This is a genomic window from Akkermansia muciniphila, assembly GCF_002884975.1.
Classification (GTDB): domain Bacteria; phylum Verrucomicrobiota; class Verrucomicrobiia; order Verrucomicrobiales; family Akkermansiaceae; genus Akkermansia; species Akkermansia muciniphila_C.
The window spans coordinates 399,564-513,463 of sequence record NZ_PJKB01000002.1; the positions used below are offsets into that span (position 1 = coordinate 399,564).

A 113,900-nucleotide genomic window follows, 5' to 3' on the forward strand; every position below is an offset into this window, starting at 1 on the left:
CTACGATGACGGCTCTCCAGGTGAGCTGCTTCATTCTGTCGCCGGAGCCCAGGTAGACCCGGTCATACCATTGTTGTTCGATTTCATCCGGGGTGCCCTGGAAGCCGTCCAGTGGGAGCGGCTTTTCCAGGCAGGAGAGAGGAGCGTGGGAAGACTGGGATTCCGTAGGTGCCATACGGGTCGGAACATAGCATGTGCGGGCGCGGTGGAAAAGCCGTATCTGCCTTTCCTTTCCTCCGGAACCCCTTCCGCTTGGGGCTTGCCTGCCCGTGGCGCCCGTGGTTTAATGAATGGCATGAGCCAATCTTTTACGGATAAACTTGCCGCCCGCATCAGAAAGACCGGTTCCGCCCTGTGCGTGGGGCTGGACCCGCGCCCCGTCATGGATGATTTGCAGTCGGTTCCCTCCCTGTTGCGGAAGGTCGTGGAAGAAACTGCTCCGTATGCGGCGGCGTTCAAGCCGAATATCGCGTATTTTGAGGCCATGGGCCTGCGCGGCCTGGAGATGCTTGAGGAGTTGCTTCCGGATATGCCGGAGGATGTGCCCGTGGTGCTGGACGCCAAGCGCGGGGATATTGGAGAGACTCAGAAGTATTATGCGCAGGCATATTTTGAGCGTCTGGGCGTGGATGCCGTCACATTGAGCCCCTTCATGGGTTATGATACTCTGGAACCTTTTCTGGATTATGAAGGCAAGGGCATTTATCTGCTGACGGTCACTTCCAATCCCGGTTCCGCGGACGTGGAACGGCAGGAACTGGCCGACGGCCGCAAGGTTTATGAACTGGTGGGGGATATGGTGCGCCGTTCCGTGCAGGAGGGGCGCAAGACGTCCGTGGGAATGGTAGTGGGGCTGACCAATGCGGATTCCAGCATTCTGGAACGCATTCCGGATGCGCCCCTGCTGATTCCCGGCCTGGGGGCGCAGGGCGGCGATCTTTCCAGCCTGAGCGGTTCCGGCCATGCGGCTCCCCCGCTGGTTAACGTGTCCCGCGGCATCATGTATCAGAATCCGGAACTAAGCTTTGCGGAGAAGGCGGCCAGGTTTGCCCAGCGCATCCGTGAAGCTTTGGATTATTGATATTCATGCGTTTTTCCGGCAGATAACAAAATGATAACGGCCTGCTCATGGCGGTGCGGGCGCTTGTCAACGGGAAAGGCGTTGGTATATTGGACGGGCACTGCCTTTTTCCCTGCCCGTTTTTATGGATGAAAAGCCCGGAATTGTAAGATTCACGCCTCGTTCCACGTCCAAATCCGCCATGCTGATTGCGGTGGGGGTGGCCGTGGGCGTCCAGGTGGCTTTGTGTGCCGTGCTTGTAGCCATCCATTTTCAGGAGCTGTGGCTTCCTTCCGTTCAGGGCGGAGAGGTGGAAATGGAGTTTGTGGCCCCTGCCGAGGAGATTCTCCAGGAGCTGGAGGAGGTTCAGCCCGTGCCGGTGGATCCCGCGGTAGCTCCGTCCACAGTCAGCTCCATTCCGGAAATTACCGCGGATGAAGACCTGCTTGCGATGAAGCTGCCGGAGAGTGAGGATTGTTCCGAGATGAAGGATTTTCTTCAGGAGGAGACTCAAACGGAGTTTTTGCCGGAAGAGCTTTCCAGCATGCGCATTTCCATGAAGGAGGTGAAGCCCAGGCGCCCCGTAAAGACTCCTGCGGCATCTATGCCGGGTCCCCCTGCGCCGGATGAAAATGTGACTCCGGATAAAAAGGTGCGTTATAAACGTGCTCCATCCTTGCCCAATTCCGTCAATTCTTCTAAAGTCGGGAAGGTGAATGCCGTGGTGAAAGTTGTGGTGGGGGTAAATCCCCGTGGCGAACCTTCATCCGTCAATCTTATTCAGTCAACGGGAAATGCGGAACTGGACCGTCTTTTCATGCGCTGGGTGAAAGAGAATTGGACTTTCTACCCGGCGGAAAAAGACGGCTTGCCCATTGCTTCCAAGGTAGTGGTGCCCGTCAGGTTGAATATAGATTAACCTGTGCAGGAAATAAGAAAGATGCTTCCGGAGAAGACAGAAAAAAGGCCCATTTACGTGATCGGCCACCAGAATCCGGATACGGATGCCATTTGTTCCGCCATAGGTAATGCGGAGTTTTTAAGAGCCCATGGCGAACCTGACGCCATTGCCGCCAGATGCGGGGAGATGACGCTGAGAACGTCCTGGGTGCTGGAAAAGGCCGGATTGCCGGAACCGCTCCTGGTTTATGACGTAACGCCCACTGCCGGGACGATCTGCCGCCGTGACGTGATCAGCGTAAGTCCGGATGATACGTTCCTGACGGCGTACCGCAGGATGACGGAGAACTCCCTTCAGACCATTCCGGTGGTTGATACTGACCACAATCTTCATGGACTGCTGCGTTATTTTGATTTGCTGAGCCTGCTGATGCCTCTGAACATGACGGAGATGAATGTGCGCTCCGTTTTTTCCAGCCTGAGCAACATTGCCACTACCATTGACGGCAAGTGCCTGACGGGGGAGACCCTGAGTGAGGAAGAGACGCAGAATATCATTCTGGTGGGGGCTTCCAGCGAACCGAGCGTCCGGACGAGGCTTGCCAATTACAAAAGAAAGGGCATGGTCCGGGACCTGATCGTTATTTGCGGGGACCGCCCGAACGTGCAGCTTTATGCCGTGGAGCACGGGGTGCGCGCCCTGGTGACCACCTCCGGGGCGTTCCCGTCCCTGGATATTATTGAGACGGCCCAGACGACAGGCACGTGCATTTTAAGCACCCCGTGGGATACGGCCAGTGTGGGCCAGTTGATCCGTTGCTCCCGTAAGGTAATGGAGCAGGTGCACAAGGATTATACGGTTTTTCCGGAGAATATGCCGTTGCCTGAATTGAGGCAGGCCGCAGTGAAGAGCAAGCAGGCGCTGTTCCCCGTAATGAGCATCAGGATCGGCAAGATGATCGGCGTGTTGAGCAAGACGGACCTGGTGGACCCGCCCCGCATGCGTGTAGCACTGGTGGACCATAATGAATTTTCACAGGCCGTCAAGGGGGTGGAGGAAGCGGAAATCGTGGAAGTCATGGACCATCACCGCCTGGGCACCCAGATTTCCACCCGGGATCCGATCCGCTTTTTGAATGAGCCTGTGGGCTCCACTTCCACCCTGGTGGCGCGCAGGTTTTACCACCGTGATGCGGAGCCTTCACAGGCCGTGGCGATTTGCCTGTGCGCCGGGATTCTTTCCGATACACTGAACCTGACGTCCCCCACCACGGCGCGGGCGGACAGGGAGATGCTGGAATGGCTGACCGGCATTGCCAAAATAGACGCCAAAAAGTTCACGGAGGAGTTTTTCGCCACCGGTTCCCTGCTGCGCTCCAAAACGGCGCCTTCCGCGATTATCCAGGCGGACAGGAAAACCTTTACGGAGTACGGGCACAAGATCAGCATCTCACAGATTGAGGAGATAGGCATCTTCGGCCTTCAGGAAGTTCAGGATGACCTGGTGAAGGAGCTTCAGAAATTGGTGGAGGAAGAAGGGTTGAAACTCGCATGCCTCCTGGTCACGGACATAGTCACGCATGATTCCATGCTGCTGGCTGTGGGGGATGAAGAAGTGCTGGAGCACATTGAGTACGAACGGCTGGGGCCCAACCTGTTTTCCGCCGCTGATGTAGTCAGCCGCAAGAAGCAGCTTTTCCCGGCTATTTCCCGTGCATTGAAAACCCTGTAGATGTGACGGGGGAATTCATTTCCGCGTTTTAACGGGGCAGCCCCGTTCCGGAGAAATTTTTATGCGGAAACGGCTTAATCAGCCGCGCAGGAAGCAAATCAGGGCATCGAAATGTCCGCCAGGATGGAACGGCGGACGGTATCCGGTATCAGCACGGTGCTGGCGCGTTCAGGTTTGAGCGGCGGTGTGCAGAAGACACGGTCCAGGCGCAGCAGCGGGAAGTTGACGGGATGGGTAGCCCCGTATCCGGCGCCTTTAAGCTTGAAGCAATCCTGAAAGTCGCTGCTGAGTTTGGAGAAGATGGGGGATTGGGGAGCGGCGCTGAAGTTCCCGGCCAGGATGATGGGCAGTTCTCCGTGCTGGCTTCCTACCTCCTTCAGGGTATCAAACAGGTACTGGAGCTGTTTGCGGTGAATGAACCGGAGTGTGTGGAAGTATTTCCAGCAGGCGGGGGAATAAAGGTCAAAGCGGTGTTCAAAGGGCTCCAGGCTGATGTTGATAAGCCGTATTGCCAAGGAAGAGTTTTCCGGTATCCAGTCTACGATCAGGCCTGAGGTATCCGTGATGCTTTGCGCCGGACCTATCTGGCCGTGGCGTACAATGATGGCGCAGCTTCCAATTTGCTTGATGTAGGAGGTGCGCCCGAAGATGCTGTAGGCAAATTTGAGCGTCCGGTTGTGGTTGCTGCAGCCCTGGATGAAGATGACGTCCGCCCGGAGTTTGGATATCTGTTCAATGGGCGGGTTTTCCACGCAGCCGCCGTACAGGGTAAGGATTCTGATTTGGCGGGAATCCGGCGCCGGGGGCATTTTGTAATACTCCATTCCCGTTCTGGCAATGGGAGGAATGAAATCCGTGATGACGATGCCGTATGCAAACCAGACAATGACGCCGAGCAGCCCGATCCGGGAACCGAAAATCAGCCACGCCAGAAGCGCCGGGAAGGAGAAGATAAGACAACACGCCCAGATGGGCAGTGAAGTCATGAAGGCCATCGTGTCCGAGCCGGTCCAGAAAATGGTGACGACGATGACCCACAGGCACAGAGAGACGCAACCCAGCGCTATCCCCAGGTGGTTGACACCGGATAACGCAGGCAGTGGTTCTGCCAGATGTTTGCGCCTTCTGAGCCTGTGCACGGTTATGGTAGGTTAAAAGCCCATGCCGGGGGGCAGGTCCAGGCCGCCCGTCAGTTTTTTCATTTCCGCAGCGGCGGTTTCCTTGCCCTTGGCGATGGCGGCATTAATGGTTTGCAGGAGCAGGTCCTGGAGAAATTCGGAATCGGACGGATCAATGATGGAAGGATCAATGACCAGTTCCGTGAGGTTGCCGTCACAGGTGGCGGTGACTTTCAGCTTGCCGCCCGCGCCTTCGAGAGTAACGGTTTGGGAGGCCAGTTTTTCCTGGGCGGCGGCAAGTCCGGCCTGCATCTGCTGGACCTGCTTCATCATTTTCATCATGTTCATGGCTGTTGTATTTGGAGATGTGGGTTGATGTATTATTGGGAAATGATACGGGCGCGGAATATTTCCATGGCGGCGTCAATCAGGGGGTCCGTATAGTAGGTGCTATCTTCATTCTCCTCTTTGACGGGTTCCCTGACGGCCGCAACGGGTTTTTCCCGGGAAGCCTGGGGTTTGGGGGCCGGAGCGGAGGCCGCCGGGGGCGGGGGCGCCGGGAGCGGGGCCAGTTCTTCCTGGACAGGTTCCGGAATGGAGGCATCCTGGCGGATGGAGATGGTAACGGGAGTGCCGCTGCGTTTGGAGAGGTCCGCTTCCAGGGCGGCGCGGAGAGGGCCGGAACCCAGACTGTCCATTCCCTGATGGTCGGAGGGGTGAAAGGAGACGGCCACAAATGCGCCGTCATGGCCGGAAAAGACGCTGTTTGCCAGAAAGTCCGCCTGCAGGGGGAAGTTGGCGGCGGCCTGTTCCAGCGCCGCTTTCCAGTCTTCCTCTGTGATGGTTCTTCCAGATTGAAGAACAGGGGACTGCGGCTCCTCTTTTACTGCGGGAGCAGAGGTGCGGGAAGGTGCGCTTGCTGCATCAAACAGGTTATCAAAGAAACTGCTCGTTCGCCTTTCCGGAGGCAGGCTTTCCTCAGGGTCCATGAAGGTGGGTTCCGGAGAATCCGGAGGGGATACCGGAGCATCCGAGATGGCGGAGGCGGGGCGCTGGGGTTCCGCCGGGATTTCAGGAACGGGTTCCTGCTGAGGTTCAGGTGCGGAATAAAGGGGTTCTTCCTCCGGAAGAGAAGGGGGAGGTTCTTCCTCCATGGCTGCTGCCGGGACCTGCGGTTGCGGTTCGGGTGCCTCTGCGGGAGCGGGCGCCGCCGGAGCACTGGCGGGTTCACTCTGCTGCACGGCGCTCGCCGGGGACGGTTTGGCCGGGGAAAAATCCGGAACCGGGTCCATCAGGTGCTCTTCCGGAGCGGGTTCCGGTTTTTCCACAGGAATGGGCGCCTGGACAGGTGCCGGAGGTTCCGGGGCAGGCGCTGTAACAGAAGCCGCAGGCGCCTTTTGTTCCTGGCGGTCAGAGGGCGCTTGTGCGGGGGCGGGTATGGAGGCGGTCAGCGGCGCGCCTTCCAGAGCCATGATAATATCACTGATGCTGGCTTCCGCCAGGGCGTGGACGGCCTTGATCAGGCCCATTTCCAGATGCAGCCTTTTATTGGTTGACCAGCGCATCTTGTCTTCCGTTTCCGCCAGGACTTCCACCAGGCGCAGAATCTTGTCCGTCTGGGTGCGTTTGACGAGTTCGGCGAGTTCCTCCTTGGAGGCTTCCGGGAGGGAGTCAAAGCTGGCTTCCGGATCCACCTTGGAGACCAGAATTTCACGTACGGCGGAAATGATTTCAGACAGGAACTGGCCCATGTCTCTTCCCGCCTCCGCCTGCTCATGCAGAAGGTGGAGCAGGGACGGGAGCTCCTTGTTCAGAATGAGCGCCAGAGCATGCGCCACGGTTTCCCGGGAAGTGATGCCGAAGATGTGGAGCACCTGTTCCTCTTCAATCTGGTTTCCGCAGAAGGAAACCAGCTGGTCCAGCATGGACTGGGCATCCCGCATGCCGCCGTCCGCCACCTTGGCTACGGCAAAGGCCGCTTCACGGCTCAGGCTCACTCCTTCCGCAGAAGCGATGTGGAGCAGGTGTTCCGCAATGATTTCGGAGGGAATGGGGCGCAGGTCAAAACGCTGGCAGCGCGACAGGATGGTCGGCAGAATCTTGTGGGGTTCCGTCGTCGCAAAAATGAATTTGACGTGGGGAGGCGGTTCCTCCAGCGTTTTCAGCAGGGCGTTGAAGGATTCCTTGGTGAGCATGTGCACCTCATCTATATAGACAATGCGGAAATTCCCCCGGCTGGGGGCAAAGCGCACATTGTCCCGAAGGTCGCGGATGTGGTCGATGCCGCGGTTGGATGCGCCGTCTATTTCAAGAACGTCCAGGCTCCGGCCCTCCGCGATCTCTTCACAGATGTCTTCATGCGGGTCAAAATCCACTTTCGGGCCGCCGCTGCAATTCAGGGCTTTTGCGAAAATTCTGGCAGTGGATGTTTTTCCCGTCCCGCGCGGTCCTACAAAAAGGTAGGCATGCGCGAGGCGATTGTGCTCAATGGCGTTTTTCAACGTCTGGACGACATGATCCTGTCCGAGGACGTCATTGAATGTCAGAGGACGATATTTTCTGGCAAAGACCTGGTAACTCACGGTTCAGAAAGACTAGAAGATGAGTCCCTGTTTGAAAAGAAAATAGAGCGTAATTGTTTTAAAATGTTGATAAGAGAAACTTTGCAGCCTCCCGTTACGAAGCTTTCCTGAAAAAAATATCAAGAAAACAATGAGGATGTCATTTTGATGTTGAAATGTGAAAATGTTCATGCCAATCTCACAAAAGTAACAGGAACCTTCTCATCTCTATTATTTCCTATGTGGGTCAAAGTATCAATTGCAGCCTTGGTCATAGCTCTTCTCGGCGGAGCCATGTATTATCTTGATAACGAGGAAGCTCTAACCAAGGAGCGTAAGGAATGCGTCTCTCGCTATAAGAACCTGAACGGTCTTCGCGGTGAGTTCACGGAAGAAAAGACAAAATATGTCGACTTCCTGGTGAAAAATGAAGGGTTGACAAACGATATCAATGCCTTAACCAAGCAGAAGGACGAGCTGGAAGCCAAGAATCAGGAGCTTGCCGCCGCCAACGAGGCCAAGAAAACGGACCTCCAGGCACAGCAAACCGCCTTGGCGGAGCTTCAGTCCAAGAGCAAGGACATGGAAAGCATCCAGGCCATTGCGGACAAGATCAAGGGATTGGAAGAAGAATCCAAGCAACTGGAAGTGGTCAAGCAGGCTGAACAGGGCAAGCATGACGCCATCGTGGCGGAAACGGAGCAGCTTGTCGTGAACAATGCGGCCCTTCGCCAGCTCAAGGCTGACCAGGATGCGCATCTTTCCCCGCCCAACCTGAAAACGCGCGTTTCCCAGGTGATTGATGATTTCAATGTAGTGGTAATTGACGGCGGCGCTGCCGATCTGGGCGTGGTGCCCGGTTCCAAGCTGGCCGTGATGAGGGACGGCAACAAAATTGCCGAGCTTGACGTGAACGCTGTTGAATCCCGTGTTTCCACGGCTACCATCCTCCCCACCACGGTAACCGCCGGCGAACGTGTTGAAGCCGGAGACATCGTTGTATCCGTCCGCCCGTAGTCCTTTCCTGGTTCAATACACTCCATACACTCTCACATACACACACAATGAAAACTGTCTTAGTAGTTTTATTGATTCTTGCAGCAGGTGCGGGCGCCTGGTTCTCCGGTCTCAGCGGCCTCTTCGGCGTCAACGGCCAGTACCAGGACTTCAAGGAAATGATCACGTACCGCAAGGTTCTGGACAAGGAAATCCGGAATTGGACGGGATTGCGCAATGACATGATCAAGAACCGCGGTCTGGCTGCGGAGGAAAACCTGAGCCTGACCTCCACCAAGGCTTCCGTGACGCAGCAGCGTGACGAACAGCTCTCCAAGGAAACGGAGCTGAAGGAAGAGGAAGTTCAGCTGAATGCGGACCTGTCCAAGATCAACAAGCAGATGGATGAACTCAAGGCCAAGCTGAACGACTTCGGCGTTTCCAGCGTGCAGGAAATCCAGGCGAAGATGGAATCCATGGAAGCTTCCAACAAAAAGCTTCAGGAAGACATTGACCAGATCAAGAGCGCGACGGAAGTGGCTGCCAAGAAGCGCGCCGAACAAGCTACCGAGTTGGCCGGACGCCAGAAGGAACAGGCTGAATACCGCGCCGCCCTCGCCAAGAATGGGGATGAATATCCCGTTCTGTCCGTGGACCCGCAGTGGGGCTTTGTAGTGATTGGCGCCGGACAGGGCAGCAACATTGACCCGAACACGATCCTGCTTGTCACCCGTGACGGCCGCAGCATCGGCAAATTAAAGGTCACTTCCCTGGAAAAAAATCAGACGGTGGCTGATATCGTCAAGGATACCGTGCCTGCCGGTATGAGCATCCAGCCCGGCGACATGGTGCAGCTTCTGCGCCCGGTGCAGTCCGCCAAATAAGGTTCTGCCGCGTATTTTCCTTGAACCCCGCTGTGCCCTCCGGCATAGTGGGGTTCAACTTTTTAAAAGGAAACGATGAAACGATTCACAGGTTCTCTTTTGCTCACGTCTTTCTCCCTTCTTCTTGTCTCTTCCTGCTCCTGGCTGATGGAGCCGAAGGAACATGAACGCATTCCGCAGCCCCCCCCCGGGGAGACAAAGAGTGCTCTCCCCCACAACAAGACTCAGAAATTCGAGGCGGAAGCCACCCTCGGACCGCTGGCTTCTCCACGACGTTAAAAGCGTTCAAATGACGGCGGGCGGTAATTCTGTTCTTTACAGCACCCGGCAAACCGGATACAACGCACCCCGATTTTCAAGCGGAGAGATGGCTGAGCTGGTCTAAGGCACTCGACTCGAAATCGAACGTAGGGCAACCTACCGTGGGTTCGAATCCCACTCTCTCCGCCACTTTTTAATGGAAGCCCGTCCTTGAGACGGGCTTTTTTGTCCCTTGGTGCGGGGAATATCCATCCGGGAAATACGGAGGAAGGTTATTCAATGATAGAGGGGGCGTCCTTTGATGGCTTCCTTGAGCCGCTCCCCGTTGGGATGGTTGTAGCTGTAGTAGTTCCTGGATGCCGTTTCGGTGGGTTTTCCGATGATGATATGGTCCAGGAAACGGACGCCGAGGAGTTTGGCGCATTCCCGGACGCGTTCTGTCAGGAGGTCGTCCGTGCGGCTGGGCGCCGGATTTCCGCTGGGGTGATTGTGCGCCAGAATGAAGCCGTAGGCGTTATGGATGACGGAAGGGCGCAGGATGTCGCGCGGGTGGGCAATGGATTCGTTCAGGGTGCCGCTGGAGATTTCCACAGGCTTGATGAGGCTGCATTTGGTATCCAGCAGCAGAACAAGCACGGTTTCCCTGTCCCTCCAGCGCATCGCGGTGGTCAAATAGTCGTAGACGTCTTCAGGCGTCTGGATGGGGCGCCGCATCATCGTTTCCCGTAGGGCCCGCGCGCCCAGTTCGAAAGCGGCGCTCAGCGTGGCCGCTTTCGCCATGCCTATTCCCTTGCAGATGTCCGCTATTTCCGCGGCATCCATGTGGGCCAGGGCATCCAGGGAGCCTGCGGACTGGATCAGGTCCGAGGACATGTCCAGTACGTTTTTTCCCTTGATACCCATCCGCAGGAAGATCGCCAGCAGTTCCGCATTGCTGAGGCTGTGCCTTCCCTGGCGCAGCAGTTTCTCCCTCGGCAGGGATTGGGAGGGGAGGTCCTGGAGTTTGCGGTAGGCCATGTCAGTAGCAGAGGCGTGCGGTGGAAAGGATGGCGGCGGGCAGATGGCGCAGCGTGTCCCCCGCCGTCAGGGTCTGCTGGGTGGAATCTCCGGAGGAGATGGCTATCTCGGAAGCACGGCCGCACAGGTAGGTTCCCAGAACGGCGGAGACCAGCAGTGATTCCCCTTGCGCCAGGAAGCCGCCGCAGACGCCCGCCAGCACGTCCCCCTGGCCGGCGGTAGCCATGCCGGGGCCTCCGGTGATGTTGTAAAAGAGGGGTTTTCCCCGCTGGGTGACGATGGTGCGGGCCCCCTTGTAGACCAAGGCCGCTTCGTGCTCCTCCATGAAGCAGTCCGCAATGTCTGCCCGGATGGCGCAGTTGTCCGCATCCGGCAGAAGGCGGCGGATTTCCCCATGGTGCGGAGTAGCAAGGATGTGCTCTCCCAGGCTCCACTGCATGGCGGCAGCCAGGTTCAGACCGTCCGCATCCAGAACAGCGGGAGTGCCGGTTTCCAAAATGAGGCGGATGGCCTCCGCGTCTTCCTCCGATACGGACCCGATGCCGGGGCCAATGAGGAAGGCGCTGAATGTCCGGAGGGATACGTCCGCATAGCTGTCCACGGGCCTGACCATGATTTCCGGCGGCATGGACGGCGCAATGAAGGGGTAGGCATCCCGGTGGACGTGCAGCGTCACCAGTCCTGCTCCGGCCCGGAGGGCGGCTTCACAGCACAGCCTGGCCGCCCCCAGCATCCCTTCCGACCCGGCAATGACGCCAATGTGCCCGCGTTTGTTCTTATAATCCGTATAGGGCCTTGCAGAGAGGAATTTGGTAAGCCGGGAGGAGGTGATGAGTTCTGTGGCGGGCAGGGCCTGCACATGGAGTCCGGGAAGGTCAATGCAGGCCAGGCGCCCCGTGTGCAGGGTGGCATCATCATCCAGCAGCCCCTGCTTGACGGCTCCTATGCACATGGTGAAATCCGCCTCTATGGCGTTTTCCTGAGGCATTCCCGTATCCGGGTCAATTCCCGTGGGGATGTCTATTGCCACGGTTCGCACGGCTCCGCAGCGGTTCCGCAGGTAATTCATTTCCGCGCAGAGGTCGGAGATTTCCTGGCGGAGCAGCCCCCTGGCGCCAATGCCCAGCAGCCCGTCCAGCAGGATCATGGGCTTTCCCGTCCGGGGCAGGGGGGCTTCCTGGTATTCCTGGGGCGGAGGGGAGATTTCCGCCAGTTGGCGGACGGGCAGTTCCCCCCATTCGGAACGTGGATAGGCAGCCCGGAATCCGATTTCCCAGCCGTGCTGTTTCAGGATGTTGAGGACGGTGAGGGCGTCCCCGCCATTGTTGCCCTTTCCCACATAGGCTACGCATAGCCCGGGAGCCGGAAAGAACTGCATGACGGCTTCCGCAATGCCGGCAGAGGCCTGTTTCATGAGGGCCCTGGCAGGCGTTCCGCTGACGATGAGCTCGCGTTCCGCGATCTGCATATTTTCCGTGGAGCAAACTTTCATGGCGCGTTGGTGGAGTCAGTCCGCACTCTACGCTAAAAAACCTTCTCCGGCAAGCCGGAGAAGGTTTTTCGTAAAAGGAGTGAATCCGGAACGGTTAACCGATACGGAAGGTGATGCGCGCCTTGGTCATGTCATAGGGGGACATTTCCATGCGGACCTTGTCGCCTACCACGATTTTGATGAACCGCTTGCGCATCTTGCCGGAGATATGGGCCAGCACTTCGTGCCCGTTGGGCAGGCGCACCTTGAACATGGTGCCTGCCAGCACGGCGCAGATGGTGCCTTCCACTTCAATCTCACTTTCGGAGTTTTCTTCCTTGGGCGCTGACTTGCTGAAATGCCTCCTGCCCTTGTGACGTCCTCCGCCTCCCTGCGGGCGCGGGCGGTTCGGTCCGCCTCCGGGGCGCGGGCCCCCGCCTGTTCTGGCTCCTCCCGGGCCAGCGGACTGTCCGGCCGGGCGCGCAGGGCCGGTGCCGCTTCCTGCGGGCCGGGGCTGTCCTGGACGGCTGCCGTTGCCGGCCGGTCTTGTGCTGCTGCCCGCCGGCCTGGGGCCGGGGCGGGAATTCTGTCCGCCGGTAGGGCGGTTGCTGGGTCTTGGATTCGGGCTGATAGGATTCTCCTTGTAAGGTTAAAATGAACGCGCGTGTACGAATTTTCGCGCAGGCGAATAATAGGCCATATTTCCACGAGGGCAAGCCCCGAATGTGAAAACGCCGCAATTAAGCCGCGATTCTCCGGGCAGAGGGGAAAAAAGCCTTCAAAAGGGGAGTAATAGAGAAAAAGTATTTGACATTTACGTGAATAATCATTAGGAATGCGCCCCCGAATTGGAAGATTACGGCAGGATGCCGAAAACCGAGAACGAAGAATTGAACCATGAAGACCTTCTCAGCCAAACCGCAAGAAGTAGAGCGCAAATGGTATGTTATAGACGCTGCCGACAAGGTGCTCGGCCGTGTTGCCGTTGAAGCGGCTAACATTTTGCGTGGCAAGAACAAGACAATTTTCACCCCCCACGTTGATTGTGGCGACTTTGTCATTATCGTAAACGCGGACAAGGTGGTGCTGACCGGCAACAAGGAAAACGCCAAGATTTACACCCGTTTCTCCGGCTACGTCGGCGGCAAGCAGGTGGACACTCCCCGGAAAATCCGCGCCCGCCGTCCCGAACTTCTTCTGGAACTGGCCGTCAAGGGCATGGTGCCTCACACCCGCCTGGGCCGTCAGCAAATGTCCAAGCTGAAGGTTTACGCCGGTGCCGGTCATCCGCATGAAGCCCAGCAGCCCACCGCCATCACTCTCTAACCGATTTTTCCAGACATGAGTCAGACAACCCCATTCAACGCCACCGGCCGTCGCAAGACCGCCATTGCACACGCTTGGCTTACTGAAGGTTCCGGCCGCATCACGATCAACCGCCGCGGTTTTGAAGAATACCTTCCCACCGTCCAGTTGCAGAACGCCGTTCTTCAACCCTTCCAGGTGACCAACACCATGAACAAATTCGACGTGAACGTCGTCACCAAGGGCGGCGGCATTCACGGCCAGGTGGGCGCTATCCGCATGGCGATCGCCCGCGCCCTGGTCCAGGTTGATGAAGCTTCCCGCGCCCAGCTGCGTGAATTCGGTCTCCTGACCCGTGATTCCCGCATGAAGGAACGTAAAAAGCCCGGTCGTCCCGGCGCCCGCAAGCGTTACCAGTTCTCCAAGCGCTAAGCTTGGCTGGTTGCGAAGGAACTGGTCCTACCATTTCTTTCTCGGAAAAGGAGTGCTCCCTGTGGAGTACTCCTTTTTCGTTGCCGGGGAGGCCGGTTATTGTTATGAAGGAGTGCCATGACGACAGAGCCTCAGGAAGACACAGCTACGGAACCTTCCCTGGAAGAAGAGAAAACTACAAGGTTTCTCTTCCCGCTTGCCCCTTTGCTTGGCGCGCCGCTTCTGCTCCTGGTGGACTCTTTTTTGAGACATTCCCATTACGCCAGTTTTAATGCGCCCAAGGTGGTCAAATACGGCCCGGGTTTTCCTTTTTTCCAGTTTGCGAGTGTTGCCTTGTATTTCTACCTGGCTTACGCAGCTTTTAAGAAAGGCCTTTCCGGCTGGGGCTGGGTGTTTGGATCCCTGGCGGTGGCGTTCAATCCCTTCCCGGCGTTTTCCACGGGGATCGTAGGTGATTCTACGGCATGGGGGCTGGCTGTAGTCATGGCCATCATCGTCATGGTGAAGGCCTTGATTGACCGGGAGTGACTGAGTATTGAAATTTACCGATGGTACGGCGTTCCCGCCAGGATGGTGTGGCAGCGGTATAGCTGTTCCAGCAATACGACGAGCGCCAGCTCATGCTGGAGGGTGAATTTGCTCAACGCCAGGATATGGTCACACCGGGAACGCAGTTCCTCCGTATGGCCGTCCGAGGCTCCGATGAGGAACGCGATGCGGCGCACGGAACGCATCTGCCAGTCCCGCGCCAGCTTGACCAGCTTCTCCGTAGTCCAGAGTTCTCCGCGTTCGTCCATGGCAATGCGCAGACAGCCCTCGCTGGCGGCCAGCAGGCGCTCTGAAACGTCTTTGGAGCTTCCGTCCCTGACGAGTTTGAGTTCCGCCTTGCCGAACGGCTTGAGGCGGTTGAGATAAAGTTCCACGCCTTCCCGGGCGTAGTTGAGGGCCGGCTTGCCCGCGGCCAGAATGAGGAATTGCATGTGAGGTCAGGCGTTGGGGGATGAGTTGAGATAATCCAGCAGGTTGCGCGCCCAGGTTTCCGAGATGCCGCGGATGGCGGCTATGGAGGCGGGGTCCGCCTTTCTGATGGCGGCCACGGATTTGAATTTTTCCAGCAGCAGGCTTTTTTTGGAGGCGCTCATGCCCGGAGCGTCGTCCAGGGCGCTTTCCCGCATGCGCTTCCGGTAAAGCAGCTCGTTGTACCCGTTGGCAAACCGGTGCGCTTCGTCGCGGATGCGCTGCATGAGTTTGAGGGCTCCCGTACTGTGCGGCAGGCACAGGGGCTGTGACTGGTGGGGGAAGAATATCTCCTCCCTCTGCTTGGCCAGGCCCACGATGGGCATGTCCCCCAGTCCGATGGCCTCCAGGTCCGCCAGGGCGGAGGAAAGCTGGCCCTTGCCGCCGTCCACCACCACCAGGTCCGGAACCTTGATGGGGGCTTTCCCTTCCGCGCTGAGTTTTTTGAGCCATTGGTACAGGCTCATGCCTGCGGGACGGGAAGCCACGGCGTCACTTTCCGCCAGAATGCGGGAATAGCGCCGCCGGATGACTTCCGACATGGAGGCAAAGTCATTCTGGCCGTCCACGGTGCGGATGCGGTAGCGGCGGTACGCCTTGTTGTCCGGCCTGCCGTTGGTGAACCGCACCATGGAGGCTACGATGTGGTTGGAGGAGACGTTGGAAATGTCAAAGCATTCCATGATAGCGGGGGGCTCTTCCAGCCCAAGGGCCAGCCCCAGTTCCTTCATGTCCTCCGCCGGACGCACGGTGCCGGGCAGGTTGGGCGTTCCCTTCTGGAACCTCCGCGCGGGCTCCAGCACCTTGACCAGGTTGTCCCGGATGTCCCGCAGGTAGGCGGCGCGTTCAAAGTCCAGCTCGTCGGAGGCCTGCATCATCTCCCCGGTCAATTCGTCCAGGGCGCTTTTTTTCCCCGTTCCTTCCAGCAGGCGCACCGCCTGGTCAAAGTTCCGGTTGTAGTCACTGGCGGAAATGCGGCCTATGCACGGGGCGGAGCAATTGCGTATCACGTCCGCATGGCAGTGACGGAAGTCGTTGAGGCCGGGATTCCTGGCCTTGCAGGTCCGCAGGCGGAAGTGCCTGTTAATCCATTCCTGCGTGGCGTACAGCGCCTGGGCATGGACAAAGGGGCCGAAGTAGCGCGCCCCGTCATCCTTCCGCACCCGCGCCAGCTGGAAGCGCGGCAGTTGCTCCCCCTTGGGGATTTTCAGCAGGGGGTAGCGCTTGTCATCCTTCATCTGGATGTTGTAATGCGGGCGGTACTGCTTGATGAGCTTGCTTTCCAGCAGAAAAGCCTCCTGGTCGTTCCTGGTTTCAAAGTAGTCGAATGACGCGATGGCGTTGATGAGCGCCCGTGTCTTGTGGTTGGAGAGGGTGGCCCCGGTGGGGGAAAAGTAGTTGCCCAGGCGGCGGTGGAGGTCCTTCGCCTTGCCTACGTAAATGGTATTCCCCAGGGCGTCTTTCATGATGTAAACGCCGGGTTTATGCGGGGTTTGCCTCCAGAGTTCCTTCAGGGATGGTTTTTCACGATCTGCCACGGGGGTTATTATGCCATATGCGGCAAGAAATGAAACTGCGGAAACGTACTGCATTACGGCTACTTGGCTTGCCTAGGAAGACATCTTCTGTATAATCCCCTACGTCTTTTGTATGAATCCTGTACCGTTTACCACGCTGGCTGCCGCCATGGACTTTGTGGTGGGAGATAGAAACTATCCCCTCTCCGAGCTGTTTATGAAAGGCGGCTTCATCATGTGGCCGCTGCTCCTGTTGTCCATCGCCGGAGTGGTGGTGCTGGTCATGTGCTGTTTTTCCACCCGCGCCTCCGCCGTTCTGCCCACCAAGCTGGTGGAACAGGCGGAATCCTTCATCCGCAAGAGGGATTACACGGGCTTGTCCATCCTCTGCAAGGATGGGGATTCCTGTTACGCGCGCGTGATGCTGACGGTAGCCAGTTTCATGCTCCGCAATCCTTCCGCCCAGTTTGAGGAGGTAAGGGAAATAGCGGCCGCGGAAGGCGGACGGCAGGCGGGTTTCCTGAGCCGCCAGATTTCCTGGCTCTCGGACATCGGCGCGCTGGCTCCCATGCTCGGGCTGCTGGGTACCGTGGTCGGGATGATGAAAACCTTCTTTGAGATCGCCAACGGTGATTTCTCCGGCGGCAAGCAGCGCATTGACATGGCCGGCGGCGTGGCGGAAGCCCTGATCACCACGGCGGGCGGCCTGATGCTGGGTATTCCCGCCATTCTGGCGTATGTGTACTTCCGCAGCCGGGTGCACAAGCGCGTGGGGGACCTGGAGGCCGCGGTAACGCACAGTGTTTCCGTAGTCGCCACCCAGCTCCAGAAGCCGCGCGCGGGGGCGTTCCATGAGGAGGAACTCCCCAGAGTGCCCGTGGACCCCACCTCCCTGCGCGACGTGCGCGGGCTTTAACAGGAAGCGGCTCCGCTCCCAACACCGGAAAAACGTATGAAATTCCATTATAAAATGCCCAATCCCATCGGGTTCCAGCTGGCCCCCATGCTGGACATTGTTTTTCTGCTGCTGGTGTTTTTCATCGTGACCCAGACGTTTGAGGATGACGAGCCGGACCTTTCCATCAACCTTCCCTCCGCGGAGACTCCCAAGCCTGGTGAAAGCGTTTCCAATGAAATCACCGTGAATATCCGGAAAGACGGCACGGTGGTCATCAACCGCCAGCCGTACACCATGCCGCAGCTGGAAGACAAGCTTCTTTCCGTCGCCCGGCTGGATAAAACCATGCTCGTCCGCATCCGCGTGGATGAGAAGGCGGAATCCGGCGTGGTGGTGCATGTGATGGACGCCTGCCTGAAGGCCGGCCTGAACAACGTTTCCTTTTCCACGCGGCCTCCGGCTCCGTCTTCCGTCAATGTTTCCAACCCCCAAGCTTCATGAAAGCGTTCCTTTTCGTCAATGCAGGTTTAATGGCCCTGGCCGCGTTTGCCGCCGCGCAGGAGAACATCCCGGACGCCGCTCCCGTACCGGACGGCCCGCTGGTCGCCAATCCGGAGCAGGATACCCTGGACATGGCGGACATGCTGTACAAGCAGGCCCAGGAGCCTGCCATGAAGGGAAATCCGCAGGAACACGGCCGCCTGCTTGATCTGAGCCTGCGCAAGTACCTGGAATTTTCCCAGCGCTTCCCCCAGTCCGCCCAGGCCCCCCTGGCGGAGTACCGCGCCGCCATGTGCCTCACGGAACTCGGAAGGAAGGCGGACGCGCATGCCCTGTTCCGCAGGCTCACCCAGACGGGCACTCCGGCCCTGATCGCCGCTTCCGCCTACCGTCTGGCCACGGCCGCTTCCGCCGCCGGGGAGGCGGAAAAGGCCATCCAGTATTACCAGCTCGTGGTCCGCAATGCGGAACAGAATGACTTGAAGGTGGACGCCCAGTACCGTCTGGGGCGCCTTTTTCTTTCCAGCGGGAATCCGGAAGGCGCCGCCACCATGTTCTGCGCGGTGATGGGCAATCCGCAGGCTGACGGAAAATTCGTGCTGGTGTCCCGGATGGGGTATGCCGCCCTGTGCGCGGATACGGGCCGGCTGGGCGAAGCCTATTCCGAATACCGCAAGGTGCTGGAAACGCCCGGCGTGGATGACCGGAACCGGGGTATTGCCACCCTCCAGGCCGCCATGCTGGCTACCAAGCTGAAGAAGACCGCGGAAGCCCAGGTTCTTTATGAACGGCTCTTGAAGGATGAGTCCCTGAAGGAAATGGCCCCGGAGGCCCGCATGGGGCTGCTCCTGGGATTGTACAACATGGGCAAGTACAAGGAAATCCTTTCCCAGTACGCGCAGCAGAAGGACATGAAGATGCCGACCAAGGAAGGAGAAGTACGCCTCCTGATGCTGCTGGGCCAGTCAGCCTACAAGCTGAAGGAATACCAGAAGGCGGCGGATTTCTTCCTGGAAGCGGAAAAGACCGTTCCTTATACGCAGGAAGCCATGCAGGCCTCCTTTTACCGTCTGCTGTGCTATAATGAACTCAAGCAGAAAGACCTTCCGCAGCGTGCGCAGAGTTTTCTGAATCATTATGCCAAGGCCTTTCCGACCAGTGAGCTGCATGACCTCGTGCGCCTGATGGCCGCGGAGAATCTGTTTAACAGCAGTCCGGCGGATGCCGCCCGGTTTTATGCCAGCATTGATTTTGACAAGCTGCCTCCCAAGATGCGTGCGGACATTTTGTACAAGAGCGCATGGGCCATCGCCCAGGCCGGGAACCGGGAAGTGGCCGCCACGCTGTTGACGGATTTCATCAACAAGTACCCGCAGGACCCCCGCATTTGCGAGGCTCTGACCCTGCGCGGCGACATGTACGCCAAAACCAAGAAGGAGGCGGAAGCCCTGATGGATTTTGACAGGGTGATCGCACGCTGGCCCAAGGAGGAATCCGCCGCCGCCGCATGGCAGCGGGCGGCCCAGATTTATGCTGGCCGCCAGGATATGGTGAACATGGCGAAGTACTATGAAGGCCTGATCCAGAACTTCCCGAAGGCCTCCCCCGCCGCCCTGGCGGAAGCCCACTTCCTGCTGGGCCGTGCGGCGTTTGACCAGGGGGATTTCAAATCCTCCATCAGCCACATGGCGGAGGCCAAGACGCTGGACCCCCAGAAATACGGAGAGCAGGTGAACGTGCTTTCCGTGCTTTCCTATCACAAGCTCCAGGACGTGAAAAAATTGAAGGAAGCCCTGGAAACCCTCCAGAAGGAAAACCCCTCAGCCGTAGCCCGCGTGCCCGACGTCATTCCCGCGTGGCTGGGCCTTCAGGCCTACGGCATGAAGGATTTGGAAACGGCGGACAAGTACATGACCTGGGCCACGCAGAATGACCAGCTTCAGAACGTGAAGAAGGTGATCTGGCGCAATCTGGCGAAGGTACGGCTGGCTCTGAAAAAGTATGACCGCGCCCTGGTGGCCTCCAATAATTTCCTGAAAGATGAGGACCAGCCCTACCGCCGGGCGGACGGCTTGCTGGACAAGGCCTCCATCCTGCTGGGACTGGGCAGGTATGCGGACGCCCGGAAGACGGCGGAGGAAGCGCTGGCGCTGGGCGTGGAAGGCCCTCTGATGGCCTCCCTGAAAATCATTCTGGGAGACATTTCCTATGCGGAGAAAAAGTTTGATGAAGCGGCCAAGTATTATGGCGTTACGGCTGAATTGTTCGTCAATGACGCCGAACTGAAGCCCAAGGCCCTGTTCAAGGCGGCGGAAGCGCTGGACAAGGCCGGCCGCAAGTCGGAGGCTTCCCAGTACCGGGCGCGCCTGCAGAAGGAGTTCCCGGATTGGAAGCAGGATGAAGAATCACTGCCCCCGGACGCCCGCTAGGCGTCCTGATCATTGGAACCGGAATGGAGAACAGGCGCAAAAGATGGTATGATCTGTTCGGATTGCTTCCCCGCAATCTGGGCCGCATGCTGCTGTGGCTGGGGCTCATTCCCATTGCCTTCATCATTGTCCTGCTCGTGTACGCCTGGAGGGCGGACCAGTATGAACTGGACGAAGTGCTGGCCCCGCTGGAAAACTGCGCCGCGTATGACCGCAACGGCCAGTGGATAGGCACCCTGACGGACCATGACCGGGTGTACGTGGCCCGCAATGAACTGCCGGACAATCTGGTGAACGCCTTCATTGCGCGTGAGGACGAAGCCTTTTTTGATCACGGCGGCATCGTGTATTCCTCCATTATCCGCTCCATCTGCCGGAACCTCACCACGCTGTCTTATGCCCAGGGGGCGTCCACCATCACGATGCAGTTGGCGAGGAACTGCTATGAACTGGGGGGAAAGACCCTGGACCGCAAAGTTCTGGAAATGGCCGTGGCGCGCCGCATTGAGGGAAAGTACTCCAAGGATGAAATTCTAACGGCTTACCTGAACCGCATCTACTTCGGCCAGCAATGCTACGGCATTGCCCAGGCGGCGGACCTGTACTTCGGCAAAAAAGTGGCGGATCTCACGCTGGAGGAATGCGCCACGCTGGCCGGCCTGGTGCGCGGGCCGTCCATCTACAACCCCGTTTACAGTCCGGAGGCGGCCGTCAAGGTGCGCAACGCCACGCTGGAAAGGATGCTGGAATGCAATTTCATCACCCAGGAGCAATTATGGCAGGCATCCCGTGAGCCGATGACGGTAGCGGGAGAGAAGGAGGCCCGGCCCGGCTCGTACCCCATCCTGGTCATTTCCCGTGAACTGGGGGACATGGACTGCTGCGACGAGCAGGAGGGGACCTCCAGCATTTTTGTGATGACCACGCTGGATCTGGAATTTCAGCGCATGGTGGAGGAAATAAGCGAGCCCCAGCTGACCGCGCTGGAACATTCCCCCGTGTGGTCAGGACTGCCCAGGAGGGTGGATAACCAGCTGAAGAATTGCGTGCAGGCGGCCGTGCTGTGCGTGGACTCCCGCAAGGGGGACCTGCTGGCCGTGACGGGCGGACGCTCCGCCCTGGACGGCGTGGACCGGTGGCAGACCATGGTGATGCCCGGAGACCTCTTTACCCCCATTGTCAACGTATGCGCCGTGGACCAGCGCAGAACCGTCATCCGCAGCAGTCCGGAAGTCACCGGGCGCGGGGTAGGGTTCAATACGGTGATAGAAACGGCGCAGAAAGCCGGCTACAAGGGAGACCTCCCCCGTTCCCCTGAGCTGTATGCCGGGAGGTTCCGGGCTCCTCTGGCGCAAGCCGTCAATGCGCTGTATTTGATCGGCAACGACGGGCGCAACGTGCAGATATCCTCCGTCCGGCAGGTAGGCACCACCAAGAAGAACCTGGTCATGGTGAATGCGCCCTCTCCGGAGGAAAGCCGCCGTGAAATCCTGCCGCGTGAATCCGCCCATCTGGTGGCCGCGCTGCCCCCCTTCCGTTATGACGAGCGCTCCAGGAAGACGTTCGTCAATGTCAGGCTGCCGGAGAACACGGGGAATTTCTCCGCCGTCATGGGGCGTTATTTCACGGTGTTCGTCTGGGTGGGCTTTGACTCCCCGGAGGAGGCCGTTTATAAAAAGAAGGGGGTGGCGGCTGCTCTGGCAAAAACCTCCGCCGCGCTGGCCGGGGAAGTGTATGACCGGGCGGAGGAAAGCCGGAGGAAAGCAGCCCGGGAACGGAAGGAAAAGGAAGCCCCCGCAGAACAGGATTCCTGACGAAAGCAAATTTTCTACAATAGACCATATCATGAACCACTCACCTGAAATGACCACGGCCATTCTGGCCGCCAAATCCGCCGGAGCCTTCCTGAAAAAGCATTTTTATGACAGCAAGAAAGTGGATGAAGCCAGCCAGAACGATATTAAGCTGGAGCTGGACAAGCTTTCCCAGAAATTGATTACGGAGGAAATTCTCTCCGTGTTCCCCACCCATGCCGTTCTGGGCGAGGAAGGGTATACCGGAGACCGCAACAGTGAATATGAATGGATTGTGGACCCCATTGACGGGACGGTGAATTACTTTTACACCATTCCCTGGTTTTGCGTCTCCATCGCCCTGCGCCGCCGCGGGGAAGTGGTGCTTGGCGTGATTTACGATCCCATGATGGACGAATGCTGGCATGTGGAAAAGGGAGGAATTCCGTACATGAATGACCAGCCCATGCATTGCAGCCGCCGGGAGCGCATGGCGGAGGCCGTGGTGTTCGTGGGCCACGGCAAGACGGACGGCTCCAAGGAAAAGGGGATTGAACGCTTCGCCAAAATCGCCTGGCAGGTGCGCAAGGTGCGCAACAACGGCTCCGCTGCGCTGGCCCTGGCCTACATCGCCTGCGGCAGGTTTGACGCCTATGTGGAGAGCGTCATTTCCATCTGGGACATCGCCGCCGGCGTTCTGCTGGTGGAGGCCGCCGGAGGGAAGGTGATTCTGGAACCCAAGGAGGATAACCCGGAACAGTTTGCCATTATCGCCTGGAATGGCCGCATCCCGATTGAGAAGGCGCTGGACGAATAACCTGAACACCCTGCCGCAGTATGAAAGACATGATTGCCCTTACCGGGCTGGGATATGATATCCACCGTTTTGCGGAAGCCCCGCGGCCCCTCATGCTGGGGGGCGTGCACATTCCTTCCGCCCGCGGGCTGGACGGCCATTCCGATGCGGACGTCCTGTGCCATGCCATTGCGGATGCACTGCTCGGTGCGGCCGGATTACCGGACATCGGCTACTGGTTTCCGCCGGGAGACCCCTCCTGCAAGGATATTTCTTCCCTGGAGATCGTGGCGAAGGCCGTTTCCCTGATCCGGGAACGCGGCGGCCGCGTGGTGAATGTGGACTCTTCCCTGATTGCGGAAGCCCCGCGCATCTCCCCCTATCTGGAACAGATGAAGGGAGCCCTGGGAAGCGCGCTGGGCATCTCCCCGGCGCGCGTGGGAGTGAAAGCCACCACCAATGAACAGCTCGGCGCCCTGGGGCGCCGGGAAGGCATCGCCGCCTTTGCCGTGGCGGCTATTTTGATGCCGGAAGATTTACCCACGCCATAAGGCATCACTGCCGTATTTTTTTGGAACCCTTTAAGCAGAAGGGAAGCATGGCTTTTTGTACCATGGGCTGGGGATCAATCTGTAGAGCTGCATACGGATTATGAATCCGGGGTCAACCCACAAATTTGATTGAAAATCCTTTAATGCAAATTCACCACGGCATTTCCGGATGCCATGCACATTGAAATGATGCTTCCCGGCTTTCGCATATGCCGGTATGGGAGCGTAATAACGGTTTCTTTCCATAAGGGCCGGGAGGCACTTGTTCCCAGCGGGGCAACTATCAAAAGATACGGTGGAAGGTCAATATGGCGCGGTTTGAAGGGAAATATTCAGCAGGGCACGGAGGCGTCCCGGTTTTCGTTCCTGAAATCTTTTCTGAAGCGGCGCGGAAGAGTATTTCTCCCTTTCTCCTCCTGCAACGGATTCATAATCCGCTAAGGTGGTTTCAGTGGGTGTTTTGGCATTTTTTGCCGGGCCGCTCCAATTAGCTACACAAAAGATATATGACGAGAAAAACCGGGCTTCTCCGAGTGGGGAAGTCCGGTTTTTTCATCAGGCGCGGCGACGGGCGCAGGCGTTTCTTTTTTCCGGCGGCAGCTTTGGCGCAGTGCGGTTCCCATCATCTCCCCCCTATAAAAAATGCGGCCGCGTGAACGGCCGCATTTGCGGGAAAAAGAGAGCTGAATGCGCGCCTTTATTTCTTTTTAGGAGTAATGTTGCGCATGTTGTGGCCCTTGCCCTTGCGCTGCTGTTCCTCCAGGGCCACGCGCTGCTGGTCCATCATCCGCTGGAAGAAGCCGGGCTTCTTCTTTTTGGCGGCGGTGAGCACGGGCATGGGAAGGCGGCGGATCAGGGCCGTCTGGCCGATGGATATAAGGTTCTGCGTGGTCCAGTACAGGGCCAGGGCGGAAGCGAAGTTATAACAGAACAGGAAGAACATGACGGGCATCAGGTTCATGATGATGCGCTGGGAGCGTTCTCCCGCCTGCGGAGTCATCCGCATCTGGATGATCATGGTCACCGCCATGATGAGGGGCAGGATGTTGATCGGAATGCCGAACAGGTGGCCTACGGTGTCAGGCAGGGACAGGTCCGTCATCCACAGGCAGAAGGGCTGGCCCCTCAGTTCCGCGGAGTACTGGAGGACGCGGTAGAAGGCGAAGAAGATGGGTATCTGGATGAGCATGGGCACGCAGCCGCTGGCCGGGTTGATGCCGTACTTCTGGTACAGCTTCATCATTTCCATGTTCACCTTCTGGGGTTCGTCCGGATATTTTTCCTTGAGCTTGGCCATTTCCGGCTGAACCAGGGACATGCGCTTCATGGCCATGTAGGACTTCTTGTGCAGCGGCCAGATGAGGGCGCGGACGACGATGGTCATGCAGATGATGGCCACGCCCCAGTTGCCGAACCATCCGTGGAAGAGGTTGAGCAGCCAGTTCATGGGCACGCTCAGGAAGACGAGCCAGCCGTATGCCATGATGTCGCTGATGGCGGGGTAGGTGAGGTTCAGGTCGCGCAGGTAGGCGTTGAACTTGGGGCCCGTGTAAATGTCGTACGTGAGCGTCTTGATCTCGTTGGGCGCCATCGTCAGGTTGGGAATGCCCATGGCTACGGTGACGCCGGGCACCAGCGTGTTGTTTTCATGAGCCAGCGGGAATTCCTGGCGGGTGGCGTACACGGTGGAGCCGTTGGACTTGTCCTGGGGAAGAAGGATGGTGGCGTAATACTGGCTCATCACGCCGGCATAGGTCAGGTCCTGAAGGGGGCCTTCCAGAACGCGGGCCTTCGCGGTGCTGAAAATGCCGCCCGTGAAGTAGGAGGGCACTTCCTGCTCCAGGGAGCCGTCCGCATGGTAAAAGAAGTGGGTGTAGGTGTCCTTGGGTTCGCTTTTGGCGATGGGGTAGGCGCTGCCGCCGAAGATGCCCATGTAGCGCAGGTCCTGGACATTGGAGGATTTGTTGAGCAGGGAGACGGTCAGGCGGATAAGGTACTTGCTGCCGGGCAGTACGTTTCCTTCCAGATTTTTGACGGGGTGCAGGGTATAGGTCTTGGAGATGAAAAGCTGCCGTGCGGCGTCATAGCCTTCCAGAGTAACGGAGTCTGCCGTGCGCTTGACTTCCCGGTATACCGTGTTGTCATAGGAGGGGTCCTGCGTGGCGTCCATGTTGAAGACGAGTTCGCCTATTCCCCTCTGCTGGGCTTCGTTGATCGTGATGTTGTGGTCCGCGACCTTCTGGGAGTCCACAATGTCGTTGTGGAGGGTGACGGCGCCGATGGAGCCGCCTATGCGGTTGAAGGTGTATGTGATGAATGGCTCCTGCTTGCCGTCCGTTTCCTGCGTTGCCGTCAGCGTGATCGGATTGCTTTTGTCTTCTTCCAGAGCCTTGGTAACGGAAGTCTGTTCCGGCGTGGCGGGTGCTGCGGGCGTTTCAGCGCCGGGCGCCGGAACTACGGCGGGAGCGGCAGCTGTTTGCTGGGCGGGGACGGGGGCTGCCGGGACGGGCTCTTCCTTTTTATTGTTGCCCATGTAAATGTTCAGGCCCAGAAGGGCGGCGCAAACGCCTATGATGATCCATGCTGTGCGATCCATAATGTGATATAGCTTGATTGAAGTTGGTAGGGGGAGAGAAAGGTAATTTAACGCGGCGTGCGGGCCGGAGGGACGGGATCATACCCTGAACCGCCCCACGGGTTGCATCTTAAAATGCGCCATGTTCCAAGAAGAAGGCCGCGCCATGCCCCGTGGAGCCGGACGGCCTGAATAAAGTATTGGGAGCAGGTGGGAGTATAGCGGCAGCCGCTGCCGGGGCCCCCCAGTGCATGCAGGGGAGCGCTGATGAAGGTTTGATAGCCCTGTACCAGGGCAATGAGCAGCCATTTCATCATGCGTTGTCTTTTTCCCGGGAAAGAAGTTGCAGCTTGAGTTTGCGGGCGGCTTTTTGCCAGTCCCGCTCCAGGTCGGCATAGCTGGCTTCCACGGCCCGCCAGCGGAGGACGCACACCAGGTGCACGCCGTTTTCAAAGGGGGCGCCGTGCTCCCTCAGGATTTCCCGCACGCGCCGCCGCAGTTTGTTGCGGACGACGGCGCAGCCGATTTTCTTGGTGCAGATGATGCCGAATTTGGAGGGGGCCTCCGGATGTTCCAGCGGGGCTGCACTTAAAACAATAAGCCGACCTGCTACGGATGGTCCCTCGTTGCGTACCCGGGCAAATTGAAATGCCCTGGTCATGCTTTGTTGACGAGTAAGACGCATCTCCCGCGGGTCGGCCCGTGAAAAGAAGTTCCAAGGAGGCGTTAACCGAGTCCTGGCGGCTGAATTAACGGCCGTGCTGGATGGTGTGGCGCTTGTACTGGATTTCGGCTCCCTTGGGAAGCAGGCGCTTGCGGCCTTTGGCGCGGCGGCGGCGGATAATGTCTGCTCCGTTCTTGGTAGCCATGCGTGCACGGAATCCGAACTGACGCTTGCGGCAACGCTTGGATGGTTGATAAGTCCTCTTGCTCATGATGTTGAAAGATGCTTCTTGTGAATTACTAGATTCAGTGCCGTCCGTCTAAGCGGCCTATGCACAACCGGACGGAAAGGATAACTATTTTGGCTGTTTTGTCAATCCGTCAGGCGATTAAATTGCCGTTTTTCTTGCGGAAGGAACTGTTTTTTATGATATTTATAATTGATAATCAATAACTTTTTCTTTTAAAGAAAGGCGCTTGTTTTACAGAAAGAGCAGTTCCGCATACGTGGGGACGGGCCACAGGTCTGCGTCTGTCAGGCCCTCCAGCATGTCAATGGTGCTTCTCAGATTGTCCATGCCGGACTGGATTTCCTTCGTGCTGGCGCGGTCTACGGCCTGGCGGAGTTCCTTCACCTGGGTGGGGAGGAGGTCCAGCAGCGTGCCGATCTGGTTGGCGCGGTCCACAGTGGATTTCATGCCTGCCTTGATTCCGGCGGCTTTCATCTGGGCGATGGCGGTGGTGAGCTGCGTGAGCTGCTCCGTCACGGCGGGAATGTACAGGGTTTCCACCATCAGCAGGGCGGTTTCCGCTTCAATGCTAATTTCCTTGTAGAATATTTCCGTCTGGATTTCATGGCGGGCGTGGAGCTCCACGGGGCTGACCACCTTGTATTTTTCAAAGAGGGCCTTGGCCTTGGGCGTTTCCAGGGCGTCCAGGGCTTCGATGGTGCCGGGAACGTTGGGGAGCTTGCGGCGTTCCGCTTCTTCAATCCAGGCTTCGCCGTAGCCGTCCCCGCTGAAGAGGATGCGCTTGTGCTTCTTGATAATGCCCTGGAGGTGCTTGTTCAGCGTGGCGTGGAATTCCTCCGGTTTGTCCTTCACGGGTTCCAGAAGGGTGCAGATTTCATCCAGGCTTTCCGCCACGATGGTGTTGAGCACCGTCATGGGCCAGGCGCAGGTCTGGGAGGAGCCTACGGCGCGGAACTCGAATTTATTGCCCGTGAAGGCGAAGGGGCTCGTACGGTTGCGGTCGGAGGCGTCCAGCGGGAACATAGGCAGGGTGTCCACGCCAATGTTGATGGTCTTCAGGGTGCGTGCCTTTTTGGTGCCGCCCTTTTCAATCTGCTCAATGATTTCATCCAGCAGGTCTCCCAGGAAAATGGAGATGATGGCGGGAGGCGCTTCATGGGCGCCCAGGCGGTGCTCGTTGCCGGATTTGGCGACGGAGGCGCGCAGCAGGTCCGCATGTTCGTCCACGGCCTTGATCGTGGCGCAGAGCAGGGTGAGGAAGATGGCATTTTCCTGCGGGCTGGAGCCGGGGTTCAGCAGGCTGCCGTAACCGGGCGCGGAAAGGGACCAGTTGTTATGCTTGCCGGAGCCGTTCATGCCGGAGAAGGGCTTTTCATGCAGCAGGCAGACCATGTCATGCTTGTTGGCGGTTTTCCGGAGCACTTCCATGACCAACATGTTGTGGTCCACGGCCAGGTTCTGGCTTTCAAAGATGGGCGCGATTTCAAACTGGCCCGGCGCCACTTCATTGTGGCGCGTTTTGGCCGGAATGCCGAGCTTCCAGAGGGCTTCGTCCACGTCCACCATGAATTCCAGCACGCGGTCCTTGATGGAGCCGAAGTAGTGGTCTTCCATCTGCTGGTGCTTGGGGGGGACGTTGCCGAAGAGGGTGCGGCCGCACATCATCAGGTCCGGCCGCAGGGCATAAAGCTGCTTGTCCACCAGGAAGTATTCCTGTTCCGCGCCCAGATCCGCGCTGACGTGGATGTTTTCCGGCCCGCCAAAGCAGGCGAGCAGCCGCCTGGCCTGGCGGGTGACGGCGGTCATGGACCGCAGAAGGGGGGTTTTTTTGTCCAGCGCCTGCCCCTTGTAGGAGCAGAAGGCGGTGGGGATGCAGAGGGTGGCTCCGTTTTCCGTGCGCTTGATGAAGGCGGGGCTGGTGGGGTCCCAGGCAGTGTAGCCGCGCGCTTCAAAGGTGGCGCGGAGACCGCCTGAGGGGAAGCTGGAGGCGTCCGGCTCTCCCTGCACCAGGCTCTTTCCGGAGAACTTGAGTTCCAGGTTTCCTTCCGGGTCCACGTCCACGAAGGAGTCATGCTTTTCCGCCGTGCTTCCGTTCAGAGGCTGGAACCAGTGGGTGTAATGGCTGGCGCCCTTTTCCAGGGCCCACGTCATCATGGCCTGGGCCACTTCATTGGCAATGTCCGGGTCCAGCTTCTCGTCCTTGCGGATGGTCGCCAGCAGTTTTTTGTAAACGGGACGCGGCAGGTAATCGCGCATGGTCTCCATATTGAAGACATCCTGACCGTAAATTTCCGCAATAAAAGTTGCGGCGTCGCCAACATCGGAAGGTGGGTTTGTATGCATCTTGGTAGGGAACGCGCCAAAAGGCTCGGAATCTACCAAACCTTAAAAGGGGGTTTTTTGCAAGCCGAATCCTGCCTCAGAGGTTGGTGGAGGGATGTTTCAGGGAACAAAAGTTCCTGAGGCGCCCAATTTTCATCTTGTTGAGGGTGGGCGCGGGAAGCCTGCCTGTTTCACGCTTCCCTGTGCGGAAGCGGCGAGGAATTGCCCCGGAGGCCTTTTCTTCCGGAAGGGGGCTCCCGTCCGGGACAGTCTTTTATCCGCAGATGAAGGGGAGGGAAATGCCTGTTATTTCAAAGGACCCACCGTGATTTTCTGGCACATGGTATGGGTCTGCCCGGAGGCGAGGGGGATGCTGCGCGTGCCGGCATTCCCCACTTCAACGCACAGGAATTTGTTCCAGGATGCCGCGCCCAGGTCCGCCATGTTGTTAGCGCCCTGCTGCCCCGGGTTCCAGACGATGACGGAGGAGGCGTGGTTCCGTTCCACGGTGATAGTGCGGTTCAGCACGAGGTCCTCCAGCACTGTTTTTCCCGAACAGGAGGGGCAGTCGTAGACGCGGTCCAGGCACCCCAGGGGAGCCAGAGGGCGTTCTCCATGCTTCATGGGCTGGGCCGCTTCTTCCCGGAACGGGATGCCGTCCAGCCCGTGAACGCGGCATTTGGTCAGGTTGCCCACGGCAAAGTAGTTGTGGAAGGCTTCCGTGAGCTTGCAGGGCTGCATGCGGGCGGTGGTTTCCAGCTTCATGACCAGCGTGCGGCCCAGCGTCAGGCGCAGGATGGCGGCGGGGTAGGCCTCGTCTTCCGGATAGAAGGCCAGGGAAAGCAGAACGTTCCCCTGCTTGTCCGTCTCCTGGTGGTGGAGGCGCCATTCAGAGATGCGCGCCACGCCGTGGGACGGTGCGTTTTTCCGCGGCCCGAACCACGGCCAGCAGACGGGAATCCCGCCGCGGATGGCCTTGCCGGGAGCAAAGACCGCATTGGGGGAAAGGAAGAGGCATTCCTCCTGTCCCTCCGGCTTCCAGGACGTGAGGTGCGCCCCCTGCAGGCACAGGGAGGCTGTACAGAGCGGTGTTTCCACGTCCAGAAAAGTGATTCCCTGGTCTGTTGCACGCGGAGTGATCATGGCTGGAGGCGTTCGATCGTCCAGGAACCGTTTTCCTGAAGCTTGTACATGAAGCGGTCGTGAACGCGGCCGGGGCCGCCCTGCCAGAATTCAAAGGTGTCCGGAATAATCCGGTAGCCGCCCCAGAAGGAAGGCAGGGGAATTTCCCCCTTGGAGAACTTGTTTTTCAACTCCATCAGCTTCATTTCCAGCAGTTTTCTTCCGGAAATGACGGAGCTTTGCTGGGAGACCCACGCGCCGAGCTGGGATTCCTTGGGACGGGTGAGGAAGTATTTCAGGGATTCCGCACGGGAGACCTTGACGGCTTTTCCGTAAATGATGACCTGGCGTTCCAGCATCACCCAGGGCAGCATCATGCAGACCTGCGGATTTTCCTCAATGTCATGGGCCTTGTGGCTGCCGTAGTTGGTGAAAAAGACAAAGCCCGTCTGGTCAAAGTACTTGAGCAGCACCGTGCGCAGGGACGGCCTCCCCTGCGCGTTCACCGTAGCCAGGGAGAAGGCGTTCGGTTCCGGAATACCCGCTTTCAGGGCCTGCTCAAACCAGGTTTGAAATTGTTCAAAGGGGTTCTCCGCCAGGTCTTTTCTGTGCAGCTGGCCCTTGAGGTATTCTTCTCTGAAATTGGACAGGTCCATGATGGGTTGAAGGATGAATGTTATTCCACGCTGAAATCCAGCCCCAGGTCCAAGGAGGGGGCGGAGTGGGTGACGTAGCCCACGGAGACGAAGTCCACGCCGGATTCCGCAATGGCGGCCACCGTTTCCAGATTGACGCCGCCGCTGGCTTCCAGCAGGGGAGTGGCGCGGTCGCCGCGCAGGGCGACGGCCTGCTTCAGCATTTCCGGCGCCATGTTGTCCAGCAGGATGTGGTCCACCCCTTCCAGCTTGAGGAAGGATTCCACCTGTTCCAGGGTATCCGCTTCCAGCTGGATTTCCACGCCGGGCTTTTCCGCGCGGAGCGTGTTAATGCACTGCTGGAGGTGTTCCGTGTTGCCGTCCGTCATCAGGTGGTTATCCTTCACCATGGCGCGGTCATACAGGCCCATGCGGTGGTTGGTGCCTCCGCCGTGGGCCACGGCGGCTTTCTCCAGCAGGCGGTAGCCGGGAGTGGTCTTGCGGGTGTCCAGGATGCGGGCGCTGGTGTGGGAGACGGCCTTCACGTATTTACGGGTGAGCGTGGCCACGCCGGAAAGGCGCTGGATGAAATTGAGCGCGGTGCGTTCCGCTCCCAGGATGGAGCGGGCGGAGCCTTCAATGAGCATCACCACGGCGCCGGGCGCCACGGCTTCCCCGTCGTGCAGGTACACTTCCACCTTCAGGGAGGGGTCCACCTTGCGGAAGACTTCCGCCGCCACGTTGACGCCGGAAAGAACGCCTTTTTTACGGGGTGTCAAAATGGCTCTGGCGGTCAGGTGTTCCGGGACGAAGTACGTGGAGGTCACATCCCCGGAGCCGAAGTCTTCGGCCAGCGCCAGGTTGATCAGGGTTTCCAGATTGTCGGATACGGGTTCTGCGGGCATGAATGGAAATTGCGGCTTAATATTCGCGGTTGAGAAGGTAATTGGCCAGTTCCACCAGGCGGGTGCGGCGCTCTTCCGGGAAAATCATCAGGGCGTCCAGGGCTGCCTGGGTGCGGCATTTCGCCTCGGAACGGGCTCCGTCCATGCCGATCAGGGCCGGGCAGGTGGATTTCTGCGCGTTCACGTCCTTGCCGGCGGTCTTGCCGAGCTTTTCCGTGGAGGCGGTCAGGTCCAGGATGTCGTCAATGACCTGGAAGGCCAGGCCGAGGTTGTAACCGAAGTCCGTGATGGCTTCCAGCTGGGCTTCCGTGGCGTTTGCGGACATGGCGCCGAAGCGAAGGGCCGTGGTCAGCAGGGCTGCCGTCTTCCCCTCGTACACGGCGCGCACTTCCGGCTCGGAAAGCTGCTTGTGCTCCCCTTCCAGGTCCAGCACCTGGCCGCCGATCAGCATGGTGCTGCCTCCGGTGGCCGCCAGTTCCTTGACGTAATCCCGGACCGTGTAGCGTTCCGTATCGTCCGCCTGGGCGATCACGGCAAAGGCTTCCGTCAGCAGGGCGTCCCCGGCCAGAATGGCGACTCCTTCTCCGAAGGCCTTGTGGCTGGTAGGCTTCCCGCGGCGCAGGTCGTCATTGTCCATGGCCGGCAGGTCGTCATGAATCAGGGAATACGTGTGCATCATCTCCACGGCGCAGGCGGGCACCAGGGCGTCCACCGCCAGGCCGCCGCAGGCTTCCGCGGCCGCCAGGCAAAGAACGGGGCGCATTCTCTTGCCGCCCGCGAACATGCTGTAGCGCATGGCCTTGTGGATGGTTTCAGGCCTTTCGTCCTCAGCGGGCAGGAGCCTGTCCAGCGCGGCGTCAATCAAGGCGCACTGTTCTGTAATATAATCGTTCAGGGATTGTTCTTCACACATGACGTTAAGGAATGGGTGCGGGGATAGTAGATATAGTTCAGCGGCTGACCAGAAGTTCCGCAATCTGTACGGCGTTCAGGGCCGCGCCCTTGCGGACCTGGTCTCCCACGACCCAGAGGGCCAGGGCATTGTCAATGGCCATGTCCGGGCGGATGCGTCCCACATAGCAGGTGTCCCCGTTGGTGCTGTCCAGCGGAGTGGGCCAGACGCCTTCCGCTGGATTGTCCATCAGGGCTACGCCGGGTTTTCCTTCGTAGGCGCTGCGTGCCTCTTCCACGTCTACGGGCTGCTCAAACTGGGCGGTCACGGAGATGGAGTGGGAACGGTACACAGGCACGCGCACACAGGTGCACGTTACCTTGAGCTCCGGCAGGGAAAGGATTTTGCGGCCTTCGTTAAGCATTTTAAGCTCTTCCTTCGTATAGCCGCTTTCCGTGAAGGAGTCGATCTGGGGAAGAAGATTAAAGGCGATCTGGTGCGGATAAACGTTTTTCACCACGGGATGGCCGTCCACCACGGCACGCACCTGGGATTCCAGTTCCGTGATGCCGTGCTGTCCGCTGCCGGAAACCGCCTGGTAACTGGAGGCGATAACGGTTTTCAGGCCGAAGCGCTGGTGCAGGGGGAAGAGCGCCATCAGCGTAATAATGGTGGTGCAGTTCGGGTTGGCGATGATGTTGCGGGGATGGTTGAAAGCCGCTTCCGGATTGATTTCCGGCACCACCAGGGGCACGTCCGGGTCCTGGCGGAAGGCGGAGGAATTGTCAATGACCACGCATCCGGCCGCTGCCGCAATGGGGGCGAACTTCAGGGAAATGCCGCCGCCTGCGCTGAACAGGGCAATGTCCACGCCTTCAAAGGATTTCTCCGTCAATTCTTCCACAGTCAGCATTTCTCCCCGGAAGGCGACCTGTTTTCCGGCGGACCGTGCGGAGGCCAGAAGTTTCAGGGAGCCTACGGGAAAATTGCGGGTTTCCAGGCAGGACAGGATCTCAACGCCCACCGCTCCGGTGGCGCCGACGATGGCAACATGGGGTGCTTGGTTCATGATTGTGTCAGAAAATGGCGGAATTCAGTCCGCATGCGCATGATGATAAAGGTTTTTTCCCAGAAAAGCAATACGGGATCGGCAACAGATGAACAGCGCAGGTTAATATGAAAGGTATAAACAATATTAACTATTTACTGTTAACTGTTGCATGTTTATTTAACCCATTTCCCGACGCCCTCCGGCAGCCTGCCGTCGGAGACGGGGCCGTAGCGCGTTGATTCCATGTTGCCCCAGAGGGGCACGCCCACGATGCGCCTCCACCAGCCGGACATGCTGGCTCCGGTGTAGCAGCCGAAGCTCCAGCAGTCGGACCGCGGGGTGAAAATATCCCGGCGTATCCGGTTCAGGTCCGTCTCATGAATCCATTCCGTGGAGATGGCCATGATGTTATTGCCGTAGTCCAGCATCCACGCAAAGCAATTGGAATGGCCAAAGTAGTAAAAGGACTCCACCGTGTCCCCCCGGAAGCGTGGAGAAGAGTTCAGCGCACGGATGGCCTGATCCGCGCTGTCCACCCAGACAAGCTTGATCCTGTACTTGGAAGCCAGGTCCGCAATCCAGCGGGTATAGGGCTTGCCGTCCTCCCGGCCGCGTGCCGCGTAGCCCGGACGGTAAACGATCCAGGTGATTCTGGCGGAGGGGTCTTTCTGCTGGATCTGGGCAATGCGGATGGTGGAGGCCCGTACAAAGTTGGCCCACCAGTTGTCATGCCTGTCAGGCTGGATTCTGAGCCCTTCCCATTGTCTGAGGGCGGGACCGCCGCACATGACGACGTGGACGGCCTGGGACAGTCCCGTGCCGCCCAGCAACAGGGCCAGAGCAAGAAAAAGGCGTGAAAACATGCCCGCACCCTACCTTTGCTCCCCGTGTCTGTCAACCCGCCGCAGTGTTTTTTAAGGGAACAGACACATATGGAATCCCATGGGATGATTTCCGTTTCCCTTTAGCAATTCACCACATTCACGGCCAGTCCGCCCTGGGCGGTCTCCTTGTACTTGGACTGCATGTCCCTGCCGGTATCCAGCATGGTGCGGATGACCTTGTCCAGCGGAACGAAGTGGGCGCCCGTTCCACCCATGGCGATGCGGGCGGCATTGATCGCCTTAATGGCGGCGATGGCATTGCGTTCAATGCAGGGAATCTGGACAAGCCCCGCGATTGGGTCACAGGTGAGGCCCAGGTTGTGCTCCATGCCTATTTCCGCGGCGTTTTCCACCTGGTGGGGCGTTCCCCCCAGGTACTCCGCAAGAGCCGCCGCGGCCATGGAGCAGGCTACGCCCACCTCCCCCTGGCAGCCTACGTCCGCGCCGGAAATGGAGGCGTTCTTCTTGTACAGGATGGCGATTCCTCCCGCGGTGAGCAGGAAACGGTGAACGGCATCCGGATGCGGGGAAAAACAGAACTTGGTGGCGTAATTGAGCACGGCTGGAACAATCCCCGCCGCTCCGTTGGTGGGCGCAGTGACGATTCGCCCGCCTGCCGCATTTTCCTCGCTCACGGCAATGGCGTACAGGTTGATCCAGTCCATGATGGAAAGAGGGTCTTTCAGGGCCGATTCCCCGTGCACCAGAAGGGATTTGCGCAAGGTCTTGGCCCGGCGCGGCACTTGCAGGACGCCCGGCAGGTTGCCGCGCGCGCTCATGCCGTTGGAAATGGACTGCTTCATGGTGGCCCAGATCAGGTCCAGCTTTTCACGGACCTCCCGTTCCGGGAGCAGGGCGCATTCATTGGCCATGACGATGGAGGAAAGGGGGCATTCCCGTTCATCCGCCATGCGCAGCAGTTCTTCCGCGGATTCATAGGGGAGGGGGAACGGTTCCCGGTCCGGTTCCTCCGGATGCAGCAGTTCCTGCTCGGAAGCGACAAAGCCGCCCCCGGTGGAATAAAACACGGCGTCCTCCACCGGTTCCCCGGCCTGGTTGACGGCGGTGAACAGCATCCCGTTCGGATGCAGGCGCAGGGGCTGGTAGTGGGAAAGGTCCAGGTCCCGGGTGGGGGAGAAACGGACGGTTTTTTCTTCCGTGACGGGGAGCGTTTCCTGCTGGTGCAGGCGCCCGATTTTTCCGGGAATGCTGCGCGGCTCCACCGTATGGGGTTCTTCCCCCAGCAAGCCCAGCATGATGGCCGTGTCTGTGCCGTGCCCGTGCCCGGTAGCCGCCAGGGAGCCGTAGCATTCACAGCGGATGCCCGTGATCTCCGGCAGCCGGGGGGAATGGCGTATCTGTTCCAGAAAGCGGTGCGCCGCCCGCATGGGGCCTACGGTATGGGATGAGGAAGGGCCTATCCCGATGCTGAAAAGCTCAAAAATGCTGTAATGGTGCATGTCCGTTTTCCTGTGGCGGGGTGGGGCCGGAATTTCCTCAGGAATTCCGGCCCGTTCCGAAAGACGGGCTACAGGCCCAGCAGGTAGCGTTCCGCCTCAATGGCGGCGCCGCAGCCCATCCCGGCGGAGGAAATGGCCTGGCGGTAGTGAGGGTCCGCCACGTCTCCGGCGGCGAACAGGCCCGGCGTCCTGGTCGCCATCAGCCCGGCTTCCCGGATGATGTAGCCGGCGTCGTCCCGGTCCACCAGATCCCCCAGGAAAGAGGTATTCGGCGTGTGGCCGATCGCCATGAAGACGCACTTGACGGGAAGTTCCGTTTCATCCCCTTCCACCACATCCTTCAGCATGACGGCTTCCAGTTCTCCCTTGTCGTCCGTCTTGTAGCTTACGATGGTGGAATTCCACATGGGGAAAATCTTTTCATTGGACAGCGTGCGCTCCGCCATGATCCTGGAGGCGCGGAGCGTGTCACGGCGGTGGATCAGGTAAACCCGGGAGGCAAAGCGGGTCAGGAACATGGCCTCTTCACAGGCGCTGTCTCCGCCGCCTACCACGCACACGGGCACGTCACGGTAAAAGGCTCCGTCACAGGTGGCGCAGGCGGTGAGGCCGTGGCCGATGAGGCCTTCTTCTCCGGGAATGCCCAGATAGCGGGCGGAAGCGCCTGTAGCCACGATGACGCTGCGGGCTTCATAATCCTGTCCGCTGGTTTTCACGGTAAACAGCCCGGTGGCTTCATCCTTGACCACGCTCTTGACGTCCTCATACGCAAACCGGGTGCCGAATTTTTCCGCCTGCTGCTGCATCAGGAACATCAGGTCCGGACCCATCACGCCGTCCGGAAAGCCGGGAAAGTTTTCCACTTCCGTGGTGGTGGTCAACTGGCCGCCGATCTGGGAGCCCGTAATAAGGAGGGGGGAGAGATTGGCCCGGGCTGTGTAAATGGCCGCTGTGTAGCCCGCGCATCCTGCGCCGATGATAATGACTTGTTCGCTCATAATACGTGTAAGTGATCGCCGCAATGGTAAAGGGGGAACATCCGTTTTGCCAGTAGATTCTGCGCTATGCGGCGGGTCACGGTCCGGCGGCTCCGGAACGGTTCTTCGCGGGCGGGGAGAAGAGCTGCCTGCACGTATCGATGGCGACGTTTTGCAGCTTCCTGGCCCTGTCTGCGGGAATGCTGCACAGGATCACCCCTTTCAGGGACAGTTTTCCCGGCAGGCCTATGGGAGACTTGCCGAACAGGGTGCAGTACATCACGCAGGCCGCCAGGTAACTGCCTTCCGCCGTGGGGTGCCGGCCATCTGCCTGGTACAGGGGGATGCCGGGATGGCGCTTGAGGCAATTCTCCCAGGCGATGCCCACCGGGGCTACGGCGGCTTTTTCCCGGCGCGCCAGCTCCAGATACGTGTCCAGAAGGGCTTTTTGCTCCTGTGGTTCAGGGCCGCCGGAAGCGCCCTTTCTCCCCCACGTCAGAAACAGGACGGGCATGCCATGGGCGGACCGGACCCGGGCACACCATTTGCCGCCGAATTCCATGGTCCGCTCCGGAGCCACGACGGGAGTGGCGCTCTGGTCCTGGAGAATGATGAAGTCCCACGCCGTCCCTTCCAGCTTTTTACGGGCGGACCCGTCATTCCAGTGGGACTGGAGGGAAGCTGCCGGAGCGGCGTGCATGTGCACGTCCGGCCGCAGCCCCCTGGAATCCGCCATCGCCTTGACCATGGCAGGCATGCGGTTGAAGAACGTATAGCTGTTTCCCAGGAAAAGAATGTGGCTTCCGGGGCGTGCGGGGACACAACGAGGCCAGGGGCTTTCCGCATGCGGCTCTTCCTGCGCCCGGAGGGAACAGGGAAAAGCTGTCCAGGTGAAAAACAGCAGCAGGAAAAATTTTATGCCCGGCATCATGAGTTGAATTTAATCTTAATGTTTCCGGAATGGAACTTCAAACGGATGAAACATGGAGGAAGGGGGAACTATTTCTACACGTTCATAGGCATATCTTCTTATTTTATTTATTGCCAACGGCTTGCATAGCATAATGAAAAAATGATGCATCATTCTGGAAGTGAACGAATTAAGCCGGAACTCCTGCCGCATGACTGGAGAAGTCTTTCCGGGAGTCTTGCCGAAGGAGTGCGGGTGTGGTTGGATAGTGGACATGAAGCCTGAATCGCTGACCAAGCACCGTGTGACGGGGGTGGATGATCCTCTATTCCTGGATTCCCTGGATATTTACCGGACAAGTTTTCCGGTGCACGAACAGAGGCGCATTCAGGATTTCCCGCTGGCGTTCCAAGACCCGGGCTTTTGCTATGAGGTTTTTTTAAACGGGAAAGGCCGGGTTGTCGCCATGCTGGTGAGCTGGCGGCGCGAGGCATTCGTGTATCTGGAATATTTTGCCGTGGATGCCTCCCTGCGCGGCCAGGGCGCCGGACAGAGGATTCTGGAAGAGCTGAGGGATGCTTTCCCCCACAAGGTCATTCTGGAGATTGACCCGCCGGAGGACGAAATTTCACGCCGCCGCCTGGGGTTTTACCAGCGGCACGGCTTTGTGCCCAATCCCCAGTTTGATTACATTCACCCTCCCTATACGGATGAAGGGACTCCTTTCCCACTCCTGCTGATGACGCATGAAACCCTGCTGAATGAGGAAACGTACCGGAGCTTTGTTGATTTCCACCACAATCATGTGGTGGCAAGATAGGCGTTCTTCCGGGAAAAGGTCTTTGGGCTCGTCCGCTTACCCTCGTGGGGTTTTTTGCGGGTAGGGGCTTTTTATTTCATTATTGCCGTATGATATCGTTTCCTATAATTCAACCTGCCGGGAACGTTGAGTATCATGAATGAAGACTCTGACAACGGATAACAAATCCGGTGTCAAGCGTGGATTTTGATGAATAAAGATTTATCTTCCTTTCAAAAAGAGGATTTATCTTCCCTGAATCCATTCCTTAAAAAGGAGAATGCCTATTGTTTATTGAAAATCAAAGTTTTTTAATGGATTTTATCTGTTTTTATTAAAACACCGGATTTGTTATCCGCTTCAGTAGTCACATGTTGAACCCTCATGGTCATTTAATATTCAAGGGAGCAGCGGTTGCGGCGGCTTTGTGCCTGGTTTCCGGCGCGGAGGCTGCTTCCCTGCTGTACGGACTGGATTTCAACCAGCTTGGGAGTAACCAGAGCCTGGTCAATTTGGGAAGCGGGTCCACAGCCATTTCAAAAACTACCGGTTATATGAACTGGAGCAATGCGATTATGCCCATGCCGGACGGCGGTTATTCCCATTGCCCCAACGGAGGGACATTCAATATTACGAGTTCCGACGGCATTGACGGTCTGAATTTTTCCACCGGCTTCAGCGTGGGCATCCACATGTATTACAGTTCTTCCAATGCGGACTGGAAGGACGCTTTTTCCATGACCATTGCAGGCACGACCATCCGGGTGGAAATGACGGCTGCCAACAGATGGGTGATTTATAATGGCGCAGGCATTGGAATCGCGGATGGAACCGAACTGTTTGCCGCCAATGACAATGAATGGAATTACCTTGGGCTGACGTTTAAGGGAAATGAGATGCAGGTTTACCACGATGGCGAGCTCGTTAAAACGGTGACGACCGGTCTTTCCGATGATTCCAAAGTGACCAGCATTAAGGGCAGCGGAGAGCACAATACCGCGGCCAACGGCCTTTTCGTCGACAACCTGGCCGTGTATGACGGCGTGTTGAACGGAGATGATTTTGCTTACCTGAATACGCATGATATGCCCTTGTCCATTCCGGAACCGGCTACCGCAACGCTGGGGCTTATGGGGCTGGCGGCTCTCCTGGTGCGCCGCAAACGCGCGTGAGCCTGAATTTTTTGAATAAAAGAGCCGTTCCGCAGAAATGCAGAACGGCTCTTTTTGTCTGTAAATGAAGTGTGGCAGGGAGCTGCAGGATTTCCGGAACGGCGGAGTAATCAGTTCCACGCCCGGTCCACGGCTTCCTGCGCTTCCGGGTCAAGGTGTTTGGATAGCCGTTCCCTCATGCGCAGCCTGTATTCCGGAATGCTCCAGGAGTGGAGCGGCTGGACGGCGGAGTTTGTGAATTGCCAGGAGGGGACGGGCACTACCACATCCATGACTTCCGTTGCCCTGGCCGGCATTCCGGCCAGTACCACGGCAATGGCGGAGGAAAGTTCCGGATGCCTATCCAGAACGTCCAGCAGCCATCCGCAACCCACGTCCGTGGGAATGGCTTCCGTTCCAGCCAGCAGGTCCGCAAGGCGCCCGGAAGGAAGTTTGTTGGATATGGAAGCCAGATAAGGCGCAAACCGCATGTCCCCCAGGCTCATCAGGGCATCCAGGGCCGGAGCCATTCCGGCCTGCCCGGGGAGCGGAGCCGCACAGATGATATTCACCAGTCCGGCAATTCCGGGGAAGCGTTCCTCCGGCTTCGGGGCGGCCAGCGTGTAGATCAGGAAGGCGGCCTGACGGCGGATGTCCGGGGCTGCGTCCGTCATGGCAAAGGGCAGGAGCGCCCGCCAGCCGTCCCCCTTGCGCTGGCGGATGAAGGAGGCCAGTTGAAGCGCGCATTTGCGCCGCGCGTCCGGCGCGCAGCAGGATTGGAAGATGTTGTAAATGGTAACGCCTTCTTCTTCCCTGCCTGTTTCATTGCAGGTAACCAGCCCGTAGGCGATCATGGCCAGCGGCCATTGGTCCGGACCGATTTCATCCCTGCGGGAGGGATCCATAACGAGGGCGGCAAGCCGCTTGATTTCCGACAAAGAACTGGTTTGATCCTGAAAAAGGCCCATGTCCGCATGATAGCCCGCAGCAGGAGCCTGCCAAGGAAAAAAGCCGTGGTTTCATGCCACCCGCGTTCACGGCCTCCGTTCCGTTCCCGGTGCGCTAGCGGGCGGAGACTTTTTCCATATTGTCCGCAACCAGGGCAGCCAGTTCTTCCTCCTTCATGGAGAGGGCTTGTGCAGCGCGCCGGTAAAGCTCCGGAAGGGCCTCCGGGTGTTCGTCGGATTCCAGGGCCAGGCGCTGGCGCGGGATGGAGGACAGGATGCCGGGGCGTTCCATCTCCCGCAGGCCCACGGACAGGAGCCAGTTGCCGGAAGGAAGCTGTGCCGCGGGATTCAGGGCCCCTGTCCACCCGTGGAGTACGGCTTTCAGCGCAGGGAATTCTGCCAGGATACCGGCCAGTGTTCCCCACGCGCGGCAGCAGTGCAGGGTGGCGGGGCGGTCCAGGCGCACGGCCAGCTCCAGGTGTTGTTTCAGCGCTTCCTTCTGCACGGGCAGTCCCGGAATGCCCCGGCGGCATTTGTCCAGCCCCGTTTCTCCAATTCCTGCACGGGGGAAACGGCGCAGGAAGGATTCCAGCAGACGCATTTCCTCCTGCCAGGTATCCGGATTCAGGCGCCACGGATGAATGCCGAAGAAGGGGGTGACGTTTTCATCCCCTTCCGCCAGCAGGGCCGCCTGTTCCCAGTCCGCCGGGCAGGTTCCGCAGATGAAGCGGGGGCCCGCGCCGGGTATGGCCGGGGCCGGGTGGGTGTGGGCGTCCGGCAGGTTCATCATGTATTAGTGGGACAGCGTGGGAGCCTCCACGGGTTCAATAATATCAAAACTCTGTTTTGCCAGGCGCACCGCGGCGGCGCCCGTTTCCATTTCGTCATGGATGACGTTGGTGATGCCCGCGTGATGCAGTAAGGCCACTTCCGACCGGAATTTGGCGCGTGCAATCACCGTAATATCCGCGTTGACGCCCTTGATCTGCATGTAGGTGGACAGGGCCGGGGCGGGGTCCGGGAACGTGAAGGCAATGAGCCGCGCGGTGCGGATGCCCGCCAGGTCCATGGTGATCTGGTGCTGGATGTCACCCAGGAAGGCCAGATGGCCTTCGTTGAGCAGGGTTTTCACGGTGTCCGCGTTCAGGTCAATGATGATGCTGGGAATGCCGTACTGGGACAGGCTTTCATGCAGCCGCCTCCCTACCGGGCCGTAGCCGCAGATGATGGCGTGGTCCTTGATTCCCTCCACGCGCGTGATCATGGTTTCCACGCTGAGGCGTTCCCGTTTTGTTTTCAGGCCGGGAATGCGCACCAGCAGGGGGGTGAGCTTCCGCGCCGCCTTCATCAGCAGGGGCGTCATGCCCATGGAGACGGCGGCGATGGCGTACACATTGGTGGTCACCAGCGCCGGAATGGGGGTGATCTCCTGCATGAAGGGGATGAGCACCAGGGAGAATTCCCCCACGTTGGTCAGCGCGGTGGAGGCCATGATGCCCATGCGGCCGGGGATTTTCAGGAAGCTTGCGGCCACGATGCAGGCCACGAATTTGATGGCCAGGACAAAGGCGGCGAAGGTAGCCACATGGCCGAGATGTTCCCACAGGTCGTCAATGTCAATCAGCAGCCCGGCGGAGACGAAGAAGATGGTCAGGAAAAGGTCCTTGAAGGGGAGCACTTCACTGAGGACGCGGTGGCTGTAGTAGGAACTGCTGACGAAGAGCCCGGCGGTGAAGGCCCCCAGGGCGATGCTCAGGCCCAGCAGGCTGGCCAGCATGGCGATGCCGGAACAGATGGCGAACACCATCAGGGTGAAGAGTTCCCGGCTCTTGGTCCGGGCCACGGCCAGCATGATGCGCGGGAGCAGGTAATGGCCGATCAGCCATGCGGCGCCCAGGAAGACCAGCCCCCGCAGCACGGCCATGCCAATGTTGAGCGCGGTTGCCCATGAGTTGGGGGAGGCGGCGAATATCTGGGGCATGATGGCCACCAGCATGATGGCGGCAATATCCTGGAACAGGGCGATGCCCACCGCCATTTTGGCTCCAGACGTTCCGCTGAGGCCGAATTCCTGGAAGGATTTCAGCGCCACCGCCGTGGAGGAAAGGCCCATGATGGCCCCTACCGTCAGGGAATGGCTCATGTCCATGCCCGTAGCATAATGAAGGCCCAGGCCGAATGCGGCGGTACAGATGAACATCTGGATGCCCCCGCCGACCAGGGCCGTTTTCCGCAGGTGCCTGAGTTCGTCTATGGAAAATTCCAGCCCCAGCGTGAACATGAGCAGGATAATGCCCACCTCGGAAAGCGCCTGGATGCTGACATCGGAATTGGGGATGTGGTCCAGAATGCCGCAGTTGGCCAGGATCACCCCGCAGATAAAGTAGCCCGCCAGCAGGGATTGCCGGAAATGGGCCAGAACCAGGGCAATCGCAATAATGCCCATGAAGACGACGGTCAGCAGGGTGAAGAAGGGAGGCGCGGCATTGGGGCCTCCGGAAGCCAGCAGAGAGAGAACCATGGCGGTCGGAAAGGGAGGCTAGGGAATGGTGATGAGATTGATTTCAGGCGGGCAGTTGAATCGGCCCGGTCCCATGTAGCCTATGCCGCGGGTGACAAAGACCTGCCTGCCTTCATAGGGATAAAAGCCGGAGTACATCGTTTCCCCTTCCGAGGTCAGCAGGGGGGAGGAAGAGAAGGGCAGCCTGATCTGGCCGCCGTGGGTGTGCCCGGAAAGCATCAAGTCCCAGCGGTAGGCGCCCAGCAGTTCCCTCCCCTTGGGGTTATGGGAAAGGACGATGGTCGGCATGGCGGATTCTTCCGCAAAGGCACGCGGGCTCATGCACCGCTCCGGAAAGAAGTCTCCTTCCCGCACGTCCCCCAGCCCCACCAGCTTGAATTCCGCGTTCCCCAGCCTGGGAATGGTGACGAAGGCGGCGGAATTCCTGAGCAGGGTGAAGCCGCCTTCCTTCAGAATACGCTCCACGTTGTCCGCCAGGGCCATGTCGTGATTGCCCAGGCACGCGTAGGCAGGGGCGATGGAGGAGAGTTTCTTCATCTGCGTGATGTAGTCCCCCGCATGGGTAGCCCGCAGAAAATCCGTGTAAAGATCCCCCAGGAACACAATCATGTCAGGCTTGGCCTGTTCTGCCATGCGCGCCGCTTTTTCCAGCATGGGAAGGTTGGTGTGGACGTCTGACAGCACCAGGATGCGCAGCCCGGAAAGGCCTGGAACGCAGTCCGCGGGAGCGGTGTTTTCATTCAATTCCAAATGGTTGGCCTCCCAGTGCATGTAGGAGGCCAGCAGGGAACCCAGCAGAATGACTGCCGCGGCTGCGTACAGGAGCTTGCGGAGCAGGGAGTGTTTTTTGGCGGGGGTAGAGTCCGTGGTCATGATTGGGCGGGATTGAGAATAGCCAGTTCCGGAAGGGTAAACAAGCCGTTGCGGCGCACCAGCGCGCCGTCCAGGTAGATATCCCCTCCTCCGGCCTCTTCCGTCTGGATGCACACCATGTCCCAGTGAATGCGGGACTGGTTGCCATTGTCCGCCACGTGGTAGGCCTGTCCCGGCGTCAGGTGGAAGGAACCGGAGATTTTTTCATCAAACAGGATGTTGCGCATGGGGCGGGTGATGGCCGGATTGACGCCGAAGGCGAATTCCCCCAGCCGCCGCGCGCCGGGGTCCGTGTCCAGGATGGCGTTGAGCTCCGCGGTCTTGTCTCCCGCTTCCGCTTGCACGACCAGGCCGTTTTCCAGCGTCAGGCGGATGTTGTCAAAGGGAATTCCCTGGAACAGGCTGGGGGTGTTGAAAGAAATGCTGCCGTTGGCGCTGTCGATGACGGGTGCGGTAAACACCTCCCCGTCCGGCAGGTTGCATTCCCCCGCGCAGGGGATGGCGGGCAGCCCCTTGATGGAAAAGGAAATGTCCGTTCCGGGACCGGTGATGCGCACATGTTCCGCCGCCTCCATCATGGCGGCCAGCTTCTGCATGGCGGGACGCAGGGCGGCGTAATCCATCAGGCAGGTGCGGAAATAAAAATCCTCAAACTCCTCCGTGCTCATGGAGGCCTGCTGGGCCATTCCTTCAGACGGCCAGCGCAGCCCGCACCACCGCGTGTGGCGGATGCGCCTCTGGGAAACCGGATTCATGGCCTTCATGGCAACGGCCATATTCCGCTGGGGAACGGAAGACAATTCAAAAGCATTCCCCCCGCCGCGGATTTCAATATAGGCGTCCATCTCTTCCATTTCCGCCAGGCGGTGGCGGCTGATGATGCCGTATTGTTCTTCCGTGGCTCCGGAAAGCATTTCCCGGTTCAGCCGGGACTGGTTCAGGCGCAGGAAGGGCAGGGCGCCCGCGGCGTGCACCTCCCGGATGAGGGCTATTCCCATTTCCTCCGGAATATCCGTTAATTCCAGCAGAACCCGGTCTCCCGGACGCAGGGAAGTGGAATACCCTGCAAGCTGGGCCGCCAGGGCCTGAAAACGGGTGTCTGTCATGCCCTTATTAGGCGAATACCGGCGCCTTTTTGTCAAGCCGGAGACTTGCCACAGGCAAAAAACTGTGGTTTCATCCCCCGGATGTCCAGATTGCCCAAATTAGGAATACTCGGTTCCGGTTCCGGTTCCAACTGCCAGTCCATTTATGACGCCATCCGGTCCGGCGCCCTGCGGGCGGAAATAGCCGTGGTGATGTCTGACAATCCGGACGCGTACATTCTGGAACGCGCCCGTTCCTGGGGCATTCCGGCGGAGGTGATCGACTGCGCGGGATTCAAAACCCGGTTTCCTGATGAATCCCAGGCCGCCGTCGCCGCGCGGCTGAAGGAATACGGCGTGGACTGCGTATGCCTGGCCGGATTCATGCGCCTGGTGAAGCATCCGCTGTTGAAAGAGTTTCCTTCCCGCATTCTGAACATCCATCCCTCCCTTCTCCCCTCCTTCCCCGGGCTTCACGCCTGGGAGCAGGCCGTGAATGCCGGTGCGGCGGAAAGCGGCTGCACGGTTCATTACGTGGATGACGGCATGGATACCGGCCCCATCCTGGGGCAGGCGCGCGTGCCGGTGCTGCCGGGAGACACTCCGGAAAGCCTGCACTCCCGCATTCAGGAGCAGGAGCATACCCTTTATCCCGCCATGATCGCCCGCGTTCTGGAAACGCTGGCATAACCCGCTGCGCTTTTTGGCGGGAGGACTCCGGAACGCGGATGACAGGATGACTGATTCTCTTGTCTTGTTCTGTGAACGGAATCCGTTAAAAAGGTGTCCTCTTTTCAAACAAAGGATAAAAACAACCATGAAGATGAACCCTTCCATCGCCCTGTTTGCCGTTTCCGCCCTTCTGGCGGGTGTGGCGGGCGCGCAAGAAAAGGCTGCTGAAACTCCGGCGGCTGACCAACCCAAACAAGAGAAAGAAATTACTGTGTCTCCCGAACAGATGAAAAAGGACCTGGGCTATTTTCTGGGTTTCCAGAGCGGCCAGCAGCTCGGCTCCATTCCCACCCTTACTTTTGATGACCTGGACCAGGAATCCTTCCTGCAGGGCATTAAAGACGGCATGGTCCGCAAGCCCGCCAAGGACCAGGAACAGCTGAAGCCCGCCCTGGACGCGTTCCAGAAGCAGATTGACGAACGTATCTCCGCCAAGGCCAAGGCCAACCTGGAAGCCAGCAAGAAGTTCATGGAGGAAAACGGCAAGAAGGAAGGTGTTACCACCACGAAGTCCGGCCTTCAGTACAAGGTGGTGAACAAGGGCGGCGAAGAAAAATTTGATGAAAAGAAGTTCAAGAACCCCATGTTCAAGGTGAAGTACAAGGGCACGCTGCTGGACGGCACCGTGTTTGACGACACCAAGGGCAAGGATGTGGAACTTCCCCTCCAGGTTATCCCCGGCTTTGCGGAAGCGCTGACCACCATGCCCGTCGGCTCCAAGTGGATCGTGTACATCCCTTCCGAGCTGGCCTACGGTGAAAACACCCCCGGCGCTCCGATCGAACCCAATTCCCCCCTCATCTTTGATCTGGAACTGGACGGCATTTCCGAAGCCCCGGCTCCCCAGGGCGGTCCCATGAGCATTTCTCCGGAACAGCTTCAGGAGATGCTCAAGCAGCAGAGCGGCGGACAGCAGCAATAAGGTAAGATTTCCAAGCCAGGGCCGTTCCCGTGAGGGGACGGCCTTTTTGTTTTTGCAGGTACCGCCTTCATCAGGAGGGTGAACGGCCAATCTGGGAATTTATAATCCTTCTTCTTCTTTAAATTTCCATATCTTGCTTGTATTAAGATTATTGCATTAATAATTATTGAAATGGATGGAAAGATAGTTTAAAGAAGCCTGTTTTATTCCCCTTCATGATTTGCTTAAGGAGAGTCATTAACGAAAATAGGCTTGCCAACGGATTATAAATCCGGGTATTACTGGTCATAATATCATTGATACAATATGAGACTTCATCTCCCTCCTTCTTTGCGTTCCGCCCTTCTTGCATCCCTGGTTTCCTTCTCCGGTTTTTACTCTTACTCCCATGCCGCCACATCGGCGGATTTCTGGCAGGCTCCTACGTTTGGCGGTCCTGATTTTACGTGGACGGGGGCAGGGGAAGGCGATGCCGTAGATACGGCGGGCAACTGGGAAGGGGACGCCGCCCCCTCCCGCCAGGAGGATAAGGGCCCACATTTGATTTTTAATGATGTAGACGTTACGGTTACGGGCACTCCTCCCAACACTTCGGATGGCGGCGGCATCTCCGTGACGGGGAACAGCAATGTGTCCGTTGGCCTGGGACAATGGGGCGGCAGTGTTTACGTAGGCGCCGGATCCACTCTTTCCACCACCTTCAGCAACCAGATCAAGAGCATGGAGGCAGAGGGGCACGCTAATATTTATGTGGACGGCACGCTGAACCTGACCACGCCGGGAGGCAATCTCAACTTTGACAACGGTACCGGTTCCGGCAGCCACTACTGGCACATCGGGCTTGACGGGATGATCAACCTGTCAAATACCACTACAGTGACCAAGAATGACCGGACGTGGAATGTAGAGGTAGTGGTTGCGGGCGCCATGGAAGCGCTGACGGTTACCAACCGCGAGCTGGTGGACGATGCCCTGCTGACCCGCTATTTCATGTCCACCGGGGCTGATCTGGGGGCTTCCCTGGATTCCCTTCTTATTTGGAAGCAAACCGGGGAGGACACCTATGAGGCATTGACGAGAGTCGATTCCGCCGACCAGCTGGGAGCCGGCAATTTCGTGCTTGTCTCCAACGGTTCCGGCATGTCCGTGCAGTATCAGGGAACAGGCTACAATACGGAAACGCTTGTCTGGAATTCCACTACCGGTACCTGGAGCAACACTGGAACGGGCTGGTACAAGAGTGGAGATGGAGGCAAGACGGATACTTCCTTCCTGAATAATGACTCCGTTGTTTTCACGGCTGCGGAAGGGGTTAAAACCATTGCATTGACCGGCAACATTATCGCCGGTACCGTAACGTTCCAGGACGGGACGAACTACACCTTGAACATGGGAGCCGGGGATTCCCTTCAGGCGGAAGCCCTTTCCCTCGGCAGCCAGGCGACGCTTACGCTTGGGGACGCCGCCATTACGGGGGGAACCTTCACGCTCGGCAATAATGCGGGCCTCCTCGTTTCCGAAGGGAAGACCGCAGCGATCGCTTCTTCCATCACCTTCGGCACGGGCAATACCTTCACGCTGGGGAACAACGCTTCCCTGACGCTGGGAGACGCCACGCATCTCATGGAGTCCTTCTCCTCCACCGTCATGGGCGGGACGAACTCCTCCCTTTCCGTCTGGCTCGGCAATACGGACGGGAGCGTCACCCTTTCTCCTGGATCCACGCTGAAGGACATCACCGTATATGGCAATTACGCCGCCAATACGGCCAGCCAGCCTGCGGCGGACACGCTCAACGGAGCAACCCTGCATATCGGCAACGGCGCCAATTTCATCATTCGCCCCGGAGCGGGAACGATTCGTCCTTCGGACCGCATCGTCGTTGAAGGCGGCATGTACGTCCTGATGAACCACAATGCCGCGGATACGGTCACGATCGCCTCCGACATCGTAGGAGGAGCGGGCGTCACCCAGAATAGTTCAATCACCTTCCGCCGCAGTGAAAACCTCAACCTGAATATCTCCGGCAACGTTGACTATGCAGGTACCATGCAGCTGGACCAGGCTTCCGGCGGTTACGGTCCCCGTGTAACCTTCCTGAACAATACGGTTAACCTGGGCGGCCTGGCCGTCAATTACTGCATCGGGGGCTTCACCCTCACCAATTCGCAGGCCACCATCGGAACCCTCAGCATGTCGAGCAACTGGGCGAGCAGTTCCATTGAGGTTAACTCCGGTTCCGTCGTCAACGCTACGAACGTGCGGCTCCTCAAGAACGGAACCCTTTCCATCAACACCGGCGCCGAGTTGAATGTCACGGGCACCAACAGCGACCACGGAACCGGCCGCAGCTTCATCGTAGACAACGGCAGCACCCTTACTCTTAACGGGGGGCTTCTTACCGGCTCCGCTGTGCTGAACCTCGGGTACAGCGGAGCGGGGACCTTCCTTGCTTCCAGCGGCACGGCCAATCTGGGCGGCCTGGACTTCTGGGCCAATGGCAACGGCGTATTCCGCGGGAAATTCCAGCTGGGCAATGCAACGGCCGGAACGGCCCGCGTCAACTTTGGCGGCAACATCGTTAACTTTGCCAGCGGCAGTGAAATTACGCTTGGCATGGGAACGCTGGGCGCCACGGCCAACTGGTCCGTGACGTACAATAACGCGTTCACTCCTTCCTATATCACGCTGGCGGCTTCCAACGGAAGTTATGTGGATACCCTGGACGCCGGGGACAAGACAACCGGAAGAACCATTACCTTTAATACCGGCCTGACCGGCAGCGGCAAGCTCACGAAGATCGGCGCCGGCACCCTGGTGCTCAATGGAGCTGCCAAGGTTCCGGTTCCCGCGGAAGGGGAAACCGCCGCCGTTCCCGGTTTCACCGGCACGGTGGAATTGAGGGAAGGCGCGCTGACCGTGAAGGACTCCAGCGTCATCGGGCAGGGGACCCTGCTTATCAACGGCGGCCTGACCGTGGCCGTGACTTCCGCAGACGGTTATTCCCTGGATGCCGGCTCTACGCTGGGAACCATCAATCTTGACGGGGGCACCGCTACCCTGGCGGCTGCTCTGACCCTGAACGGAGGCTCCCTGAGCTTTGGAGCCCTGAGCACGGATACCGCGGCATTAACCGTCAATTCAGTGGCGGGCACCGGCGCTACGGCTCTCCAGATAGGCCTTTCCTCCGTCACCGCCAATACGGAATATGCCCTTCTGCACGGAACGGGCATGACGGATACGTCCATGTTCACGCTCGGCGGCTCCGCGGCTGAACTGTACAAGGCTACATTCACCGTCAGCAATGATACGCTGTACGTCTCCCTGTCCGACAAGGACGGCCTGCTGAGATGGAAGAGCGGCAACTGGAACACGGACAGCGCCAATACCGCCTGGGATCTTGACGGCACTCCCACGGCTTACGCTGATGGACAGACCGTGTACTTCTCCGATGGTGCGGACGTGAACAAGACTGTAACGATCGTCGGGAATGTTGCTCCGGGTAAAATTAATGTTTCCGGCACGGATTTCATTTTTGCTGGTGACGGTTCCATTACCGGGGATACGACGCTGAATCTGCTGGACGGAGCTTCCCTGACCATCAACAATGCCAACTCTTACACCGGAAACACCGTGCTGTATGACGGCAGCAAGCTTGTCGTCGGCAATGCTGGCGCTCTGGGCACCAGCACCGTTCTTCTCCAGGGCAATTCCATTCTGGAACTGACCACGGGTACGTGGAACGGCCTGGGCACGCGCCTTGACGCCAGTTCCACGGGTACGCTGAAGCTGAGCGGCAATGCCTCCGGCACCACGACGGCTGCCCTGGCCGGAATCAAGTATGATGTGGGCGCGGGAACTACCCTGACGCTTTCCGCCGGAACCTACGGAAATACGATTACCGGGGCCGGTACGCTGGTGTCTGCTGTAGGGACGAATGTCCTGAATGGAAACGTCGATATTACAGGAGAATACAGGGTGCTGGCTACAAATGGCACGGCGTGCAGCTGGACGCTGGGTTCCGGTGCTTCCGTAACCGCCGGAAGTTTTATCGGCCGTTATGAGTTCAATGGAACGACGACTCTTAATATTAAGAAGGATGCCGTGATGAATATCACCGGCACCCTGCGGATTTCCCGCGACGGGAAGGGAGTCATGAACATTGAACAAGGCGGCATGGTCCTGGCCCAGACGCTTGATCTGGGGCAGAATTGGGCTGGAGCCGCTGCCAAGGGCGCCACCATTAATCTGAATGGCGGTTCCCTGCTCCTCGGCGCGGGAGGCATGACTGCTTCCGGCAATGCCAATACCATTGTCCTGAACATGAATTCCGGCACGCTGGGGACGACGGCGGCGGAAGGCTGGTCTTCCGCCTATAACATGACTCTCACGGGCAATGTAACGGTTGATACCCGCCAGTATGATGCGGGGACCAGGTCCTACAATGACCAGGCTTCCACCAATATCACTCTTGGCGGCGTTCTTTCCGGCACCGGCGGCCTGACGAAAGTGGGTTCCGGCACGCTGACCCTCTCCGGGCAGAATACCTATACGGGCTTGACGAACGTCCAGGCCGGAACGCTGGCATTCACGAATGCGAACGCCATGACCCTGGGCAGCATCTCCATGGGCGCGGGCGCCAAAATGACCACCGCCTCCGCCCTGACGCTGAACAGCGGCGCCACACTGACCTTTGACATGACGGGCGTGGTGGCAAACGGCCCGATCATCAATATCCAGGCAGGGGCCCTGGCTCTGACGGATGCCACCTGCACGCTGACCATCAACAACTATGGTGAACTGGAAGCATCCGACTACGTCCTGGCCCAGTGGGCTGCGGCGGGAAGCCTGACCACGGATTCCTTCACCTGGACGCCGGACATCACCCGGGAAGGCTTTGAATACTCCATCGTGGTGGAAAACAACCAGCTCGTGCTGAAAGTCGTGGACGTCAGCGGAGACAACGGTTTTGTCTGGAACGGCGGAACGGACCGCAAGTGGATCAACACCAACATCGACGGCTGGACCACCAAGCTGACGGGCGTGGACACGCTGAACGACCAGGAAATCTACTTCTCCGCAGCGGAAGAGGGTGAAGTGAAAGTCTCCGGAACCGTGACGCCCAAGAGCGTCGTCTTCAACAGCGGCACTTATACGCTGGTCAGTGATCCTGACAGCGCGGGCTTTATTGCGGACTCCGTGTCTCCCACCACGCTCACCGTGAACGGAACGGCCGACGTCACCCTGAACCTGGCGAATACCTACACCGGAGGCACGACGCTCAACGGAGGCACTCTCACCATCGGCGCGGACGGCGCGCTGGGTACGGCGGGTGACATCACCTTTAACGGCGGCACGCTGGCTTATGCAGACTCCGCCGCCGGTACGGACGTGACGGGATATGACGTTTCCAGCCGCGTCAAGGTTGGGGACGGAGGAGCCCTTAACGTTTCCGTAATCGGGGCAGGGGACACTGTCTCCTGGGCCGGACTGACGGCTGACGTCATGGGAGCGGGAACCACGCTGACCAAGACGGGGGACGGCACGCTGGCGCTGGGATACTCCGGGAATACCCTGGCCCACCTTACCGTGGAAGAAGGAACGCTTGCCTTCACGGGCGGCGCGACCATCGGTGTGAATCCGAATAATTCCACTATCGTCAGCGTAAGTGAAGGCGCGTCCCTGGCCCTTTCCGGCGGAACCGTCAACCTGCATGCCCAGCTCAACGGCGCGGGTACCATCACCATCGGAACGGCGGATACCGCGGGACAGGTCAACATCTCCAATACCGGGAACACCAACTTCACGGGACGCTTGGAACTGATCGGCAACGGAGAAAATATGAGCTCCAATGCCAACTGGGTGGCCTTCGGCGCAGGAAATACGCTGGGAGGGGGCACTGTCTTCATAGACGGCAAGGGCTTCTTCTTCACCGCGGGCACGACGGCCGCCAACTTTGAGATTGGTGACGCCCACGGCACAATGCAGAACGGTTCCTCCGGCGCCACGTACACCTTCACCGGGAATCTTTCCGGTTCGGGCGCATGGGGCATGGCCACGAACGTGCGGATGACCAATATCCTCACGGGCTCCCTCAAGGACTTCTCGGGAACCCTGTCCACCAATGAAACCTCCGCCAACAACAGCCGCCAGGTCTGGAACTTCGGCAACGGCGGTGCGAGCGTCACAGGCACGGGGAATACCGTCTTTGGAGACGGCGCCATCCTGGCGGGCAACACGGGCTCTACGGACGCCTCCCTGGCCGCGCAGTACAACGTCAATTACAATAACGCGGAACTGGTGCTGAATGCGCTGGTGCAGGGCAACTCCAACCTGACGCATGCGGGGACGGGCACCCTGATCCTGGATCAGGCCAATACCGCTACGGGTGCCCTCGGCATCACGAATGCCGGCGCCGTGGTCCAGCTTGGCACGGCGGACAAGGCCGGCCAGTGGGCCGGTACTGTACTGAACGGAGCGGGAACGCTGAAAATCGTTAACGGATCACTGACCTCCGCCATGACGCGTGGTGAAGGCGCCACCGCGGGCATCGTGGTGGATTCCGCCGTCAGCATCAACCTGGGCGGCACCAATGGCGACATGCTGAAGGGCATCACCCTGGCTGCCGGAGGCAAGCTTACCAACGTCTCCGGAGACATTACGGTGGGCGCGGGAGCTACGGAAACGCTGAACCTCACCCTGGGTGCGGACAACGTCAATCAGGGCGCGGCCGGTACGGCCATCATTGACCAGGGAGACGGCAAGCTCGTCATCAATGATTCCGCCACGGTCAATCTGGATATTGACGCCATTGTAAACACCCTCGTCGCCCACAAGGACGCCGGGGTGGAAAGCTGGCTGACGCTGACGACCGGAACGCTGGAATGCGCCAATCTGGGCGACATCCAGTTCAGCAAGATACTTTCCAACTACGGCATCCGCGTGACGGGCACCGACGGCGGCAGCCTGGTCCTCAGCGGCCAGGTCAGCGGCCTTTACATGGTGGACGGCACCGCCTCCTCTGATCCCGATACGGTCACGAACTACGGCACGCTGGGCATGTACGCCGGCGTGGTGATCGCCCAGGACAAGACGCTTACCGTCCAGTTGGCGGGGGCCCCCGGCGACACCGACGGTGACGGCGCGGTCATCAACAACCTGCTGGGCGCAACGGGAAGCACGCTGAAAGTGGAAAACACCAATGCGGACGGAGGAAACGCCGTGGTCATCCTCAACAACGAACGCCTGGAAACGGGACTGCCCGCGCCGGATGATTATGCCGGGGCGGATTCCATCATGGGCGGCAGCATCGTCGGGGAAAACGGAGTCACCTTCATCAAGCAGAACACGGGCAAGCTCACGGTCAACGGCTCCTTTGTGACGGACACCCTCCGCATGGAAGGCGGCACGCTCACTCTGAATGGTGATGGCAGCAGCTTCAACCATGTGGTGCTGGCAGGCACGGCGGAAGGCGTGGTTCTGGACGTCAACCGTAATACCGTCATGGGAGACCTGACGGACAGCGGCGAAGGCGCAGACCTGAACATCGGCAGCGGAGCCACCCTCACCATTAACGATGCCAGCAGCCTTTCCGCCAGCACCATCCAGGGCAGCGGCACGCTTGCCCTTCATGATACGCTGGCCCTTTCCGGCACGGCAGCCCTCCAGGGAGGCATTCTGCTGGACCTGGTAAAGGATGATGACTCTACAGGCACGCTTGACCTTGGCTCAACCACCGGCAACACCGTTGCCGGAATCAGCGGCCAGGGAACCTTGAAGAGCAATGGCGGCGCTCTGGCCGTCAATACCGGCAATTCGGGCAGCGGCTCCGTCTTCAGCGGCACGCTGGAAGGTCGCGGGCAGCTCAACATCTCCGGCAATGCGGGACAAACCCTTGACAACGTCATCACCGCCGCGGGCAGCAACTGGGCGATCAACAACACGGGCCGCCTCAATATCAAGATGGGCGGCACGGTAGAAGACCCGAGAGCCAATACGGCTCTTACCCTCAGCAGCCTGACGCTGGGCGACGGTTCCAGCACGAACCTCACCTTCAATACGGACTACGCCGGACCCATCATCAGCGTGACCGGGAATATCAGCATCAGCCAGGGAGCGGAAATCACCCTCAGCTCCACCGGCAAGAATGAACTGACGCTGGGCGCGGACGGCAGCTACACGCTCATGCATGCTGATGGAACCATCGACCTGGGTGGAAGCGACAGGCTGGCTATCCTGCTGGATCCCTCCTCCTCCGCCTTCAAGAAATTTGAAAACGATGCGTACCTGGTGATGGAAAACGGCAACCTCGTTCTGGTGGCTACGGCATCCAAGGACAATAAATACGCCCGTCTTGCGGATACGGTCAACTCCAGGGCCGGTGCGGAACTTCTCTGGAACCTGCCCGGCGACCTGGCTGCGGATTCCATCCTCAAGAAGGTGGATGACGCCGTGGGAGCCCTGACGTCTTCCAACCCCTCGGAAGCGAAGCGGGTGATGGCCGCTGTAGCGGGCAGCACGGTCAACGCGCTGGGCACGGCCCAGAAGGACGCCCTGCGCGACCAGATGGGCTGGATCAGGAACCGCACCACCCTCATGGGCGTCAACCCCGCCTACATCAACGAAGACCTCCCCTACTTCCACATGTGGATGGAAGGCACGGGCTCCTACGCCAAGCTGGACACCAAGGGAGATGAAAGCGGCTACCAGCTCACCACCTGGGGCGGCACCGTGGGCATGGACGTGGATCTCAGCGACCACTTCACCATGGGAGCGGCCTTCACGGCCAACTACGGCGACCTGACGGCCAGCGCGGCGGACACGGCGGACGGCCACCTGGACAGCTACTACGCCAACCTCTTCGGCCGCTACCAGAGCAAGCGGTGGGCNGATTTTTTTCATCAGGCCCCAACAGTCCCATCACTGTTGGGGCCTGTTCGTTTTCTTGTCTCCTTGAATCTAGCCTCAGGCTAAGTGGAACATTTAGTACATGTCTTCTGTCGGAGCCGTCGTATGCTGTCCATCGGGAGCATGGAAGCAGAACTGGTCTTTTCCTTTTCCTCCTCCTTCCTGCTTCCATATCCGGCAGTTGACGATTGAAAAGGAAAATTCCGGCAGTTATAGTGGTGTTCCCGCAATTGTTAACTCAAATGACCTATCTGCTGTCCTTCCTGTTCCTGTGCCTTGTTTCGGTATGCTCCGCAAAAGAATTGAAGATTTTTTTGCTGACGGGCCAATCCAATTCCCTGGGAGCCGTGAAGGGCAGTCCCGCTTCTCCGGAGTTGTTGAAGAAGTATGAGCCGGAGAATACGCTCTACTGGCATGAGAACTTCGGCCAGAGGGAAGGGGTATTCCCCGGAGCTTCCACGTCCTGGGAGCAGGTACGGCCCGCCATGCCGCGGTATAACGGCAGTTTGTGCATGGGGCCGGAGTACGGGTTTGCCTTTACGCTGGAAAAGAACGGATGGTTCAGGGATGCGGACGTGGCGGTCGTGAAGGCTTCCAGGGACGGCGGCGACAATTCCCACTGGCAAAAGAACGGCCAGGCTTACAAGGCGCTGGTGCAGGCCGTCAAAAACGCCTGTGCCGCGGTAGACAAGTCCAAGCACTCCAAAGTGGAGTTTGCCGGGCTGCTGTATTTGCAGGGGGAAAGCAATATCGGCGCTTCCGTTCCGGAAAGCGCTTCCCGTTTTCTGGAGCTTCTGGGCAATCTGGCGGCGGACTTGAAACCGTACGGGGATACGTCCGCCCTGGCCGCACAGAGAGCTGTCATTGGCGAGAATGCCAACTGGGCCGGAAAGAATGAAAGCGATCCGGAGACGGGCAATGTTACCGGCGGCCTGGAAGGGCGCGATACCGAAGTTCAGGGAAAAACGACCCACCAGGTGATGAAGGAGCTGGCCGCCTCCCGTCCGTCCCTGGGCTATGCCCCTACCAGGGACCTTCCCAAGCTGACTGCCGGCGACCAGATGGGGGTACATTACAACGGCCAGTCCCAGATCAGCATTGGCGCGCGCTTTGCCTATGAAGCCGCCCGTCTGGCCGGGAAGGATACCGGCTCCGTCCGCAGCGGCCGCTATGAGGCTCCTCTCGGTTCTCCGGATGCCTGGATGAACCGGAAAATGCCGGGGAAAAACGTGGGCGTGTGGAACTTGGCTTCTTCCGTAAAACCCAGCATTGTATCGGGCGTGGTGAAGCTGTTCGGCATCCGTGTGGAGGACCCCGCCGTTAATACCGTGATTATTCAGAGCCAAGGAGGAGGCTCCGGGGACCGTTTGGTGCTTGGGCCGGGAGGCATCCGCCTGGCGGAGGGGAAGAATTTGCAGTTGGAGACAAATGTACAGCTTGCGGGCCGTCAGGCCTGGAATATTCCGGGAGGCTCTACCGTGGAGCTCAAGCCCTCGCCGGTTCAGGACAAAGCCCTCCCCGTCCGCTTGTCCGGACAGGCGGAAGTGCAGGTGGCCCGTGTGGAAGGCGGACCGGAAGCGGCGGGAGTGGCCCGCGTCGTGTTAAAGAGGGTGCAGGCCGCCTCCCTGAAATGTTCCTGGACGTTGTCCGGAAAGGTGGAAATGTCCCTGGAGGAGATGAAGGGACAGGCTTTGAATCCGGGCAGAATACTTGTCAAGGACGGCGCTGTTCTAAATCTGAATGGCGTTAAACTGCCTGCGGGCAGTGTCGTCAACCAGGGCGGTACGGTGAATCCGTAACGGGCGGGCATAAGAGGCCCTGTGCGGCTCTTTCTCCCTGGCAGCTCTTTTCCGTTCGGGAGGCAGGAAAAATGTGTCTTCACACCCGGAGGCTGTGGAAGCCTGCCTACCCCTTATTCACAATTCCGGCATCTCCGTCAACCCGTGCGGAAACGCGGACGGGAGTGTTTTTATCCCCGGTTTATTCACAGGAAGCCTTGGTTGGGAAATGCTGACCATTAAGGCCTCTGTACTATATTTGGCGTACTTTTTCCTTTATGGATGCGTTATGTGGTAGTATGGTCGTGTCATGAGATGCGTTCAGTGCGGTCATTTGGAGGATAAGGTCATTGACTCCCGTATGTCCAAGGACGGGACGACCATCCGTCGCCGCCGCGTGTGCCTGAGATGCGATTACCGCTACACGACCTATGAGCAGATCGAACGCACGGAGCTGCGCGTGGTGAAGAGGGATAACCTGCGGGAAGCCCTGAACCGCGAAAAGATTTTGCGCGGCCTGGTGAAAGCCTGTGAAAAGAGGCCCGTGAGCATGGACCGCCTGGACCGCGCCGTGGAAGAAATCATTTCCGAATTGCACCGCGACCATTTGCGCGAAGTCCCCTCCAGCGAGATCGGCAAAAAAGTGATTGAAAAACTTTACGCCATCGATCCCGTCGCTTACATCCGCTACGTGTCCGTGTACCGCCAGTTTTCCAATGTGGAGGAGTTCATCCAGGAGATCACGCAGATGCGCCACCAGACGCTGATTGATCCCCTCCAGCGCAAGCTTCCCATCCTTTAAGTTCCTTATCTTTTCATGATCGGCTTCAGAAACAACAGACCGCTGCTCAAGCTTGGTGATTGCCTGATCACCGAGTACGGGGAACAGTGGCTGGCGGATGCCCTGGAACATGCCGCCCGGCGCGCCGGAACCACCCTGCCGTTCAAGGATGACCTGCTGGCCTCCGTGCGCTATTATCTGGAGCATGAGTGCGACCTGTCCGTCATGCGGGTGTCTGAGCTGTATGAACGCCTGCGCCGCATGCTCACGGAGGTGGGGCTGGCGCACCTGGCAAAGGAGCTGAAGGAGGAGACGCCGCCCATGACGGTCAGCGTGGCGGAGATTGCCCGCAGCGTGCCGTTCTGGCTGTTTTTCGCCTGTGAGCTGAAAAAGCAGGTGGAGGAATTGCAGGGGCACGGCATTACCAAATACTGCTTTACCGGAAGGAAGGAATGCGTGATGGCGCTCCAGGGCAGGAAGCGGTGGGACCGTTCCTGCCAGACCCTGCTGGAAGACCTTGATTTCCTCCTTTCCCGCTATGAGGAGCAGGAAAGGAACCATTGACGGGAAGGTTTACAGGAACCTGATTTCATGCTGCTTCCGTTCCGGCATGCGCTTGAGCTGTACGGTTGGCGTGCCCAGTACAAGGGCCTGATGGACCGCCTGGCCTTTCGGCAAATCCAGGGCGCGGAGAAGCGGCTTGTACTTGAAAACCCTGCATCCCAGGACCAGGCCGCCCATGTAGCAGCTCCCCAGCCCCCGCGCGGTCAGGGCCAGCATGACATTCTGGGAGAGGACCGTAGCGTCTTCCCTCGCGGTTTGTGACGCCGGGCCGGTCAGCAGGAGCAGGGCCGGAGCTCCGTACAGAACGGGGTCTTCCCCCCGCTCCGCCGCCCGTCTGCGCAGAGGCTGCGTGGCGCTTTCAGAGAGTACGGCCTCGTAATCCTGCGTGGCCATGAAGAGGCGCCCCAGAAAGCGGGTGACCGGGGAACCGGCCATCCTTTCCAGTTTGTCGTACATGCGCAGGAGGGCTTTTCTGACGCTGGAAAGGGTATCCGGGCCTTCCACCGCCGTCAGGCCGATGCTCTGGGCGTTCAGGCCGGACTGGGAGTATTCCGCCGCGCGGCGCAGGACGTTCCACGTTTCTCGGCTGACGGGGTCCGGTTTGAAATGCCGCACGCTCCTGGTTTTCATCAGCAGGTTCAGCACTTCCGCTTCGCCCGGAACGGGGCCTATGAGTTCCGTGCTTTTTACTCCGGAGTGGGTAATGGCCTGCCGCGGGCAGACGGCTACGCAATGGCCGCAGCCGATGCAGTATTGTTCCGCCGCCCCTTCCAGGGAATCAAAGCCGCAAAAGCGGGTGAGGAAGCAGGCTTTTTCACATAAATGGCAGTGGATGCACTTGTCCGGGTCAATGGTCAGTTTCATGTTTGTATGTACTGGAGTTCCCGCCAGCATAGGAAGGCAGGGAGTTTTTGACAAGTAGGCACTATTTTGTAATATAGTGTCAAAAAAGATACTGCAACGATGAAAAAGCCTTCATCCTCCTACCGTTGCCCCTGCGGCGTCACGCTTTCCCTGATCGGCGGGAAGTACAAGATTGTCATCCTCTGGCACCTTTACCAGAAGGCTCCCGTGAGGTTTAACGAGCTGCACCGCCTGATCCCGGAGGCCACCACCAAGATGTTCACCCAGCAGCTCCGGGAACTGGAGGCGGACGGATTAGTGGAACGCAAGGTATATCCCGTCATTCCGCCCAAGGTGGAATATTCCCTGACGGCCTTCGGCAGGAGCGTGCTGCCCGTACTGGAAGCCATGAATGAATGGGGCGCGGCCTACCTGGCCGCACGGGGGGAGTAGCCGCCGTTACAGGTGTTTTGGCGCGGGACCGTTGATGATCTTGCGGGCGCGGGTCAGGGCGGCGTCAATATTCTCGCAAATGTTGTAGCGTTTCAGTTCCCGGTAAAAGGGCGCGTGGCGGATGACATCCAGCGGCTGCGGCTGCACGCCGCAGACCAGCAGGGTGGAGCCGTGCTCCCGGCACTGGTGGCAGAAGTCGGAAAGAACGTTCAGTCCGGTGGCGTCCAGCGCGGGAACCAGGCGCATGCGCAGAATGACTACCTTGGTATCGTGCTCCAGCGTTTCCAGCACCTGGTCCTTGAACTGTTCCACGGCGCCGAAGAAGAAGGGGCCTTTCACGTCAAAAACTTCCACGCCTTCCGGGATGTTGAGTTTGGCGGCGGAACGGTTGCCGTCGTCTTCCTCGTCATTGTCCAGCAGCTCGTTTTTAATGGCGGAAACGTCGCTGATCTGGGCCATGCGGCCCATGAAGAGCAGGGCGGCAAGCACCACGCCCACCTCCACGGCTACGACAAGGTCCACAAAGACGGTCAGCAGGAAGGTGATCACCAGCACCGCCGCATCCTGCCGCGGCCCTTTCAGCAGGCGGCTGAACGTGTGCATTTCACTCATGTTGTAGCACACCACTGTCAGGATGCCCGCCAGCACGGCCAGGGGAATCTGCTGCGCGTACTGGGCAAAGGCCATCAGGATGGCAAGGAGGGTCACCGCGTGAATCATGCCGGAAACCGGGCTTTTGGCCCCCGCCTTGATGTTGGTGGCGGTGCGGGCGATGGCCCCGGTGGCCGGAATGCCGCCGAACAGGGCGGACCCGATGTTGCCGATGCCCTGGGCGATCAGCTCCATGTTGGGCTTGTGGCGGCCTCCGGTCATGCCGTCCGCTACGGAGGCGCTCAGCAGGGATTCAATCGCCGCCAGCAGGGCGATGGTGAAGGCCGGAGCCGTCAGCGCCCCCAGGTTGTGCCATTCAATGTGGGGCAGTGAAGGGAGGGGAAGCGTGTTCGGAAGGCTGCCGAAGGCCTGCCCGATGGTGGTCACGGGCAGGGAGAAGGCTACGGAAACGGCGGTCATGCCCAGCATGCCCACCAGCATGGCCGGCACCCTGGGCCAGAAGCGGCGGCTTAGCAGGGTGATGGCGACGGTGCCGACGGTCAGCGCCAGCGCCGCCCAGTTGATGGTGTGGAAGTAGTTGAAGTAGCAAGCCCATTTTTCAATGAAGTCGCCGGGAATTTTTTCCGTGATGGTGAGGCCGAAGATGTCCTTGATCTGCGTGGAGAAAATCACCACGGCAATGCCGGAGGTGAAGCCCGTGGTGACGGGGAACGGGATGAAGCGGATGAGCGCCCCCATGCGGCAGAAGCCCAGGATAATGAGAAAGAGGCCCGCCATCAGCGTGCAGACCAGCAGTCCGGACGCGTGGTACTGTTCCAGCACGCCCATGATGATGATGACGAAGGCGCCGGTGGGGCCGCCTATCTGGTACTTGCTTCCGCTGAACAGGGAAATGAGGAAGCCGGCCACGATGGCGGTGACGAGGCCCTGGGTGGGAGAGAGTCCGCATGCAATCGCAAAGGCCATCGCCAGCGGGATGGCTACCACGCCTACGGTGAGCCCTGCGAAGAGGTCCGCCAGAAAAGTTTGCTTGGTATAGGTCTTGAGAGAGGAAAGGAGAGCAGGTCTGAACATGGCTGCCGGGATGTTGGCCGGCTGTGGTGGAATGCCGCCGCCGGTGGGGGGTAAAACGTCCCCTTCCTGCACCCGGAGGCGCGCCGCGGAGACGGACGGCAGGTTCCCCGTTCCGTCCGCTCCCCGCAGGCAGTGTTATTTGGAAAGAATGTCTTCCCAGTAGGCGATGCGGCGGCGGGTATTCTCGGAATTGGGAGCCCCCGGGTTGGTACGCTGGGCGAAGGCTTTTGTCAATTCAAATACGTCGCGCGCGTCGGTTCCGTACGCGTCTGAAATGGAGGCGAACTGTTCATCGCTCAACTGGTTGAGGGGCGTACCCGTGGAAATGCTCATGGCGACGGCTTTTCCGACCAGTTCGTGAGCCTTCCGGAAGGGAACGCCGCGGCGCACCAGGTAATCCGCCAGGTCCGTAGCCAGCAGCATGGGATCGGAAGCCGCTTCCAGGGCCCGGGCCGTGTTGACCGTCATGGCGGCCATCATCTCCGCGTTGACGTCCAGGGCCAGCTTGATCGTGTCAATGGAATCGAACAGGGGTTCCTTGTCTTCCTGGAGATCGCGGTTGTAGGTCAGGGGCAGCCCCTTGACGGCCACCATCACGGCAGTAAGGTTGCCGTACAGGCGTCCCGTCTTGCCGCGGGTAAGTTCGGCGACGTCCGGATTTTTCTTCTGGGGCATCAGGGAGGAGCCCGTGGTATGGGCGTCCGACAGGGTGGCGAAGCCGAATTCCGCCGTGCACCACAGGATGACGTCCTCGCTCATGCGGGAGAGGTGGGCGCCGATCACGGCCAGGTCAAAGAGGGTTTCCATGATGTAATCCCGGTCGGCAATGGCATCCATGGAATTCTCCGTCACGGCGTCAAAGCCCAGTTCTGAGGCAATTCCGCGGCGGTCCAGGCAGATGGTGGAGCCGGCGATGGCTCCGGAACCCAGCGGGGAAACGTTCAGGCGCCTGCGGCAGTCCGTGAGGCGGTCCGCGTCCCGGTTCAGCATTTCCACGTAAGCCAGCAAATGGTGGCCCATCGTGACGGGCTGGGCGCGCTGCAGGTGGGTATAGCCCGGCATCATGGCGTCCGCATACTCCTTCGCCTTCATGACCAGCGCGCGCTGCAAATGGCGCACTTTTTCCAGGATTTCATCAATCTCCGCCCGGCAGTAAAGCCGTGTGTCCGTAGCCACCTGGTCGTTGCGGGAGCGTGCGGTATGCAGCTTGGCACCCGGCGCGCCGATGCGGCGGGTCAGCTCGCTTTCAATGTTCATGTGCACGTCTTCCAGCTCACGGCTCCAGGTGAAGTTCCCGGCTTCAATGTCCTTCAGGATGTCCTGAAGCCCGGCTTCAATGGCGTTGAACTCCTCCTGCGTGAGCAGGCCTGCCTTGAGCTGTGCCCGCGCATGGGCGATGGATCCGGCAATGTCCTGGCGGAAGAGCCTCCAGTCGTAGGAGACGGATTCGCCGTAGCGTTGAACCAGATCAGCGGTGGGTTTAGAAAATCTGCCTTTCCACATGACCCACATGTTGTGCCCCAGGAGCTTCCGTTTTAAAAGCCTGAAATGGGTAATGGAGGCAGATTCCGCGGAACGGGAGAAAATCCGTGTGCCTGGAAAACCGGAATGAGGCCGGAAGAAAAAGGGAAACGGCGCATGGCTGCCTTTTGCCTGTGGCAAGAGGGCCGCATATGTTACCATAGCTCCGTGTGCATGGATGATGAAAAGCCCCTGAAACGGGCGGATTTGCGGAAACGCGCTGAGGAGAAGGCGGCGGAACTGGCTGCGGAGGGGATGGAGCTGCATCCCGTGACGGCTTCCGGGCGAAATCTGGCGAAAAAGTTCTGGGGAAAGGAATGGATGAAAAGCTTGGCCGCGTGCGAGGTGTACGGCATGCGGCTGGCCCCCGGGCGCGCCTACTTGCGCTATGGCTGCGTTCTGGATGTGAAAGCGGCCCCTGGCCGCATTGACGCGCTGGTGATGGGGGAGCATTTGTATGAGGTCTGCGTGCATGCCGCCCCTCCTGATGAAGAGGCGCTTGCCCGGCTGCGTGCGCGGTGCGCCGGGCATATCGGTTCCTGGATTGACTTGCTGAAGGGGAACCTTTCCCCGGAGCTGTTGGAAATCCTGTGCGATCCGGAGGGCGGCCTGTTCCCCGCGCCGGAAGAGTGGCGTTTTTCCTGTTCCTGCCCGGATTGGGCGGATTTGTGCAAGCATGCGTCCGCGGTCCTGTATGCCTTCGGCGTGATGCTGGACGAACAGCCGGAACTGCTGTTCACCCTGCGCGGAATGGACGCCTCCGCCCTGATTCCGAAGGCTCCGGAAGCCGTTCCCGGCGGAGAAGACGCGCTGGACAAGGATGCCGGGTCCCTGTCGGACATGTTCGGCATCAGGCTGGATTGATTCCCGCCGCCGTGACGTTATGGCCTTGTTCCGGTCTTGAACAGCCAGGCGGGGAGGGGATGGCCGTCCTTTTTGACGAATTGGCGGCAGACGGGGTCTTTCCGGCGGTCAAGCATGCCGCCGTGCGCCGTCAGCTGATGCTCCTGCATAGTGCTTGCCCGGGTGGAGAACGTACCCGCTTTTTCCATCATGCATTGCAGGGACGGAAGGGCCGTGCAGGCCAGGTAAAGAATCAGGAGTGTCCGGTATTTCGTGCCCCCCTGGCGGAAGGCATGGAGAAAGAGCAGGGAGAGGAAGGGATAGAGGACCGCCGGGGCTTTAAAGAGAAGTTCATTATTCATGATGCCCGTGCGGAAAAAGAGGCTGCCTGCCATCATCCCCAGCGTGATGTAATACAGCGGATTCCTCCGGCATGCTTGAAAGAGCAGCGCACCCGGCAGCAGAACGCCCAGGGCCAGAGCCAGCAGGAAGCTGGCGTATTTGACGGAGCCGGGATAGAGCAGCAGCCGCTGCTGGCCGTAGTGGTAGATTTCCGCATACTTCCCGGCAAAAAGGCAGGAAAACTGCCCCCCACCGTCCAGATGGGCATAAAAGACGGCCATGACCGCCGCGCACAGGAAGGCAACCCAGAAAGCCGGCTGGAGCAGGAGGGACCGGAGCCGGGAAAACGGTTCCTGCTCCGTTGGGCGGCGGAACAGGGTTTCATACACTATGTACGGAAGGAGCAGAAGAGCGCCCAGCGGGGAGGACGGCAGCAGCAATGCCCCCATGAAATAATATCCCGCGGCAGGCAGGGAGCGGGTCAGAATAAGCACGGCGCACAACAGCGCCGGAACGGCATGGTTGAACGTGTTGAAGAGTTGAGCGGGCATGCCGATGAACAGCACCATCTGGGCATTGTATTCCGCGAACAGGGAGGGGAGGGGCATTCCCAGGCAGTCCAGCGCCGCTGCCGGAGATCCCAGGCAGAAGAGAACCAGCGCCCACCAGGCCGTTTGACGGACGCCCCAGCGGGAGGCAGCCACCAGCAACGCCAGTTCCAGCCCCAGGAAGGTCCACAGGGCCAGCAGCCAGGGAGCCCATGCATCCGGACAGCAGGAGGCGGCCAGCGCGGGAGGCAGCCAATGGCCCAGATAGTAGATGAAGTGGCGCCCGTCCGCCATGACGAGGGGCCAGGAGCCTGCCGCGAGCTGTTCGTAAACGGCGTTGCGGACCGCAAAGTCCGCGTGCTGCTGGCAATGGCCCGTGAAGCCGCACAGCAGCACCAGCAGCAGGCAGAAGGCGGACAGAAAGCCCAGCACGGCCAGTCCGCGGACTTTCAGAGGAAGCCGCTGTTCCGGAAGATTCCGGGTGCAGGCGTACAATCCATACGCCAGTGCGGCGCAAAGCGGAACGGAGAAGGCGGGATGCAGCCATCCCCACAGGAAGAGGCCCAGAGGAAGCGCCAGGTACGCCAGTGCCGCGCACAGCAGGGGGCGTGTGGGCAGGGAAAGGCTGGGAGACATGGCGCGGAACGGAGATGGGGCTTTTTGGCAATGCGGAATCCGAAAGCCCAGCATTGCATATTTTGTCCCAAAGAAAAGGATGCAATTACCCCGGAGAATGAAAAATCCCCGCGCCGCCTCACGACGACCGGGGATTTGGTTGCTTTATACCAGTTCCGGCAAAAGGGGTCAGAACAGGCCGAATCCGTTGCCGTAGCGGGCGGATTCCCCCAGTTCCTCCTCAATCCGGAGAAGGCGGTTGTATTTGGCCATGCGGTCGGAACGGCTCAGGGAGCCGGTCTTGATCTGGCCGGCGTTGGTCCCCACGGCGATGTCCGCGATGGTGGCGTCTTCCGTTTCCCCGGAGCGGTGGGAAATAACGGCGGTGTAGCGGTTGCCCATGGCCAGCTCCACGGCATCCAGCGTCTCCGTCAGGGAGCCGATCTGGTTTACCTTCACCAGAATGGAGTTGCCCACGCCCAGATGAATGCCTTTTCTGAGGAATTCAACGTTGGTGACGAAGAGGTCGTCCCCGACGAGCTGGGTGCTTTTGCCCAGTTTTTCCGTCAGGATTTTCCAGCCGTCCCAGTCGTTTTCCGCACAGCCATCCTCAATGGAGACGATGGGGTATTTCTTCTTCAGTTCCACGTAGTAATCCGTCAGTTCCGCGGCGGTTCTGCGGCTGCCGTCGGACTTCTTGAAAACGTACAGTCCGGATTCCGGATCGTAGAATTCGGAGGAAGCCACGTCCAGGGCAATGGAAATGTCTTCCCCGAACCGGTAGCCGGCCTTGTCCACGGCCTGGGCGATGCAGTCCAGCGCGTCTTCCGCGGAGTTCAGCCTGGGGGCGAAGCCGCCTTCATCACCCACGGCGGTGGAAAGGCCGCGGCTGTGCAGGACGGATTTCAGGGCATGAAAGACTTCCGCGCCATAGCGCAGGGCTTCCCGGAAAGTGGGCGCGCCGGACGGAACGATCATGAATTCCTGGAAGTCGATGGGCGCGTCGGAGTGGGCGCCGCCGTTGATGATGTTCATCATGGGGACGGGCAGAACCTTGGCGTTCGGGCCTCCCAGGTAGCGGTACAGGGGCTGTTGCAGCTGAGCCGCCGCCGCCTTGGCAAGCGCCAGGGAAACGCCCAGAATGGCGTTGGCTCCCAGTTTGGCCTTGTTGAAGGTGCCGTCCAGGGAGCTCATGAGGGCGTCCGCCGTGGTTTGTTCCGTCGCTTCCAGGCCGATCAGGGCCGGGGCGATGACGTTGCGGATATTGTCCACGGCTTTGGTGACGCCTTTGCCCTGGTACCGGGCCGTATCGCCGTCCCTGAGTTCCCAGGCTTCATGTTCCCCGGTGGAAGCTCCGCTGGGGACGCCCGCTGTGCCTGTGGCTCCGCCTTCCAGATAAACGTCCGCCTCAATGGTGGGGTTGCCGCGTGAATCCAGAATTTCACGCCCTGTTATTTTTGCGATGCGCATTTCTTTCATAAAAGCCGGATGGGTTCTGCCTTGAAAAGCAGATATTGGAATTAGTTTAAACTAATTTACGGGCCTTATGTATCCCGTATCCGGCGCGCATGCAAGCTTTTTCTCCATCACAGGCAACCCGGTTGATCCGGGAATCAAGCTCAGCCGCGGTAATGTTCTTTCAGCCAGGCTATTTCCTCGCCGTGCCCGGCGTCGTCCCGGGGCGTTTCCAGGAAAAAGGGCACTTCCCGGAGGGAAGGATGGTTGATGATGTTGATGAAGGCCTGTTCTCCCAGGCTCCCCTTGCCGATGGTTTCATGGCGGTCCTTGAAGGAGGAGAAAGGCGTCATGCTGTCGTTCAGGTGGATGGCGTGCAGGCGTTCCAGGCCCAGCACGGAGTCGAACTGTTCCAGCACGGCGTCCAGGTTGTTGACGATGTCGTACCCGGCGGAATAAACGTGGCAGGTGTCCAGGCAGACGCCCAGCTTTTCTTTCAGGTCCACGCGCTCAATGATGGCGGCCAGTTCTTCAAAGGTCTTGCCGAGCTCGCTTCCCTTGCCGGACATGGTTTCCAGCAGAACGGTGGTTTTTTGGTCCGGAGCAAGCACGCCGTTCAGTTGGTCTGCCACCAGTTCAATGCCTTTTTCCACTCCCTGTCCCACGTGGCTGCCGGGATGGAAGTTGTAAAGGTTGCCCGGCAGATACTCCATGAGCTCCAGGTCTTCCCTCAGCACCTGGGCCGCAAAGCGGGTGACTTTGGGGTCAGCGGAGCAGGGGTTCAGCGTATAAGGGGCGTGCGCCAGCAGCGTGCCGAAGCCGTTGTCTTCCGCCAGCTTCAGAAAACGGGCAATGTCCGGTTCGTCAATGGCCTTGGCCTTGCTTCCGCGCGGGTTGCGGGAAAAGAACTGGAAGGTGTTGGCGCCGATGGAAAGGGCAACCCTGCCCATGGCTTCGTAACCTTTTGCGGAGGAGAGGTGGCATCCGATGTACAGCATGGCGGTAAAGGTGTGTAAACGAGCATATCGGAAGGGAATTGCCGTGTCCAGCATGGGGGATGATTTCAAGCGGCTGCCTCTGTGCGTTGTGCCTGCGTGGTGTGTCATGGCCGTGGCGGGAAAACAGATTGACATTTTTACGATTTTAAAAATAATAAATCCATTGCTTATGTCCGATTGTTCCTGCACCTCTTCATTCCGTCCGGTTCACTCCGTCAAGGAGCTGGAACCTCTTGCCGGTGTTTTCAAGGCGCTGGGGCATCCCGTGCGCCTCATGATTGTGGAGATGCTTCTGGATGGAGAACGCTGCGTCTGCGAACTGCAGAAGGATTCCGGACGTGACATGTCTACCGTTTCCAGCCATTTGAACGTGTTGAAGAACAGCCGGATCGTGTCCTGTGAGCAGCGGGGGAAAAATGTGTATTATTCCCTGTGCTGCCCCTGCCTCAGCAGCGTGCTGTCGTGTTTGCAGGAAAGCCCGGCGTTAAAGGGATAACGGTATTGGTATTCAGTTTGTTCAGTATTTTTTATTCATACATTTTGATATTCTTAAAAATATAAATCAATAATTACATGAAGAAGATAGTAATTTACGGACCGGGGTGCGCCAAATGTACGGCATTGGCGCAGGTGACGGAGCAGGTCATGCGGGAACTCTGTCTGGAACCGCTTCCGGAAAAGGTGACGGATGCCGCGCAACTTGCCGCCGCCGGAGTGCTGGAAACCCCGGCTCTTGAGGTGGACGGTAGGATTCTTGTTTCCGGCACGGTACCTTCCCGGGATGAAATCAGGAGGATGCTCCAAAAAGCGCTTCAAGCGGATTCTCCGGAGAAGGGTTGCTGTAGCGGAAGGCCGGAGGATTCAAGGGCAGTAAAGGGGAATGTTCCCCATACGGAGGCAGGTTCCTGCGGGTGCGGAGGAGGGGGCTGCTGCGGCAGCGCTTCCTCCAGGCGAAAGGGCGGATGGAAAAGGGCTGCCGTCTGGGCTGCGGCGCTGCTCATTCTGCTGGCGGTGGTTAAGATGATGAATCACCGGGAACGTTCCGGGGGCGGGGAACCTCCCCGCCCGGCTGTTTCCGCAGAGAGGCAGGAGAATTCTTCCCGGTTATGATTCAGGATTTTGCCGACTGGCTGGTTTACGGGGTGTTGGAGTTCGCTCCCCATACCCGTATGGGGGAGGCGGTCAACTTCTTCGTGTACGACACGGTGAAGATCCTCTTCCTGCTGTACGCGATCAGTCTTTTCATGGGCGTGGTGAACGCCTATTTCCCGGTGGAACGCATCCGCGTGTTTTTGACGACAAAGAAGCTCTACGGGTTTCAGTATTTTTTCGCCGCCCTGTTCGGGGCGGTCACGCCGTTTTGTTCATGTTCCTCCATTCCCCTGTTCATCGGCTTTGTGAAAGGAGGGATTCCGCTGGGCGTGACGTTTGCCTTCCTGATCACATCGCCTCTGGTGAATGAGGTTGCCATCGCCCTGTTCCTGGGGGCGTTCGGGTTCAAGATCACGGTGATTTATGCGGTCTCCGGCATTTTGCTGGGGATGATGGGAGGGGCTGTGCTGCAGAGGTTCAGGCTGGAACGCTATCTGTCCCCCTGGATACGGGGGCTGCTTGTCCAGTCCGGGGAGGAAAGCGGAGCGTGGGAGCGGAAGGGGACGCCGTTCCGGAAGAGATGGGCCGTCATCATGCATGATGCGTGGGAAATCGTAAAGGGAGTGGCCCTGTATGTGGTGATCGGCATCGCCATGGGAGCGGCGGTGCACGGCTATGTGCCGGAGGGATTTTTTGAAGCGTCCATGAGCCGGGAGCATTGGTGGGCGGTGCCGGTTGCGGTAATTTGCGCGGTTCCGATGTACGCGAATGCGGCGGCGATAGTTCCGGTGATCCAGGTGTTTGTGGCGAAAGGCGTTCCGATCGGCACGGCGATAGCGTTCATGATGGCGACGGTAGGGCTTTCCGTGCCGGAGGCGGCCCTTCTGAAGAAGGTGATGACCTGGAAGCTGATCTGGATTTTCTTCGGAACAGTGACGGCGTTTATCATTCTGTCCGGATACGTGTTCAATATATTGATTGCTCCATAATCCCTGATGGGCGGAAAAGGAAAAAAGCGCAGGCGCCCCGTTTCTCCCGCGATTGCGGGAAACAGGCCATCTTCAGCGGGCGGTACGGCTTTAACTCGTAGAGTTGTCTGAAAGAACGGGATGCCCGGAGCGTACATAGTTCCGAACGTTAGTTATACATTTGATGAGAAGATTGAATCAGTTGACCCCTGTCCTTATGGGAACCTGCATGCTGGCCGCCGGGTTGGCGGAAGCGGGAGTGAAGAATGGGGTTTCCCCGTTGAAGCCTGTTCCTTCTCCGGCTCAACTGGCATGGCACGATATGGAGATGTATGCCTTCATTCATTTCACCATCAATACCTTTACCGGGAAGGAATGGGGTTATGGCGACGAAAAGCCGGAGCTGTTCAATCCTTCCGATTTCAATGCGGACGAAATTGTAAAGACGCTGGCGGACGCCGGGTTCAAGGGAGTGGTGCTGACCTGCAAGCACCATGACGGCTTCTGCCTGTGGCCCACGAAGACCACCCGGCACAGCGTGGCGGCCTCCCCGTGGAAGCAGGGGAAGGGCGATGTGGTGAAGGAAATTTCCCGAGCGTGCAAAAAGTACGGCGTCAGGTTCGGCATTTACCTGTCTCCGTGGGACCGCAACGCTTCCTCCTACGGCACCCCGGAATATATCAAAATGTACCGTGAGCAGTTGAAGGAATTGTCCATGGGATACGGCCCCGTTTTCCTGGCGTGGTTTGACGGAGCGAACGGAGGGGACGGCTATTACGGTGGAGCGCGGGAGAAGCGCTCCATTGACCGGAGCACGTATTACGACTGGAAGACGACGTGGGGGGAACTGAAGAAACGGCAGCCCGGAGCGGTGATTTTTTCCGACGTGGGGCCGGGCGCCCGCTGGGTGGGGAACGAAAGCGGTTATGCGGGCTATCCCTGCTGGGCCACGTACACCCCCGTTCCGCTGCAAGCCGGGACGGAACCCGCGCCCGGCACCGTGCGCTACCAGTTGGGCACGGAAGGCACCGTGGACGGCAAGTACTGGATTCCCGCGGAAGTGGATGTTTCCATCCGTCCCGGCTGGTTCTGGCATGAGCATGAGAATTCCCGCGTCCGGACACCGGAGAATCTGCTGAAGCTGTACTTTGACAGCGTGGGCAGAGGGGCCAACCTGAATCTGAACGTGCCGCCGGACCGCCGCGGCCGCATTCATGAAGAGGATAAAAAGTCCCTGGCGGGTTTCCGTGCGCTGCTGAATGAACTGTATTCCCGCAACTTCGCTTCCGGGGCACGGGCGGATTCCTCCTCCTCATGGAAGGGGCACGGCCCGGAACAGGTTCTGGACCGGAAGCGGGCGACGTACTGGGCGGCCGCTCCGGAAGATAAAAATCCCTGCCTGGCGTTGAAATTGCCGGAACCTGCGGCGTTTGACGTCATCCGGCTGGCGGAACCCGTCCAACTGGGGCAGAGGGTGCGCAAGTTCCGCGTGGAGGTGCGTGAAAACGGCCGCTGGAGCAAATGGACGGAAGGTTCCAGCATAGGAGCCAGGGTTCTTTTGAAGGGCAGGCCCGTGACGGCGGATGAAGTGCGCGTGGTGCTGGAAGAGTCCCGGGCCGTTCCGGCCTTGTGCGAGGTTTCCCTGTGGAAGTACCCTGTTATCCTGAATGCTCCGGCAGTGAATTACGACCGCGATGGCCGGGTGACCCTGGCATCCGCGGAGGGCGTGGTGACCAGGTACACCACGGACGGAACGGACCCCGGCCCGCAGTCCGCCGTGTACAGGGAGCCTTTCCTTCTCCCTGCCGGGGGGACGGTGAAGGCGGTAAGCGAATACCGCGGCAGAAGGTCTTCCGTAACCGCGCAGATCATCCCCGTCCCCACGCGGGACTGGAAGGTGGCGGCCGGGGAAAGAAGCGCCGCCGCTCCGGAGCTGGCCATTGACGGCGACCCCTCCACCCTCTGGCATACGCATGCCGCCCAGGGGGAAATAGCTCCTCCGCAGGCGCTGGAAATCGACATGGGGCGTCCGGTCAACGTTGCCGCCGTCATCTACACGCCCCGCAAGGATTCCGCAAAGGGGACGGTTGACCGCTACGCCGTCTACCTGAGTGCGGACGGAAACGATTGGGGAGCTCCCGCCGCGGAGGGGGAGTTTTCCAATATCCGCGCTAATCCCGTTCCGCAGCGGATTGACCTGGAGACGCCCGTGAAAGCCCGTTACCTGCGTTTTGTAGGCAAGCGGGTAGTGGAAGGCAGCCATGTTGCCGTTGCCGAGTTGGGAGTATTGGAAAAATAAGCGGTTTCCTTTTTTTATCATCGCAGTCCTCCGGCGTTTTCTTGACGGATGGAGGGAAGCGGGGCAAGATGGCCCGCATGGAACAAGTCAGTCTCATGGAGTTGGGCAAGCTGGCCGCGGAGGGCCAGGTGGAAGCGGAAGTTTTTGCCCAGATCGCCCAGTGCGCGCAGAAGATGACCAAGAGCAACAAGCCGTATCTGGACGTGTCTTTTGCCGATGCGGAAGGGACGATGGGACTGAAGGTGTGGGAGGACAAGCCCTGGTTCCGCACGCTGGCCTCCCTGCCTCTCCGCAGTTTCGTGAGCCTGCGCGGCCAGTGGACGAAGGGGGGCTTCGGCATGGAAGCGGCCGATCTGGATGTGCGGCTGCTGGACGAACAGGAGAAGGAAAGCTTCCTGGCCGGGTCCGGAACCTTGAAGAAAAAGCAGGAGGCGGACCTGAAGGAGATTTGCGTGCTCATCAAGGGCATGAATGATCCGCGCATTCGCGCCCTGTGCATTGAATTCATCGAACAGTTCGGGGAACGCCTCCAGCGCGCCGCCGCCGCCCGCACTTACCATCACGCCCGGCGCGGCGGACTGGTGGAGCATGTGGCGGGAATGATGCGTACGGCCTCTGCCGTCTGCCAGGCGAATCCGGAGCTGAACCGCGACCTCCTGCTGGCCGGATGCCTGTTTCACGACTGCGGGAAGCTGTGGGAAAACTGCTACCCGAAGGAGGATTTCACGATGCCCTATTCGGAAGCCGGGGAACTGCTGGGCCACATTCCGCTGGGCATTGAACTGGTCAACAATCTGTGGAAGCGCATCATGGCCCTTCCGGAAGCGGAATCCTGGAAGACGCTGGACCCCGCCTCCCCGGACGTGCGCATGCACCTGCTGCACCTGATCGCCTCCCACCACGGGGAACTGGCCTTCGGCTCTCCCGTGTTCCCCAAGACCCCGGAGGCGGTGGCCCTGCATTACATTGACAATCTGGACGCCAAGCTGGAGATGTTCCGCGGCGCCTATGAGACGAGCGAGGCGCTGGCCCCCAAGGTGCTCCAGCGCAAGGCCCCCCTGCCTGCCAACGTCGTTCTTCCGCTGCCTTCCGTTCTTCCCCTGGAACGGGACGGCGTGGACGCCATGCAGTAAGCTTTTCCCCGGATGGAACAGGAGCGCCATCTGCGGCGGCCGTGGCTGGAACGGACCATGGCCGCGGCTCCCCTGCTGGCTCCCGCTCTCGCCATGCTTAGCGCATGCGCGGCGGTGGACGTTTCTCCATGGCTCTGGGTTCCCTGCCTGTGCCTGGTGGCGTTGCCTTGCCTGTTCCGTGCTCCGGGCATGAGCCTGCTGGCTCTTGCGCTCGCCGTATGGGCCGGGGCGTCTTTGCTGGCTTATGACCGGGAATACCGGGCCATCCCCGTGGAGGCGGGCCAGCGTTTTACGGCGGCGGGGGCCGTTTATTCCGCATCCGGCAGGTCCGCGCTGTTTCGTCCTGACGGTTCCCGGTGGTTTTATACCGTCTCCGCCCGGGACGGAGCTTGTCCCCTGGTTGTAGGGCGGCGTTACCGGGTAGAGGGAGAGACATACCTGCTCCAGGCCCCGTGCGGCCCCGGCATTTTTGACCGGGAGCGGTGGGGATACCTGCGCGGCATTGCCGCCGGAGTGCGGCTGGACCAATCCTTCAATTTGGGGGAAGGCGACTGGCGCAGCCGTGTCCAGGCGGTTTCCCTGGGGTTTCGCGAAGAGGCGGGGGAGCTGCTGAGGGAGGGAGCTCCGCCCGGTGATGAAGCGCGGCAGGTGATGGTCTCCGCCGTGCTGGGGGACAAGACGGACGCCAGCCCGGAAACGATGGCGAAGTTCCTGATGAGCGGCTGCATGCACGTGTTCGCCGTCAGCGGCATGCATGTGGGCGTGGCGGCTCTGCTGATTCTGGGAATGCTCCGGCTGTTATGCGTACGCCCCGCCGTGGCGCGGCTGGCCTGCCTGCCGTTGCTGGCGCTGTATGTCTTTATCACAGGAATGTCCGTTTCCGCACTGCGGGCCTTCATCATGGCGGCCGTCTGGCTGGTCGCGCCTGTTCTGCGGCGGAAGGGGCATCCGGCCAATATCCTGGCCCTGGCTTTCATCCTCCTTTGCCTGCTGGACCCGCTCCAGGTTTTCCAGCCGGGGTTTCAGCTCTCCTTCTGCGTTTTTGCCGTAATTGTCTGCCTAGCGGCATGGAGCAGGCGGGAAAGGCCCCTGTGGGCTCCCGACCCGTTTATTCCTTCCCGGATTTACAGTGCGCGGGAAAAAGGCCTGGTGCATCTGGAAAAAGCGTGCCGCGGCGCGCTGCTCGTCTCCGTGGGGGCGTGGCTGGTCTCCATCCCGCTGACGGCCTGGCACTTCGGCACCTGGAACCTGTACGCGCCCCTGACCAACATCTGCTTGAGCGTGCTGGTCTTTCCGCTGATGGGCGTGTCCCTGGCCGGGCTGATGCTCGCCTGGTGCCCGTGGGCCCTGTCCGTTTGCAATGCGGCGGCGGCTTCCCTGGCTTCAGTCATGCTGGCGGTAACCGGAGGCGTAGCCTCCCTGCCGTGCAGTTATCTTCCCTCCCAGCCGCACGCCGCGGAGAATGAGGCCGTTATCGTTCCTTTGCAGAAAGATGCCTGGTCCATGGCGGTTTCCAATCCGGCGCTGGTGGTGGATTCGGGAACGGAAGGCATGGCGTGCTACGCCCTGATTCCCGTGCTGAAGGCGCGCGGCATCCAGCCTGCCGGGGTGGTGGCGACCAGAAAGGGCAAAGCGGAGCGCGCGGGAATGGAAACCCTGCTGAAGGAATACCCCGGCGTCCGGAACTGGGGAGAAGCCGGGGTCGGAGATTCCCCCCGGAAGTGGAGGTTCCGGCAGGGAAATGAACTAGCCGTGGCGGATTTGCCGGAGCCTTTGGCTACCGGAATTCATCAGGACCGGTGCAGGGTGCTGGCATGGACGTGCCGGGGGCGGTGTGTCCTGATCATCGGGAATGCCGGATTTTCCTCTCTGGGCCGTGCGGAAGAAGTGCCGCGTGCGGATGTGCTGGTGATAGGGCGCCACCCGCGCGACCCCGTCTGCAGCGCCGCGTGGATAAAGGCCACGGGAGCCCGGACGGTTGTATTTACTACGGAATACACGTGTCCGGTACCGGAAGGTGTGGATGTGTACCGTTTGCGGGAAACCGGAACCCTGTATCTGCGGCTGGCGGAGGATGGCGTGCGCGTTACGCCCTGGAAGGGCACGGAACGCCGTACAGGGTAAAGCCCGTGCTTTCCTCAATCCGGATGGGCAGAAGCTCTCCCGCCAGGTCCGGGGCGGCATCCACCATCACGGGCTTGTTCTGAGAGGTGCGTCCGGAGAGGCGCGCTTCATTCGTTTTGGACGGCCCTTCCAGAAGGACCTCCTGAACGGTGCCGACCAGTTCCCGGTTTTTCCGGATGGCTATTTCATTGACCACGGCCAGCAGGTCCTGGTTGCGCGCTTCCTTAACTTCCTCCGGAATCTGGCCCTCCATGGCGGCGGCTGGCGTGCCGCGGCGCGGGGAGTAGCGGAAAATGAAGGCGTTGTCAAACTGGACCTGTTCCACGGCCTGCCGGGTCAGCAGGTAGTCTTCCTCCGTTTCTCCGGGAAAGCCCACGATGATGTCCGTGGTGATGGATAAATCCGGCCGCGCCTGCTTCATCCGGGCGCAGAGGTCCAGGAAGGTTTCATTCCTGTATGGGCGGCGCATCATTTTCAGGATGCGGTCACTGCCGCTCTGCATCGGGAAATGGATGTGGCTGCACAGCTTGGGAAGGTAGGTGAAGGCCTGCACCAGGTCCTGCCGGAAGCCGATGGGATGGGGGGAAACGAAGCGGATGCGCCGGAGGCCTTCCACCTCATGCACGGCTTCCAGCAATTGGACGAAGCCGCCCTTGCCGTCCGCCGTTTCCATCTGCCTGCCGTACCGGTTGACGATCTGGCCCAGCAGGGTGACTTCCTTCACGCCGGCGTCCACCAGCATCTTCACCTCGTCCACCACGTCCCGTATGGGGCGGCTGCGTTCCGTGCCCCGGGTGTAGGGGACGATGCAGTAGGCGCACTTCATTTCACACCCCTGCATGATGGAGACGTAAGCCGTGGAGCGCGCGCCGGGATTCAGGTGGTCCCTGATCCGGTTCTGGGAATCCTCCTCTTCCGCCACGTCGCACACGTGGGTGCCAGAAAAAGCACTTTGCAGCTCATCCATGCGGCGTTCCTGGCGCGCGCGCAGAATGCCGTCCACATGCTCAAACACGCGGTGGTACTTCTGTGTGCCTATCACCAGGTCCAGGCGCGGCAGTTCCTTGAATAATTCATCCTTCCTGCTCTGGGCCATGCAGCCCATCATGCCGTACACCACGTGCGGGCGGTGCCGCTGCTGCTTGGCCAGCAGGCCCATTTTACCCAGCGCCTTCTGTTCCGCCTGTTCCCGGATGGAACAGGAATTGAACAGGATCACGTCCGCTTCATCCTCGCGGTCCGTCAGGGTATAACCCTTCTGCACGAACATGCGGGCTACCTGCTCGGAGTCCCGCTCGTTCATCTGGCAGCCGTAGGTTTTAATGTAAAGCGTGGGCATGGAGAAAATCAGATGTTCTTTTTCAGGGTGACCACGCATTCCAGATGCTTGGTCTGGGGAAACAGGTCAAAGGGCTGGACGGCGGTGACAGAATACCCGGCTTTGTCAAACTCCGCCAGGTCCCTAATCTGCGTAGCGGGATTGCAGGAAACGTACACCACTTTTCCGGGGCTGAAGGCGAACAACTGGGTCAGGAACTCCATACTGCATCCTTTGCGGGGCGGGTCGATTACCACGGCGGTCTTTTCCGCGGGGAAATCCACCTGGGCGAAAATGGCTCCGGCGTCCGCCGCCAGGAACTCCGCATGTTCAATCCCGTTGCTGCGGGCATTGCTGCGCGCCCAGTCCGCGGAAGTCTCGCTGACCTCCACGCCCAGCACCTTCTTGAACTTATTCGCCAGGCTCAGGGCGAACAGGCCGGAACCGCAATAGGCGTCCACCAGGAACTCCTCCCCGTCCATGCTCGCCTGTTGGGCCACGTAGTCCGTAAACAGCGGAAGAATGAAGGGATTGTTCTGGAAAAAATCTCCCGCCAGGAAATGGAATTCCAGATCGCCCACGTGCTCGCAGGCTACGGCGTTGTTATTGGTGATGACGCCCCCTTCCGAGGCGCGGAGCAGGATGGTGGCGCCGCGCTTGAACCGCGCCGCGGCCTGGTAAACGCTTTTGCGGGCCAGGGGCAGCACCTCGTTGATGCACTCCATGGCAATCGGGCACTGCGGCACGTCCACCACTTCTCTTCTGGAGCCTGCCTTCAGGAAGCCGATGGCCGGCTTGCCTCCTTCCCTGGGCTTGTCAAAATGGGGCGTAATCTTGGAACGGTAGTTGTATTGGCGGGGGGAGGCAATGGCCGGATTGACGGGCAGTTCCAGCCCTGCCTGCAAGCGGAGCAGGTCCGCCACCTGCCGGGTTTTCCAGAGAAGCTGGCGGTCGTAGGAAAAATGCTGGTACTGGCAGCCGCCGCAGGTGCCGAACAGGCGGCAGCCGGGTTCCACGCGGTCCGGGCTGGGGTGAAGCACTTCCACCAGGTCTGCGGAGGAATAATTCTTGTCATTGCGCCACACGCGGGCCTTCACACGGTCTCCCGGCAGGGCGAAGGGGACGAAAACCACCCAGCCGTCCACGCGGCCGATGCCGTCGCCCGCATTGGAAAGGGCGTCAATGTCCAGTTCAAGCTCCTGGTGGTAGGAAAAAGGTTCGGGGTGGAAGCCTTTGGGAATGGTCGCGGTCATGATGATGGGGGAACGTGTTACGGGGCGGTGGGAGTATTTAGTTTGCCGTCCAGGTCGTACAGCAGGGTGTCTGGAAGCTGGGGGGCGCGCAACCCGGGGCGGAAGTCGCCCGGAAGAACGGCGGGACCCGGTGCGGACTCCTCCCCGTCTTCCTCCGGAAGAATGGCGGATTTCACCGGTGCGGGAGCCCAGGGGGCCGGGCGCTCTGCCGCGGCGGCCGGTTCCGGCTGGACAGCCGGAGCGGGGGCGGGTTCCTGAGGGGCCGTTTCCTTGTTGGAGGCGCAGGAAGCGGTCCAAGCCAGCCCGGCAATCAGACAGAAGCGGATCAGGAGCTTGTTCATGGCGCGGATTCTTACAGCTTCATTCCCGCTTGGCAATCGAATTTCCGCTTTATTCCCCTTCTTCCCGTACATGGGAGAACGGGATAAGGAAAAAGGCTTCCGCACCATGCGGCTCAAATGCGCTCGCTTGTTTTTGTCCGCGGATGGCGGAAGTGGGGAATGCGGTGAGCCTGCCTGCGTTTTTGGCGCATGTGGCGGAGCATGCGGAAGAAAATGAACGTGCCCGCCAGGAGCAGCAGCATGATGCTCCACCAGTCCCAGCCTACCGGGGCGTCCGGCAGTCCTACGCGGCCTATCATGGGAAGCTTGAGGGCGGGACGCAGCAGGTCAAAGCCCGCATCCAGGCCCAGCAGGCTGACTTCAACCCCTTCCGCCAGGCCCAGGCTGACTCCTCCGAGGCCCCATAAATTGATGCGGATGCCCGTGCCGCTCTCCGTCCGTCCGGCAATGCCGCCAGGCAGGTAATCCTTTCCCACGGCATGGGGCGGAAGCTCCACCGTCAGTTCCGGTACTTCCCTCATCAGCGCGGCGGTGAAGGTATTGCTGTTGGGGCCGGGAATGAGCCGGTACGTATCCGCCTCCGGGTATTCCTCCGCCGTGCGGCTGATGGCGGGAATGGCTCTTTCCGCCGCTTTTCCGCGCAATTCCTGAATCAGGTCCGGTTCCGCGCCGAACCACTTGCGGTCCGGAATATCCCTGGAGATGGAAACGCTGGTTCCCCTGGCAGGAAGCTGGTAGCCCATCACCTGGTAAACGGTGTAAGAGCCTGCGTTTTTCTCCTTTACGGCTATCCAGGTGTGTACGCCGAAATACTTGCGCCAGCCAAAGGCGCGGGCAGAATACACCTGGACAACGGCTTCCGGCTCTTCTTCCGGCAGTGGAGCCAGGCCGCTGCTGCTGCGGTCCGCGGTTTTCCAGTCTTCCGCGGGGTGGAAATAAACCAGGGCGCCGCACAGGACCAGGAGCGCCATGGACAGCCAGAAAATAAGGCGCCATTTATTCCGTGAAGGGTGCCTGCGGTTATAGGGGTTGGAATGGCGCATGGCGAATGTATATACCTTGAACTGCAAATGAAGGCAATGGCGGAATCTTGAAGTTTGACTTCTTTGCAGAGAGGCTTATTTTCATGGGAATATGATCAAGTTGGCCGTTCCCGTGCTTTGTGCCGCCATGGCTGGTATGCTGGCTCCCGCTTCTGCCCTGGCGCAGCAAATGCCCGTTCCTGCCGTCAAGGAATCGGGCAGTCCCGTTTTTGACAAGCTGCGTGATGAAGCCATCGCCAAAAAGGTTCCCCTGGTCATCTGCCTGACGGGGTCTTCCTGGTGCGTGTATTGCAACATATTTACGGACAAGCATATCAAGGAGCGTGCTTTTAAAAGGGCCTCCGGCAAAAAATTCATCTTCTGGATGGTGGATACCAGGCAGGCGCCGGGAAGGACGCCGGGTTCCTTTACCTTCCAGTTCGTTCCGGAGGAAGCGGGCAAAGTAGTGGGATGCATAGGTTCCAAGGCTCCTTACGTGGTATTCGGGCCTCCCGCCGTCATCATCCTGGACCCCGTTTCCGGAAAAGTGATCAAAAAAATGGTAAGCCAGGGGGATATGGACAAGGAGGGCAAATCCCTGCCCGCGGTTATTGAAGATAGCTGGAAGAAATTCCGGGAGAACGAAAAAAAGAGCGTGTGAGCGTTCAGCCCCCTTTCCGTTAAAACCGGTAGATAAACCGCAGCCAGGGGCGCGGCGTGCCGGAATAATAGGGGTACCAGCGGTGTCCGGGGTGGTGCATGGTCTGACCCCATTCATCCTGGTGGCGCGCCTGCGGCGCATAGGTGAGCTGCCGCCATTCCCGGAGTAGCAGGGAGGGAGGTTTTTTATCGGGGTCGGGCGGCGCCAGGTACGTCTGGAAGGAACTGAAAGAACAGCAATAATAGGGAATGTTGAGAATAGGCGCCAGGCCGAGCGCCAGCACAAGGCCTATCCAGATTCTGTGGCCGGGATGCCATATCCAGGTGGCCGCCAGAAAGGCGAGCATGCAGGACATGACCGGGACGCATCCCTTGCAAAGCAGGTCATTGGCGTCTCCGTTAATGTAAAAGAACGGCAGGGCCAGCCCGGTGGCCAGCGTGCAGATGAAGAGGGGGTTGCGCCGGAAGTCCCGCCAGCAGAACAGGGCGTACAGAAGAAAGGAGGTTCCCACGAGCAGAAAATCCCCCGGGCGCGTGTAAAAGCCCCGGATTCCCATCTGGGAGGAAGGCGCGTTTACCGCCATATAATAAAGAAGGAAGCACATCCCCAGGATAACCGCCGCTGAAAAGGATGGATGGAGCAGGATGCGTCGCGAAAAGCGGTTGTCCTTCCACTGCCGGAGCCACTGGCAGACCGCCAGGGGCAGCCCCCCGATAGCGGCAAGGGGGGAATAAAAAGCCGTGGCCGCGAACAGAAGGGGAAGCCAGTTCACGGGCATGCGCCCGGAAGCCAGGAAAATGAAAAAAAGCATCACGGGAATGGATGCGTTTGCGCTGCACATGATCTGCTCCGCTGTCCCGAAGTAATGTAGCCTGAGCGTATCCAGGCCCAGTCCGCACTGCAAATTCAACAGGGAGCCGAACATCACCATCAGCAGGGCGAGCATGAGGGAACGGCGTCCCGAGAAGACGCAGAGCCACAGCCACGAAAGGAAAAGCCCCCATGCCCCCCACAGCACCAGGAGCGCCCGGGCGGCGTCCAGCCCGGCCAATTTGCCGGCCAGGGCCGGAACAAGCCAGAATCCCGTATTGTAAATCAAAACGTCTCCGTCCGGGAAAACGACAGGCCAGGGGCTGGTGACCAATTCACTCAGGCAGGCATTTCTGACAATATGGTCCGGGTGCTGGTTGACCCATTCCCCCCATCCGGACAGCACCATCAGGGCGATGAACGCGGCCAGGGCCGGCAAGGAAGAGCGGGTGAACAGGGGAAAGGCGGGAAGGGGAGGCTTTTCCGGGGATTTCTTCCGTCCGGGGATCATCAGGCCTGCGGCCAGCAGAAGAGCCAGGGGGAAAGCGATGTACCAGTGCATCCATCCGGCCATGAAGATCAGCACGGGCAGCAGAAGCCACGCGCAGCTGTGCCATTTCAGCGCAGTCACGTTGAAGGCTCTTTCCAGAGAGGGGGCATCAGGAGTTGGACAAGGCATCTCTCCCTGAACCTTAATGGGGCCGGGATGGGAAGGCAAGGGTGAAACTTGCGGACCGGAATGAAGGGCACGGGGAACCCGGTGGCAGGAATGAGCGTTCTCCGTCTCTACTTTACGGGAAGAAGGGGGCATCCCATTCTGGGCACCTTATGAATAAAACAGAATTCATTCGGGAATTGCAGCGGGAACTGGGGGAAGGCGTAACTCCCCGGCAGGCGGAACACGCGCTGAACGCCGTGCTGGACACGATTGCGAAGTCGGTACGGAGGCGGTCGCTGGTCAAATTCCGCGGCTTCGGGTCGTTCGCCGTCAAGCATCGCCGTGCGCGGGTGGTGCGCCATCCGGAAAACGGCAGCAAGCTGTTTGTGCATGAATCAAGCACCATGAAATTCCGGCCTTCCTCCCGCCTGTGGGAAAAGTAAGGGCGCGGGAGCCGGTTTCCATTCCATTTTGCCATTGACTTACTTGTCCGCCACAGGGATTAATGGATAAGGCAGGCGCCCCGTGCGCCTGTCTGGAAAAAAGACTGATCCTTGACCCCTTTGCTGACCATGACGCCGGACTCCGTTCATTTGCTGACCCGTTCCTCCCAGATGACCCTGTTCAGGGATGAACAGGGCCGCGTGCGCCGCGCCTATTACGGGCCGCGGCTGCGTGAACCGGGGGATGCCCTGGCAAACGCCGCGGAGGCCCCCCTTCTGTACTCCACCCTGGGGGATTCCGTGACAGGGCTTCCCAATGCGTCGGAGGAATACTCCGTTTGCGTAACCCAGGCGGACGGAACTCTTTCCCTGCGCCTGGAATGCCAGGGGTGGGAAGTTCTGGAACTGGATGACGACCGGGAAGAAGCCGTCTTTTACGGGAAAGACCCTTCCTACCCCGTACGGGTGGAAATTCACGTGCGCTCCCACCGGGAATCGGACGCCTTCCTTCAATGGGCGGTGATACGGAACGAGGGGAGGGAAGGCATACGCCTGCACCGCGCTGCGTCCGCACAACTGAATCTGCGTGCGGAACGGTACTTCATCACCAGCTTCCGCGGCACATGGGGCGGGGAATCCCTGATGAGCGAGGAGGAAGTGGCCCGGGGCCATGAACTTTCCCTGGTTTCCGGCACCGGGACCCGCGCCGCCCAGGAGGGAAGCCCCGGCTTCATCATCTCCCTGGACGGTCCGGCGCGAGAGGATGCGGGGGAAGTGGTTCTGGGGGCGCTGGCGTGGCCCGGCAACTACCGGATATGGTTCCGGCACAGCCCGTATCACTACCTCTTTGCCGGGGCGGGGCTGGACGTGGCCCCCGCTCCCTATCTGCTGGATGGAGGCGGAGTGTTTGAAACGCCTCCCCTCATTCTGGTGCACAGTGGAAGCGGGAAGGGGGAAGCCTCCCGGCGCATCCACCGCTGGGCGCGCCGCTACGGCCTGCGCGGAGGCGGCACGGAACGGCTTGTCTTGCTGAACTCATGGGAGGGAGTGTACTTCTCCTTTACGGAAAAAGTGCTGCACGGCATGATGAAGCGTGCGGCGGAGCTGGGCATGGAGCTCTTTGTGCTGGATGACGGCTGGTTTGGCAATAAATTCCCGCGCAATGACGCCCGGGCCGGGCTGGGGGACTGGCAGGTGAACCGGGACAAATTGCCCCATGGGCTGGAAGGCCTGATCCACCAGGCGGAAAAGCTGGGGATGCGCTTCGGCATCTGGGTGGAGCCGGAAATGGTGAATCCCCGGTCGGAACTCTACCGGAAGCATCCGGAATGGGTGATCGGCCTCCCGCACCGGGAAAACAGGCTGGAACGCAGCCAGTATCTGTTGGACTTGAGCAATCCGGACGTGTGCGCCTACATTCTTGAAGCCATGCGGGAGCTGCTGGGGCGGCATCCCGGCATTTCCTACGTCAAGTGGGACTGCAACCGCAAAATCTCCGACCCCGGCTCCCCCTGGCTGGACGCTTCCCATCAGGGGAACCTGTCCATTGACTATGTGCGCGGCTATGAAGCCATTCTTGATGCGCTGGCGGCCCAGTTCCCGGACGTGACGTTCCAGGCCTGTTCCTCCGGCGGAGGCCGCGCGGACTATGGAACCATGCGGAGGCATCATGAATTCTGGACGTCCGACAATACGGACGCCTGTGAACGCGTGTTCATGCAGTGGGGCATAGGCCATTTATTCCCGGCCATCTCCATGGCCGCCCATGTGACGGCCTCCCCCAACCATCAGACGAAGCGCGTTACGCCGCTGAAATTCCGCTTTGATGTTGCCATGTCGGGCCGTCTGGGCTTTGAGCTCCAGCCCTGCGACATGACGAAGGAGGAAGTGGAATTTTCCAAACGGGCGCTGGCGGAATACAAGCGCATCCGCCCCGTGGTCCAGTTCGGGGACCTGTACCGCCTGTCCTCCCCGTATGAAAGCCGGGTGGCCTCCCTGATGTACGTCCATGAAAAACGGGCCGTCGTCTTCGCCTGGCTGATGGACAAATGGCTGGCGGATTCCCCGCCGCCCCTGCGCCTGAAAGGCCTGGACCCTGCCGCCAGATACCTGGTCCGGGAAATCAACCTGGATGAGAGCGGCCCCCTGACCAACGCCCATAAACGGGTGCTGGGCGGCGATTTCCTGATGGACGCCGGAATCCGCATCAACTGGAAAACTATCTTCCAGTCCGTTTGCATGGAGGTGACGGAAACGGAGGCTTAAACATCCGGCTGGTGAAGTTTGCGCCTTGGGCTAAACGCCCACCACGCCGCCGATGGTCTGGATGATGACTTTCGCGATGATGGTCATCAGGATGAGGGCCACGGGGTAGGCGGTGGCGTAGCTGACCACGGGGGCCTGGGAGTCCGTCTTGCTGGCGATGGCGCCCAGGGCCGGGGTGGAGGTCATGCCTCCGCAGATGCCGCCCAGGCATTCCAGGATGTTCATCTTGAAGACCTTCATGCCCACAAAGTACCCGGCGAACATGCCGGAGCAGGTGACGATGACGCCCATGATGAAAACGGCCGCGCCATGCGTCGCCACGGTGGTGACCAGGTCCGCGCCGCCCTTGATGCCGGCGTCAGCCAGGAAGAAGACCAGGCCCAGGTCCTGCAAAAGAAGGCGGGTGGGGCGCGGGATGTAGCCCACGATGGGGCCCAGGCGGCCGAAGTGGCCGAGCAGCAGGGCCACAATCAGCGGACCGCCGGCAATCCCTAGGGAGATGCCCAGGCCGTTGCCCAGGCTGAAGTTGACCAGCCCCAGAATGATGCCGAGCGAGAGGCCGAACCCGAGGGAAAGAAGGTCCGTCTGGTTCATGTCCTGGCTGCGGTGGCCGATTTTGTCCCCGTATTTGGTGAGGTTTTCCGGGGAACCCACCACGGTCAGCACGTCATTGCGTTCCAGCGTGGTGTCCCCCGTGGGGACGAAGGTGAAGCCCAGGCGGGAGATGCGGGAGATGATCACGCCGTCCGTGCGCAGGGTTTTCAGATCGCGGAGCTTGCGCCCGGCGTAGTTCTTGTTGGTCAGGATCAGCTTGCGGCGCTCCTTCTGGGAGTCCATGGGGTAGGGGTTGTCGCACACTTCCCCCAGAAAGGCGACGTCGTGCGGCATCGTATCGCTATTGCCCACGATGAGGACTTCCGTTCCCTCCCGGAACGTGTCTTCCGGCGTCAGGGGCATCAGCCTGTCGTTGCGCACCACGCGGGTGACCATGCAGTGCAGGCCGTCCAGCAGCTTGCAGTCCGCAATGTTTTGTCCGATCAGGTTGGGCTGCGTGACGCGGACCAGGCGTGAAATGATGCTGGCCTCCTGCTTGGAGTGCATGGCCTTGGCTTCCTTGTTCAGGTCAAAGTGCAGCAGGCGCGGGAGAAGCTGGACGAAGAGGACCACGCCCACCACGCCGAACGGGTAGGCGATGCCGTAGCCGATGCTGACGCCGCTGCCGGAGGCTCCCGGCAGGCTTTCCGTGGCCGCCGCCAGGGCCGGAGTGCTGGTGCACGCGCCAGCGAAGATGCCGGAGGAAATCCCCGCGGGAACATTGAACCAGATGCCGAAGAGGCAGGTGAAGAGGGCGGAAACGCCTACAATCACCACGGACATGACCGCCAGCTTGCTGCCCTGCTTGGCAATGGCGGAGAAGAAGCGGTTGCCCGCGCTCAAGCCCACGCAGTAAACGAAAAGCGCCAGGCCCAGCTGCCCTACGCCGTTGGGGATGGCCAGGCGGTAGTGCCCGGCGGCGAGGGCGACGAAGAGGACGCCGGAGAGGCCGAGGTTCAGGCCGTATATTTTAATGCTGCCAAGGGCGATGCCGAAGAAGATGATTCCGAAGAGAACCAGGGTGTTGTGGTTGAGCAGGATGTCGAACATGGTCGGCTGGGTCAGTCTTCTCCCGGGGCGAACTCAAAGTTGCGGAAACGGACGGGGATGGAGGCGGCCTCCAGCCGGGTCCGGTCAAACAACCGGCTTGGCGCGGGGAGAGAGTTGAGTGTTTGTTTGGTCAGGTAGAAATTTTGCACGAAGTAGTTGCCCCCATACCCGCGCTTTGTCAAGTCGCGTATGATGTTGTTGACGTGATCTTCCGTCAATAAATCGGGATGGACGGTGGTTCTGACTTCAAAAGCGGTTTCAGAGGCGATCAGGTAGTCCAGCGTTTCGGAAAAGGAGGGGAAGAGGTCCGGCCTGCCGGTGACGGCGCCGTATTGTTCCGGGGGAGCCTTGTAGTCCAGGGCGATGTAGTCGCAAAGCCCCTCCTCCACCAGCGCTTTCACCACGGCGGGCCTGGTGCCGTTGGTGTCTATTTTAATCGCGAAGCCTAGCTGCCGTATCTCGCGGCAGATGGGGATAAGGTCGGGACACAGCGTGCATTCGCCGCCGGACAGGACTACCCCGTCCAGAAATCCCACCCGATCTCTAAGGAAATCAAGGTAGTCCGTCCGGTCTCCGGCAGGAGAGCCCGTTCCTCTGACCAGGGAGACGTTGTAACAGTACTGACAAAACAAGTTACAACCTCTCAGCCAGAAGATGCAGGCCACCTTATTTGGAAAATCCAGCAAGGTGAGCGGCGTGATGTCCGCTATGCCCCGACCCGTTCCCATTGACTTCGCATATGTTATTGGGAAAATTACCGCGGCTGTTCCGTTTGGGCGGAGCAGGAGCAGGGACGGCCCGGTTCCACAAAGTGGACGCGGTCATGGAACTCGCCCTGTTTGCCGGCGTTGAAGGTTTCCACAGGGCGGTGATAGCCCATGACGCGCGTATAAACGGTGCAGCGGGTCCGGTCCTGTGCGTATTTGCTTAATATTTCCTGTTTGGTCATTGTCGTATTGATGGCTGGGTTTTGAAACGAGGCGGCTGGTTGAAAAGGGTTATTCGTGCCTGTGAATGTGGAGCAGCTCTTCATCGCAGAAGGGGCAGTATTCATGCTCCCCGCGCAGGTAGCCGTGCTTGTCGCAGACGGAGAAGAGCGGGGTGACCGTCAGGTACGGCATGCGGAAGCGGGTCAGCACCTTGCGGACGATGTCCCGGCAGGCTTCCGGGGAGCTGATGGCTTCATTCATGTACATGTGGAAGACGGTTCCCCCCGTGTAGCAGCACTGGAGTTCGTCCTGGAGCTGGAGCGCCCGGAACAGGTCGCTCGTATGGTCCACGGGGAGCTGGGAGCTGTTCGTGTAATAACGCTGCCCCACGGGCCCGGCCTGGAGGATGTCCGGATAGCGCTTCTGGTCCTCCCGGGCGAAGCGGTGGGTGGTGCCTTCCGCGGGCGTGGCTTCCAGGTTGTACAGGTTGCCGGTTTCCTCCTGGTACTCCTGCATGCGCAGGCGGATGAATTCCAGGATTTCCGCCGCAAAGGCCCTGCCTTCCTCGGAGGTGATGTCCATCGTATCATTGGAGAAGTTGCGCAGCAGCTCGTTCATGCCGTTGACCCCGATGGTGGAAAAGTGGTTGCGGAAGGTGGGAAGGTAGCGCCTGGTGTAAGGGTACAGGCCGCGGTCATACATCTCCTGGACGAAGGCCCTTTTCTTTTCCAGGCAGGATTTGGCCAGGTCCAGCAGTTCCCCCAGCCGGGCGAACAGGGCTTCCCGGTTCTGCTTGAACAGGTAGCCCAGCCGGGCCAGGTTGATGGTCACCACGCCGATGGAGCCGGTCATTTCCGCGGAGCCGAAGAGGCCGCCGCCGCGCTTGAGCAGCTCCCGCAGGTCCAGCTGGAGGCGGCAGCACATGGAGCGCACGGCGTCCGGCTTATAGGCCCGTTCGTCCGCCACGCGTTCCCCGTGTTCATTCACGGTGTACTGGCTGCCGATGAAGTTCTGGAAGTAGGAGGAGCCGATCTTGGCGGCGTTTTCAAACAGGAGGGGCACGTTTTCCCCTTCCCAGTCAAAGTCTTCCGTGATGTTGACGGTGGGGATGGGGAAGGTGAAGGGCTGCCCGGTGCTGTCCCCTTCCGTGAGCACCTCGTAAAAGGCCTTGTTGATCAGGTTCATTTCCTTTTGAAAGTGCTTGTAGGTCAGTTCCGTCAGCTTGTCCGCGCCGCGTTCCCGCGCCAGGGCGATCAGGGCCGGGTCCTCCACCCCTTCAAAGAGGTGCTCCCCGCCGCTGAAGGGGGCCTGGTCCCGCAGGTCCCGCGGCACGGTCCAGTCAATCGTGACGTTGGTGAAGGGGGACTGCCCCCAGCGGGAGGGCACGTTCAGGTTGTAGACGAAGCTGCGGATGTCTTTCTTGATGCGCGTGAAATCCGCCTGGTCCTTGAAGGCGTAGGGAGCCAGGAAGGTGTCAAAGGAGCTGAAGGCCTGGGCTCCGGCCCATTCGCTTTGCAGAATGCCCAGGAAGTTGGCCATCTGGCCCAGGGCTTCCCGGAAGTGGCGCGGCGGCCTGCTGTTCACGCGGCTGCGCACGCCGTTGAAGCCTTCGTTGAGCAGGTTGCGCAGGCTCCACCCGGCGCAGTACCCGGTCAGGCAGTCCAGGTCATGGATGTGGTAGTCTCCTTCCCGGTGGGCGGCCCCCTCCCGTGCGGAATAAACCTGGTCCAGCCAGTAGTTGGCAATTACCTTGCCCGCCGTGTTGTTGATCAGCCCCGCGTTGGAATATGTGGTGTTGGAGTTGGCGGCGATGCGCCAGTCGCTCTGGCCGATGTATTCCTCCACCGTCTGCTTGCAGTCCACGTACGTGTTGCCGGAATAGAGGCCCCCGAGCTGCTCGCGCTGCATTTTGTGCAGGAAACGGTAGGTGATGAAGGTCTTGGCCGTGTCAAAGTATCCGCAGCGGAACAGGGCGCGTTCGATCATGTCCTGGATTTCTTCCACATGCGCGCTGTCCTGATGGCTCAGCTTGGCTTCCACTTCTTCATAAATGGAACGATTGTAGGCGGTGCCGGAGCTGTGGAACGCGTTCTTGATGGCTTCCTCAATTTTGTAGCCCTGGTATTGTTCCTTTTTTCCGGAACGCTTGATGATGCTTGTTGCCATGGTGGGTGTCTCGCTTGGAAGGGATGATGACCGCTCATCCGCGAGCCTGGGCAAAAGCCTGGAAAAATCATAGGCAGGGGCCGCTGCATGCGTGCATTACTGTAACAAGGGGCACGATGAGGACCTGTGCGTATGTTCATCCTGTCCGCGGGATGGGATACGGGGGCATCAGGTCGTCTTCTGGCTTCCGGTGCGACATGTGATGGGGACTTCCCGACTGCTGGCAGTCAGTGTCCGGTCCATCGTCTACCGGTTACAGCGGCGCGTCCGCGACGGATTTTCACCGTCTTCCGTTACCTGCGCTGAAACGCAATGAACCACAGAAAGAGAACCCCCGCAAGGAAAATGTATAAATGATGTATCAAATATTTGTTAGTATACATCATATTGTATGTTCCGGATGCGGAATGATTGATAACGCGGCATTCCTTTCCGTCATGGCACCATATATGCCCTTGCCTCCCCTTTCCGGGGACCGGGGGAAAACGGGACAGGCCGAAAAGGGAAGATTCATTCCTCACGGAGAAATTTCAGCGCGGCTTTTTCCGTACCAGTCAAATGAATTTCTTTTCCTTTTCAAAAAACGGATGGCGTAAATCCTTCCTGCTGCTGGTTCTTCCCGCGCTTTCTGCGGGGAGTCCCGCTTCCGGCGCTCCCGCGGACTGGAATGAAAAGACCATCCGGGATAATCTCCGCCTGGTGGCGAAATGGCAGGCGGAGCATCCCAAAAAACGCTCGCCGCTGCATTGGGCCTGTGGCGCCTTTTATTCCGGCCTGGCGCAGTATGGCCTGGCCGTTCCGGAAGGACCGGGGCTGCCGCTGCTGCGGAAAGTTGGGGAAGGGCAGCAATGGAAAACCCTGAAACGGCATTACCATGCGGACGATCACGCCGTGGGGCATGCCTGGATGGAAATGGCGATGGAGGACGGCAATCCCGCCGCGGCGGAGAAAATACGCGCCGTGCTGGACGGGGTGATGAACCGGCCATCCTCCGCTTCCCTCCAGTTCGGGACTCCCGACTGCCAGGACCGCTGGAGCTGGTCGGATGCCTTGTTCATGTCACCTCCCGTGTTCGTGAAGCTGGCGGCCTATACCGGGAACCCCCGGTATCTGGAATTCATGGACAGGGAATACAAGCTCACCTGCGGCTATCTTTTCGACCGGAAGGAAGGCCTGTTTTTCCGTGATTCCCGTTATTTCACCATCCCGGCGGCTAATGGGAAAAAGATGTTCTGGAGCCGGGGCAACGGCTGGGTGATTGCCGGACTGCCGCTTATTCTTCAGGACATGCCCGCGGACTGGCCCTCCCGCCCTTTTTACGTGGATCTGCTCAAGCGCCTGGCGGCGGCCCTGAAAAAATGCCAGTCGCCCGACGGTTCCTGGCACGCCAGCCTGCTGGACCCGGAAGAGCCCCCCTTGAAGGAGATGAGCGGCACCCTCTTTATCATGTACGGGATGCTGTGGGGGGTGAACCAGGGGTATCTGGATGCGGATGAGTACCTTCCCGTCATCCGCAGGGCGTGGAAGGCCGCCTGTGATTCCGTCAGCGCGGAAGGCGCGCTGGGCTGGGTGCAGCCCATTGCGGACAAGCCGGGCCATTATTCCGGGGAGGATACGGAAGCATATGGCGCGGGCGCCTACCTGATGGCCGGGACCGAACTGCGCAAATACGTCATTGGCCGGAGCCATCCGCAGAAAAAGACCGTGACCGTCACGAACCCCCTGAATACGTTCCGCCCAGGTGAGACCGTATCGGTGCCGTGGCCGTCCGGAGTTTCCGGGAATACCGCCGCCCTTCGCGTGTTTGACGTCCGCCATGGGCGCGTTATCCCGCACCAACTGGCGGATACGGATGAAGACGGCAGGAAGGATACCCTTTTCTTCCAAGGTAATTTCCGGCCCGGAACAGTCCGTGATTTCTGGATTCTGAATGATTCCTCCCTGAAGGCGGCTCCTTCCGCGGATGTCTGTTACAGCCGTGCGGTGCCGGAACGACTGGATGATTTTGCCTGGGAAAACGATGTGACGGCGCACCGGATTTACGGGCCTGCCGTTGCCAGGCCCGCTCCGGCGGGGGAGGGCCTGGTTTCCAGCGGAACGGATGTGTGGAGCAAGTATCCGGGAGTGCCTGTCATCAATGAATTTTACAAGAAGGGCGATTATCACCGGGACCATGGCAGCGGCCTGGACATGTACAATGTGGGACCGGGCCGCGGCTGCGGAGGCATCGCCGCGTTCAGGGATGGGAAACCGCATGTGTCCGGCAACTGGTCCAGTGCCAGGACTCTGTACAACGGTCCGGTCCAGACCGCCTTTGAAGTGGGTTATGCGCCGTGGGACGTGGGCGGCGGCGTACGCGTGGCGGAAACGCGGAGGGTGACTCTGGACGCCGGAAGCCGTTTTTCCAAAGTCCGCAGCACCTTGACCATCCAGGGGGCTGAAACGGTGAAGGCCGGCGTGGGAATGGATACCGGAAAGGGCAGGAATGCTTATGAAACGGTTACGAAGGACCGGAAAGGCGGCGGCTTGATTACCGCGTGGAGCAGGCCCCGGAAGAATGACGGATGCCTGGGAACCGCCGTGATCGTGCCATGGCTTCCGGAAGGCGGGGCAGCGGATCCGGAAGGCTGTACCTATTGGGTTACGGAGGCGGTTAACGGAAAGCCCTTTGAGTGGTTCCTGGGGGCGGTTTGGAACAAGGCTTCTACTATCAAATCCTCTGCCGCCTGGGAGGCGGAGGCGCGCCGCGTCCGGGAGTGCGTCAGGCATCCCCTGCAAGTCCGGGTACGGTAGAGTTCGTCCTATCCTGCCGCTCCCCGCAGAGGATGACGGCGCTGCCGCTTTTTTACGGAAGCGGCTGCGGCGGTGCGGGAGCGGCCTGCCACTCCGCCAGCACTTCCGGTTGAAAGGGCGCCGGGGTTTCCCGGGCATCCGGAGAGGCCAGGTTCAGGCCGTTCCTGACGACTTCCGAGCGGATGGAGGCCAGGGAAAGAAGGGTGTGGAAAATGTGGTCGTGGGAAACGGCTTTCAGACGGTTGGCCTTCAGCGCGCGCACCATCTCCGGGTAGCGTGAGGCGAAGGCGTCCGAATACCAGACGAACATCGCGGGGCGGTAAACCGGCGGCAGTACGTGCCCCTGGAACATTTTTCCCTCTTCTCCCAGCGCTACGCCGTGGTCGGAACAGTAAAAATAAATGGCAGGCCTGTCCTTTAACCGGGCAATCATGCGGTGGACGGAAGCGTCCAGATCCACGATGGAATTATCATACGCATTGACGGTTTCTTCCAGACGGGCCTTGGGGTCGTCCATGTTGCAGGACGCCGGGGTAAAGCGTTCCGCCTGCTCCGGATAACTGAACGCCATGTGGCTGCCGTTGTTGTAAATGACGTAAAACTGCTTGCTCTTCCCATGCTGTTTCAGGGCTTCCTCCATCACCAGGGAGGTGCGTTCCTGCATCATTCCGGGCGTCTGGTGAAGGGGCGCCGTCTGCTTCCGTTCCCGGCAGTTCCGGGTCAGGATGCCCAGGGAATAGTCATGGATGGAGTCTCCGCACAGGTCCATGATCCGGACGGTGCGAAAACCGTGCTTGTTGAACAGGTCAATGAAGGAGGAATGGGCGGGACGGCGGCGGGACAGTTCCGCATCCGTAAACATGCCGATGGCGGAAATCCTGGTCACGATGCCGAAGGAGGTGGCGTGGGGGAAGGAAACGACGTTGGGTTCCCGGGAAAGAAGGGGCATCGTGTTCCGGTGGTAGCCGTTGAGGGAAAGGTGGTCCGCGCGCACGCTCTCGCCCATGTGGAATACCACGGCAAGATCGTCCGGCGCGTCGCACCCGGAGAGGGGTTCCGCGCAGGACGGCAGGTTCCGGAGTTCATTGAAGCGGCTTGCGTCCTGGGTGACGTATTCGTCCGCCAGCTTGTACGCCATCACGAAGTCCACGAGGGGCCAGCCCTTGGCCTTGTCAGAGGTGTAATAAAGATAGAGGGGCTCGGAGCTGTAGGAGGTGGCCGGAATGCCCAGCAGCAGAAAGATTCCGTACAGGCTCCAGATGCAGGCCAGCGCGCCCCACGTGGCCTTCTGGCGCAGGGAGCGGCGGCTCCAGTAAATGGCCAGGTAGATGAAACCCGCCAGCAGCAGGGCTCCGGTGACGGAGGCGGCAGTGCAGAAAGCGCAGGCCTCCCGGAAATTGGTCTCCGCCATGCTGGAAAGGACGGAGAGGTTCAGGGTCAGCCCGTACCGCATCTGCATCATGTACAGGCCGGCGTTGAACAGGATGACGGCAGGAAGGACAACGTACGCGGTGAAGCGGTATTTCAGGCAAAGAAGGATAATGCCGCAGAGCAGGGAGGCGGAACAGGCAATGCCCATGCAGCTCATCAGCACGCTCTGTCCGTCGTTCAATACATACGGATTCACCACCAGGGCCGCGGCAAGGCCGGCCGCCCACAGGCAGCGCATGCGGCGCGGAAAGAACGCGGCGCGAAGAGCCTGGAAGACGGCGGAAAGAACGCCTGGCTGGTCCGCGTACCGTTCTGCGGAACGGGTGGATGCATGGGGAGGGGTCATCGCAAAGAAAGGATAAAGTATTCTTCCTGCTTGAAGGGGTGGACCATTGTAAGGGTTTCATGGTGATCCTCAAGCAGAATGTGGGGGGAGACGTTCCATGGAGAAATGGGAGAGGCCTGCGTAGAAGTACGCAAATCGTTTAGAAAGCGGGAAGATAACGATAGCGCAGGCAGGGCCCGTCCATTTGTGGGCCTCTTCCTTATTGTTCCGGCGTTTTGAGAGCACGAATGCTTGTAAGCTGCCCGGTTGGCGGAAATAGGTTAAGCCTTTTTATCCTCATAATAGTGGCGCTGGCCGGGTTCCATTAATATTCGTTTGCAGCATAAGAGCCAATCGTTAAAGATATGGGATTATCCCTATATTGAAACAGATGAAAGCAATCCCACTCTTTCCTCTTGGGAACAAATAACACAGAGAAAAAGCGCAATACTGAAAATATGCAATATTTATTTTATTGAAATTAAATATGGAATATTGCATGATGGAGAATGAAGTCTGTTCTAGTTTTTATATCGGAATATGAATCAAAAAATGAATACAATAAAATTGAATGGAATCGATGGTAGTGTTTTCAAAACATTGAAAAAGGGATTGTTGGAACGGGGGGTGGATTTAACTAAACATTATTCCGTTCCGGAGGCGGTGGCTCTTTATAGTCTGGTTACGAAATGTTGCGTTTCTGGAATTTTGGACTATGCAAATTCTCTGAATTTGCCAGAGGGAACGGTCTTGTCTTTGCAGGATATCGCCCGGATGGCCTTCAATCAGAATGGTTCTGATGTGTTTTGTCAGGCAGCAGGACTTCACCATTTAATAGGGAAAGGGAAAAATGTGTATGGAAGAATTGAAATTCCAAATGGCAAAAACGGTGAACGCGAATCAGACGATGACGGAGGTTTTTGCGATACGCTCATCCATCAGTTAAACGGACATGGGAAGGTAACCAATTTTGAGGTATCTAATCAATTTAAGCTTGATATTCAGGTGGATAGCAATACGGATTTGGAACTTAAGAATATAGAGACCGGGGGAGATATCAATATCTACATCAGGACTGCGGCCTTGGTATGCGCGGGAGCCGATGAAAATGGTGATATTAAAGAAAAGGACGCGATTAGAACCACAATGTCCAATCGGGTCCTTATTTCAATTTCTACTTGTGCAAAAGCGTATTTTGGTGTTTGCGCGGGAATCATTGAAATCAATCAGATATCCACCTGTAGATTTTTTAAACTTCATGCGATCAAATTTGATAAAATCATTTTTCAGCAATCGACCTGCGACCATACATATATTTACGTTCCTGAAAATACAACATTCAAACTCACAAATAAAGTCGAAGATTGCCGGGTGGACTGTGACGTTTCCCTGATTGATGAAAATAGCAGCAGAGAAATTGAGATTAAACAGGTCTCGACCGGCATTGTTCACATTAAAAGTGAGAAGATAATTTTTGAAAAATGCCGTTGATAAGAGAGGTAATTCGGGTCGGCTCTCTACTTAGATATAAAGACAAGGCTGTGCGCGCGCTGGTACTGGCCTGTTCAAGGGTGGACGGTTATGAAAGCTTATAAGCAGGTTCGTCAAGCTAATTCTGATGTGCTGCGCTCTTTTAACAATTGAGCTTCCGTGGGGTTATGGTTGCTGCGTTTCCCACAAATGAAACCCGTCCGGAATGCTCCGGGCGGGTTTCTTGTGCCATGGATGGCCTCCGGTGCTCAGGCGGAGCTTATCCGATGACGAGGAATTTTTCAGCCTTGGTGCCGCAGAGAGGGCAGGCTTCCACGCCTTCCAGGGACTTGAAGGTGTCCCCGCAGACCAGGCAGATCCAGTACTGCCTGGGAAGGGCGCTGGTGTCTCCGTTTTCCAGCGCCTTGAGGGCGGCGGCATAAAAATCTGCGTGTTCCTTTTCCGCTTCCGTGGCCCATGTGAAGGAACGGACGGCGGCTTTCTGGCCTTCCTCTTCCGCCACGGCAATGAATTCGGGGTACATGCTTTCAAATTCATGGGTTTCCCCGGCAATGGCGGCTTTCAGGTTTTCCGCGGTGGTTCCTACGTGAATCTGGATGTCGATGGGGTCCATGGCTGCGCCCAGTTTTTCCAAAACCTTGTTGTGGTTGGCGGCATGTACGGACTCGGCCTTGGAAGCGGCTTCAAACAGCCGTTGAATGAGGGGCTGCCCTTCCTGTCCGGCTTTGGCGGCATAGGCTGCGTAAGTGGCGGAGGCTGTGCTTTCTCCCGTAATGGCGGCTTTCAGGTTTTCTATGGTTTTAGTCATCGGGAATGAATTTATAATAATTCTAAAAAGATGCAACTGAAAAAATCCTTTTAGTGCGGAAAAAATGCAAATTCCTCTTTCTGCGGCATCACGGGGAGATGTTACACAATGAGTCATTGACGGGTGCATGGTGAACCTGTACAACGGAAACGTTATGAAGAGCATTGTAACAATTAGTTCGGCATGTGCCCTGGCATTTGCAGGTATGGCCTCCGCTCAGGACGCCCCGGCTCCGGCACCCGCCCCGGCCGCTGAAACCCCTGCCGCGCCCACCGCGCCGGCCGCTGAAGTTTCCAAGGAAGCGAAGGAAGCCGCTGACCAGATGCTGGCTTTGATGAAGGAAATGTCCGCCACGCTCAGCACGGTGAAGGACAAGGCCACCGCAGACGCGGCCGCTGAAAAGATGGCCAAGATCAATGAAAAGGGTGAAGCTCTTTCCAAGAGCGCCCAGAAGGTCCAGGCTGAAATGGATGCCGCCATGCAGGCGCGCCAGGCTGAACTTCTGCCTATTTTCATGGGCATGATGACTGACATGCAGCGTTTGCAGCAGGCTGACTTCTTCGGCAGCCAGGCGTTGAAAGACGCCATGAAGCAGACCGGAGCCTCCGGCCCGGAAGAAGGCGTGGAAGTAGAGGAGGAAGAAGTGGAAGTGGATGCCGCTCCGGCCCCCGCTCCTGCTGCCAAGGAAGCTCCCGCTCCCGCTGCCAAGTAACTTTCTTTTCCAGGATTGATTCTCCTCCGGTATCTGTGGATGCCGGAGGATTTTTTATGGGGCGGCTTCTCGTTTGAACGGGGCAAGACCACGGGTACGGCGGCCTGCGGGGATGCTTGGAAACGTGGAAAGATGTCTAAAAACAAGGCAGGCCGCCTCCGTTTCCGGGGCGGCCTGCCGGGGGGTGATGAATCAGCGGCAAGGCGCGTTACTTGGCCTTTTTCTTCTTGGCGGCGGCTTTGGCGGGCTTGGCTGCCGTTTTGGATGCCTTGGCGGGTTTTTCCACAGGGCATTCATTGACGGAGTTCCAGGACCAGTCCCATTTGTCCACGTTCATGGCACAGGCGGTCAGGAGCGCTACGGAAGCGTCCAGGTCATCCTTATGCGCCATTTCAATAACCTGGTGAACGTTGCGGGTGGGAACGGAGATGGCCCCGGCAATGGAGCCGCCCGGTACGAATTTCTGCATGGCGCCTGCGTCCGTGCCGCCTGCGGGCAGCATTTCCACCTGCCATTTGATCTTGTTGGCGTCCGCCATGGCCTTCATGAACTTCACCATGCGGCGGTCCGCAATCACGGAGCCGTCATACAGCTTGATGGCGGCCCCCGCCCCCAGATGGGAGACCTGGTCGTGAGCCGGGGTGCCGGGAATGTCACAGGCGATGGTGACGTCCAGGGCGATGGAGAAGTCCGGCTGGATGTCCAGCGTGCCGGCCTGGGCGCCTCTCAGGCCCACTTCCTCCTGTACGGTGAAGGCGGCCACGAAGTTGCAGGAGGGCTTCTTTTTGGAAGCCTTGATGGCGCGGAGGGCTTCAATGAGCACGTAGCACCCGGCGCGGTTGTCCAGGGACTTCACGTTCACGCAGTCCCCCATTTCCACCAGGTCGCGTTCGCGGGTGACGGAGTCGCCCACGGAGACGTATTTTTCCACTTCCTCCTTGCTCATGCCCAGGTCAATGAAGAAATCGGTCACTTCCGGCAGCTTGGTGCGTTCCGCCGGGGACATCACGTGGATGGGCTTCACGCCCATGACGCCGATGAGGTCTTTTTTGCCGTGGACGATGACGCGCTGGGCCGTCAGCGTCTTGGCGTCAAAACCGCCCAGGGGGAGGAATTTGATGAACCCCTTGTCGTCAATGTGACGGACCATGAAGCCGATTTCATCCATGTGGGCGGCGGCCATCATGGTTTTTTCCGTGTCCTTGCCTTCCACGATGGCAATGACGCTGCCCAGATTGTCCACGCGCACGGCATCCACCAGCGGGGCCACTTCCTGGATGATGAAATCACGGATTTTGTCTTCAAACCCCGGAGCGCCCGGAGTTACGCAAACCTGACGAAGCAGTTCCAAATTCATAATGCCGCCAATGTACTGGTTTTCGTGAAGGTTGGCTAGTCCATAATGCGGCCTCCGGAAGGAGGCCCGGCAGGGGCGTTCCTCCCGTTTTTACCGGCGTTCCCGGGTAATGACGGCATCCGGCTGCGCGGGAGCCCCGTTGTCCGGACGCTTGTAGTTGACGCGCCGGGCGTCCAGGAACGGGAGTTCGCGGTCAAGGCGCTTTTTAAAGTCCTTCTCATTCTTCAGTTCCCGCGGCGTCCAGGCGACCTCCGCCAAGGCCAGGGCGCGGGGAAAGACGTGGTATTCCCATTTCGGCAGGTTGGGAATGTATTCTGTCCAGACGTTCGCCTGGCAGCCCAGCACCTGTTTTTCCTGTTCCTTCGGCGTACCCTGCGGAATGGGTTCCAGGGAGTACACGCGCTGCCAGGTCATGTTGTCGTTGTTGATGGTTTCATATTCCGGGGCGGACGGCTTGCCGGGGCCCTGGTCATAGTCAAAGTACAGGTGGCTGTTGGGCGTCATCACCACGTCGTTGCCCTGTGCCAGGGCGTGCCGGGCGCTGTTGGGCATCCAGCTTCGCCAAACCATCATGGTGGCGGTGGGGGAGAGGCCGCCCTCCTGGATTTCATCCCAGCCGATGAGCCTCTTGCCGTGCTTGTTGATCATTTTTTCCACGCGGCGGATGAAATAGCTCTGGAGTTCGTTCTCGTTGGCAAGGCCATTGTCCTTCATGACCTGCTGCGCCGCGGGGGACTGCTTCCACTGGTCCTTGGGCGCTTCATCCCCGCCGATGTGGATATAGGGGCTGTCCGGGAACAGGAGGCACACTTCGTCAATTACGTCCTCCAGAAACCGGAAGGTTTTTTCCGTGGGGGAGAACGTATAGGGGTGGACGCCCCAGGTTTCCTGCACTTTGGGCGCAAAGCCCGGAATGTCCGTGTTGCCCAGTTCCGGATACGCGGTGATGGCGGCGGAAGCGTGGCCCGGCAGTTCCACCTCCGGGATGACGGTGATGCCCCGGTCTTTGGCGTATTGAACCACCTCCCGGATTTCGTCCGCGGTGTAGTGGCCGGAGTAAGGGGTGCCGTCCGGCTTGTTGCGGTTGCCGATGACGGGGGATTGCGCGCGGACGGCTCCGGCAGCCGTGAGCCTGGGGTATTTGGCTATGGGGAGCCTCCACCCCTGGTCGTCCGTCAGGTGCCAGTGCAGGGTATTGAATTTGTACCTCTCCATCAGGTCCAGGATCTTTTTAATGTCCCGTACGGGCATCATGTGGCGGCAGCTGTCCATCATCAGGCCGCGCCACGCAAAGCGGGGCTGGTCCTTCACGTCCATGCGGGGAAGGGCGGGGGCTCCGTTCCCGTCCGTGACGATGCTCTGCATGAGGCTCTGAAGAGCGTACAGGGCGCCGTTCGGACCCCCGGAGGCAATGGAAATGGAATCCGGCGTTACGGCAATGCGGTAGCCTTCCCTGCCCAGGGCTGAGTCTTCCGTAAAGAGGACGTCCGCTCCAGATTTGGCCAGCGACGTTTTGATGCCGTTATCACGGAAAATCCGTTCCGCCCGGGTGGAGAGGAGGTGCCCCTCCGGCAGCTTGACGCCTTCTTTCAGGGAGAAGCCGGGTTCCCCGGTTTTAACCTGCAGGGCCGCGGGCAGGGGAATGATATGCGGCGTTTCCTGGACCGGGGCGGATGCGGCGCCCCAGCAGAACGAGGATAAGCTGAAAGCCATGGCAGGGAAAAGATGTCTGGAAACCATAGCTTAAGTACGCTGCATTTCCCAAAAAAATTCTTCCCTGCGGCGTCTTTTTCCCTCCATGGGCAGAAAAGCCTCCGCGTAAAAATAGCGGTTGCCGCGCCCGGGTTCCTGTGAGAGTATCCCGGCCCTATGAGTAATCCCGCTTCCCCGCCTATCAGGAAGACGATGGTGTTTGTACTGCTGGCGCTTTTTCTGGGCCAGTTCGGGAGCGGCGTGTATGACCTCATTTTCAGCAACTTCCTCCGTGACGCCCAGCATCTGGACGTGGAGATGCGCGGGTTCATTGAACTCCCCCGGGAGTTGCCCGGCATCCTGTCCCTGTTTGTGGTCAGCCTGCTGTTCATGTTTAATGAGGTGCGCATGGCCGGGGTGGCGTGCCTGCTGATGTTCGGCGGCATGTACGCGCTTGCCTTCTGCGGCGCCGGAACCAGCCTGTGGGCGCTGTCCGCGTGGATTCTGACGGTGAGCCTGGGGCAGCATATCCTGATGGGCATGATTGATACCATCGTCATCCACACGGCGAGGCCGGAGAACCGCAGCCTGCGGCTCGGCCAGATGAAGGCGCTGGGAACGGCGGCCGCGCTGCTGGGCGCGCTGTGCGTGTGGATCAAATGGAAATTCAACCAGTCTTTTGCCGTGGACTTTTTCGTCACGGGCGGCGTGTGCCTGCTGGCGTTCCTGTTCCTGAGCCGTGTGAAAACGCCGGTATTCCCGCAGCGGCGCGGGTGGCGGCAGTGCTTCGTCTTCAAGCGCAGGTATGCCGTTTATTACGGGCTGGAAATCCTGCACGGCATCCGCAAGCAGCTTTATCTGACTTTCGGCTTCTGGCTGATGGTCAGCACATTGGGCCAGCCGCCCGGATACATCGGGAAAACCCTGCTCATTGCCGGCATCATCGGGCTGGTCACGCAGCCCCTCATCGGCTGGAGCATCAAGCGGTACGGGGAACGGAAGGTGACGATTTTCGACAGCATTGCGCTGTCCCTCCTGTGCCTGGCGTACGCCTTTGCCCCGGAGCTGCTGCCCCTGCACTGGGCCGTGGGGGTAGTGACCGCCTGTTTTGTACTGGATAACCTGCTGTTCGCCCTGGGCATGGCCCGCAGCACTTATGTGGCCCGCATCTGCGAGAAGCCGGAGGACATCACGCCCAGCATTTACACCGGGCTGGCCATCAACCATGTGGCCTCCATCACCTACGGCGTGCTGGGCGGCGTGATCTGGATGAACACGGGCGGTCCGCAGGCGGTGTTCCTGATCGGCGGGCTGGCTACCGCCGGGGCCGGGCTGGTGGCCCGGCACATGGACGGGCCGCGGCGGAACGGAGCCTGACGGAAGGCCTAACGCCCGGGTGCGGGTTTGACCGCCCCTTTTTTGAAGGCCTCCATGATCTTGCGGAAGATGTCCGTATTTTCGTAAATGCCGGTGAACGCGCCGCTTCCCGCGCCGAAGGCGTATACCGGAACGGCCATGCCGTCATGGCTGCCGGAGCCGAACCGGGCTGTTATTTCCCCTTTTTCCCGGTTGCCTCCCGTGAGGGCGAACGCGCCCGTGTTATGGTCCGCCGTGATGACGACCAGGGTACCGGGGTGTTTTGAAGCCCAGTCCAGCACGGCCCCGGCTGTCCGGTCAAAATCCAGGAGCTCCTCCATCATTTCCTCCAGCTTGTTGCTGTGCGCGGCCTTGTCAATGTTGGAGCCTTCCACCATCAGGAAAAATCCCTCGGGATTACGGGATAGGGTATCCAGCGCCTTCAGCGTGGCCCGGCGCAGAACGTCTCCCCGCCTGGAGGGAGGGGGGAGGTTGCCGGGGGCGGTGACGGCCAGCGTTTTTCCGGGCGGCAGTGCGGCGGCTTCCTCCCAGTTGCGGGCGATCCGGTAGCCCTGCGCCTGCATCTCCTTGAAAATGTCCCTCCCGTCCGGTCTTTGCGTGAAATACTTGCCGCCGCCGCCAAAAATGAAGTCGGCGCGGGAATGGGGATAATCCCCGATGATGCCGTAGGAATCCGACCTTTTTTCATTATTGGCGCAGAAAGCGGCCGGGGTGGCGTCATTCAGCTCGCAGGTGGCGACCACTCCGGTGGATTTGCCCATGTCCGCCGCCTTGTCCACCAGGGAATCCAGCTTGCCGCCCCTGGGGCACACGGCCACCCTCTTGTAGAGCGTCTTGGTTCCGGTGGCCATGGCGGTTCCCGCGGCGGCGGAATCCGTCACCAGCTTGTCCGCGCACCATGTTTTGGAGATGCCCGTTACCGGGCAGTTTTCAATGAACAAACGTCCGCGGTTGGCCGCCCAGGCCGCGGAAAGGTGATGGATGCCCATGCCGTCCCCGATCATCAGGATGACGCTGGTCACGGGAACGTTCCGGTCCGGCTCCCGGATTTCCGTTACCTGGTAGGGATGTTCCAGAACGAAGCGTTGCGCCTCCCCTGCCGTGAGCAGGGAAGGGACGAGCAGCAGGACACAGGCCAAGGGACGCAGCAGGGAAATCATGCTGCCACTTTCCCGCCCGTGCGGGAACAAGTAAAGAGGAAAAATGTGCCGGATCCGCGCGGAACCGGCACGGGAAGCCTGGGGCGGTTATTTGGCGTCCGCCTGTTTTTGCAGGATGTCCCGGATCTGTTCCAGCAGGACGACGTCATCCGGCTTGGGCGTGGGGGCCGCAGGCGTTTCTTCGCTTTTCCGCCTCATCGTGCCGATCAGCTTGATCGCCACAAAGACGGAGAAGGCAATGATCACGAAGTCAATGGTCGCCTGGAGCAGTTCCCCGTATTTCAGTTCCACATCCCCCAGTTTCAAGGTCAGGTAGGCCAGGTTCACGCCGGAGGTGAGGTAACCGATGATGGGGGTGATGATGCTGGAGACGAAGACGGAAACAATCTTGTTGAACGCGGCGCCGATGACGACGGCCACGGCCAGGTCAATCACGTTGCCTTTCAGGGCGAATGCCTTGAATTCCTCCAGAAATCCTTTGACGTTGAAAAAGCGGGCCATGATGAATTGGTGTTGATGATTTATTGCATTCTGAAGGCAAAAGAATAAAAGAAAAGAAAAATGAACTTCTCCCTCCGGAACAGAAGTATGACCACCGTTCCCGGCAAAATGTGAGAATCATGACGTGGCTCCCAAGAAAATCATTTACAGACGAAGCCAGAAGCGCAAACTACACACGTATTACCTTAGCTTATGAACACAGAAGAAAAACTCAACCAGTACGTACTTCATTCCTATGGCCGTTATCCCATGGCTGCCGTCCGCGGGGAAGGCTCCCGCCTGTGGGACAGCTCCGGGAAGTGCTATCTGGACTTCTGTGCCGGCATCGCCACCTGCGTGCTGGGGCACTGCCATCCCGCGGTAACGCAGGCCCTGCAGAAGCAGGCGGCCACGCTGGTGCACTGCTCCAACCTGTACCAGATTCCCCAGCAGGCGGATCTGGCGGAATTCATCGTGACCAAGTGCGTGGAGCGTCCCGGGAAGGTCTTTTTCTCCAACAGCGGCGCGGAATCCAATGACGGCTTGATCAAGGTGGCCCGCCGCTACGGCCACCGGAAGCCCCAGGCGGACGGCAAGCCCCGTTATGAAGTGCTTACGTTCAACAAATCCTTCCACGGAAGAACGCTGGGCAGCATGTCCGCCACGGGGCAGGATAAAATCAAGATAGGCTTTGACCCCATGCTGCCGGGCTTTCGCCACCTGCCTTTCAATGACCTGGAAACGGCCCGCGAAGCCATCGGGCCGGAAACGGTAGCCTTCATGCTGGAAACCATCCAGGGGGAAGGCGGCGTCAACTGCGTGACTCCGGAATTCCTGCGCGGCCTGGCCCAGTTGTGCAAAGAGCACGATCTTCTGCTGCTGATGGATGAAGTGCAGTGCGGCTTTGGCCGCTGCGGCGACATCATGGGATGGCGCGCCGTGGCTCCGGATGTGGAGCCGGACGGCGTTTCCTGGGCCAAGGCTCTTGGCGGCGGTTTCCCCATCGGCGGCTTCTGGATTTCCGACCGCGCCATTGACGAACAGGGCACGGAGCTTGCCTCCATCATGGACCCCGGCTCCCATGGTTCCACGTACGGCGGCAATCCGCTAGGCACTGCCGTGGGCCTGGCCGTGCTGAGGGAAATAGTTTCCCAGGGCCTCCCGGAACGGGCACAGCGCCTGGGCGCGGAAATCCGCGCGGAAATAGAATCCTGGAACCTGCCCGTGGTTCAGGGCGTGCGCGGCCTGGGCCTTCTGCTGGGCATCGGCCTCAACCCGGAGATGGTGGACGCGCCGGAAGGCAAGACGATTGCCTCTGTGGTAGTGGAAGCCCTGCGGCAGGAGGGCCTGCTTTCCGTTCCCGCTGGACCGGAAACCGTACGTCTCCTGCCTCCCCTGAACGTAAGTGAAGAAGAAGTCCAGCAGGCGCTTGCCATCATCAGGCGCGTGCTTAAGACATACGTTAAATAGCACCCCCCCTGCTTTATTGTCATGAAGGAAGAATCCATCAAAGCCCCCGGCAATGCGATAAAGCAATATTCCATCATGCTCCAGAACCGGGTGGGGGCGTTGTCCGCCCTCCTCGGCCTGCTGGACATGCACGGCATCTTCTGCCTGGGCTTCAGCATGCATGACTGCCATGAGGCGACTATTGCGCGCCTGATCGTCAGCGACCCGGAGCGGACATCGGAAATCTTTCTGGAAAAGGGCATTTGCTACACGGAATCTGAAGTGTTGGTGGCCGTCCTCCGCCACGGTCCCGCGGACCTCAAGAAATGCCTGGACGTGCTGTATGCTGCGGAAATGAACGTCAACTTCCTGTATCCGCTCCTGCCCTGTGCGGCGCGGGGTTCCCTGGTGGCCCTCCATGTGGATGACCTCAACTTCGGGCGCACCGTGCTGAATTCCAGCGGCATCAAGGTCCTGTTCCAGCAGGATATCAGCCGGTGAGAACGGCGTTTTTCCGCTTGTTTTCGCTGCCGTGCAAAAGGCGTTTTCTCCAAGCGCATCAAGGGTTTGGCGCGTTTTTTCAGCTTGACGGGAGGGAAAAACATGGTATGGTACGGGCCGCATGGCAAAAGTACCCGTAATCAATCTTCGCAAGGGACACGCGGTTAATCATAACAATGACGTTTGCGTCGTAGTCAGCATGGAGCACAAGTGCCCCCCCCGCATGGCTTCCTATGTGCAAATGAGCATCCGCAGCATTTCCACCAAGAAGGTGTACAACCTTCGCCTCACTTCCAATGAATCCCTGGAAGGCGTGAACCTCGCCCGTGAGGAATATGAGTTCAGCTACATTGACGGCATGGGCTACCACTTCATGAATCCCGATACGTACGAAGACATCACCGTGTCTCCGGACATCGTGGAACCCGTGAAGGACTACCTGATGGAAGGCAATATCTACATCCTCCTTTTCACGGATGAAACGGTTGTCTCCGTGGAACTTCCCGCCGCCATCACCATGGAAGTGGCGGAAGCTCCGGAAGGCGTCAAGGGCGACAGCGCGAACAACGTTTACAAGTCCGCCACAATGACCACCGGACTGGTGGTGCAGGTGCCCCTCTTCATCAAGCCCGGTGAAAAGATTTCCGTGAAGACGGAAGACGGTTCCTACCTGGGCCGCGTGAACTGAAACGTTCCCTTTTCTCAGCATTCAAGAGGCCCCGCCGGTTTTCCCGGCCGGGGCTTTTTCATGCCCGGGGCCGCGTGGAAAAAGACCAGAAAACGGGCCGGGGTACGTGCTTTACATTCGGAGCCGTTTCCAGTAAGCCATTTTCATGGCAATATTTTATTCCATGAAAAAGTTTATTGTCTTGTTGTGGATAGGCCTGCTGGCCGCTTTTCTGCCTGTGGATTGCGCCGCTGCTGTGAAACTGGCCTGTCTGGGGGACAGCATCACGGCCGGGATGGGGGTCAGGAAGGAAGACTGCTGGGCGTCCCGGATTGCGAAGGCACTGGACAAGAAGGCGGAAGTAGGGAACTTCGGCGTTTCCGCCCGGTGCCTGCTGTTCAAGGGAGACCGCCCCATCACGCGGGAGAAGGCTTATCAGGATGCGCTGGCATTCAAGCCTGACATGCTGTTGATCGGCCTGGGCACCAATGACAGCAAAAAGGTAAATTGGATCCACAAGGATGATTTTGTGGATGATTACAAGGAGATCATCGCGGAGTTCCGCAAGCAGAATCCCAAACTGAAGGTTTACTGCCTGCTGCCCATCCCCTCCCAGGAGGCCAGGGAAGGGGGAATCAGCAGGGAATGCATTGAGAAGGAAATCATTCCCCTTATCCGGCAGGCAGCCAAGAGCACCAAATCCAGAGTGATCGACCTCAACAAGGTGATGAAGGACAAGGGCAGCCTGCTGGTGGACGGCGTGCATCCCAATGCGGAAGGGCACGCCCTCATGGCGGAGCACATTCTCCTGGTTCTCAAGGGAAAGTCCCTGGAATAACGGCCTGCCCCCGTTCCCGGAGGCGGAGGCTTTTTACAGGAGAAGACAGGGGGTAAAGGGGACTTACGGGCGCAGGGGCGCTGGAATTCCTTTTTACTTTGCCCCTTCCGTCCATCCCGTACGTCCCTGTCTTAAAACGGAACGGTTAGCGGGAGGCCTGCTGTTTCTTTTCCGGCTGGGCCGGGATGGTCCCCTTGTGGGGGGAATCCTTTTTCTGGTAAATCCGGACGTAGTCTATTTCATATTTCTGGGGCAGGGGCAGTTTGTTCAGGTCGCCGCCGGTGGACCCCATCGCCAGGTTCAGGATAATGAAGTGGGGCTGCCGGAAGGGGTTGGCGATTTCCTTGTATACGGCGTTGATGGTATTGTCCAGGGAAGTCCTGTTCAGCAGAATGTCGTCCGCATACAGGCGCACTTCCTTTTCATCCCAGTCCATGCGGAAGACATGGAAGCTGTCCGCCCAGTCTGCGTGTTTCTCCAGAAGCCATTTCAGCGGCGTATAGGTGGAGCTCCATTTCCCCACGTGTTTTTTGGAAGAGCCCCAGCAGAGGTTGGCCAGGTAGGTGGACTGGTAGTACTCCATGATATCTATTTCTCCGCACATGGGCCAGCCTTCCTTGACTCCCAGGGTCCAGAAGGCGGGCCACATCCCTTCCCGCGGGCTGAATTTGGCGCGGATTTCAAAGCGGCCGTACAGCCAGGAGAATTTGCCGCGCGTAGTCAGGGAGGCGGAGGTATAGTCCGCTTCCTTCCGCGTGGTCTGCCAGTTCTTTCCTTCCGGATCGTAATGGGGGTTGGCATGCTTTTCCTTCCTGCCCTCAATAATCAGCATCCCGTCCTTGCATTCGGCGTTTTCCGGCTGGTACCACTGCGCTTCCTTGTTGCGGACAAAACCGTGCTCGTAATTCCATTTGGCAGGGTCCGGGCGACCGTCCTTGTTAAACTCGTCGTGCCAGACGAGCTCATAATCGGAATAATCCGCTTTTTCCACCACCCGGTCAGTCTTTTTGACGCCGTCCCCGTGGAGGGTGTAAAGCTGGGCGTGCAGAGGGGAGGCAAGGAGAGCCGTACAGGCCAGAATCCGGAAGAAGGAGGGAGAGTTCATATGGAAAGAATGAAGGTGTTTTTCTTGATACGCTGGCACGGGTGTTTTTTTGTCATTTTTTATTGGAAAAAGGTGAAGCCACGAAAGCGGCTTGAGAAACCGGATTGATGTGTTAGTGTCCTCTAACAACATGGGGCCTTTATTGGGTTCCGTAACATACCCCCCGATTTTAATGATGATGGAAGAAAGGAATTATCTGGTTTCCGGCATGCACTGTGCGGGTTGTGCAGCCAAGGTGGAGCACGCCGTGGAGGAATTGGAGGGTGTGGAACACGTGGAGCTGAATTTATTGACGGGGCGCATGACTGTTATGTTCCGGGAGCATGATTCCCCGGCCAGGGACCGGCTGGCGAAGGTGGTGGAGAAAGCCGGCTTCCACCTGGCGGCCTGGCAGGAGACGCCGCTTTCCGGCGCGGAGGAAGAGGCCCGGGAGGAGGAAAACGGCGGGTCCCGCCTTGTCTGGTCCGTTTTGCTGCTTGTTCCGCTGATGTACCTGTCCATGGGCCCCATGTGGCACTGGCCCGTTCCGGGAGGAGTCTGGGGGCTCTGGATGAATTTGTGGGCGCAGTGCATTCTGGCAGCCGCGATTCTGTGGCTGAACCGGCATTATTTAATCAACGGAGTGCGGCAGCTTGCCGCGCTGTCACCCAATATGGATTCCCTGATCGCCATCGGTTCCGGTTCCGCCTTCCTGTACGGGCTGTATCTGCTGATTGCGGGGCTGTGGCAGGGAGCCGGCGTGGACGGAATGGAGCTGTATTTTGAGTCCGCGGCCATGATCGTCACCCTGATTTCCCTGGGAAAGTATCTGGAACGCCGCTCCTACCGGAAGACAAACGCCGCCGTGAAGGGGCTGGTGAAGCTGGTTCCCCAGGAAGCCCTGGTGTGGCATGACGGCGCGGAACGGGCCGTTCCTCTGGATGAGCTCCAGGCCGGGGACCTGGTGGTAGTAAAGACCGGGCAGCGGGTTCCGGTGGACGGCATCATTGAGGAGGGGCAGGCCGCCCTGGATGAATCCGACCTGACGGGAGAAAGCATGCCCGTGGACAAGACCGCCGGGGACCGGGTAATCAGCGGCACGTTTAACCGCGCCGGGTATCTTAAAATCCGTGCGGAGCGCGTGGGCAGGGATTCCACGCTGGCCCGCATGATCCGCCTGGTGGAGCAGGCCAGCCAGTCCAGGGCTCCCATTGCACGGCTGGCGGACCGGGTATGTTATTTCTTTGTTCCCGTGGTGATTGCCATTGCGCTGGTTGCGTTTGCCGCATGGCTGATGGCCGGGGAGGGCTTTTCCTTCGCTCTTGCCAGGGCGATTGCAGTGCTGGTGATTTCCTGCCCCTGCGTCCTGGGCCTCGCCACCCCGATCGCCATCATGGTGGGGACGGGGAGGGGGGCGCGCCTGGGCATCCTGTGCAAATCCGCCAGCGCCCTGGAGGCCCTGAGCCGCGTGGATACCGTCGTCTTCGACAAGACGGGCACCCTCACGGAAGGGGAGCCCCGGGTGGTGGCCGTTCTGCCGGAACAGCACATGAATGCGGATGAACTGGTGGAAATGGCGGCAGCCCTGGAGCAGGGCTCGGAACATCCGGTGGGGAAAGCCATTTATGACCATGCCCGGCTGCTGGAGCTCCCCATCCGCGCGGTGGCTGATTTGTCCATTGTCCCCGGCCGCGGCATTTCCGGTACGGTGGACGGAGCGCCTTACGTGGTGGGCAATCTCAGCTTCATGAAAGACAGGGGGATTTCATGGAAGGAGGAGGAAGCGCGCCTTCGGGAGTTCATGCGCCAGGGCGCCTCGCCGCTTTATGTGGGCAGGGAAAACCGTCCCGCCGGAGTGATCATGGTGGCGGATTCCCTGAAACCGGACAGCCGCGCGGCCGTGGACAATCTGAAGCGGATGAACCTGCGCGTGGTCATGCTGACGGGGGACAACGCCGCCACAGCGCGGCACATGGCGGGAGAACTCCACATAGATGAAGTGATTTCCGACGTTCTGCCGGATGAAAAGGCCTCCCATGTGATGAAGATGGAGGAACGGGGGGACAAGGTGGCGATGGTGGGTGACGGCGTGAATGACGCCCCCGCGCTCGCCTGCGCCCGGGTGGGCATTTCCATGAAATCCGGAACGGAGCTGGCGATGGAGTCTTCCGACATTGTGCTGATGAAAAGCAATCCCGTGGGCGTGGCGGAAGCCCTTCAACTGGGCCGCACCACCCTGCACATCATCAGGCAGAACCTCTTCTGGGCCTTCTTTTACAACATCATCGGCATTCCGCTGGCTGCCGGGTGCCTGTATCCCGCCTTCGGCCTTACGCTGAATCCCATGATTGCTGCCGGAGCCATGAGCCTGAGCTCCCTGTGCGTGGTGTTCAATTCCCTGCGGTTGCGCGGCTTCAAGCCCCGTCTGGAAAAATAAGAGGGTCTTGCCTCTCTTTTAACGCGTCCGTTCAGGAAGGCTGAAGCAGGGCTTGGGCCAGCGTGCGTGCGTGGTCGCCTCCGCCGCCCAGCATGCGGACCAGCTCGTCTATCCGGTCTTCATGGCTCACCTCCCGCAGGCAGGAGATGGTGCGGTTGCCCGCGGAAGCTTTCTGGACCAGATAGTGGTGGGACGCCAGCGCGGCCACCTGCGGGAAGTGCGTGATGGAGATGACCTGGTGCCGGTTCCCCAGCTGCTGCATCTTGAAACCTACGGCCCGCGCCACTTCCCCGCCCACGTTGGCGTCTATTTCGTCAAACACCAGCAGGGGGGTGGAATCCTTGTGGGCCAGCGCGCTTTTAATCGCCAGCATGATGCGGGCCAGCTCCCCGCTGGAAGCGATCAGCCGGAGAGGCTTGGAGGGTTCCCCCGGATTGGGGCCGAACAGGAATTCCACCGTTTCCATTCCCTGGGAGCCGGGTTCGTGGAGGGGGGACAGGCCCACTTCAAAGACGGCCTGGCGGAAGCCCAGTTCCCGGGAATGCCTGACGATGGAGGAAGCCAGTTTGGGCGCGGATGCCTGCCGCGCTTTGGTCAGGGCCTGTCCGGCGGCGTCCACCTGCTTGCGCAGGACGGCCATGGAGGCCCTCAGCTCTTCCAGGCGTTCCGTGCGGTGCTCGATGCGGTCCAGGCGGTGGGCCGCCTCCTCCCTCCGGGCGCAGACATCTTCAAAGGAAGGGCCGTATTTCATTTTCAGGGATTCCAGCAGGTTGATGCGCTCTTCCAGCTGGAAAAGTTCCCGTGGATCGGAATCCAGCTCGGCGGAATAATCCGCCAGACGCCCCTCAATCTCCTTGAGCTCCAGATTTACTTCCGCCAGCGGAGCCAGCCACGCGGCGGTGGAGGCGTCCATGCGCTCCAGTTCATGGGCCGCCCGGGTCAGTTCCCTCAACTGGGAACCCAGGCCGGGAACATCCGTTTCCTCCAGCATGGCAAGCATTCTGGAAACCTGTTCCTGAAGCCTGGTGCCGTTGCGGGCGCGCTGCCAGCGTTCCTCCAGCGTGAGCACTTCCTCCGGCGTGAAGGCGGCGGCGTCTATCTCGTCCACCTGGTGGCGCAGCAGTTCTATTTCCCGCGCCGTGGCCGCTTCCGCATGCTCCAGGTCGTCATACGCCCGGCGCGCGTCCTGCCACTGCCGCCAGGCGTCCGCATAGGCGTGCATGAGGGGGGCGTGTTCGCCGAAGGCGTCCAGCAGGGAAAGCTGCCTTTCCTGGGAGATCAGGGAGCGGTGGTCGCTGGGGCCGTGCATGTCCACTAGGCAGGCGCCCGCCTCCCGCAGCAGGTTCAGGGTGCACGGGCTGTCATTCAGGAACTGGCGGTTGGCCGTGGAGGAAATAATGCGCTTGATGATCAGGTTGCCGTCTTCGCAGGGCGGCACGCCGTGTTCATTCAGAATGGCGTGCACCGGGGAGGAGTCCGGCAGGTGGAACACGGCCTCTACGCTGCATTGCTGTTCTCCGGACCGGATGAGTGTTTTGTCCGCACGCTCTCCCAGCGCCAGTCGTATGGCGCCGATGATGACGGATTTCCCCGCGCCCGTTTCCCCCGTGATGCAGATGAAGCCGGAGCTGGGTTCCCAGAGCAGCTGGTCCACAAGGGCCAGGTTTCTAATTTTCAGCAATGTAAGCATTCGGGCTTTGGATTTTGAATGCATTATGGCATCATTTGCTCTAAACGCAATCATGACCTCTGTGATGAACATTCTCTTTCTGGGTACCGGGACGTCCACCGGAGTTCCCCAGATAGGTTGCTCCTGTGCGGTCTGCACATCGCCGGATCCCAGGAACAAGCGGTTGCGTTCTTCGATTTACGTGGAAGCCGCGGGCACCCGCATTCTGCTGGATTCCTCCCCGGACCTGCGTCAGCAGGCCCTGCGGGAAAACATCACGGACGTGGACGCTGTGCTGTACACGCACGCCCATGTGGACCATGTGGGCGGGTTTGACGATCTGCGCGCCTTCTGCTGGCGCAGGTCCGGCGGCCTGCCCCTGTACGCTTCCCCGCAGACAATGGAGGCCCTGCGGACCATGTACGGCTGGGCGTTTGAACCGAAAACGGCCCGGAGCGGCTACGTCAGGCCGGAACCTCACGAGGTGACGGAGCCGTTCCGCGTAGGGAGCGTGCTGGTGACGCCTCTTCCCGTAATGCATGCCGGGGTGGAGACTTATGCCTACGTGCTGGAGGCGGAAGGGCAGCGGCTGGCATACATGCCGGATGTGAAAAGCATTCCGGAGGCCACCCTGGAGGCCATGAAAGGGGTTGACCTGCTGATCATTGACGGCTTGCGCTATCATCTGCACCCCACGCATCTGTGCCTGGAGGAATCCCTGGCCGCCATTGCCGCCATCCGGCCCCGGCGCGCCGTGCTGACCCACATGTCCCATGACATGGATTACCATATTCTTTCCGGCAAACTGCCGGAAAATGTCATTCCGGCCTACGACGGCCTGAGGCTGTCCCTGCCGTAATTTCCTTCCTTCATTCCCACCAGGCCATGACTGCTCCAAACGATCCTGACCAGCCCGGCGCACGGATTCCATGCCAGACCAGGAAGGTGTTCGGCTTTCCCGTGGCCGTCAGTTCCGTGGAGGAATTGAGCCGCGCCCTGGCGGAGCATGCGCCGGAAGCGCAGGCCCCGTGCCTGGTAGCCGCCGCGGATGTGCATGTGATGACCCTCGGCGTGCATGATCCGGATTACGGAGCCGTGCTGGAAAAGATGGACGTGGTTTGCCCGGACGGCATGCCCGTGGTGTGGAAGCTGAACCAGGGGCTTTCCGCCGGGGAAAGGGCCGCTGAACGCGTAAGCGGGCCGGATTTGATGGAAGCCCTGGTCAGGGCGAATGCCGCCTATCCGGAACTGCGCCATTTTCTGCTGGGCGGGGATGAAGAAATGCTGGAGGTTCTGGGCTCCGTATTGAAGGAGAAGCACCCCGCTTTCCATCTGGCCGGTGCCTATTCCCCTCCCTTCCATTCCTGGACGGAGGAAGACCGGAGGGCCATGAGGGAGGCCATCGCCTCAAGCGGGGCCAATGTGGTCTGGGTGGGCCTGGGCTGCCCCAAGCAGGAACGGTGGATGGCGGAACAGAAGGAGCTGCTGCCCCCGGCGGTTTATGTGGGGGTGGGGGCCGCATTTGCCTTTCATGCCGGAACGGTGAAACGCGCTCCCCGGTGGATGCAGAGGAACGGCCTGGAATGGCTGTACCGCATTTACCGGGAACCGGGACGGCTGCTCAAGCGTTACGTGAAACATAACAGCCTGTTCGTGTGGTACGTGCTGACGGGGAGGTAAGGCCTTTTCCCGGTGCGTGCCCCGGAGATGGGGCGCAGGTTATTTTGGCCTTGCACCGTTCTTGTGCGGTTTTATCATGGCTTCTCCTGGTCCTGCACGTCCGCAAGGGATGCGGGTGACGGTTCCCACTTCCTACCCGCCTTTAACTTTATTTCTTCTATGTTCTTTCGCCGCATTTCCCGGAAAACCTGGTATGAAAAAGCCGTGGAACGCGTTTTCAGGGACAGGAGGCTGTGTGAGGAAAAGCTGCTTCCCTTCGGCTGCGTTCACGGGGAAAATGGTTTTACATACCGGGCAAAACTGCTGAATGGCCGGCGCCGCATGGAATTTGAAATACACGCGGACGGTTCCGTCAGTGTGGTGATGCATGATGCGGACGGGAAGGACATCCTGCAATCAGCTCAGGCGGCGGACAGGTTGCAGGAAAGGGCGCTGCGCAGGGAATATGAGGAAGAGCTGTGGCATGTGGCGGAATGCTGCTTTGAGCCCGATTTCTTCAAGGGAGGTCCCGCCCGGAGCCTCATCACCCATGTCCGGGAGGTTTACGGGGACGAACTGGAATTCCTGTGGCGC

Annotated in this window: 96 protein-coding genes, 1 tRNA gene and 1 riboswitch (2 of these 98 cut by a window edge); of the genes, 46 read left to right on the top strand and 51 right to left on the bottom strand. The window is 59.4% G+C overall.

All coding sequences use genetic code 11. From position 1 onward, the window contains the following. Positions 1 to 175, bottom strand: partial view of an OPT family oligopeptide transporter gene (locus CXU21_RS07810; RefSeq protein WP_102725644.1) — the 5' end (the start) only. Its footprint begins 1,694 nt before the window's first position; the window shows 175 of its 1,869 coding nt (coding positions 1–175); the start codon lies at positions 173 to 175; the stop codon falls past the left edge of the window. A 120-nt stretch (positions 176 to 295) separates the two neighbouring features. On the opposite strand from CXU21_RS07810, the gene pyrF reads away from it, so the two are divergent. From pyrF to CXU21_RS07825, 3 genes are all read left to right on the top strand, one after another. After that, entirely contained in the window at positions 296 to 1,081 is a 786-nt protein-coding gene (gene pyrF / locus CXU21_RS07815; protein WP_257996587.1) for an orotidine-5'-phosphate decarboxylase, read from the top strand. A 124-nt stretch (positions 1,082 to 1,205) separates the two neighbouring features. Beyond that, entirely contained in the window at positions 1,206 to 1,979 is a 774-nt protein-coding gene (locus CXU21_RS07820) for an energy transducer TonB (protein ID WP_102725645.1), read from the top strand. A 21-nt stretch (positions 1,980 to 2,000) separates the two neighbouring features. Then, a complete protein-coding gene (locus tag CXU21_RS07825; RefSeq protein WP_102725646.1) occupies positions 2,001 to 3,692 on the top strand; it encodes a putative manganese-dependent inorganic diphosphatase in 1,692 nt (563 codons plus the stop codon). Between the two features lie 98 nt (positions 3,693 to 3,790). On the opposite strand, the gene CXU21_RS07830 is transcribed toward CXU21_RS07825, so the two are convergent. Genes CXU21_RS07830 through dnaX form a run of 3 tightly spaced genes read right to left on the bottom strand, consistent with a single transcriptional unit; the run spans position 3,791 to position 7,392 of the window. Continuing rightward, a complete protein-coding gene (locus tag CXU21_RS07830) occupies positions 3,791 to 4,831 on the bottom strand; it encodes an endonuclease/exonuclease/phosphatase family protein (RefSeq protein WP_146016806.1) in 1,041 nt (346 codons plus the stop codon). Positions 4,832 to 4,843: 12 nt separating this feature from the next. Beyond that, entirely contained in the window at positions 4,844 to 5,158 is a 315-nt protein-coding gene (locus CXU21_RS07835; RefSeq protein ID WP_102715460.1) for a YbaB/EbfC family nucleoid-associated protein, read from the bottom strand. Positions 5,159 to 5,190: 32 nt separating this feature from the next. Then, positions 5,191 to 7,392, bottom strand: a complete 2,202-nt coding sequence (gene dnaX, locus CXU21_RS12580) for a DNA polymerase III subunit gamma/tau (RefSeq protein WP_102725647.1) — start codon at positions 7,390 to 7,392, stop codon at positions 5,191 to 5,193. 246 nt (positions 7,393 to 7,638) lie between these two features. On the opposite strand from dnaX, the gene CXU21_RS07845 reads away from it, so the two are divergent. From CXU21_RS07845 to CXU21_RS07855, 3 genes are all read left to right on the top strand, one after another. Then, positions 7,639 to 8,388 (top strand): hypothetical protein, encoded by a 750-nt coding sequence (locus CXU21_RS07845; RefSeq protein ID WP_146016808.1) that lies wholly within the window; start codon positions 7,639 to 7,641, stop codon positions 8,386 to 8,388. Positions 8,389 to 8,435: 47 nt separating this feature from the next. Continuing rightward, complete coding sequence (locus CXU21_RS07850) at positions 8,436 to 9,251, top strand: hypothetical protein (protein ID WP_146016810.1); 816 nt, start codon at positions 8,436 to 8,438, stop codon at positions 9,249 to 9,251. 361 nt (positions 9,252 to 9,612) lie between these two features. Further along, a tRNA-Ser gene (locus tag CXU21_RS07855) sits at positions 9,613 to 9,701 on the top strand. 87 nt (positions 9,702 to 9,788) lie between these two features. On the opposite strand, the gene radC is transcribed toward CXU21_RS07855, so the two are convergent. From radC to infA, 3 genes are all read right to left on the bottom strand, one after another. Further along, a complete protein-coding gene (gene radC, locus CXU21_RS07860; RefSeq protein ID WP_102725648.1) occupies positions 9,789 to 10,529 on the bottom strand; it encodes a RadC family protein in 741 nt (246 codons plus the stop codon). A 1-nt stretch (position 10,530) separates the two neighbouring features. Further along, positions 10,531 to 12,021 carry an NAD(P)H-hydrate dehydratase gene (locus tag CXU21_RS07865; RefSeq protein ID WP_102725649.1) on the bottom strand — a complete coding sequence of 497 codons (1,491 nt, stop codon included), beginning with the start codon at positions 12,019 to 12,021 and terminating at the stop codon, positions 10,531 to 10,533. Positions 12,022 to 12,115: 94 nt separating this feature from the next. Continuing rightward, the gene (gene infA, locus CXU21_RS07870) at positions 12,116 to 12,316 is read right to left on the bottom strand and encodes a translation initiation factor IF-1 (protein WP_031930865.1); all 201 of its coding nucleotides are present in this window, start codon (positions 12,314 to 12,316) and stop codon (positions 12,116 to 12,118) included. Between the two features lie 581 nt (positions 12,317 to 12,897). On the opposite strand from infA, the gene rplM reads away from it, so the two are divergent. The 3 genes from rplM to CXU21_RS07885 all read left to right on the top strand — a co-directional run bounded on the left by rplM (position 12,898) and on the right by CXU21_RS07885 (position 14,265). Further along, the gene (gene rplM / locus CXU21_RS07875) at positions 12,898 to 13,326 is read left to right on the top strand and encodes a 50S ribosomal protein L13 (RefSeq protein ID WP_102715472.1); all 429 of its coding nucleotides are present in this window, start codon (positions 12,898 to 12,900) and stop codon (positions 13,324 to 13,326) included. Between the two features lie 15 nt (positions 13,327 to 13,341). After that, entirely contained in the window at positions 13,342 to 13,737 is a 396-nt protein-coding gene (gene rpsI, locus CXU21_RS07880) for a 30S ribosomal protein S9 (protein WP_102715474.1), read from the top strand. Positions 13,738 to 13,854: 117 nt separating this feature from the next. Beyond that, complete coding sequence (locus CXU21_RS07885; protein ID WP_102725650.1) at positions 13,855 to 14,265, top strand: hypothetical protein; 411 nt, start codon at positions 13,855 to 13,857, stop codon at positions 14,263 to 14,265. Between the two features lie 14 nt (positions 14,266 to 14,279). On the opposite strand, the gene CXU21_RS07890 is transcribed toward CXU21_RS07885, so the two are convergent. Both CXU21_RS07890 and CXU21_RS07895 read right to left on the bottom strand, forming a co-directional pair. Next, positions 14,280 to 14,717 (bottom strand): 23S rRNA (pseudouridine(1915)-N(3))-methyltransferase RlmH, encoded by a 438-nt coding sequence (locus CXU21_RS07890; RefSeq protein ID WP_102715478.1) that lies wholly within the window; start codon positions 14,715 to 14,717, stop codon positions 14,280 to 14,282. 6 nt (positions 14,718 to 14,723) lie between these two features. Next, positions 14,724 to 16,292 (bottom strand): excinuclease ABC subunit UvrC, encoded by a 1,569-nt coding sequence (locus tag CXU21_RS07895; RefSeq protein WP_257997374.1) that lies wholly within the window; start codon positions 16,290 to 16,292, stop codon positions 14,724 to 14,726. Between the two features lie 112 nt (positions 16,293 to 16,404). On the opposite strand from CXU21_RS07895, the gene CXU21_RS07900 reads away from it, so the two are divergent. The 6 genes from CXU21_RS07900 to ispF are packed head-to-tail and all read left to right on the top strand — an operon-like array spanning position 16,405 to position 23,239. Next, positions 16,405 to 17,187 carry a MotA/TolQ/ExbB proton channel family protein gene (locus CXU21_RS07900; RefSeq protein WP_102715481.1) on the top strand — a complete coding sequence of 261 codons (783 nt, stop codon included), beginning with the start codon at positions 16,405 to 16,407 and terminating at the stop codon, positions 17,185 to 17,187. Positions 17,188 to 17,223: 36 nt separating this feature from the next. Beyond that, on the top strand, positions 17,224 to 17,670 hold the full coding sequence (locus CXU21_RS07905) for an ExbD/TolR family protein (RefSeq protein WP_102715483.1): 447 nt from the start codon (positions 17,224 to 17,226) through the stop codon (positions 17,668 to 17,670). Further along, positions 17,667 to 20,099, top strand: a complete 2,433-nt coding sequence (locus tag CXU21_RS07910) for a tetratricopeptide repeat protein (protein WP_102725652.1) — start codon at positions 17,667 to 17,669, stop codon at positions 20,097 to 20,099. Before CXU21_RS07905 ends, CXU21_RS07910 begins: the two co-directional genes overlap by 4 nt. A 23-nt stretch (positions 20,100 to 20,122) precedes the next feature. Then, entirely contained in the window at positions 20,123 to 21,913 is a 1,791-nt protein-coding gene (locus CXU21_RS07915) for a transglycosylase domain-containing protein (RefSeq protein ID WP_102725653.1), read from the top strand. Between the two features lie 31 nt (positions 21,914 to 21,944). Beyond that, complete coding sequence (locus CXU21_RS07920; protein WP_102725908.1) at positions 21,945 to 22,709, top strand: inositol monophosphatase family protein; 765 nt, start codon at positions 21,945 to 21,947, stop codon at positions 22,707 to 22,709. Positions 22,710 to 22,729: 20 nt separating this feature from the next. After that, complete coding sequence (gene ispF / locus CXU21_RS07925; RefSeq protein ID WP_102715489.1) at positions 22,730 to 23,239, top strand: 2-C-methyl-D-erythritol 2,4-cyclodiphosphate synthase; 510 nt, start codon at positions 22,730 to 22,732, stop codon at positions 23,237 to 23,239. Positions 23,240 to 23,936: 697 nt separating this feature from the next. On the opposite strand, the gene yidC is transcribed toward ispF, so the two are convergent. From yidC to CXU21_RS07995, 14 genes are all read right to left on the bottom strand, one after another. Continuing rightward, positions 23,937 to 25,835, bottom strand: a complete 1,899-nt coding sequence (gene yidC / locus CXU21_RS07930; RefSeq protein ID WP_102725654.1) for a membrane protein insertase YidC — start codon at positions 25,833 to 25,835, stop codon at positions 23,937 to 23,939. Positions 25,836 to 25,882: 47 nt separating this feature from the next. Further along, positions 25,883 to 26,131 (bottom strand): membrane protein insertion efficiency factor YidD, encoded by a 249-nt coding sequence (yidD, locus tag CXU21_RS07935; RefSeq protein ID WP_102725655.1) that lies wholly within the window; start codon positions 26,129 to 26,131, stop codon positions 25,883 to 25,885. Beyond that, positions 26,128 to 26,475, bottom strand: a complete 348-nt coding sequence (gene rnpA, locus CXU21_RS07940; protein WP_180972520.1) for a ribonuclease P protein component — start codon at positions 26,473 to 26,475, stop codon at positions 26,128 to 26,130. The genes yidD and rnpA overlap by 4 nt, the downstream gene beginning before the upstream one ends. 88 nt (positions 26,476 to 26,563) lie before the next feature. Further along, positions 26,564 to 26,749 (bottom strand): 50S ribosomal protein L34, encoded by a 186-nt coding sequence (gene rpmH / locus CXU21_RS07945; RefSeq protein WP_012420297.1) that lies wholly within the window; start codon positions 26,747 to 26,749, stop codon positions 26,564 to 26,566. A 210-nt stretch (positions 26,750 to 26,959) separates the two neighbouring features. Continuing rightward, a complete protein-coding gene (locus CXU21_RS07950; RefSeq protein WP_102725909.1) occupies positions 26,960 to 29,071 on the bottom strand; it encodes a glutamine synthetase III in 2,112 nt (703 codons plus the stop codon). Positions 29,072 to 29,356: 285 nt separating this feature from the next. Next, complete coding sequence (locus CXU21_RS07955) at positions 29,357 to 30,193, bottom strand: D-hexose-6-phosphate mutarotase (protein WP_102715497.1); 837 nt, start codon at positions 30,191 to 30,193, stop codon at positions 29,357 to 29,359. Then, a complete protein-coding gene (pdxH, locus tag CXU21_RS07960; protein WP_102725656.1) occupies positions 30,190 to 30,828 on the bottom strand; it encodes a pyridoxamine 5'-phosphate oxidase in 639 nt (212 codons plus the stop codon). Before pdxH ends, CXU21_RS07955 begins: the two co-directional genes overlap by 4 nt. A gap of 20 nt (positions 30,829 to 30,848) precedes the next feature. Next, positions 30,849 to 31,712, bottom strand: a complete 864-nt coding sequence (nadC, locus tag CXU21_RS07965) for a carboxylating nicotinate-nucleotide diphosphorylase (RefSeq protein ID WP_102715501.1) — start codon at positions 31,710 to 31,712, stop codon at positions 30,849 to 30,851. A 16-nt stretch (positions 31,713 to 31,728) separates the two neighbouring features. After that, positions 31,729 to 32,625 (bottom strand): polyprenyl synthetase family protein, encoded by an 897-nt coding sequence (locus CXU21_RS07970; protein ID WP_102715503.1) that lies wholly within the window; start codon positions 32,623 to 32,625, stop codon positions 31,729 to 31,731. Positions 32,626 to 32,662: 37 nt separating this feature from the next. Next, positions 32,663 to 33,673, bottom strand: coding sequence for an aspartate-semialdehyde dehydrogenase (locus CXU21_RS07975; protein ID WP_102715505.1), 1,011 nt, complete (start codon positions 33,671 to 33,673; stop codon positions 32,663 to 32,665). A gap of 155 nt (positions 33,674 to 33,828) precedes the next feature. Further along, positions 33,829 to 34,518 carry a hypothetical protein gene (locus CXU21_RS07980; RefSeq protein ID WP_102725657.1) on the bottom strand — a complete coding sequence of 230 codons (690 nt, stop codon included), beginning with the start codon at positions 34,516 to 34,518 and terminating at the stop codon, positions 33,829 to 33,831. Between the two features lie 101 nt (positions 34,519 to 34,619). After that, positions 34,620 to 35,999 carry an L-serine ammonia-lyase gene (locus tag CXU21_RS07985; protein WP_102716027.1) on the bottom strand — a complete coding sequence of 460 codons (1,380 nt, stop codon included), beginning with the start codon at positions 35,997 to 35,999 and terminating at the stop codon, positions 34,620 to 34,622. A 68-nt stretch (positions 36,000 to 36,067) separates the two neighbouring features. Next, complete coding sequence (gene trxB / locus CXU21_RS07990; RefSeq protein ID WP_102715509.1) at positions 36,068 to 36,997, bottom strand: thioredoxin-disulfide reductase; 930 nt, start codon at positions 36,995 to 36,997, stop codon at positions 36,068 to 36,070. Positions 36,998 to 37,073: 76 nt separating this feature from the next. Beyond that, positions 37,074 to 37,907 carry an SGNH/GDSL hydrolase family protein gene (locus CXU21_RS07995; protein ID WP_102725658.1) on the bottom strand — a complete coding sequence of 278 codons (834 nt, stop codon included), beginning with the start codon at positions 37,905 to 37,907 and terminating at the stop codon, positions 37,074 to 37,076. A 253-nt stretch (positions 37,908 to 38,160) separates the two neighbouring features. Between CXU21_RS07995 and CXU21_RS08000 the strand changes: the two genes are divergently transcribed. After that, entirely contained in the window at positions 38,161 to 38,706 is a 546-nt protein-coding gene (locus CXU21_RS08000; protein ID WP_180972719.1) for a GNAT family N-acetyltransferase, read from the top strand. A gap of 350 nt (positions 38,707 to 39,056) precedes the next feature. Then, positions 39,057 to 39,857, top strand: a complete 801-nt coding sequence (locus CXU21_RS08005) for a LamG-like jellyroll fold domain-containing protein (RefSeq protein WP_102725660.1) — start codon at positions 39,057 to 39,059, stop codon at positions 39,855 to 39,857. A gap of 110 nt (positions 39,858 to 39,967) precedes the next feature. Here the strand turns inward: CXU21_RS08005 and CXU21_RS08010 are convergent, their stop codons facing one another. The 5 genes from CXU21_RS08010 to CXU21_RS08030 all read right to left on the bottom strand — a co-directional run bounded on the left by CXU21_RS08010 (position 39,968) and on the right by CXU21_RS08030 (position 45,283). Further along, positions 39,968 to 40,804, bottom strand: a complete 837-nt coding sequence (locus CXU21_RS08010; protein ID WP_180972720.1) for a hypothetical protein — start codon at positions 40,802 to 40,804, stop codon at positions 39,968 to 39,970. A 94-nt stretch (positions 40,805 to 40,898) separates the two neighbouring features. Next, positions 40,899 to 41,573, bottom strand: a complete 675-nt coding sequence (locus CXU21_RS08015; protein ID WP_102725662.1) for a TatD family hydrolase — start codon at positions 41,571 to 41,573, stop codon at positions 40,899 to 40,901. Between the two features lie 3 nt (positions 41,574 to 41,576). After that, positions 41,577 to 43,304, bottom strand: coding sequence for a cation:proton antiporter (locus CXU21_RS08020; RefSeq protein ID WP_102725663.1), 1,728 nt, complete (start codon positions 43,302 to 43,304; stop codon positions 41,577 to 41,579). 18 nt (positions 43,305 to 43,322) lie between these two features. Beyond that, positions 43,323 to 44,177, bottom strand: a complete 855-nt coding sequence (gene yaeI, locus CXU21_RS08025) for a phosphodiesterase YaeI (RefSeq protein ID WP_102725664.1) — start codon at positions 44,175 to 44,177, stop codon at positions 43,323 to 43,325. Next, positions 44,174 to 45,283 carry an aminopeptidase gene (locus tag CXU21_RS08030; RefSeq protein ID WP_102725665.1) on the bottom strand — a complete coding sequence of 370 codons (1,110 nt, stop codon included), beginning with the start codon at positions 45,281 to 45,283 and terminating at the stop codon, positions 44,174 to 44,176. Before CXU21_RS08030 ends, yaeI begins: the two co-directional genes overlap by 4 nt. A gap of 81 nt (positions 45,284 to 45,364) precedes the next feature. Between CXU21_RS08030 and purN the strand changes: the two genes are divergently transcribed. The 6 genes from purN to CXU21_RS08060 all read left to right on the top strand — a co-directional run bounded on the left by purN (position 45,365) and on the right by CXU21_RS08060 (position 58,946). After that, positions 45,365 to 45,952, top strand: a complete 588-nt coding sequence (gene purN, locus CXU21_RS08035) for a phosphoribosylglycinamide formyltransferase (RefSeq protein ID WP_102715527.1) — start codon at positions 45,365 to 45,367, stop codon at positions 45,950 to 45,952. A gap of 127 nt (positions 45,953 to 46,079) precedes the next feature. Beyond that, entirely contained in the window at positions 46,080 to 46,916 is an 837-nt protein-coding gene (locus CXU21_RS08040) for an FKBP-type peptidyl-prolyl cis-trans isomerase N-terminal domain-containing protein (protein WP_180972721.1), read from the top strand. 4,380 nt (positions 46,917 to 51,296) lie between these two features. Beyond that, complete coding sequence (locus CXU21_RS12670) at positions 51,297 to 55,889, top strand: beta strand repeat-containing protein (RefSeq protein ID WP_428992370.1); 4,593 nt, start codon at positions 51,297 to 51,299, stop codon at positions 55,887 to 55,889. A 176-nt stretch (positions 55,890 to 56,065) separates the two neighbouring features. After that, entirely contained in the window at positions 56,066 to 57,622 is a 1,557-nt protein-coding gene (locus tag CXU21_RS08050; protein ID WP_102725668.1) for a sialate O-acetylesterase, read from the top strand. A gap of 289 nt (positions 57,623 to 57,911) precedes the next feature. Next, a complete protein-coding gene (gene nrdR, locus CXU21_RS08055; protein WP_012419886.1) occupies positions 57,912 to 58,403 on the top strand; it encodes a transcriptional regulator NrdR in 492 nt (163 codons plus the stop codon). 15 nt (positions 58,404 to 58,418) lie between these two features. Further along, positions 58,419 to 58,946, top strand: coding sequence for a hypothetical protein (locus CXU21_RS08060; RefSeq protein WP_102725669.1), 528 nt, complete (start codon positions 58,419 to 58,421; stop codon positions 58,944 to 58,946). 9 nt (positions 58,947 to 58,955) lie between these two features. Here the strand turns inward: CXU21_RS08060 and CXU21_RS08065 are convergent, their stop codons facing one another. Beyond that, positions 58,956 to 59,810 carry a nitroreductase family protein gene (locus CXU21_RS08065; protein WP_180972722.1) on the bottom strand — a complete coding sequence of 285 codons (855 nt, stop codon included), beginning with the start codon at positions 59,808 to 59,810 and terminating at the stop codon, positions 58,956 to 58,958. Between the two features lie 99 nt (positions 59,811 to 59,909). Between CXU21_RS08065 and CXU21_RS08070 the strand changes: the two genes are divergently transcribed. Then, positions 59,910 to 60,242, top strand: coding sequence for a winged helix-turn-helix transcriptional regulator (locus CXU21_RS08070; protein ID WP_102725671.1), 333 nt, complete (start codon positions 59,910 to 59,912; stop codon positions 60,240 to 60,242). A gap of 6 nt (positions 60,243 to 60,248) precedes the next feature. Here CXU21_RS08070 and CXU21_RS08075 read toward each other — a convergent pair whose 3' ends face one another. Together CXU21_RS08075 and argH are read right to left on the bottom strand one after the other, a co-directional pair. After that, on the bottom strand, positions 60,249 to 61,928 hold the full coding sequence (locus CXU21_RS08075; protein ID WP_102725910.1) for a SulP family inorganic anion transporter: 1,680 nt from the start codon (positions 61,926 to 61,928) through the stop codon (positions 60,249 to 60,251). Positions 61,929 to 62,063: 135 nt separating this feature from the next. Next, positions 62,064 to 63,431, bottom strand: coding sequence for an argininosuccinate lyase (gene argH / locus CXU21_RS08080; protein ID WP_180972723.1), 1,368 nt, complete (start codon positions 63,429 to 63,431; stop codon positions 62,064 to 62,066). Positions 63,432 to 63,623: 192 nt separating this feature from the next. Here argH and CXU21_RS08085 point away from each other — a divergent pair, with 192 nt between their 5' ends. Next, on the top strand, positions 63,624 to 64,313 hold the full coding sequence (locus CXU21_RS08085) for an SWIM zinc finger family protein (protein WP_180972724.1): 690 nt from the start codon (positions 63,624 to 63,626) through the stop codon (positions 64,311 to 64,313). A 17-nt stretch (positions 64,314 to 64,330) separates the two neighbouring features. On the opposite strand, the gene CXU21_RS08090 is transcribed toward CXU21_RS08085, so the two are convergent. From CXU21_RS08090 to CXU21_RS08100, 3 genes are all read right to left on the bottom strand, one after another. Beyond that, the gene (locus CXU21_RS08090) at positions 64,331 to 65,818 is read right to left on the bottom strand and encodes a hypothetical protein (RefSeq protein WP_102725674.1); all 1,488 of its coding nucleotides are present in this window, start codon (positions 65,816 to 65,818) and stop codon (positions 64,331 to 64,333) included. A 168-nt stretch (positions 65,819 to 65,986) separates the two neighbouring features. Continuing rightward, positions 65,987 to 67,276, bottom strand: coding sequence for a phosphopyruvate hydratase (gene eno / locus CXU21_RS08095; protein WP_180971640.1), 1,290 nt, complete (start codon positions 67,274 to 67,276; stop codon positions 65,987 to 65,989). Positions 67,277 to 67,416: 140 nt separating this feature from the next. Next, positions 67,417 to 68,250, bottom strand: a complete 834-nt coding sequence (locus tag CXU21_RS08100) for a deoxyribonuclease IV (protein ID WP_102725911.1) — start codon at positions 68,248 to 68,250, stop codon at positions 67,417 to 67,419. Between the two features lie 169 nt (positions 68,251 to 68,419). Here CXU21_RS08100 and CXU21_RS08105 point away from each other — a divergent pair, with 169 nt between their 5' ends. The 6 genes from CXU21_RS08105 to CXU21_RS08130 all read left to right on the top strand — a co-directional run bounded on the left by CXU21_RS08105 (position 68,420) and on the right by CXU21_RS08130 (position 75,866). Next, positions 68,420 to 68,746 (top strand): ArsR/SmtB family transcription factor, encoded by a 327-nt coding sequence (locus tag CXU21_RS08105; protein ID WP_102714813.1) that lies wholly within the window; start codon positions 68,420 to 68,422, stop codon positions 68,744 to 68,746. Positions 68,747 to 68,823: 77 nt separating this feature from the next. Then, positions 68,824 to 69,360: an MTH895/ArsE family thioredoxin-like protein gene (locus CXU21_RS08110; protein WP_102725675.1), complete on the top strand. Its 537-nt coding sequence runs from the start codon at positions 68,824 to 68,826 to the stop codon at positions 69,358 to 69,360. After that, positions 69,357 to 70,331: a permease gene (locus CXU21_RS08115; protein ID WP_102725676.1), complete on the top strand. Its 975-nt coding sequence runs from the start codon at positions 69,357 to 69,359 to the stop codon at positions 70,329 to 70,331. Before CXU21_RS08110 ends, CXU21_RS08115 begins: the two co-directional genes overlap by 4 nt. 163 nt (positions 70,332 to 70,494) lie before the next feature. Beyond that, positions 70,495 to 72,609 carry an alpha-L-fucosidase gene (locus tag CXU21_RS08120; protein ID WP_102725677.1) on the top strand — a complete coding sequence of 705 codons (2,115 nt, stop codon included), beginning with the start codon at positions 70,495 to 70,497 and terminating at the stop codon, positions 72,607 to 72,609. A gap of 77 nt (positions 72,610 to 72,686) precedes the next feature. Continuing rightward, the gene (locus tag CXU21_RS08125) at positions 72,687 to 73,742 is read left to right on the top strand and encodes a 3'-5' exoribonuclease YhaM family protein (protein ID WP_180972725.1); all 1,056 of its coding nucleotides are present in this window, start codon (positions 72,687 to 72,689) and stop codon (positions 73,740 to 73,742) included. A gap of 12 nt (positions 73,743 to 73,754) precedes the next feature. Then, complete coding sequence (locus tag CXU21_RS08130) at positions 73,755 to 75,866, top strand: ComEC/Rec2 family competence protein (RefSeq protein WP_102725679.1); 2,112 nt, start codon at positions 73,755 to 73,757, stop codon at positions 75,864 to 75,866. On the opposite strand, the gene miaB is transcribed toward CXU21_RS08130, so the two are convergent. The 4 genes from miaB to CXU21_RS08150 form a co-directional block, all read right to left on the bottom strand. Continuing rightward, on the bottom strand, positions 75,829 to 77,205 hold the full coding sequence (gene miaB, locus CXU21_RS08135) for a tRNA (N6-isopentenyl adenosine(37)-C2)-methylthiotransferase MiaB (RefSeq protein WP_102725680.1): 1,377 nt from the start codon (positions 77,203 to 77,205) through the stop codon (positions 75,829 to 75,831). The two genes, CXU21_RS08130 and miaB, sit on opposite strands and share 38 nt — an antisense overlap. A gap of 8 nt (positions 77,206 to 77,213) precedes the next feature. Then, entirely contained in the window at positions 77,214 to 78,437 is a 1,224-nt protein-coding gene (locus tag CXU21_RS08140; RefSeq protein ID WP_102725681.1) for a class I SAM-dependent RNA methyltransferase, read from the bottom strand. 17 nt (positions 78,438 to 78,454) lie between these two features. After that, positions 78,455 to 78,778 carry a hypothetical protein gene (locus CXU21_RS12385; RefSeq protein WP_180972726.1) on the bottom strand — a complete coding sequence of 108 codons (324 nt, stop codon included), beginning with the start codon at positions 78,776 to 78,778 and terminating at the stop codon, positions 78,455 to 78,457. 113 nt (positions 78,779 to 78,891) lie between these two features. After that, positions 78,892 to 79,821, bottom strand: coding sequence for a DUF3750 domain-containing protein (locus tag CXU21_RS08150; RefSeq protein ID WP_180972727.1), 930 nt, complete (start codon positions 79,819 to 79,821; stop codon positions 78,892 to 78,894). A gap of 127 nt (positions 79,822 to 79,948) precedes the next feature. On the opposite strand from CXU21_RS08150, the gene CXU21_RS08155 reads away from it, so the two are divergent. Then, positions 79,949 to 80,461 carry a thioredoxin family protein gene (locus CXU21_RS08155; RefSeq protein WP_180972728.1) on the top strand — a complete coding sequence of 171 codons (513 nt, stop codon included), beginning with the start codon at positions 79,949 to 79,951 and terminating at the stop codon, positions 80,459 to 80,461. 19 nt (positions 80,462 to 80,480) lie between these two features. Here CXU21_RS08155 and CXU21_RS08160 read toward each other — a convergent pair whose 3' ends face one another. Further along, the gene (locus tag CXU21_RS08160) at positions 80,481 to 81,950 is read right to left on the bottom strand and encodes a hypothetical protein (RefSeq protein WP_146017017.1); all 1,470 of its coding nucleotides are present in this window, start codon (positions 81,948 to 81,950) and stop codon (positions 80,481 to 80,483) included. 149 nt (positions 81,951 to 82,099) lie between these two features. Here CXU21_RS08160 and CXU21_RS08165 point away from each other — a divergent pair, with 149 nt between their 5' ends. Further along, a complete protein-coding gene (locus tag CXU21_RS08165) occupies positions 82,100 to 82,372 on the top strand; it encodes an HU family DNA-binding protein (RefSeq protein ID WP_102714833.1) in 273 nt (90 codons plus the stop codon). 129 nt (positions 82,373 to 82,501) lie between these two features. Next, a complete protein-coding gene (locus tag CXU21_RS08170; RefSeq protein ID WP_146017018.1) occupies positions 82,502 to 84,637 on the top strand; it encodes an alpha-galactosidase in 2,136 nt (711 codons plus the stop codon). A gap of 30 nt (positions 84,638 to 84,667) precedes the next feature. Here the strand turns inward: CXU21_RS08170 and CXU21_RS08175 are convergent, their stop codons facing one another. The 4 genes from CXU21_RS08175 to CXU21_RS08190 are packed head-to-tail and all read right to left on the bottom strand — an operon-like array spanning position 84,668 to position 89,376. After that, positions 84,668 to 86,281: an aspartate:alanine exchanger family transporter gene (locus CXU21_RS08175; RefSeq protein WP_102725685.1), complete on the bottom strand. Its 1,614-nt coding sequence runs from the start codon at positions 86,279 to 86,281 to the stop codon at positions 84,668 to 84,670. An 11-nt stretch (positions 86,282 to 86,292) separates the two neighbouring features. After that, positions 86,293 to 87,009, bottom strand: coding sequence for an anaerobic ribonucleoside-triphosphate reductase activating protein (locus CXU21_RS08180; protein WP_102714839.1), 717 nt, complete (start codon positions 87,007 to 87,009; stop codon positions 86,293 to 86,295). A gap of 26 nt (positions 87,010 to 87,035) precedes the next feature. Next, the gene (gene nrdD, locus CXU21_RS08185; RefSeq protein WP_012419909.1) at positions 87,036 to 87,230 is read right to left on the bottom strand and encodes an anaerobic ribonucleoside-triphosphate reductase; all 195 of its coding nucleotides are present in this window, start codon (positions 87,228 to 87,230) and stop codon (positions 87,036 to 87,038) included. A gap of 49 nt (positions 87,231 to 87,279) precedes the next feature. Next, on the bottom strand, positions 87,280 to 89,376 hold the full coding sequence (locus CXU21_RS08190; RefSeq protein WP_102725686.1) for a ribonucleoside triphosphate reductase: 2,097 nt from the start codon (positions 89,374 to 89,376) through the stop codon (positions 87,280 to 87,282). A 154-nt stretch (positions 89,377 to 89,530) separates the two neighbouring features. Further along, positions 89,531 to 89,704, bottom strand: a riboswitch (cobalamin riboswitch). Positions 89,705 to 89,934: 230 nt separating this feature from the next. On the opposite strand from CXU21_RS08190, the gene CXU21_RS08195 reads away from it, so the two are divergent. Next, positions 89,935 to 92,169, top strand: coding sequence for a glycoside hydrolase family 88 protein (locus tag CXU21_RS08195; RefSeq protein WP_102725687.1), 2,235 nt, complete (start codon positions 89,935 to 89,937; stop codon positions 92,167 to 92,169). Positions 92,170 to 92,221: 52 nt separating this feature from the next. On the opposite strand, the gene CXU21_RS08200 is transcribed toward CXU21_RS08195, so the two are convergent. Continuing rightward, the gene (locus CXU21_RS08200) at positions 92,222 to 93,946 is read right to left on the bottom strand and encodes a phosphoethanolamine transferase (protein ID WP_102725688.1); all 1,725 of its coding nucleotides are present in this window, start codon (positions 93,944 to 93,946) and stop codon (positions 92,222 to 92,224) included. Positions 93,947 to 94,465: 519 nt separating this feature from the next. Here CXU21_RS08200 and CXU21_RS08205 point away from each other — a divergent pair. Continuing rightward, complete coding sequence (locus tag CXU21_RS08205; protein WP_146017019.1) at positions 94,466 to 95,416, top strand: hypothetical protein; 951 nt, start codon at positions 94,466 to 94,468, stop codon at positions 95,414 to 95,416. Positions 95,417 to 95,675: 259 nt separating this feature from the next. On the opposite strand, the gene CXU21_RS08210 is transcribed toward CXU21_RS08205, so the two are convergent. Then, a complete protein-coding gene (locus CXU21_RS08210) occupies positions 95,676 to 96,224 on the bottom strand; it encodes a rubrerythrin family protein (RefSeq protein WP_102714849.1) in 549 nt (182 codons plus the stop codon). Between the two features lie 205 nt (positions 96,225 to 96,429). On the opposite strand from CXU21_RS08210, the gene CXU21_RS08215 reads away from it, so the two are divergent. Continuing rightward, a complete protein-coding gene (locus tag CXU21_RS08215) occupies positions 96,430 to 96,936 on the top strand; it encodes a hypothetical protein (RefSeq protein ID WP_102714851.1) in 507 nt (168 codons plus the stop codon). Positions 96,937 to 97,144: 208 nt separating this feature from the next. On the opposite strand, the gene CXU21_RS08220 is transcribed toward CXU21_RS08215, so the two are convergent. Further along, entirely contained in the window at positions 97,145 to 98,293 is a 1,149-nt protein-coding gene (locus CXU21_RS08220) for a M42 family metallopeptidase (RefSeq protein ID WP_102714853.1), read from the bottom strand. A 90-nt stretch (positions 98,294 to 98,383) separates the two neighbouring features. Then, a complete protein-coding gene (locus CXU21_RS08225) occupies positions 98,384 to 100,006 on the bottom strand; it encodes a beta-N-acetylhexosaminidase (RefSeq protein WP_257997376.1) in 1,623 nt (540 codons plus the stop codon). Between the two features lie 156 nt (positions 100,007 to 100,162). On the opposite strand from CXU21_RS08225, the gene CXU21_RS08230 reads away from it, so the two are divergent. Then, positions 100,163 to 101,362 carry an MFS transporter gene (locus CXU21_RS08230; RefSeq protein ID WP_146017020.1) on the top strand — a complete coding sequence of 400 codons (1,200 nt, stop codon included), beginning with the start codon at positions 100,163 to 100,165 and terminating at the stop codon, positions 101,360 to 101,362. Between the two features lie 8 nt (positions 101,363 to 101,370). Here the strand turns inward: CXU21_RS08230 and CXU21_RS08235 are convergent, their stop codons facing one another. Together CXU21_RS08235 and mscL are read right to left on the bottom strand one after the other, a co-directional pair. Further along, positions 101,371 to 102,522: an alkaline phosphatase gene (locus CXU21_RS08235; protein WP_102725692.1), complete on the bottom strand. Its 1,152-nt coding sequence runs from the start codon at positions 102,520 to 102,522 to the stop codon at positions 101,371 to 101,373. An 87-nt stretch (positions 102,523 to 102,609) separates the two neighbouring features. Continuing rightward, positions 102,610 to 103,023, bottom strand: coding sequence for a large conductance mechanosensitive channel protein MscL (gene mscL, locus CXU21_RS08240; protein WP_102725693.1), 414 nt, complete (start codon positions 103,021 to 103,023; stop codon positions 102,610 to 102,612). A 192-nt stretch (positions 103,024 to 103,215) separates the two neighbouring features. Here mscL and CXU21_RS08245 point away from each other — a divergent pair, with 192 nt between their 5' ends. The 4 genes from CXU21_RS08245 to CXU21_RS08260 all read left to right on the top strand — a co-directional run bounded on the left by CXU21_RS08245 (position 103,216) and on the right by CXU21_RS08260 (position 106,457). Further along, a complete protein-coding gene (locus tag CXU21_RS08245) occupies positions 103,216 to 104,472 on the top strand; it encodes an aspartate aminotransferase family protein (RefSeq protein WP_102725694.1) in 1,257 nt (418 codons plus the stop codon). A gap of 21 nt (positions 104,473 to 104,493) precedes the next feature. Continuing rightward, the gene (locus CXU21_RS08250) at positions 104,494 to 104,952 is read left to right on the top strand and encodes a hypothetical protein (RefSeq protein ID WP_102714867.1); all 459 of its coding nucleotides are present in this window, start codon (positions 104,494 to 104,496) and stop codon (positions 104,950 to 104,952) included. 121 nt (positions 104,953 to 105,073) lie between these two features. After that, on the top strand, positions 105,074 to 105,640 hold the full coding sequence (gene efp, locus CXU21_RS08255; RefSeq protein WP_022396830.1) for an elongation factor P: 567 nt from the start codon (positions 105,074 to 105,076) through the stop codon (positions 105,638 to 105,640). Positions 105,641 to 105,785: 145 nt separating this feature from the next. Then, positions 105,786 to 106,457, top strand: a complete 672-nt coding sequence (locus CXU21_RS08260) for a GDSL-type esterase/lipase family protein (protein ID WP_102725695.1) — start codon at positions 105,786 to 105,788, stop codon at positions 106,455 to 106,457. 145 nt (positions 106,458 to 106,602) lie between these two features. Here CXU21_RS08260 and CXU21_RS08265 read toward each other — a convergent pair whose 3' ends face one another. After that, on the bottom strand, positions 106,603 to 107,562 hold the full coding sequence (locus CXU21_RS08265) for a glycoside hydrolase family 16 protein (protein WP_102714871.1): 960 nt from the start codon (positions 107,560 to 107,562) through the stop codon (positions 106,603 to 106,605). 172 nt (positions 107,563 to 107,734) lie between these two features. Between CXU21_RS08265 and CXU21_RS08270 the strand changes: the two genes are divergently transcribed. Beyond that, positions 107,735 to 109,978: a heavy metal translocating P-type ATPase gene (locus CXU21_RS08270; protein WP_180972729.1), complete on the top strand. Its 2,244-nt coding sequence runs from the start codon at positions 107,735 to 107,737 to the stop codon at positions 109,976 to 109,978. 31 nt (positions 109,979 to 110,009) lie between these two features. On the opposite strand, the gene recN is transcribed toward CXU21_RS08270, so the two are convergent. After that, positions 110,010 to 111,668, bottom strand: a complete 1,659-nt coding sequence (recN, locus tag CXU21_RS08275) for a DNA repair protein RecN (protein WP_102725697.1) — start codon at positions 111,666 to 111,668, stop codon at positions 110,010 to 110,012. Positions 111,669 to 111,732: 64 nt separating this feature from the next. Here recN and CXU21_RS08280 point away from each other — a divergent pair, with 64 nt between their 5' ends. The 3 genes from CXU21_RS08280 to CXU21_RS08290 all read left to right on the top strand — a co-directional run. Then, positions 111,733 to 112,506 carry an MBL fold metallo-hydrolase gene (locus CXU21_RS08280; protein ID WP_180972730.1) on the top strand — a complete coding sequence of 258 codons (774 nt, stop codon included), beginning with the start codon at positions 111,733 to 111,735 and terminating at the stop codon, positions 112,504 to 112,506. Between the two features lie 26 nt (positions 112,507 to 112,532). Next, the gene (locus tag CXU21_RS08285; RefSeq protein ID WP_102725699.1) at positions 112,533 to 113,327 is read left to right on the top strand and encodes a WecB/TagA/CpsF family glycosyltransferase; all 795 of its coding nucleotides are present in this window, start codon (positions 112,533 to 112,535) and stop codon (positions 113,325 to 113,327) included. A 159-nt stretch (positions 113,328 to 113,486) separates the two neighbouring features. Further along, positions 113,487 to 113,900 carry the 5' portion of an MmcQ/YjbR family DNA-binding protein gene (locus tag CXU21_RS08290; protein WP_180972731.1) on the top strand. 288 nt of this gene lie beyond the right edge of the window, so 414 of the gene's 702 nt are visible here — the first part of the coding sequence; the start codon lies at positions 113,487 to 113,489; its stop codon lies beyond the right edge, outside the window.

Bases quoted from the DNA above. Each gene is read 5' to 3' on its own strand.
- pyrF (WP_257996587.1), top strand. From the start codon at position 296: ATGAGCCAATCTTTTACGGATAAACTTGCCGCCCGCATCAGAAAGACC.
- CXU21_RS07820 (WP_102725645.1), top strand. From the start codon at position 1,206: ATGGATGAAAAGCCCGGAATTGTAAGATTCACGCCTCGTTCCACGTCC.
- CXU21_RS07825 (WP_102725646.1), top strand. From the start codon at position 2,001: ATGCTTCCGGAGAAGACAGAAAAAAGGCCCATTTACGTGATCGGCCAC.
- CXU21_RS07835 (WP_102715460.1), bottom strand. From the start codon at position 5,158: ATGAACATGATGAAAATGATGAAGCAGGTCCAGCAGATGCAGGCCGGA.
- CXU21_RS07850 (WP_146016810.1), top strand. From the start codon at position 8,436: ATGAAAACTGTCTTAGTAGTTTTATTGATTCTTGCAGCAGGTGCGGGC.
- radC (WP_102725648.1), bottom strand. From the start codon at position 10,529: ATGGCCTACCGCAAACTCCAGGACCTCCCCTCCCAATCCCTGCCGAGG.
- CXU21_RS07865 (WP_102725649.1), bottom strand. From the start codon at position 12,021: ATGAAAGTTTGCTCCACGGAAAATATGCAGATCGCGGAACGCGAGCTC.
- rplM (WP_102715472.1), top strand. From the start codon at position 12,898: ATGAAGACCTTCTCAGCCAAACCGCAAGAAGTAGAGCGCAAATGGTAT.
- rpsI (WP_102715474.1), top strand. From the start codon at position 13,342: ATGAGTCAGACAACCCCATTCAACGCCACCGGCCGTCGCAAGACCGCC.
- CXU21_RS07885 (WP_102725650.1), top strand. From the start codon at position 13,855: ATGACGACAGAGCCTCAGGAAGACACAGCTACGGAACCTTCCCTGGAA.
- CXU21_RS07890 (WP_102715478.1), bottom strand. From the start codon at position 14,717: ATGCAATTCCTCATTCTGGCCGCGGGCAAGCCGGCCCTCAACTACGCC.
- CXU21_RS07900 (WP_102715481.1), top strand. From the start codon at position 16,405: ATGAATCCTGTACCGTTTACCACGCTGGCTGCCGCCATGGACTTTGTG.
- CXU21_RS07905 (WP_102715483.1), top strand. From the start codon at position 17,224: ATGAAATTCCATTATAAAATGCCCAATCCCATCGGGTTCCAGCTGGCC.
- CXU21_RS07910 (WP_102725652.1), top strand. From the start codon at position 17,667: ATGAAAGCGTTCCTTTTCGTCAATGCAGGTTTAATGGCCCTGGCCGCG.
- CXU21_RS07915 (WP_102725653.1), top strand. From the start codon at position 20,123: ATGGAGAACAGGCGCAAAAGATGGTATGATCTGTTCGGATTGCTTCCC.
- CXU21_RS07920 (WP_102725908.1), top strand. From the start codon at position 21,945: ATGAACCACTCACCTGAAATGACCACGGCCATTCTGGCCGCCAAATCC.
- ispF (WP_102715489.1), top strand. From the start codon at position 22,730: ATGAAAGACATGATTGCCCTTACCGGGCTGGGATATGATATCCACCGT.
- yidC (WP_102725654.1), bottom strand. From the start codon at position 25,835: ATGGATCGCACAGCATGGATCATCATAGGCGTTTGCGCCGCCCTTCTG.
- yidD (WP_102725655.1), bottom strand. From the start codon at position 26,131: ATGATGAAATGGCTGCTCATTGCCCTGGTACAGGGCTATCAAACCTTC.
- rnpA (WP_180972520.1), bottom strand. From the start codon at position 26,475: ATGACCAGGGCATTTCAATTTGCCCGGGTACGCAACGAGGGACCATCC.
- rpmH (WP_012420297.1), bottom strand. From the start codon at position 26,749: ATGAGCAAGAGGACTTATCAACCATCCAAGCGTTGCCGCAAGCGTCAG.
- CXU21_RS07950 (WP_102725909.1), bottom strand. From the start codon at position 29,071: ATGCATACAAACCCACCTTCCGATGTTGGCGACGCCGCAACTTTTATT.
- CXU21_RS07955 (WP_102715497.1), bottom strand. From the start codon at position 30,193: ATGATCACTCCGCGTGCAACAGACCAGGGAATCACTTTTCTGGACGTG.
- pdxH (WP_102725656.1), bottom strand. From the start codon at position 30,828: ATGGACCTGTCCAATTTCAGAGAAGAATACCTCAAGGGCCAGCTGCAC.
- nadC (WP_102715501.1), bottom strand. From the start codon at position 31,712: ATGCCCGCAGAACCCGTATCCGACAATCTGGAAACCCTGATCAACCTG.
- CXU21_RS07970 (WP_102715503.1), bottom strand. From the start codon at position 32,625: ATGTGTGAAGAACAATCCCTGAACGATTATATTACAGAACAGTGCGCC.
- CXU21_RS07975 (WP_102715505.1), bottom strand. From the start codon at position 33,673: ATGAACCAAGCACCCCATGTTGCCATCGTCGGCGCCACCGGAGCGGTG.
- CXU21_RS07980 (WP_102725657.1), bottom strand. From the start codon at position 34,518: ATGTTTTCACGCCTTTTTCTTGCTCTGGCCCTGTTGCTGGGCGGCACG.
- CXU21_RS07985 (WP_102716027.1), bottom strand. From the start codon at position 35,999: ATGCACCATTACAGCATTTTTGAGCTTTTCAGCATCGGGATAGGCCCT.
- trxB (WP_102715509.1), bottom strand. From the start codon at position 36,997: ATGAGCGAACAAGTCATTATCATCGGCGCAGGATGCGCGGGCTACACA.
- CXU21_RS07995 (WP_102725658.1), bottom strand. From the start codon at position 37,907: ATGATGCCGGGCATAAAATTTTTCCTGCTGCTGTTTTTCACCTGGACA.
- CXU21_RS08000 (WP_180972719.1), top strand. From the start codon at position 38,161: ATGAAGCCTGAATCGCTGACCAAGCACCGTGTGACGGGGGTGGATGAT.
- CXU21_RS08005 (WP_102725660.1), top strand. From the start codon at position 39,057: ATGTTGAACCCTCATGGTCATTTAATATTCAAGGGAGCAGCGGTTGCG.
- CXU21_RS08010 (WP_180972720.1), bottom strand. From the start codon at position 40,804: ATGGGCCTTTTTCAGGATCAAACCAGTTCTTTGTCGGAAATCAAGCGG.
- CXU21_RS08015 (WP_102725662.1), bottom strand. From the start codon at position 41,573: ATGATGAACCTGCCGGACGCCCACACCCACCCGGCCCCGGCCATACCC.
- CXU21_RS08020 (WP_102725663.1), bottom strand. From the start codon at position 43,304: ATGGTTCTCTCTCTGCTGGCTTCCGGAGGCCCCAATGCCGCGCCTCCC.
- yaeI (WP_102725664.1), bottom strand. From the start codon at position 44,177: ATGACCACGGACTCTACCCCCGCCAAAAAACACTCCCTGCTCCGCAAG.
- CXU21_RS08030 (WP_102725665.1), bottom strand. From the start codon at position 45,283: ATGACAGACACCCGTTTTCAGGCCCTGGCGGCCCAGCTTGCAGGGTAT.
- purN (WP_102715527.1), top strand. From the start codon at position 45,365: ATGTCCAGATTGCCCAAATTAGGAATACTCGGTTCCGGTTCCGGTTCC.
- CXU21_RS08040 (WP_180972721.1), top strand. From the start codon at position 46,080: ATGAAGATGAACCCTTCCATCGCCCTGTTTGCCGTTTCCGCCCTTCTG.
- CXU21_RS08050 (WP_102725668.1), top strand. From the start codon at position 56,066: ATGACCTATCTGCTGTCCTTCCTGTTCCTGTGCCTTGTTTCGGTATGC.
- nrdR (WP_012419886.1), top strand. From the start codon at position 57,912: ATGAGATGCGTTCAGTGCGGTCATTTGGAGGATAAGGTCATTGACTCC.
- CXU21_RS08060 (WP_102725669.1), top strand. From the start codon at position 58,419: ATGATCGGCTTCAGAAACAACAGACCGCTGCTCAAGCTTGGTGATTGC.
- CXU21_RS08065 (WP_180972722.1), bottom strand. From the start codon at position 59,810: ATGAAACTGACCATTGACCCGGACAAGTGCATCCACTGCCATTTATGT.
- CXU21_RS08070 (WP_102725671.1), top strand. From the start codon at position 59,910: ATGAAAAAGCCTTCATCCTCCTACCGTTGCCCCTGCGGCGTCACGCTT.
- CXU21_RS08075 (WP_102725910.1), bottom strand. From the start codon at position 61,928: ATGTTCAGACCTGCTCTCCTTTCCTCTCTCAAGACCTATACCAAGCAA.
- argH (WP_180972723.1), bottom strand. From the start codon at position 63,431: ATGTGGAAAGGCAGATTTTCTAAACCCACCGCTGATCTGGTTCAACGC.
- CXU21_RS08085 (WP_180972724.1), top strand. From the start codon at position 63,624: ATGGATGATGAAAAGCCCCTGAAACGGGCGGATTTGCGGAAACGCGCT.
- CXU21_RS08090 (WP_102725674.1), bottom strand. From the start codon at position 65,818: ATGTCTCCCAGCCTTTCCCTGCCCACACGCCCCCTGCTGTGCGCGGCA.
- eno (WP_180971640.1), bottom strand. From the start codon at position 67,276: ATGAAAGAAATGCGCATCGCAAAAATAACAGGGCGTGAAATTCTGGAT.
- CXU21_RS08100 (WP_102725911.1), bottom strand. From the start codon at position 68,250: ATGCTGTACATCGGATGCCACCTCTCCTCCGCAAAAGGTTACGAAGCC.
- CXU21_RS08105 (WP_102714813.1), top strand. From the start codon at position 68,420: ATGTCCGATTGTTCCTGCACCTCTTCATTCCGTCCGGTTCACTCCGTC.
- CXU21_RS08110 (WP_102725675.1), top strand. From the start codon at position 68,824: ATGAAGAAGATAGTAATTTACGGACCGGGGTGCGCCAAATGTACGGCA.
- CXU21_RS08115 (WP_102725676.1), top strand. From the start codon at position 69,357: ATGATTCAGGATTTTGCCGACTGGCTGGTTTACGGGGTGTTGGAGTTC.
- CXU21_RS08120 (WP_102725677.1), top strand. From the start codon at position 70,495: ATGAGAAGATTGAATCAGTTGACCCCTGTCCTTATGGGAACCTGCATG.
- CXU21_RS08125 (WP_180972725.1), top strand. From the start codon at position 72,687: ATGGAACAAGTCAGTCTCATGGAGTTGGGCAAGCTGGCCGCGGAGGGC.
- CXU21_RS08130 (WP_102725679.1), top strand. From the start codon at position 73,755: ATGGAACAGGAGCGCCATCTGCGGCGGCCGTGGCTGGAACGGACCATG.
- miaB (WP_102725680.1), bottom strand. From the start codon at position 77,205: ATGCCCACGCTTTACATTAAAACCTACGGCTGCCAGATGAACGAGCGG.
- CXU21_RS08140 (WP_102725681.1), bottom strand. From the start codon at position 78,437: ATGACCGCGACCATTCCCAAAGGCTTCCACCCCGAACCTTTTTCCTAC.
- CXU21_RS12385 (WP_180972726.1), bottom strand. From the start codon at position 78,778: ATGAACAAGCTCCTGATCCGCTTCTGTCTGATTGCCGGGCTGGCTTGG.
- CXU21_RS08150 (WP_180972727.1), bottom strand. From the start codon at position 79,821: ATGCGCCATTCCAACCCCTATAACCGCAGGCACCCTTCACGGAATAAA.
- CXU21_RS08155 (WP_180972728.1), top strand. From the start codon at position 79,949: ATGGCTGGTATGCTGGCTCCCGCTTCTGCCCTGGCGCAGCAAATGCCC.
- CXU21_RS08160 (WP_146017017.1), bottom strand. From the start codon at position 81,950: ATGCCTTGTCCAACTCCTGATGCCCCCTCTCTGGAAAGAGCCTTCAAC.
- CXU21_RS08165 (WP_102714833.1), top strand. From the start codon at position 82,100: ATGAATAAAACAGAATTCATTCGGGAATTGCAGCGGGAACTGGGGGAA.
- CXU21_RS08170 (WP_146017018.1), top strand. From the start codon at position 82,502: ATGACGCCGGACTCCGTTCATTTGCTGACCCGTTCCTCCCAGATGACC.
- CXU21_RS08175 (WP_102725685.1), bottom strand. From the start codon at position 86,281: ATGTTCGACATCCTGCTCAACCACAACACCCTGGTTCTCTTCGGAATC.
- CXU21_RS08180 (WP_102714839.1), bottom strand. From the start codon at position 87,009: ATGGGAACGGGTCGGGGCATAGCGGACATCACGCCGCTCACCTTGCTG.
- nrdD (WP_012419909.1), bottom strand. From the start codon at position 87,230: ATGACCAAACAGGAAATATTAAGCAAATACGCACAGGACCGGACCCGC.
- CXU21_RS08190 (WP_102725686.1), bottom strand. From the start codon at position 89,376: ATGGCAACAAGCATCATCAAGCGTTCCGGAAAAAAGGAACAATACCAG.
- CXU21_RS08195 (WP_102725687.1), top strand. From the start codon at position 89,935: ATGAATTTCTTTTCCTTTTCAAAAAACGGATGGCGTAAATCCTTCCTG.
- CXU21_RS08200 (WP_102725688.1), bottom strand. From the start codon at position 93,946: ATGACCCCTCCCCATGCATCCACCCGTTCCGCAGAACGGTACGCGGAC.
- CXU21_RS08205 (WP_146017019.1), top strand. From the start codon at position 94,466: ATGAATCAAAAAATGAATACAATAAAATTGAATGGAATCGATGGTAGT.
- CXU21_RS08210 (WP_102714849.1), bottom strand. From the start codon at position 96,224: ATGACTAAAACCATAGAAAACCTGAAAGCCGCCATTACGGGAGAAAGC.
- CXU21_RS08215 (WP_102714851.1), top strand. From the start codon at position 96,430: ATGGCCTCCGCTCAGGACGCCCCGGCTCCGGCACCCGCCCCGGCCGCT.
- CXU21_RS08220 (WP_102714853.1), bottom strand. From the start codon at position 98,293: ATGAATTTGGAACTGCTTCGTCAGGTTTGCGTAACTCCGGGCGCTCCG.
- CXU21_RS08225 (WP_257997376.1), bottom strand. From the start codon at position 100,006: ATGGCTTTCAGCTTATCCTCGTTCTGCTGGGGCGCCGCATCCGCCCCG.
- CXU21_RS08230 (WP_146017020.1), top strand. From the start codon at position 100,163: ATGAGTAATCCCGCTTCCCCGCCTATCAGGAAGACGATGGTGTTTGTA.
- CXU21_RS08235 (WP_102725692.1), bottom strand. From the start codon at position 102,522: ATGATTTCCCTGCTGCGTCCCTTGGCCTGTGTCCTGCTGCTCGTCCCT.
- mscL (WP_102725693.1), bottom strand. From the start codon at position 103,023: ATGGCCCGCTTTTTCAACGTCAAAGGATTTCTGGAGGAATTCAAGGCA.
- CXU21_RS08245 (WP_102725694.1), top strand. From the start codon at position 103,216: ATGAACACAGAAGAAAAACTCAACCAGTACGTACTTCATTCCTATGGC.
- CXU21_RS08250 (WP_102714867.1), top strand. From the start codon at position 104,494: ATGAAGGAAGAATCCATCAAAGCCCCCGGCAATGCGATAAAGCAATAT.
- efp (WP_022396830.1), top strand. From the start codon at position 105,074: ATGGCAAAAGTACCCGTAATCAATCTTCGCAAGGGACACGCGGTTAAT.
- CXU21_RS08260 (WP_102725695.1), top strand. From the start codon at position 105,786: ATGGCAATATTTTATTCCATGAAAAAGTTTATTGTCTTGTTGTGGATA.
- CXU21_RS08265 (WP_102714871.1), bottom strand. From the start codon at position 107,562: ATGAACTCTCCCTCCTTCTTCCGGATTCTGGCCTGTACGGCTCTCCTT.
- CXU21_RS08270 (WP_180972729.1), top strand. From the start codon at position 107,735: ATGATGATGGAAGAAAGGAATTATCTGGTTTCCGGCATGCACTGTGCG.
- recN (WP_102725697.1), bottom strand. From the start codon at position 111,668: ATGCTTACATTGCTGAAAATTAGAAACCTGGCCCTTGTGGACCAGCTG.
- CXU21_RS08280 (WP_180972730.1), top strand. From the start codon at position 111,733: ATGAACATTCTCTTTCTGGGTACCGGGACGTCCACCGGAGTTCCCCAG.
- CXU21_RS08285 (WP_102725699.1), top strand. From the start codon at position 112,533: ATGACTGCTCCAAACGATCCTGACCAGCCCGGCGCACGGATTCCATGC.